95 protein-coding genes and 1 pseudogene are annotated in these 101,983 nt (G+C 72.6%); 52 read left to right on the plus strand and 44 right to left on the minus strand.

Annotation, left to right across the window (positions count from 1 at the left end):
• The 3 genes and pseudogenes from ACFYS8_RS25665 to ACFYS8_RS25675 form a co-directional block, all read left to right on the plus strand.
• A pseudogene (locus ACFYS8_RS25665) lies at positions 1–192 on the plus strand (LysR family transcriptional regulator); the annotation flags it as partial.
• A 385-nt stretch (positions 193–577) separates the two neighbouring features.
• The gene (locus ACFYS8_RS25670) at positions 578–1,723 is read left to right on the plus strand and encodes an adenosine deaminase (RefSeq protein ID WP_387644751.1); all 1,146 of its coding nucleotides are present in this window, start codon (positions 578–580) and stop codon (positions 1,721–1,723) included.
• Between the two features lie 189 nt (positions 1,724–1,912).
• Positions 1,913–2,398 (plus strand): hypothetical protein, encoded by a 486-nt coding sequence (locus ACFYS8_RS25675; protein ID WP_387644753.1) that lies wholly within the window; start codon positions 1,913–1,915, stop codon positions 2,396–2,398.
• A 76-nt stretch (positions 2,399–2,474) separates the two neighbouring features.
• Here the strand turns inward: ACFYS8_RS25675 and ACFYS8_RS25680 are convergent, their stop codons facing one another.
• Entirely contained in the window at positions 2,475–2,657 is a 183-nt protein-coding gene (locus tag ACFYS8_RS25680; RefSeq protein ID WP_387644756.1) for a PspC domain-containing protein, read from the minus strand.
• Positions 2,658–2,939: 282 nt separating this feature from the next.
• On the opposite strand from ACFYS8_RS25680, the gene ACFYS8_RS25685 reads away from it, so the two are divergent.
• On the plus strand, positions 2,940–3,728 hold the full coding sequence (locus ACFYS8_RS25685; RefSeq protein WP_387644758.1) for a hypothetical protein: 789 nt from the start codon (positions 2,940–2,942) through the stop codon (positions 3,726–3,728).
• A gap of 56 nt (positions 3,729–3,784) precedes the next feature.
• Here ACFYS8_RS25685 and ACFYS8_RS25690 read toward each other — a convergent pair whose 3' ends face one another.
• Genes ACFYS8_RS25690 through ACFYS8_RS25705 form a run of 4 tightly spaced genes read right to left on the minus strand, consistent with a single transcriptional unit; the run spans position 3,785 to position 6,971 of the window.
• Positions 3,785–4,363: a VanZ family protein gene (locus tag ACFYS8_RS25690; RefSeq protein WP_387644760.1), complete on the minus strand. Its 579-nt coding sequence runs from the start codon at positions 4,361–4,363 to the stop codon at positions 3,785–3,787.
• 49 nt (positions 4,364–4,412) lie between these two features.
• The gene (locus tag ACFYS8_RS25695) at positions 4,413–4,745 is read right to left on the minus strand and encodes a hypothetical protein (protein ID WP_387644763.1); all 333 of its coding nucleotides are present in this window, start codon (positions 4,743–4,745) and stop codon (positions 4,413–4,415) included.
• Positions 4,742–6,265 (minus strand): ATP-binding protein, encoded by a 1,524-nt coding sequence (locus ACFYS8_RS25700; RefSeq protein WP_387644766.1) that lies wholly within the window; start codon positions 6,263–6,265, stop codon positions 4,742–4,744. The genes ACFYS8_RS25695 and ACFYS8_RS25700 overlap by 4 nt, the downstream gene beginning before the upstream one ends.
• A gap of 28 nt (positions 6,266–6,293) precedes the next feature.
• Positions 6,294–6,971 (minus strand): response regulator, encoded by a 678-nt coding sequence (locus ACFYS8_RS25705; RefSeq protein ID WP_380487084.1) that lies wholly within the window; start codon positions 6,969–6,971, stop codon positions 6,294–6,296.
• A gap of 284 nt (positions 6,972–7,255) precedes the next feature.
• Here ACFYS8_RS25705 and ACFYS8_RS25710 point away from each other — a divergent pair, with 284 nt between their 5' ends.
• Both ACFYS8_RS25710 and ACFYS8_RS25715 read left to right on the plus strand, forming a co-directional pair.
• The gene (locus tag ACFYS8_RS25710) at positions 7,256–8,062 is read left to right on the plus strand and encodes a SigE family RNA polymerase sigma factor (RefSeq protein WP_387645009.1); all 807 of its coding nucleotides are present in this window, start codon (positions 7,256–7,258) and stop codon (positions 8,060–8,062) included.
• A 184-nt stretch (positions 8,063–8,246) separates the two neighbouring features.
• Positions 8,247–8,720, plus strand: coding sequence for a DUF6328 family protein (locus ACFYS8_RS25715; RefSeq protein WP_387644769.1), 474 nt, complete (start codon positions 8,247–8,249; stop codon positions 8,718–8,720).
• Between the two features lie 7 nt (positions 8,721–8,727).
• Here the strand turns inward: ACFYS8_RS25715 and pth are convergent, their stop codons facing one another.
• From pth to deoC, 5 genes are all read right to left on the minus strand, one after another.
• Positions 8,728–9,303: an aminoacyl-tRNA hydrolase gene (gene pth / locus ACFYS8_RS25720; protein WP_387644772.1), complete on the minus strand. Its 576-nt coding sequence runs from the start codon at positions 9,301–9,303 to the stop codon at positions 8,728–8,730.
• Positions 9,304–9,314: 11 nt separating this feature from the next.
• Positions 9,315–9,950 (minus strand): ATP-binding protein, encoded by a 636-nt coding sequence (locus ACFYS8_RS25725; RefSeq protein ID WP_387644774.1) that lies wholly within the window; start codon positions 9,948–9,950, stop codon positions 9,315–9,317.
• A 191-nt stretch (positions 9,951–10,141) separates the two neighbouring features.
• Positions 10,142–11,044, minus strand: coding sequence for an aldehyde dehydrogenase family protein (locus ACFYS8_RS25730; protein WP_387644776.1), 903 nt, complete (start codon positions 11,042–11,044; stop codon positions 10,142–10,144).
• Positions 11,037–12,527 carry an aldehyde dehydrogenase family protein gene (locus tag ACFYS8_RS25735; protein ID WP_387644778.1) on the minus strand — a complete coding sequence of 497 codons (1,491 nt, stop codon included), beginning with the start codon at positions 12,525–12,527 and terminating at the stop codon, positions 11,037–11,039. Before ACFYS8_RS25735 ends, ACFYS8_RS25730 begins: the two co-directional genes overlap by 8 nt.
• Before the next feature lie 2 nt (positions 12,528–12,529).
• On the minus strand, positions 12,530–13,516 hold the full coding sequence (gene deoC, locus ACFYS8_RS25740) for a deoxyribose-phosphate aldolase (protein ID WP_387645012.1): 987 nt from the start codon (positions 13,514–13,516) through the stop codon (positions 12,530–12,532).
• A gap of 269 nt (positions 13,517–13,785) precedes the next feature.
• Between deoC and ACFYS8_RS25745 the strand changes: the two genes are divergently transcribed.
• Positions 13,786–14,397 carry a TetR family transcriptional regulator gene (locus tag ACFYS8_RS25745; RefSeq protein WP_387644781.1) on the plus strand — a complete coding sequence of 204 codons (612 nt, stop codon included), beginning with the start codon at positions 13,786–13,788 and terminating at the stop codon, positions 14,395–14,397.
• A gap of 7 nt (positions 14,398–14,404) precedes the next feature.
• On the opposite strand, the gene metG is transcribed toward ACFYS8_RS25745, so the two are convergent.
• The 4 genes from metG to ACFYS8_RS25765 form a co-directional block, all read right to left on the minus strand.
• Positions 14,405–16,114, minus strand: a complete 1,710-nt coding sequence (gene metG / locus ACFYS8_RS25750) for a methionine--tRNA ligase (protein ID WP_387644783.1) — start codon at positions 16,112–16,114, stop codon at positions 14,405–14,407.
• Positions 16,115–16,310: 196 nt separating this feature from the next.
• Positions 16,311–17,516 (minus strand): mannosyltransferase family protein, encoded by a 1,206-nt coding sequence (locus ACFYS8_RS25755; protein ID WP_387644784.1) that lies wholly within the window; start codon positions 17,514–17,516, stop codon positions 16,311–16,313.
• Positions 17,517–17,539: 23 nt separating this feature from the next.
• A complete protein-coding gene (locus ACFYS8_RS25760) occupies positions 17,540–17,911 on the minus strand; it encodes a hypothetical protein (protein WP_387644787.1) in 372 nt (123 codons plus the stop codon).
• Positions 17,908–18,405 carry a SigE family RNA polymerase sigma factor gene (locus ACFYS8_RS25765; protein ID WP_387644789.1) on the minus strand — a complete coding sequence of 166 codons (498 nt, stop codon included), beginning with the start codon at positions 18,403–18,405 and terminating at the stop codon, positions 17,908–17,910. The genes ACFYS8_RS25760 and ACFYS8_RS25765 overlap by 4 nt, the downstream gene beginning before the upstream one ends.
• A 141-nt stretch (positions 18,406–18,546) precedes the next feature.
• On the opposite strand from ACFYS8_RS25765, the gene ACFYS8_RS25770 reads away from it, so the two are divergent.
• The 3 genes from ACFYS8_RS25770 to ACFYS8_RS25780 all read left to right on the plus strand — a co-directional run bounded on the left by ACFYS8_RS25770 (position 18,547) and on the right by ACFYS8_RS25780 (position 20,805).
• On the plus strand, positions 18,547–19,296 hold the full coding sequence (locus ACFYS8_RS25770) for an ABC transporter ATP-binding protein (RefSeq protein ID WP_387644791.1): 750 nt from the start codon (positions 18,547–18,549) through the stop codon (positions 19,294–19,296).
• Positions 19,293–20,036: an ABC transporter permease gene (locus ACFYS8_RS25775; RefSeq protein WP_387644793.1), complete on the plus strand. Its 744-nt coding sequence runs from the start codon at positions 19,293–19,295 to the stop codon at positions 20,034–20,036. The genes ACFYS8_RS25770 and ACFYS8_RS25775 overlap by 4 nt, the downstream gene beginning before the upstream one ends.
• 106 nt (positions 20,037–20,142) lie before the next feature.
• Positions 20,143–20,805 (plus strand): PH domain-containing protein, encoded by a 663-nt coding sequence (locus ACFYS8_RS25780; RefSeq protein ID WP_387644796.1) that lies wholly within the window; start codon positions 20,143–20,145, stop codon positions 20,803–20,805.
• Positions 20,806–20,878: 73 nt separating this feature from the next.
• On the opposite strand, the gene ACFYS8_RS25785 is transcribed toward ACFYS8_RS25780, so the two are convergent.
• The 3 genes from ACFYS8_RS25785 to ACFYS8_RS25795 form a co-directional block, all read right to left on the minus strand.
• Positions 20,879–22,573, minus strand: a complete 1,695-nt coding sequence (locus tag ACFYS8_RS25785; RefSeq protein WP_387644799.1) for a phospho-sugar mutase — start codon at positions 22,571–22,573, stop codon at positions 20,879–20,881.
• 154 nt (positions 22,574–22,727) lie between these two features.
• Positions 22,728–23,558: a purine-nucleoside phosphorylase gene (locus ACFYS8_RS25790; protein ID WP_387644801.1), complete on the minus strand. Its 831-nt coding sequence runs from the start codon at positions 23,556–23,558 to the stop codon at positions 22,728–22,730.
• A gap of 177 nt (positions 23,559–23,735) precedes the next feature.
• Positions 23,736–24,173 (minus strand): gamma-glutamylcyclotransferase, encoded by a 438-nt coding sequence (locus ACFYS8_RS25795; RefSeq protein WP_387644804.1) that lies wholly within the window; start codon positions 24,171–24,173, stop codon positions 23,736–23,738.
• A 121-nt stretch (positions 24,174–24,294) separates the two neighbouring features.
• On the opposite strand from ACFYS8_RS25795, the gene ACFYS8_RS25800 reads away from it, so the two are divergent.
• From ACFYS8_RS25800 to ACFYS8_RS25810, 3 genes are all read left to right on the plus strand, one after another.
• Positions 24,295–25,749 (plus strand): NAD(P)H-quinone dehydrogenase, encoded by a 1,455-nt coding sequence (locus tag ACFYS8_RS25800; RefSeq protein WP_387644807.1) that lies wholly within the window; start codon positions 24,295–24,297, stop codon positions 25,747–25,749.
• A 198-nt stretch (positions 25,750–25,947) separates the two neighbouring features.
• Positions 25,948–26,862 (plus strand): DeoR/GlpR family DNA-binding transcription regulator, encoded by a 915-nt coding sequence (locus ACFYS8_RS25805; RefSeq protein WP_387645014.1) that lies wholly within the window; start codon positions 25,948–25,950, stop codon positions 26,860–26,862.
• A gap of 47 nt (positions 26,863–26,909) precedes the next feature.
• Complete coding sequence (locus ACFYS8_RS25810) at positions 26,910–28,262, plus strand: condensation domain-containing protein (protein ID WP_387644810.1); 1,353 nt, start codon at positions 26,910–26,912, stop codon at positions 28,260–28,262.
• A gap of 50 nt (positions 28,263–28,312) precedes the next feature.
• On the opposite strand, the gene ACFYS8_RS25815 is transcribed toward ACFYS8_RS25810, so the two are convergent.
• Both ACFYS8_RS25815 and ACFYS8_RS25820 read right to left on the minus strand, forming a co-directional pair.
• Complete coding sequence (locus tag ACFYS8_RS25815) at positions 28,313–30,088, minus strand: acetyl/propionyl/methylcrotonyl-CoA carboxylase subunit alpha (protein WP_387644811.1); 1,776 nt, start codon at positions 30,086–30,088, stop codon at positions 28,313–28,315.
• A 217-nt stretch (positions 30,089–30,305) separates the two neighbouring features.
• Positions 30,306–31,058, minus strand: a complete 753-nt coding sequence (locus ACFYS8_RS25820; RefSeq protein WP_387644813.1) for a hypothetical protein — start codon at positions 31,056–31,058, stop codon at positions 30,306–30,308.
• A 248-nt stretch (positions 31,059–31,306) separates the two neighbouring features.
• Here ACFYS8_RS25820 and ACFYS8_RS25825 point away from each other — a divergent pair, with 248 nt between their 5' ends.
• Positions 31,307–32,059, plus strand: a complete 753-nt coding sequence (locus ACFYS8_RS25825; protein ID WP_387644816.1) for an alpha/beta hydrolase family protein — start codon at positions 31,307–31,309, stop codon at positions 32,057–32,059.
• 10 nt (positions 32,060–32,069) lie between these two features.
• Here ACFYS8_RS25825 and ACFYS8_RS25830 read toward each other — a convergent pair whose 3' ends face one another.
• Positions 32,070–32,681: a Maf family protein gene (locus ACFYS8_RS25830; protein WP_387644819.1), complete on the minus strand. Its 612-nt coding sequence runs from the start codon at positions 32,679–32,681 to the stop codon at positions 32,070–32,072.
• 9 nt (positions 32,682–32,690) lie between these two features.
• Positions 32,691–32,825: a morphogenic membrane protein MmpB gene (gene mmpB, locus ACFYS8_RS25835; protein ID WP_387644821.1), complete on the minus strand. Its 135-nt coding sequence runs from the start codon at positions 32,823–32,825 to the stop codon at positions 32,691–32,693.
• A gap of 245 nt (positions 32,826–33,070) precedes the next feature.
• On the opposite strand from mmpB, the gene ACFYS8_RS25840 reads away from it, so the two are divergent.
• Positions 33,071–33,490 carry a DoxX family protein gene (locus ACFYS8_RS25840; RefSeq protein ID WP_387644823.1) on the plus strand — a complete coding sequence of 140 codons (420 nt, stop codon included), beginning with the start codon at positions 33,071–33,073 and terminating at the stop codon, positions 33,488–33,490.
• A gap of 205 nt (positions 33,491–33,695) precedes the next feature.
• On the opposite strand, the gene ACFYS8_RS25845 is transcribed toward ACFYS8_RS25840, so the two are convergent.
• The 3 genes from ACFYS8_RS25845 to ACFYS8_RS25855 form a co-directional block, all read right to left on the minus strand.
• Positions 33,696–35,453 (minus strand): diguanylate cyclase domain-containing protein, encoded by a 1,758-nt coding sequence (locus ACFYS8_RS25845; RefSeq protein WP_387644826.1) that lies wholly within the window; start codon positions 35,451–35,453, stop codon positions 33,696–33,698.
• A gap of 203 nt (positions 35,454–35,656) precedes the next feature.
• Positions 35,657–36,748 (minus strand): adenylate/guanylate cyclase domain-containing protein, encoded by a 1,092-nt coding sequence (locus tag ACFYS8_RS25850; protein WP_387644829.1) that lies wholly within the window; start codon positions 36,746–36,748, stop codon positions 35,657–35,659.
• Between the two features lie 195 nt (positions 36,749–36,943).
• Positions 36,944–37,840, minus strand: coding sequence for a biotin--[acetyl-CoA-carboxylase] ligase (locus ACFYS8_RS25855; protein ID WP_387644832.1), 897 nt, complete (start codon positions 37,838–37,840; stop codon positions 36,944–36,946).
• A 202-nt stretch (positions 37,841–38,042) separates the two neighbouring features.
• On the opposite strand from ACFYS8_RS25855, the gene ACFYS8_RS25860 reads away from it, so the two are divergent.
• Both ACFYS8_RS25860 and ACFYS8_RS25865 read left to right on the plus strand, forming a co-directional pair.
• Positions 38,043–39,632, plus strand: a complete 1,590-nt coding sequence (locus ACFYS8_RS25860) for an acyl-CoA carboxylase subunit beta (protein WP_387644835.1) — start codon at positions 38,043–38,045, stop codon at positions 39,630–39,632.
• A 21-nt stretch (positions 39,633–39,653) separates the two neighbouring features.
• Positions 39,654–39,854 carry an acyl-CoA carboxylase subunit epsilon gene (locus ACFYS8_RS25865; protein WP_387644837.1) on the plus strand — a complete coding sequence of 67 codons (201 nt, stop codon included), beginning with the start codon at positions 39,654–39,656 and terminating at the stop codon, positions 39,852–39,854.
• Positions 39,855–39,859: 5 nt separating this feature from the next.
• On the opposite strand, the gene fdhD is transcribed toward ACFYS8_RS25865, so the two are convergent.
• Positions 39,860–40,690, minus strand: coding sequence for a formate dehydrogenase accessory sulfurtransferase FdhD (gene fdhD, locus ACFYS8_RS25870; protein ID WP_387644840.1), 831 nt, complete (start codon positions 40,688–40,690; stop codon positions 39,860–39,862).
• Between the two features lie 96 nt (positions 40,691–40,786).
• On the opposite strand from fdhD, the gene hutH reads away from it, so the two are divergent.
• The 9 genes from hutH (at position 40,787) to hutI (ending at position 50,592) form a co-directional block, all read left to right on the plus strand.
• Positions 40,787–42,349 (plus strand): histidine ammonia-lyase, encoded by a 1,563-nt coding sequence (gene hutH, locus ACFYS8_RS25875; protein ID WP_387645017.1) that lies wholly within the window; start codon positions 40,787–40,789, stop codon positions 42,347–42,349.
• Between the two features lie 153 nt (positions 42,350–42,502).
• Positions 42,503–43,375 (plus strand): MurR/RpiR family transcriptional regulator, encoded by an 873-nt coding sequence (locus tag ACFYS8_RS25880; protein ID WP_387644843.1) that lies wholly within the window; start codon positions 42,503–42,505, stop codon positions 43,373–43,375.
• A 136-nt stretch (positions 43,376–43,511) separates the two neighbouring features.
• Positions 43,512–43,844 (plus strand): hypothetical protein, encoded by a 333-nt coding sequence (locus ACFYS8_RS25885; RefSeq protein ID WP_387644845.1) that lies wholly within the window; start codon positions 43,512–43,514, stop codon positions 43,842–43,844.
• A 54-nt stretch (positions 43,845–43,898) separates the two neighbouring features.
• Positions 43,899–44,480, plus strand: coding sequence for a hypothetical protein (locus ACFYS8_RS25890; protein WP_387644848.1), 582 nt, complete (start codon positions 43,899–43,901; stop codon positions 44,478–44,480).
• A gap of 180 nt (positions 44,481–44,660) precedes the next feature.
• The gene (locus ACFYS8_RS25895) at positions 44,661–44,993 is read left to right on the plus strand and encodes an SHOCT domain-containing protein (protein WP_387644851.1); all 333 of its coding nucleotides are present in this window, start codon (positions 44,661–44,663) and stop codon (positions 44,991–44,993) included.
• Positions 44,994–45,098: 105 nt separating this feature from the next.
• Positions 45,099–46,766: a urocanate hydratase gene (hutU, locus tag ACFYS8_RS25900; protein ID WP_387644854.1), complete on the plus strand. Its 1,668-nt coding sequence runs from the start codon at positions 45,099–45,101 to the stop codon at positions 46,764–46,766.
• Between the two features lie 17 nt (positions 46,767–46,783).
• Positions 46,784–47,971, plus strand: coding sequence for an allantoate amidohydrolase (locus ACFYS8_RS25905; protein WP_387645020.1), 1,188 nt, complete (start codon positions 46,784–46,786; stop codon positions 47,969–47,971).
• Complete coding sequence (locus ACFYS8_RS25910) at positions 47,956–49,308, plus strand: formimidoylglutamate deiminase (protein ID WP_387644857.1); 1,353 nt, start codon at positions 47,956–47,958, stop codon at positions 49,306–49,308. The genes ACFYS8_RS25905 and ACFYS8_RS25910 overlap by 16 nt, the downstream gene beginning before the upstream one ends.
• Positions 49,309–49,425: 117 nt before the next feature.
• The gene (gene hutI, locus ACFYS8_RS25915) at positions 49,426–50,592 is read left to right on the plus strand and encodes an imidazolonepropionase (RefSeq protein WP_387644860.1); all 1,167 of its coding nucleotides are present in this window, start codon (positions 49,426–49,428) and stop codon (positions 50,590–50,592) included.
• A 48-nt stretch (positions 50,593–50,640) separates the two neighbouring features.
• Here hutI and ACFYS8_RS25920 read toward each other — a convergent pair whose 3' ends face one another.
• The gene (locus tag ACFYS8_RS25920; protein WP_387644862.1) at positions 50,641–51,012 is read right to left on the minus strand and encodes a hypothetical protein; all 372 of its coding nucleotides are present in this window, start codon (positions 51,010–51,012) and stop codon (positions 50,641–50,643) included.
• Positions 51,013–51,111: 99 nt separating this feature from the next.
• Entirely contained in the window at positions 51,112–52,620 is a 1,509-nt protein-coding gene (locus ACFYS8_RS25925) for a peptide MFS transporter (RefSeq protein ID WP_387644864.1), read from the minus strand.
• 317 nt (positions 52,621–52,937) lie between these two features.
• Here ACFYS8_RS25925 and ACFYS8_RS25930 point away from each other — a divergent pair, with 317 nt between their 5' ends.
• Complete coding sequence (locus ACFYS8_RS25930) at positions 52,938–53,612, plus strand: response regulator transcription factor (protein ID WP_014136090.1); 675 nt, start codon at positions 52,938–52,940, stop codon at positions 53,610–53,612.
• Positions 53,613–53,625: 13 nt separating this feature from the next.
• Positions 53,626–54,864, plus strand: coding sequence for an ATP-binding protein (locus ACFYS8_RS25935; RefSeq protein ID WP_387644867.1), 1,239 nt, complete (start codon positions 53,626–53,628; stop codon positions 54,862–54,864).
• Positions 54,865–54,871: 7 nt separating this feature from the next.
• Here ACFYS8_RS25935 and ACFYS8_RS25940 read toward each other — a convergent pair whose 3' ends face one another.
• Positions 54,872–55,399 carry a GtrA family protein gene (locus ACFYS8_RS25940; RefSeq protein WP_387644870.1) on the minus strand — a complete coding sequence of 176 codons (528 nt, stop codon included), beginning with the start codon at positions 55,397–55,399 and terminating at the stop codon, positions 54,872–54,874.
• A 162-nt stretch (positions 55,400–55,561) separates the two neighbouring features.
• On the opposite strand from ACFYS8_RS25940, the gene ACFYS8_RS25945 reads away from it, so the two are divergent.
• Positions 55,562–56,719, plus strand: coding sequence for a 5-(carboxyamino)imidazole ribonucleotide synthase (locus ACFYS8_RS25945; RefSeq protein WP_387644872.1), 1,158 nt, complete (start codon positions 55,562–55,564; stop codon positions 56,717–56,719).
• Between the two features lie 28 nt (positions 56,720–56,747).
• Here ACFYS8_RS25945 and ACFYS8_RS25950 read toward each other — a convergent pair whose 3' ends face one another.
• Positions 56,748–57,968 (minus strand): RNA-guided endonuclease InsQ/TnpB family protein, encoded by a 1,221-nt coding sequence (locus ACFYS8_RS25950; protein WP_387644875.1) that lies wholly within the window; start codon positions 57,966–57,968, stop codon positions 56,748–56,750.
• 92 nt (positions 57,969–58,060) lie between these two features.
• Here ACFYS8_RS25950 and purE point away from each other — a divergent pair, with 92 nt between their 5' ends.
• Genes purE through ACFYS8_RS25965 form a run of 3 tightly spaced genes read left to right on the plus strand, consistent with a single transcriptional unit; the run spans position 58,061 to position 60,669 of the window.
• The gene (gene purE, locus ACFYS8_RS25955; RefSeq protein ID WP_387644877.1) at positions 58,061–58,588 is read left to right on the plus strand and encodes a 5-(carboxyamino)imidazole ribonucleotide mutase; all 528 of its coding nucleotides are present in this window, start codon (positions 58,061–58,063) and stop codon (positions 58,586–58,588) included.
• Positions 58,589–58,600: 12 nt separating this feature from the next.
• Positions 58,601–59,794 carry a dipeptidase gene (locus ACFYS8_RS25960; protein WP_387644879.1) on the plus strand — a complete coding sequence of 398 codons (1,194 nt, stop codon included), beginning with the start codon at positions 58,601–58,603 and terminating at the stop codon, positions 59,792–59,794.
• A 47-nt stretch (positions 59,795–59,841) separates the two neighbouring features.
• Positions 59,842–60,669, plus strand: a complete 828-nt coding sequence (locus ACFYS8_RS25965; protein ID WP_387644882.1) for a MerR family transcriptional regulator — start codon at positions 59,842–59,844, stop codon at positions 60,667–60,669.
• Positions 60,670–60,676: 7 nt separating this feature from the next.
• Here ACFYS8_RS25965 and ACFYS8_RS25970 read toward each other — a convergent pair whose 3' ends face one another.
• Entirely contained in the window at positions 60,677–61,084 is a 408-nt protein-coding gene (locus ACFYS8_RS25970; RefSeq protein ID WP_387644884.1) for a CoA-binding protein, read from the minus strand.
• A 28-nt stretch (positions 61,085–61,112) separates the two neighbouring features.
• Positions 61,113–62,456 carry a UDP-glucose dehydrogenase family protein gene (locus ACFYS8_RS25975; RefSeq protein WP_387644886.1) on the minus strand — a complete coding sequence of 448 codons (1,344 nt, stop codon included), beginning with the start codon at positions 62,454–62,456 and terminating at the stop codon, positions 61,113–61,115.
• A 141-nt stretch (positions 62,457–62,597) separates the two neighbouring features.
• Here ACFYS8_RS25975 and ACFYS8_RS25980 point away from each other — a divergent pair, with 141 nt between their 5' ends.
• Together ACFYS8_RS25980 and ACFYS8_RS25985 are read left to right on the plus strand one after the other, a co-directional pair.
• A complete protein-coding gene (locus ACFYS8_RS25980) occupies positions 62,598–63,740 on the plus strand; it encodes an LCP family protein (RefSeq protein WP_387644888.1) in 1,143 nt (380 codons plus the stop codon).
• A gap of 62 nt (positions 63,741–63,802) precedes the next feature.
• Positions 63,803–64,966, plus strand: coding sequence for an acyl-CoA dehydrogenase family protein (locus ACFYS8_RS25985; protein WP_387644891.1), 1,164 nt, complete (start codon positions 63,803–63,805; stop codon positions 64,964–64,966).
• Positions 64,967–65,096: 130 nt separating this feature from the next.
• Here the strand turns inward: ACFYS8_RS25985 and ACFYS8_RS25990 are convergent, their stop codons facing one another.
• Positions 65,097–65,636 (minus strand): serine O-acetyltransferase, encoded by a 540-nt coding sequence (locus ACFYS8_RS25990; RefSeq protein ID WP_387644894.1) that lies wholly within the window; start codon positions 65,634–65,636, stop codon positions 65,097–65,099.
• Between the two features lie 89 nt (positions 65,637–65,725).
• The gene (locus tag ACFYS8_RS25995) at positions 65,726–67,036 is read right to left on the minus strand and encodes an LCP family protein (RefSeq protein WP_387644897.1); all 1,311 of its coding nucleotides are present in this window, start codon (positions 67,034–67,036) and stop codon (positions 65,726–65,728) included.
• Between the two features lie 346 nt (positions 67,037–67,382).
• Here ACFYS8_RS25995 and ssuE point away from each other — a divergent pair, with 346 nt between their 5' ends.
• The 3 genes from ssuE (at position 67,383) to ACFYS8_RS26010 (ending at position 71,482) form a co-directional block, all read left to right on the plus strand.
• Positions 67,383–67,937 carry an NADPH-dependent FMN reductase gene (ssuE, locus tag ACFYS8_RS26000; RefSeq protein WP_387644899.1) on the plus strand — a complete coding sequence of 185 codons (555 nt, stop codon included), beginning with the start codon at positions 67,383–67,385 and terminating at the stop codon, positions 67,935–67,937.
• Positions 67,938–68,121: 184 nt separating this feature from the next.
• Complete coding sequence (locus tag ACFYS8_RS26005) at positions 68,122–68,907, plus strand: ABC transporter ATP-binding protein (protein WP_387644902.1); 786 nt, start codon at positions 68,122–68,124, stop codon at positions 68,905–68,907.
• Between the two features lie 16 nt (positions 68,908–68,923).
• Complete coding sequence (locus ACFYS8_RS26010) at positions 68,924–71,482, plus strand: ABC transporter permease (protein ID WP_387644904.1); 2,559 nt, start codon at positions 68,924–68,926, stop codon at positions 71,480–71,482.
• Positions 71,483–71,538: 56 nt separating this feature from the next.
• Here the strand turns inward: ACFYS8_RS26010 and ACFYS8_RS26015 are convergent, their stop codons facing one another.
• Positions 71,539–71,832, minus strand: a complete 294-nt coding sequence (locus tag ACFYS8_RS26015; RefSeq protein ID WP_387644906.1) for a hypothetical protein — start codon at positions 71,830–71,832, stop codon at positions 71,539–71,541.
• Positions 71,833–71,966: 134 nt separating this feature from the next.
• Here ACFYS8_RS26015 and ACFYS8_RS26020 point away from each other — a divergent pair, with 134 nt between their 5' ends.
• Complete coding sequence (locus ACFYS8_RS26020) at positions 71,967–73,895, plus strand: hypothetical protein (RefSeq protein WP_387644907.1); 1,929 nt, start codon at positions 71,967–71,969, stop codon at positions 73,893–73,895.
• A gap of 7 nt (positions 73,896–73,902) precedes the next feature.
• On the opposite strand, the gene ACFYS8_RS26025 is transcribed toward ACFYS8_RS26020, so the two are convergent.
• Positions 73,903–75,369, minus strand: coding sequence for an LCP family protein (locus ACFYS8_RS26025; RefSeq protein ID WP_387644909.1), 1,467 nt, complete (start codon positions 75,367–75,369; stop codon positions 73,903–73,905).
• Between the two features lie 104 nt (positions 75,370–75,473).
• On the opposite strand from ACFYS8_RS26025, the gene ACFYS8_RS26030 reads away from it, so the two are divergent.
• A complete protein-coding gene (locus ACFYS8_RS26030; protein WP_387644911.1) occupies positions 75,474–76,517 on the plus strand; it encodes a glycosyltransferase family 2 protein in 1,044 nt (347 codons plus the stop codon).
• A 65-nt stretch (positions 76,518–76,582) separates the two neighbouring features.
• Complete coding sequence (locus ACFYS8_RS26035) at positions 76,583–77,200, plus strand: acyltransferase (protein WP_387644914.1); 618 nt, start codon at positions 76,583–76,585, stop codon at positions 77,198–77,200.
• Positions 77,201–77,205: 5 nt separating this feature from the next.
• On the opposite strand, the gene ACFYS8_RS26040 is transcribed toward ACFYS8_RS26035, so the two are convergent.
• Both ACFYS8_RS26040 and ACFYS8_RS26045 read right to left on the minus strand, forming a co-directional pair.
• On the minus strand, positions 77,206–78,741 hold the full coding sequence (locus ACFYS8_RS26040) for an LCP family protein (RefSeq protein WP_387644917.1): 1,536 nt from the start codon (positions 78,739–78,741) through the stop codon (positions 77,206–77,208).
• Between the two features lie 163 nt (positions 78,742–78,904).
• The gene (locus ACFYS8_RS26045) at positions 78,905–79,693 is read right to left on the minus strand and encodes a TIGR03089 family protein (RefSeq protein WP_387644920.1); all 789 of its coding nucleotides are present in this window, start codon (positions 79,691–79,693) and stop codon (positions 78,905–78,907) included.
• A gap of 118 nt (positions 79,694–79,811) precedes the next feature.
• On the opposite strand from ACFYS8_RS26045, the gene ACFYS8_RS26050 reads away from it, so the two are divergent.
• Positions 79,812–80,726: a DNA-3-methyladenine glycosylase family protein gene (locus ACFYS8_RS26050; protein WP_387644922.1), complete on the plus strand. Its 915-nt coding sequence runs from the start codon at positions 79,812–79,814 to the stop codon at positions 80,724–80,726.
• A 104-nt stretch (positions 80,727–80,830) separates the two neighbouring features.
• Here the strand turns inward: ACFYS8_RS26050 and ACFYS8_RS26055 are convergent, their stop codons facing one another.
• Genes ACFYS8_RS26055 through ACFYS8_RS26065 form a run of 3 tightly spaced genes read right to left on the minus strand, consistent with a single transcriptional unit; the run spans position 80,831 to position 83,699 of the window.
• Positions 80,831–82,132 (minus strand): coenzyme F420-0:L-glutamate ligase, encoded by a 1,302-nt coding sequence (locus ACFYS8_RS26055; RefSeq protein WP_387644924.1) that lies wholly within the window; start codon positions 82,130–82,132, stop codon positions 80,831–80,833.
• On the minus strand, positions 82,129–83,100 hold the full coding sequence (gene cofD / locus ACFYS8_RS26060) for a 2-phospho-L-lactate transferase (protein ID WP_387644927.1): 972 nt from the start codon (positions 83,098–83,100) through the stop codon (positions 82,129–82,131). The genes ACFYS8_RS26055 and cofD overlap by 4 nt, the downstream gene beginning before the upstream one ends.
• 20 nt (positions 83,101–83,120) lie before the next feature.
• Complete coding sequence (locus tag ACFYS8_RS26065) at positions 83,121–83,699, minus strand: cysteine dioxygenase (protein WP_387645023.1); 579 nt, start codon at positions 83,697–83,699, stop codon at positions 83,121–83,123.
• Positions 83,700–84,328: 629 nt separating this feature from the next.
• On the opposite strand from ACFYS8_RS26065, the gene ACFYS8_RS26070 reads away from it, so the two are divergent.
• The 3 genes from ACFYS8_RS26070 (at position 84,329) to ACFYS8_RS26080 (ending at position 90,298) form a co-directional block, all read left to right on the plus strand.
• Complete coding sequence (locus ACFYS8_RS26070) at positions 84,329–84,601, plus strand: WhiB family transcriptional regulator (RefSeq protein ID WP_014136066.1); 273 nt, start codon at positions 84,329–84,331, stop codon at positions 84,599–84,601.
• Positions 84,602–84,796: 195 nt separating this feature from the next.
• Positions 84,797–88,636 (plus strand): glycosyltransferase, encoded by a 3,840-nt coding sequence (locus ACFYS8_RS26075; RefSeq protein WP_387644930.1) that lies wholly within the window; start codon positions 84,797–84,799, stop codon positions 88,634–88,636.
• A gap of 6 nt (positions 88,637–88,642) precedes the next feature.
• Positions 88,643–90,298: a DUF5719 family protein gene (locus tag ACFYS8_RS26080; RefSeq protein ID WP_387644932.1), complete on the plus strand. Its 1,656-nt coding sequence runs from the start codon at positions 88,643–88,645 to the stop codon at positions 90,296–90,298.
• Positions 90,299–90,333: 35 nt separating this feature from the next.
• Here ACFYS8_RS26080 and ACFYS8_RS26085 read toward each other — a convergent pair whose 3' ends face one another.
• Positions 90,334–90,780, minus strand: a complete 447-nt coding sequence (locus ACFYS8_RS26085) for a metallopeptidase family protein (protein WP_387644934.1) — start codon at positions 90,778–90,780, stop codon at positions 90,334–90,336.
• Positions 90,781–90,910: 130 nt separating this feature from the next.
• Between ACFYS8_RS26085 and ACFYS8_RS26090 the strand changes: the two genes are divergently transcribed.
• The 6 genes from ACFYS8_RS26090 to ahcY all read left to right on the plus strand — a co-directional run bounded on the left by ACFYS8_RS26090 (position 90,911) and on the right by ahcY (position 96,973).
• Positions 90,911–91,273: a DUF3499 domain-containing protein gene (locus ACFYS8_RS26090; protein ID WP_387644937.1), complete on the plus strand. Its 363-nt coding sequence runs from the start codon at positions 90,911–90,913 to the stop codon at positions 91,271–91,273.
• A 119-nt stretch (positions 91,274–91,392) separates the two neighbouring features.
• A complete protein-coding gene (locus tag ACFYS8_RS26095; RefSeq protein ID WP_387645026.1) occupies positions 91,393–92,781 on the plus strand; it encodes a phosphomannomutase/phosphoglucomutase in 1,389 nt (462 codons plus the stop codon).
• A 124-nt stretch (positions 92,782–92,905) separates the two neighbouring features.
• Positions 92,906–93,088 (plus strand): Trm112 family protein, encoded by a 183-nt coding sequence (locus ACFYS8_RS26100; RefSeq protein WP_100590227.1) that lies wholly within the window; start codon positions 92,906–92,908, stop codon positions 93,086–93,088.
• Between the two features lie 33 nt (positions 93,089–93,121).
• Positions 93,122–94,288 carry an SIS domain-containing protein gene (locus ACFYS8_RS26105; protein ID WP_387644940.1) on the plus strand — a complete coding sequence of 389 codons (1,167 nt, stop codon included), beginning with the start codon at positions 93,122–93,124 and terminating at the stop codon, positions 94,286–94,288.
• Between the two features lie 67 nt (positions 94,289–94,355).
• A complete protein-coding gene (locus tag ACFYS8_RS26110; RefSeq protein WP_387644943.1) occupies positions 94,356–95,330 on the plus strand; it encodes a cation diffusion facilitator family transporter in 975 nt (324 codons plus the stop codon).
• 194 nt (positions 95,331–95,524) lie between these two features.
• Entirely contained in the window at positions 95,525–96,973 is a 1,449-nt protein-coding gene (gene ahcY / locus ACFYS8_RS26115; protein ID WP_387644945.1) for an adenosylhomocysteinase, read from the plus strand.
• A gap of 69 nt (positions 96,974–97,042) precedes the next feature.
• On the opposite strand, the gene ACFYS8_RS26120 is transcribed toward ahcY, so the two are convergent.
• Entirely contained in the window at positions 97,043–98,053 is a 1,011-nt protein-coding gene (locus ACFYS8_RS26120) for a hypothetical protein (RefSeq protein ID WP_387644947.1), read from the minus strand.
• Complete coding sequence (locus ACFYS8_RS26125) at positions 98,050–98,562, minus strand: SigE family RNA polymerase sigma factor (RefSeq protein ID WP_387644950.1); 513 nt, start codon at positions 98,560–98,562, stop codon at positions 98,050–98,052. The genes ACFYS8_RS26120 and ACFYS8_RS26125 overlap by 4 nt, the downstream gene beginning before the upstream one ends.
• A gap of 108 nt (positions 98,563–98,670) precedes the next feature.
• On the opposite strand from ACFYS8_RS26125, the gene ACFYS8_RS26130 reads away from it, so the two are divergent.
• On the plus strand, positions 98,671–99,288 hold the full coding sequence (locus ACFYS8_RS26130) for a hypothetical protein (RefSeq protein WP_387644952.1): 618 nt from the start codon (positions 98,671–98,673) through the stop codon (positions 99,286–99,288).
• Between the two features lie 9 nt (positions 99,289–99,297).
• Here ACFYS8_RS26130 and ACFYS8_RS26135 read toward each other — a convergent pair whose 3' ends face one another.
• Complete coding sequence (locus ACFYS8_RS26135) at positions 99,298–100,347, minus strand: RDD family protein (RefSeq protein ID WP_387644954.1); 1,050 nt, start codon at positions 100,345–100,347, stop codon at positions 99,298–99,300.
• Between the two features lie 239 nt (positions 100,348–100,586).
• On the opposite strand from ACFYS8_RS26135, the gene ACFYS8_RS26140 reads away from it, so the two are divergent.
• Positions 100,587–101,591 (plus strand): stage II sporulation protein M, encoded by a 1,005-nt coding sequence (locus ACFYS8_RS26140; RefSeq protein ID WP_387644956.1) that lies wholly within the window; start codon positions 100,587–100,589, stop codon positions 101,589–101,591.
• Positions 101,592–101,983: the final 392 nt, after the last annotated feature.

Consider the following 101,983-nt stretch of genomic DNA (forward strand, 5'->3'; position numbering starts at 1 on the left):
GTGGTGGGTTCGCTTCGCGGGGAAGGGGCGGCGGGGGAAGGGCCGGGCGTCGTCGAGCTCGAAGTCGCCGCCGTGCGCACCCGCCGATTCCTCGGCCTGGCCTGGCATGCGACCCGCCCACTCACGCCGCCGGCGGCGGCGTTTCGGGACTTCGTGTTGTCGCGGCGGGGGAGCATTCTGGCGCACGACTGAGCGAGAGCTCCGCTTCGCGGGGAGGTGGGGGGAGCCCCTTGGCCGGGCCCGGCGCGCAGCGCGCCCGTTCACGCCTCCGGCGGTGGCGCTCCGGGACTTCGTGATGCCGTGTCGGGGAGCATCCTCGCGGTGGGTCCGCTTCGCGGGGAAGGGCGGCCGGCGAGGGGGCCGGGCGCCGTCGAGCTCGAAGTCACCGCCCCCCGCACCCGCCGAGCCATCGGCCTCGCCTGGCACGCGACCCGCCCGTTCACACCGTCGGGTTGTGGCGCTCCGGGGCGCCTCGTGCTGTCGCCGCCGGGCCGGGGTGTCCTGCGGCTTGGCGGAGGCCCCGAGTGCGGCGTGGGTCGTGTAGGCGATCTACGCGCGTAGGGGCTATGCTCCGGCAATGGAGAAGCAGACCACTCTCGCGGGCACCACGGTCCCGCGTGTTCCCACGGCGGAGCAGATCGTCCGGGCGCCGAAGGTGCTGTTGCACGACCACCTGGACGGCGGGTTGCGGCCGGAGACGGTTGTCGAGTTGGCGGCCGACTGCGGGTACGAAGGGCTGCCGACCACGGACCCGGAGGCGCTGGGGGTGTGGTTCCGGGAGGCGGCGGATTCGGGGTCGCTGGAGCGGTACCTGGAGACGTTCGCGCACACCTGTGCGGTGATGCAGACCCGGGAGGCGTTGATCCGGGTGGCCGCCGACTGTGCGGAGGACCTGGCGGCGGACGGCGTGGTGTACGCCGAGGTGCGGTACGCGCCGGAGCAGCACCTGGAGGCGGGGCTGACGCTGGACGAGGTGGTGGAGGCCGTCAACGAGGGCTTCCGGCTGGGTGAGGCGAATGCCCGGGCGCGCGGGCACCGGATCCGGGTCGGGACGCTGTTGACCGCGATGCGGCACGCGGCCCGTTCGCTGGAGATCGCCGAGCTGGCGAACCGTCACCGGGACCGTGGCGTGGTCGGGTTCGACATCGCGGGTGCGGAGGCCGGTCACCCGCCGACCCGGCACCAGGCCGCGTTCGACTACCTCAAGGGCGAGAACAACCACTTCACGATCCACGCCGGCGAGGCTTTCGGGCTGCCGTCGATCTGGGAGGCGGTGCAGTGCTGCGGCGCGGACCGGCTCGGTCACGGTGTGCGGATCGTCGACGACATCACGGTCGGCGAGGACGGCCGGGTGGAGCTCGGACGGCTGGCGGCGTACGTGCGTGACCGGCGGGTGCCGCTGGAGATGTGCCCGACGTCGAACCTGCAGACCGGTGCGGCGGAGTCGTACGCCGAGCACCCGATCGGGCTGCTGGCGCGGCTGAAGTTCCGGGTCACCGTCAACACCGACAACCGGCTGATGAGCGGCACCAGCATGAGCCGCGAGTTCGAGCACCTGGTGGACGCGTTCGGTTACACGCTGGGCGACCTGGAGTGGTTCACCGTCAACGCGATGAAGTCGGCGTTCCTGCCGTTCGACGAGCGGCTGGCGATGATCGGTGACGTGATCAAGCCGGGGTACGCGGAGCTGAAGGCCGAGTGGCTGTTCGGTCCGCGGGACTGACGAGCCGGCACGTGGTCAACGTCCATGGAGATGGTCGGACTTATCACTCGGGGGAGTGGTCGGCTTTGAACCGGGCGCGTCGCTCTCACTACGGTGAGCCGGTCACTGCTGACTCGGCGTGACGGTCGCGCCCTGAATCCCCCGGGCCCGCGACCCCGCACCGACCCGACCAGGACTGAGGACGCACACATGAAGCAGGCCACTCTGAAGGCCGCCGGCACCGCCGTGCTCGGCGTTGTCGCCGCCGCCGTTGCCGCGGGCACCGCCTCGGCCGCGCCGGTCGCCCCCGGCGGCCTCGGACTGCCGACCGGCGCGCTCACCAACCCGGCCGTGACCGGCGCCGCCACCGGGGCCGTGAGCAAGCTGCCCGGCGCCGACCAGCTCGGCACCGTCACCGGCGCGCTCAACCCGGCCGCCGGTACCCCGGTCCAGGCCGCCGACCAGGCGACCGAGCAGACCGGGCAGGTCGCCGAGCAGGTCGGCCCGGCCGGCGTCGACGGCCAGCAGACTGCCGCGCCCGAGGCCGCCCACCGGATCGGCGGCCTGGACTCCGTCCCCGGCGGCCAGGGCCTGGCCAAGACCCCGGTCGGTGGCGTCATCGGCACGCTGACCAGCCTCTCCCCGACCGGTGGCGGCGCCCCCGGCCTGCCGGCCCTGCCCGGCGTGGGTGGCTGACACACCGCCGGATCCGGACACGGCCGAGGGGCCGCCCCGCGGGGCGGCCCCTTCGTCATGGGCGGTGGCGGGCGGGTCACGGCTCCTGGGGGAGCAGCAGCCACAGCGCCAGGTAGATCAGGAACTGCGGGCCCGGCAGCAGGCAGGACGCCAGGAAGATGACCCGGACCGTCCACGCGGTGAGCCCGAAGCGCTGGGCGATGCCGGCGCAGACGCCGCCGAGGATGCGGTGCTGACGGGGACGGGCGAGGACGCTCATCTTCTCCTCCGGGGGAGTGCTCCCGGGTCGGGCGGTCCGACCGGGCTGACTCCATCGTCCCGCCGCGACCTGCGGTTTTCCGTCCGCCGAGATGCGGATTCGGACCCGGAGACGCTCCCCGCCCGGGGTGATCCCGGCCTCGGGGTCGACTCCGGGACGGACCCCGAGATCAAGGCGGGCCGCGCCCCGTCCGAACCTCCGGAAACGGTGGTGCCGGGCCCCGGGCGGCTGGAAGACTCGCGGCACCGGGATCACCGGGGAACGAAGCGAGGGGCGAGAGCGATGCGGGCGAAACAGTGGCCGACCACGGCGGTACTGGTCGGGCTGGTCGTGCTGGGGCTGGCCGGGGTGGTCTCGGTGGCGGCCTGCGAACCGGACCGCGCCGGCGGGGACGACGCGGCGTCCGTGGCGGGGGCGGGCGGCGGCCTGGAGGACCTGACGCCCGAGCAGGTCCTGGAGAAGGCCCGGCAGGCGGGCGCGGAGCTGACCTCGCTGCGCGGGACGATCCGGCAGCAGCGGAAGGCCGGGACGCTCGAGTACTCGCTCTCCGTCACCCGGGACGGCGACTGCACCGGGACGGTGTCCGAGGACGGCGTCGAGGCGGAGGTGCGGCGGCACGGCGGAACGGTGTGGGTGAAACCTTCCGCCTCCATGTTCCAGGCCGCGCTGCCGGACGCCGGGCCCGCACTGGCCGACAAGTGGCTGACCGGCACCGGCGAGCTCGGCAAGTCCTACGCCGGGTACTGCGACCTGGTGTTCCGGCTGGCGACCGGCGACGGACCGCTGAAGGCCGTCGGGGAGTGGACCAAGACCGGCGTCCGGCCGGTGAGCGGCACCCGGGCGGTGTTCCTCGGCTTCCGCTCCGGCGAGGGCGGCCCGCACGGCTCGTCCGGCACGGTGGCGATCGCCGCCGAGGGCCAGCCGTACCTGCTGTCGGCGAACGAGACCGGCGACAGCGCCACCGCGATCCGGTTCGACGCTTTTGGCAAGCCGGTGGAGGTCACCCCGCCGTCCGCCGACGAGACCGCCGACGCGAGCGGCCACCGGATTGTCCTCGACGGAAACCGCTGAGCGGACCGCAGGCGCCGCCGGGCAGTGACACCGGCGCGTCCGGGGGTACGGCGCGCTCAGCGGCGCGGTGCCACCGGGGAGCCGAGGACCGGGAGGGCCGGGGCGGGTCGCGGATGCGGCTGGGTCCGGCCCTTCGGGCTTTCCTGGCGCGGTGCCACGGCGCGGGGCGCGGTCGGGCGGCGCAGGGCGCGGGCGCGGATCGGGGGAATCAGGAGCAGGTGGGCGGCGGCCGCGCCGAGGGTGCCGAGCAGGATGTTGTCGACGTTGAGGACGTGGCCGGGGGCCCAGCCCGCCAGGATCTCCAGGCCGGTGGCGAGGAGCGCGACGGCGCCGGTGGTGCGGAGGAAGGAGAGCAGCCAGCCGCGCCGGGGGGTGCCGACGGCGAGCGGGAGGAGGACACCGACGGGGGCCAGCGGGAGGGTGCCGGAGGCGAGGGCGCCGAGGAAGGTGTGGGCGGCGAGCGCCTGGTGCACGGTGGCGAACGGGGTGAGGTTGGACGGGCCGGTCCAGGGTGCGGTGATCGGGCGGACGGCCAGCCAGCCGAGTGCCAGCAGGTGGAGGGTCAGTAGCAGCCGGGCTGCCGTCCGCTGCCGGTACGGCGCCGTCGTGTGATCGGTTCGCGCATTGGTGTGCACATTCCGGGGGACGCGCGCCGTACCGGAGGTGGTTCCGCCGGACGAGTGATCAGGGGCAGTGGCTCGCTGACGGCGCGCCGAACACCCCGGGCGCCGACACCGCCGGTGACGCCGGGGCCGACGCCGTGGCCGACGGCGTCGGCACGGCCTTGGCGGGCGGCTTCCCGGACGCGCCGGGCGCGGTCGGCAGGGCAGCCGGAGGCGTGGCGGTCGGGCTCGCCGCCGGGGCGACCGGCATCAGCACCGGCGTGGGGCAGGCGGTGCGGCTGGCGGGCGCGCCGGCGTCGACCGGCACCGCGGTGGGGCGGATGCCGCAGCCGGTGAGCAGGGCCGTCGAGCCGGCCAGCAGGGCGACGGCGCGGATGCGGCGGCGGGTGGTCATCGGGCCTCTTCCGGGCCGGGGGCGGGCGGTTGGGTGAGCGGCAGGGTGAGGGTGAACACGGCACCGCCCTCCGGGTGGTTGGCGGCGGTGATGGTGCCGCCGTGGATGCGGGCGTTGGCCTCGGCGATGGACAGGCCCAGGCCGCTGCCCTCGGAGCGGGCCCGGCCCTTGTCGGCCTTGTAGAAGCGGTCGAACACGTGCGGCAGCACGTCCTCGGGGATACCGGGGCCGCCGTCGGAGACCGACACCACCACCGTGTGGGTGTCGTCGTCCTGCCGGACCTTCACCTTCACCGGGGAGCCGCCGTGCTTGAGCGCGTTGCCGATCAGGTTGGCGAACACCACGTCCAGACGGCGCGGGTCGACCACCGCCAGGATGCCGCGCGGGGCGTCCAGTTCGACCGCGTCGTACCAGGCCCGGCCGTCGATGCAGGACATGATCAGGTCGGCCATGTCGACCTCGTCGGCGACCAGCTTGGCGGTGCCCGCGTCGAACCGGGTCACCTCCATCAGGTTCTCCACCAGGTCGGACAGCCGCCGGGTCTCGGAGACCACGAGCCGCACCGCGGGCTCGATCATCGGGTCGAGCGAGTCGGCCTCGTCCTCCAGGATGTCGGTGACGGCGGTCATCGCGGTCAGCGGGGTGCGCAGCTCGTGCGACATGTCGGCGACGAACCGCCGGGACTGCGCCTCGCGCGCGCTCAGCTCCGCGACCTGCTCCGACAGCGACTCCGCGGTGCGGTTGAACGTCCGCGCCAGATCGGCGAGTTCGTCGTTGCCCTCGACGTCGAGCCGGGTGTCGAGCTTGCCCTCGCCGAGCTGCCGGGCGGCGTCGCCGAGCCGGCGCACCGGCCGCAGCACCGTCGCCGAGGCGCCCTGCGCGAGCAGCGCGGAGCCGACCAGCGCCAGCAGGGTGGCGAACGCCAGCGACCAGCCCAGAGTGTTCAGGTCGGCGCGCTCGTTCTGCAGCGACTTGAACATGTAGGCGGTCGGCCCGCCCGGCGCCACCTTCGTCCCGCCGACCACGTACGGCCCGGCCAGGTTCACCCGCTGCCAGTACAGGTGGTACTCGTACGGGTTGCCCGGGCCGATCTCGCGCGGCTTGTTGACGGCGGTGACCAGCGCCGCCGGCACCTGCTTGACGGTGAAGGCGATCGGGTCGGACGAGGCGGTGCAGTCCGGCTGCGAGTCGTCGACCACCACCACGTCGTACGCCAGGCCGGAACTCGCCACCTGCACCGCCAGCGAGGCCAGGTCCTGGCAGGTCGGGTGCAGCGGCAGGTCGGAGACGTTGCGGGTCAGCGAGCCCCGGAAGTCGTTCAGCGAGGCGTTCTGGGCACGCCGGAGCACCGCGTCGCGGTTCAGCCAGTAGGCGATGCCGGACGCGGACACCGCGGTGATCAGCGCGACCGCGGCGAACACCGCGATCAGCCGGACCCGCAGCGAACTGAGCCGGAGCGAACCGAACCACCGCCAGGACAGCGGACGGGCACGGCGCGGCGCGGACTGATCGTCGGTCAAGAAGAGCTCACCAGGCAGAAGGAAGAGGTCACGCGGGCGGGTCCAGACGGTAGCCGACCCCGCGGACGGTACGGATCAGCGTCGGCGCGGACGGCACGTCCTCGACCTTCGCCCGCAGCCGCTGCACGCACGCGTCCACCAGACGGGAGTCGCCCAGGTAGTCGTGCTCCCACACCAGCCGCAGCAGCTGCTGCCGGGACAGCGCCTGCCCCGGGCGGCGGCTCAGCTCCAGCAGCAGCCGCAGCTCGGTCGGGGTCAGCTGGAGGTCCTGGCCGTCCTTGGTGACGGTCATCGCCGACCGGTCGATCACCAGGCCGCCGTACGCCGCCGAGTCCGAGCTCTCCCGCTCACCGCGCCGCAACACGGCGCGGATCCGGGCGTCCAGCACCCGCGGCTGCACCGGCTTCACCACGTAATCGTCGGCGCCGGACTCCAGCCCGACCACCACGTCGATGTCGTCGGAGCGCGCCGTCAACAGGATGATCGGCAGCTGGTCGGTACGGCGGATCCGCCGGCACACCTCGAAACCGTCGATGCCCGGCAGCATCACGTCGAGCACGATCAGATCCGGACGCTGCTCCTTGAACAGGCGCAGACCGTCCTCGCCGGACGCGGCGGTCGCGACCCGGTGACCCTGGCGGGTGAGGGCGAGTTCGAGGCCGGTGCGAATGGCGTCGTCGTCCTCGATCAGAAGCAGGAAAGACACGGAGGTCATTGTGTCCCACCCTGACCCGGGAAACACCCACCCGGGTGATCCTCACGCACCCGGGAACCGGACCGGCCCGCTCCGGCGTCAGCCATCTCGGAGCCGGCGAATGCCTTGAACCGGCCGCCCTTGTGACAGCCCTGTGACAGTCGACAGACACCTCCATGACGAGCGACCGGCAGGATTTTCCTTGTCGCCGCAACAAACGCACCAGGCCCGGCCCGGTGCGGCGGCGAGCAAGGAACCGCTCGTACCGACCATGGGGGTGCCCGATGACCGCAACGCTGACGACCCGAAACGCCGGGCCGCGTGCAGCCGTGCTGGGCACCAACCGGCCGCGTCACGAGGAGGAGAAGTCCGGCGCCGTCCTCGTACGGGGATGCGCACACAGCGCCGGAACCCGCCGCCCGGTTGTGGGGACCAGGAGCGGGGACACCACCCACGGCCGGGCAGGGAACCCGGCCGCGGGACGGACGCTGCGGCTCGCGCCGCAGACCTTCCGTGGGGAGCAGGCCGACCAGGGAGGCGCGCAGGGGGAGCACCCGGCCGCCGCGAAGGACGAGGCACGCGACGTCGCCGAGTTCACCGCGTACGTGCGCGAGCGCCGCGCCTCCCTGTACGCCACCGCCTACCACCTCACCGGCGACCGCTACGAGGCCGAGGACCTGCTGCAGTCCGCGCTGTTCTCGACCTACCGGGCCTGGGGCCGGATCACCGACAAGGCCGCGGTCGGCGGCTACCTCCGCCGCACCATGACCAACCTGCACATCTCCGCCTGGCGCCGCCGCAAGGTCAACGAGTACCCGACCGAGGAACTCCCCGAGCACGCCGGCGACACCGACGCCATGGGCGGCACCGAACTGCGCACCGTGCTCTGGCAGGCGCTCGCCAAGCTGCCCGAGAACCAGCGCACCATGCTGGTGCTGCGCTACTACGAGGGCCGGACCGACCCGGAGATCGCCGACATCCTCAACATCAGCGTCGGCACCGTGAAGAGCTCCATCTGGCGCGCGCTGCGCCGGATGCGCGACGACGAGCAGCTCAACCGCTCGGGCGACACCGTGCACGCCTTCGGCGAGCTGGTCGCCTGACCACAGAAACTCCCGTGGGGGACGGGGTGGTGGGGGAAGGTGCCGGACGACGGCGGACCGCTCGGGGGAGCGGGCCGTCGGGGGCCGTCCGGCACCACAGACGAAGGCGGGCCCCGGTGCGGGGGAGAACGCACCGGGGCCCGCCTCCGTCGTCTCCCGGACCGGCTGCCGCCACAATGAGCGGATGGACGACCCTGTCGCGGAGACCCCGCAGGCCCGCGCCGACCGGCGGCTGGTCGAGATGCTCCAGGAACTGCGGGTGCTGCAGACCGGTGTGCAGATCGTCTTCGCGTTCCTGCTCGGTGTCGCCTTCACCCCGCGGTTCGCCGAACTCGACGACGTCCGGCAGGACCTGTACGTCGTCGTGCTGCTGCTGTCGGTGGTCGCCGCCGCCGTGCTCGCCACGCCGGTCGCCCTGCACCGCGGCCTGGCCCACCATCCCGACCGGCGGCGGATCGTCAAGGTCTCCGCCCGGATCGCCCAGGTCGGCCTGGTCCTGCTGGCGATGGCACTCAGCGGCGCCGTCCTGCTGGTCCTCGCCGTGGTCCTCGGCTTCCCGGCGGCCGTCCCGATCACCGCGGTGATCGCGCTGGTCTTCGCCGGCCTCTGGTTCTTCCTGCCCTGGCTGGTCCGCCGCGGCGTGCCCGACGAGGTCTGAGGCCCGGTCAGCGCGCGTCGGTGGTGTGCAGCACGTCCTGGGCGCGGTTCAGGCCGCGCAGCACGAACGCCGCCACGGCGTCCGCGCAGCGGTCCAGCAGCTCCGGCATGCGTTCCCGCTCGGCGTCGGAGAACCGCTGCACCACCCACTCGTCGACCCGGGTGCCCTTCGGCGGCCGGCCCACGCCCACCCGTAGCCGCGCGTAGTCGGCGGTGCCCAGCGCCCGGTGCACCGAGCGGGCGCCGTTGTGGCCGCCCGGGCCGCCGCCGCGCTTCAGCCGGGCCGTGCCGAACGGGAAGTCCAGGTCGTCCTGCACCACCAACAGCCGCTCCACCGGCACCTGGTGGCGACGCAGCAGCGCCGCGACCGGACGCCCCGACAGGTTGATCGACCACTGCGGCTCGGCCAACAGCACGGTGCGCCCGTCGAGTTCGAACGAGGCGGTGCGGGTGGTCAGTCCGCGCCAGCGGGCACCGTGGCGCCCGGCCAGCCGGTCGGCCACCAGGAAGCCCGCGTTGTGCCGCGTCCCCGCGTACCGGCGGGTCGGATTGCCCAGCCCCGCCACCAGCCAGCGCTCGCCCATGCCCGCGCGCCTCAGACCAGCTCGGCGGGCAACTGCCGCGCCACCGCCGCGATCCGGCGGCCGGCCTCGACGCCCGAGCAGGCGTAGGAGCCCAGTTCGACCTGGCGGGCGACGATGCCGCGCTCGGAGCGCATCAGCCGCAGGCCGCGGCGCAGCAGGTAGGGGATCGACTTGCGGCCCTCCCGGACGTCCCGGCGGAAGCGCCGCCAGGCCGTGGTGGCGGGCTTGTTGCGCAGGCACAGGGCGTCGCCGAGCAGGCCTTCCGCCTCGCAGCGGCGGACCAGTTCGGCCGCGAAGATGCCCTCGGCGACGAACGCCGCGGCGCCGTCCAGTTCGAGTACGCGGTGGCCGGAGCGGCCGTTCGCCGGGATCGAGTACGTCGGCACGTCGGCCTGCCCCTCGAACGCCAGCCTGCGGATCGCGTCCAGCGCCTGCTCGCGGTGCCAGGAGTCCGGCGAGTCCCAGTCCGGCCCACCGCCGTCCGGCAGTTGCGGCAGCGTCGGGTCGTCGCCGTCCTTGTAGAAGTCGTCGAGCTGCAGCACCGGCAGCCCGCTGCGCTCGGCCAGGCAGGACTTCCCCGACCCCGAAGGGCCCGACAGCAGGATGACGCGGGATATCGGGCGGCGGTTCAGCGGGGAGTCACTCACGAGATACCAGTCTGGGGCATCCGAGGGGCTGGTCGTAACCCGCCGTTCGGCCCCGATTCGGGTGGGAGGGCATGAGGACGGGCCCGCACCAGGGGGGGAGAAGTGCGGGCCCGTCGCGGCCGCCCGGGCCCCCGGGGGGGTAGGGGCGCAGAGGGCGGCCGGTCTGTGTGGAGTTGGCCGGTCGGGCCGGGCTAGATGCCCATCGGGTGCCAGACCGTCTTCGTCTCCAGGAAGGAGAGCAGTCGCCCGGTGCCGGGGTTGACCGTCCAGTCCACGGCGGACGGGTCGGCGGCCGGTCGGACCACTCGCTTCAATGTATCGGCCGCCGACGCCTCCAGGGCGGCCGCCGCGCCGGGGCCGTCCTGGTCGATCGCGCCGGCCAGGTCGAGGGCGTTGACGTCCTGGTGGGAGGCCAGCGTCGGGGCGATGTCCGCGGTTCGGCCGGAGATCAGGTTGACCACGCCGCCCGGGACGTCGGAGGTGGCGAGTACCTCGCCCAGCGACAGGGCGGGCAGCGGGGCCTGCTCGGCGGCCGCCACCACCACGGTGTTGCCGGTGGCGATCGCCGGGGCGATCACCGACACCAGGCCGAGCAGCGAGAAGCCGTGACCGGTGCGCGGGGCGACCACGCCGACCACGCCGGTCGGCTCCGGGGTGGACAGGTTGAAGAACGGCCCGGCCACCGGGTTGGCGTTGCCCGCGATCTGCGCGACCTTGTCGGTCCAGCCCGCGTACCAGACCCAGCGGTCGATCGCCGCGTCCACCAGCGCCGCCGCCTTCTTGGCGCCCAGCCCCTCGGCGGCGGCCACCTCGGCGGTGAACTGCTCGCGGCGGCCCTGCAGCATCTCGGCGACCCGGTACAGCACCTGGCCGCGGTTGTACGCGGTGGTGCCCGACCAGCCCTTCACGGCCGCGCGGGCGGCCAGCACGGCGTCCCGGGTGTCCTTGCGGGTGCCCAGCGGGGCGTTGGCCAGCCACTGGTCCTTTGCGTCAGTCACTTCGTACACCCGGCCGCTCTCCGAGCGCGGGAACTTCCCGCCGACGTACAGCTTGTAGGTCTTGAAGACGTCAATTCGCGCTGTGGTCTCAGACATCGAGGTAGGCCTCCAGACCGTGCCGGCCACCCTCGCGGCCGTAACCGGACTCCTTGTACCCGCCGAACGGCGAGGTCGGGTCGAACTTGTTGAAGGTGTTCGCCCACACCACGCCCGCCCGGAGCCGGTTCGCCATCCACAGGATGCGCGAGCCCTTCTCCGTCCAGATGCCTGCGGACAGCCCGTACGGGGTGTTGTTGGCCTTCTCCACCGCCTCGGCGGGAGTGCGGAAGGTCAGCACCGACAGCACCGGGCCGAAGATCTCCTCGCGGGCGATCCGGTGGGCCTGCGAGACGCCGGTGAACAGGGTGGGGCGGAACCAGTAGCCCGCGCCCGGGAGTTCGCACTCCGGTGCCCAGCGCTCGGCGCCCTCCTGCTCGCCGGCGGCGGCCAGCTCGGTGATCCGGGCCAGCTGCGCGGCCGAGTTGATCGCGCCGATGTCGGTGTTCTTGTCCAGCGGGTCGCCGACCCGCAGGGTGCCCATCCGGCGCTTCAGCGCGTCCAGCAGCTCGTCCTGGATCGACTCCTGCACCAGCAGGCGGCTGCCCGCGCAGCACACGTGGCCCTGGTTGAAGAAGATGCCGTTGACAATGCCCTCGACGGCCTGGTCCAGCGGCGCGTCGTCGAACACGATGTTCGCGGCCTTGCCGCCGAGCTCCAGCGAGAGCTTCTTGCGGGTGCCGGCGATCTGCTTGGCGATCGCCCGGCCGACCGGGGTGGAGCCGGTGAAGGCGACCTTGTCGACGTCCGGGTGCGCGGTCAGCGCGGCGCCGGTGCGGCCGTCACCGGTGACGATGTTCACCACACCGTCCGGCAGGCCCGCCTGGCGGCAGATCTCGGCGAACCGCAGAGCGGTCAGCGGGGTGGTCTCGGCGGGCTTCAGCACCACGGTGTTGCCGGTGGCCAGCGCCGGGGCGACCTTCCACGCCAGCATCAGCAGCGGGAAGTTCCACGGGATCACCTGGCCGGCGACACCCAGCGGACGCGGGTTCTGGCCGAAGCCGGCGAAGTCCAGCTTGTCGGCCCAGCCCGCGTAGTAGAAGAAGTGCGCGGCGACCAGCGGGAGGTCGACGTCGCGGGTCTCGCGGATCGGCTTGCCGTTGTCGATCGACTCCAGGACGGCCAGCTCACGGCTGCGCTCCTGGATGATCCGGGCGATCCGGAACAGGTACTTGGCGCGCTCGCTGCCCGGCAGCGACGACCAGTCGGCGAACGCCTTGCGGGCGGCGGCCACCGCGCGGTCCACGTCCTCCTCGGTGCCCTGCGCGAACTCCGCCAGCACCTGCTCGGTCGCCGGGTTGACGGTCTTCAGCGCCTCCGAGCCGGAGGAGTCGACGAACCGGCCGCCGATGAAGTGGCCGTAGGACGTCGCGATCTCGCCCGCGGCGGCGGGGGATTCGGGCGCGGGTGCGTATTCGAACAGGCCGGAGGGCTTCGCGGGCTGTGCGGTCTTCTCCGCGGTCTTCTTGTCGGTCTTCGCCATGGTCAGTCCACCGTCACGTAGTCGGGACCGGAGTACCGGCCGGTGCGCAGCTTCTGGCGCTGCATCAGCAGGTCGTTCAGCAGGCTGGACGCGCCGAACCGGAACCAGTGCGGGCTCAGCCAGTCGTCGCCCAGCGTCTCGTTCACCATCACCAGGTACTTCATCGCGTCCTTGGTGGTGCGGATGCCGCCGGCCGGCTTCACACCGACCTGGGTGCCGGTGGCCGCGCGGAAGTCCCGCACCGCCTCCAGCATCAGCAGCGTCACCGGGGGAGTCGCGTTGACCGCAACCTTGCCGGTGGACGTCTTGATGAAGTCCGCACCCGCGATCATCGCCAGCCAGGACGCGCGGCGGACGTTGTCGTACGTCTGCAGCTCGCCGGTCTCGAAGATCACCTTCAGGTGGGCGGAGCTGCCGTCGGGACGCTTGCACGCCTCCTTGACGGCGCGGATCTCCTCGAAGACCTCCAGGTAACGGCCGGAGAGGAAGGCACCCCGGTCGATCACCATGTCGATCTCGTCGGCGCCCGCGGCGACCGCCTCCGCGGTGTCCGCCAGCTTCACCGGCATCCCCGCCCGGCCGGACGGGAACGCGGTGGCCACCGACGCCACCTGGATGCCGCTGCCGCGTAGCGCGGACTTCGCGGTTTCGACCATGTCCGGATACACGCAGATCGCCGCGACCTGCGGGGTGCTGCGATCGGTCGGGTCCGGGCGCAGGCCCTTCGCGCACAGCGAGCGGACCTTGCCGACCGTGTCCGCGCCCTCCAGCGTGGTCAGGTCGATCATCGAGATGGCGAGATCGATGGCGAAGGCCTTGGCGGTGGTCTTGATCGACCGGGTGCCGAGAGTCGCTGCGCGCGCCTCCAGGCCCACCTGGTCGACCCCGGGCAGGCCGTGCAGGAAACGGCGCAAGGTGGCCTCGGACGCCGCGACGTCCGCGAGGCCGCCGCCCGTGGCGCCGGGGGCGTTGGCTGCAAGAGTGGACATAGTCACCAGAGCAGCATATCTACGCGCGTAGGGGGACGGTAGGTGGGGCGGGGAATCAACCAGGGGCCCGGGGAACGGCGGGGCCGGGCTGCTGGTGGTCGGAGACAGCGGTTGGTCGTGACTGCGGAGGGTCAAAGACGGGGACCAGAAACCTCGGGACCTTTCGCGCCCTGTTGATCATCCGCAGACATGCCCTCGCCGTTCCCCGAGCCCCTGTCGGGGCTCCCGCCGTTCCCCGGGCCCCTGGATTCGCACTCCCGAGCCCCTGAATGCCCGCCCGGCACAATGTGAGGGTGAGCGAAGCGAAGGCAAGGGGCCGACGGCCCGGGGGTGAGGACACTCGGGGGGTCGTGCTGGTGGCGGCGCGGGCCGAATTCGCGGCGCGGGGGTACCAGAAGGCGAGCATGCGGGCGATCGCGCGGGCGGCGGGGGTGGATGCGGCGTTGCTGCACCACTATTTCGGGAGCAAGGACCGGCTGTTCATGGCCGCGCTGGAGTTCCCGTTCGAACCGCAGGTGGTGGTCGCGGAGGTGTTCGGGGGGGATCCGGCGACGGTGGGGGAGCGGGTGGCGGGGTTCGTGCTGGGGTTGTGGGAGCAGCCTGCGGTGCGGGACCGGTTGCTCGCGCTGGTGCGGACGGCGGCGGCCAGCGAGGAGGTGGCGGCGCTGATGCGGTCCTTCATGGTGACCGAGCTGGTCGACCGGGTGGCGGCCCAGTTGGACGTCGAGCAGCCGGAGTTGCGGGTGGAGCTGGTGATGTCGCAGATCGTCGGGCTGGCGGTGGCCCGGTACGTGATCGGGGTGGAGCCGCTGGCCTCGGCACCCCCGGAGGTGCTGGCCCCGTTGCTGGGCCGCACCGTCCAGGGGTACCTGACGGGCTGAGGGGAGGTCAGGCCTCGCCGCCGCCGAAGCGCTCGGTCCAGGTGGCCAGGTCCTCGTCGGTGATCTTGGCGAACAGGACCGGCGGGACGGTGAAGCCGGTGCCGGCCGGGACCAGCGAGAGCGAGCGGGCCTCGTCGGCGCTGATCCAGGTGCGGGTGTCGCCGTCCAGCGCGAAGGACTCGCGGATCGTCTTGGCCGCCGTCGGGATGAACGGCTCGGAGACCACCGAGTAGAGGTGGATCAGGTTGATCGCGGTGCGCAGGGTGCGGGCCGCGGCCTCCGGGTCGGTCTTGATCTGCGTCCAGGGGGCCGTCACGTCGAGGTAGGCGTTGCCGGCCGACCAGAGCGCGCGCAGCGCCTGCGCGGCCTTGCGGAAGTTGAGCGCGTCGAGCTGGGTCTCGTACTCGGCGAGCAGGTCGGCGATCTGCGCGCCGAGGGCCGTCTCGGTCTCGCTGTTCTCCGCGCCGGCCGGGACGTCGTCGCCGAAGCGCTTGCGGCTGAAGGACAGCACGCGGTTGACGAAGTTGCCGAGGGTGTCGGCGAGGTCCTTGTTGACGGTGGCGGCGAACAGGTCCCAGGTGAAGCTGGAGTCGTCGGACTCCGGGGCGTTCGCCATCAGGTAGTAGCGCCAGTAGTCGGCGGGGAGCAGTTCGAGCGCGACGTCGGTGAAGATGCCGAGCTTCTGGCTGGTGGAGAACTTGCCGCCGTAGTAGGTCAGCCAGTTGAAGGCCTTGACGTAGTCGACCTTCTTCCACGGCTGGCGCGAGCCGAGGATGGTGGCGGGGAACATCACCGTGTGGAACGGGACGTTGTCCTTGGCCATGAACTCGGTGTAGCGGACGGTGTCGTCGGCCTCGTACCACCAGGAGCGCCAGTCGCCGCCGGTCGTGTCGGCCCACTCCTTGGTGGCGCCGATGTACTCGATCGGGGCGTCGAACCAGACGTAGAAGACCTTGCCCTCGGCGGCCAGCTCCGGCCAGACGTCGGCGGGGACGGGGACGCCCCATTCGAGGTCACGGGTGATGGCGCGGTCCTGCAGGCCCTCGGTGAGCCACTTGCGGGCGATCGAGGAGGCGAGCACCGGCCAGCTGTCGCCGTGCTCGGCGATCCAGGCCTCGACCTCGTCGGTCAGCTTGGACTGGAGCAGGAACAGGTGCTTGGTCTCCCGGACCTCCAGCTCGGCGCTGCCGCTGATCGCCGAACGGGGGTTCAGCAGGTCGGTCGGGTCGAGGACGCGGGTGCAGTTCTCGCACTGGTCGCCGCGGGCCTTGTCGTAGCCGCAGTGCGGGCAGGTGCCGACGATGTAGCGGTCGGGCAGGAAGCGGCCGTCGGCGATCGAGTAGACCTGGCGGATCGCCCGCTCCTCGATGAAGCCGTTGGCGTGCAGCTCGCGGGCGATCTCCTGGGTGATCTCCCGGTTCTGCGGCGAGGACGAGCGGCCGAACCAGTCGAAGGACAGCTGGAAGCCGTCGTAGATGGCCTTCTGCTGGTCGTGCGCCCGGGCGCAGAACTCGGCGACCGGCAGCCCGGCCTCCTGGGCGGCCAGTTCGGCCGGGGTGCCGTGCTCGTCGGTGGCGCAGATGTACAGCACCTCGTGGCCGCGCTGGCGCAGGTAGCGGGAGTACACGTCCGCCGGGAGCATCGACCCGACCATGTTGCCCAGGTGCTTGATCCCGTTGATGTAGGGAAGCGCGCTGGTGATCAACTGCCGAGTCATCCTGAGGAACTCCGATGCTCTCCGGCGGGCACGTGGCGGTGCCCGCGAGCGGGTGTCGAGGGCCGGTTCCGCGGCGCGTTCTCAGCAGCCGCCCGGCCGCCGCAATCGTACCGAACCGGCCCGCTGCTGCCGTACCGCTTATCGGCGGGCTGTCAAGCCCCGCGGCGGGATCCGTCTGACGGGGTGTCAGTGGCGGTCAGATGGCGTACGGCCAGGCGGTGACCATGTAGGCGCCGTACCAGCAGCCGAACAGCGCGGCGCCGCCCAGGACGGCCACCCGGGTGGAGCGGCGGGCCCGGGCGAGGGCGCCGGCGACGGGCAGCAGGAAGATCAGCGCGGGGGCCAGCAGGCGCGGCTTGCAGTGGTAGTAGTTGCTCTGCGCCAGCGTCAGCACCACCACCGTCGCGCCGTAGACCAGCAGCGGCGGCCAGGTGGTGCGGCGGACGGTCAGGGCGGTGGCCAGCAGGTGGGCGATCACCAGGACGGCTATCGAGACCGGGACCCAGCCCTCGCCGGTCTGCAGGGTGCGGACCAGGAACTCCCACAGCGAGGAACCCCAGTCCCACTGGGTGTTCCAGCCGGCCCGCTGGACGGTGAACCAGGCGTCGGCGCTGCCCAGCCGGTCGGCGACCCACCACAGGTACAGCGGGGTACTGGTGCAGGCCAGCGCGGTGGCGGCCAGCGGGCGGCCGAGCACCCGGCGCTCGCGGTACATCTCCAGCAGGACGGCGACGCCGAGCGCGGCGATCACGGCGATACCGGCCGGGCGGGTCAGCCCGGCGAGGAAGGCGAACGCGCCGGCGGTGAGCCAGGCCCGGCGGTGCGCGGCGAGCAGCGTGGCGGCGGCGGTGGCCAGCAGCAGCGACTCGCTGTACGACATGAAGAACACCAGGGACATCGGCTGCGCCGCCGCCAGCAGCACCAGCACGACGGTGGCGGTGCGCCGGGTGTACAGCCGGCTGATCAGCTGGTGGATCAGCACCAGGGCGGCGAGCAGCGCCAGCTGGGCGGCGACGATGCCGGAGACGGCCCAGCTCAGGCCGGTCACCGCGTGCACGATGCGGACCAGCATCGGGAACAGCGGGAAGAACGCCAGGTTGTTGCCGGTCAGCTCGCCCTTGGGGGTGTACGTGTAGCTGTCCGGGTAGCCGTCGGTGGCTATCTCCAGGAAGTGCCGCCCGTCCCAGGAGGTCAGCCGGTCGGTCAGCGTGGTGCCGGGCCGGGTGATCATCAGGGCCAGCAGCGTCAGGTGCAGCGCCAGCGCGCCGGCGTACACCGCGACGGCCGGGCCGGCGGTGTGCCACAGCCGGGCCAGCGGGTCCGGGCGGGGCGGGTCGTCCGCCCGGCGCGGGCCCGGCACGGCGGGTATCGGCGGGTGGTCGGTCAGCGGGGTGCTGGGCATCGGGGGTCCTGGTCGGTCGGGGTTCACGGCTGGGCCGGGGTGTTGCTGGGCACGGGCGGCGGGGGCGGCGTGGTCAGGGAGGCGCTCGGCCCCTGCGGGCCGGACGGGCCAAGTGTGGCGGAGGCGCTCGGGCCGGGGACGGCGGACGGGGTCGGCGTGGTGAGCGACGGGGCGTCGGCCGGGCCGACCGTGCGGGACGGGCGGCCGGGGGTGAGCGTGACGCCCACGGCGATCGCCAGGCAGGCGGTGACGGTGACGGTCGCGCCGACCCGGACCCGGCGGCGCCGGCGGCCGAGGGCGGCGATCCGCGGTGCGGGCGGGGCGGCGGTGCGGGCGGAGGCGGCGTCGGCGGCCGTCCGCAGCGCGCCGGCCAGGCGCGCGTCGATGGACGTCATCGGAGGTTCTCCTCGGCCTCGGAGGGGGTGTCGAGGTGCTGGGCGAGGGCGGCCCGGGCCCGGGACAGGTGGGCCTTGACGGTGCCCGGGGCCATGCCGGTCTCGGCGGCGATCTGGTCCAGCGGCAGGTCGCAGACGTAGTAGAGGGCGGCGCACAGGCGCTGGCGTTCGGACAGGCGGCGCAGCGCGGCGGTCAGGTCGACGGAGGCCGGGTCCGGGCCGTCCACGTCGGCGGGTCGGCCGTGCCGCCGCCAGGCCCGGGCGGCGGTGCGGGTCCGCCGCCAGCGGCTGATCGCCAGGCGGCCCGCGACGGTGCGCACCCAGGCTTCGGGGGCGTGGTCGCGGTCAAGCGTACGGCGGTGGCCCCAGGCGCGGACGAAGGCCTCCTGGACCACGTCCTGCGCCTCGTGCAGGTCGCCGGTGACGACGTACAGCTGGCCGGTGAGCCGGCGGACCGAGTGGCTGTAGAACTCGGTGAACTCCTCCTCGGTCATCGGTCGGCTCCTCGGCAGATTTCGGTTGCTTACCTGTCGCTACGAACGGCGGGACGCTCCGGTTGACGTGGGTGACGCAGCTCACTGCGGCGGGTGTCCGCGGCCTTGACGGGTCCGGCGCGGCGGCGCAGAATTCATCGCATGATGAATTCTGCGGCGGGGCCGGCCGACGACCCCGCGATCCGGATCACCGGACTCGTCGTCCGGCGCGGCGGCACCACCGTGCTGCCCGGCCTCGACCTCGACGTCCCCCGCGGCACCGTCACCGGCCTGCTCGGACCCAGCGGCTGCGGCAAGACCACCCTGCTGCGCGCCGTCGTCGGCGTACAGCGCACCGACGCCGGCACCGTCACCGTGCTCGGCCGCCCCGCCGGCAGCGCCGCCCTGCGCGACCGGGTCGGCTACGTCACCCAGGCCCCGTCCGTCTACGGCGACCTGACCGTCGACGAGAACCTCGACTACTTCGCCGCCATTCTGGGCGCCCCGCGCACCGACCCCGACCGGGTCATCGAACTGGTCGGCCTGGACGCCCACCGCCGCACCCCCGTCGCCCGGCTCTCCGGCGGCCAGCGCGCCCGCGTCTCGCTCGCCGCCGCACTGCTCGGCCACCCCGAACTGCTCGTGCTGGACGAACCCACCGTCGGCCTCGACCCCGTCCTGCGCCACGACCTCTGGCAACTGTTCGCCACCCTCGCCCGAGGCGGCGCCACCCTGCTGGTCTCCAGCCACGTGATGGACGAAGCCACCCGCTGCGACCGCCTGCTGCTGATGCGCGACGGCCGACTGCTCGCCCACGACACCCCCGCCGCGCTGCTCGCCGCCACCGGCGCGGCCGACGTGGAGAGCGCCTTCCTCACCCTCGTGCAGCAGCCGCAGGAGACCGTCCGATGAGCGCCGCCACCCGCCGCACCCTGGCCACCGCCCGCCGCGTCCTCGCCCAACTGCGCCACGACCCGCGCACCATCGCCATGCTGCTGGCCGTCCCCTGCCTGCTGCTGGTGCTGCTCAAGTACATGTACGACCGGCAGCCCGGCACCTTCGACCGGATCGGGCCCGAACTGCTCGGCGTCTTCCCGCTGATGGTGATGTTCCTGGTCACCTCGGTGGCCATGCTCCGGGAACGCACCACCGGCACCCTGGAACGCCTGCTCACCATGCCGCTCGGCAAGCTCGACCTGCTGCTCGGCTACGCCCTCGCCTTCGGCCTGGTCGCCCTGGTGCAGGCCGCCGTCGCCTCCGCCCTCACCATCGGCCTGCTCGGCCTGCACGTGGCCGGCCCGACCTGGCTGCTGTTCGCCGTCGCCCTCGCCGACGGACTGCTCGGCATGGCCCTCGGCCTGCTGGTCTCCGCGTTCGCCGCCACCGAGTTCCAGGCCGTCCAGTTCCTGCCCGCCGTCCTGCTGCCCCAACTGCTGCTCTGCGGACTGTTCGTCCCCCGCGACGACATGGCCCCCGCGCTGCGGGCGATCTCCGACGTCCTCCCGCTCTCCTACGCGGTCGACGCGATGGGCCGGATCACCACCCGCGGCGGCCTCGACGGCCCCGTGCTCGCCGACCTCGCGGTCGTCGCCGGCAGCGCACTGCTCGCACTCGCCCTCGGCGCGGCCACCCTGCGCCGCCGCACCGCCTGAACACCCCAGGTCTGAACGCCCCAGGTCACGGGACGGATCATTCGTAACCGTCCCGTGCCCCCGCCACCATTGGGGACGGCCGTGCCCCTGGGGCAGAATCGACGCCATGACCGAATCCGACCGGACACCCGACCAGGGGTCCGCCGCCAACGGGCCCAAGTACGCCGACCGCGTCTACCGCTCCGTTCCCGGCGTCATCGCGGGCGTCATGCTGCTCGGAGTCGCCGCCTGGCTGATCGGCGACGCGATCGTCTCCGGCACCGGCGCCACCCCGTGGGTCGCACTCGCCGCCGCGCCCGTCTTCTGCTTCCCGGTGGCCGCCTACACCCTGCGGCCCATCGTGAAGGCGAACGACCAGCGACTGCTGGTCCGCAACCCGCTGCGCACCGTCGTCGCGCCGTGGGCCAGCGTGGAGGGCCTGAAGGCCGGCTACTCGGTCGAACTCTTCGCCGGCGGACGCAAGTTCCAGATCTGGGCGGTCCCCGTCTCGCTGCGCCAGCGCAAGAAGGCCAACCGCCGCGCCGCCAAGGCCGTGGCCGCGGGCGACCCGCACCTGCCCGCCACCGGCAAGAAGTCGCAGCGCCACGACCAGCTCGACCCCACCCGAGCCTGGTCCGACGCCGTCGTCACCTCCCTCCAGGAACAGGCCGACCGCCACGCCACCAACCCCGCCGCCACCGGCGAGGTCCAGGCCACCTGGTGCTGGTGGGTCATCGCCCCCACCCTCGCGGGGCTGGTTGCCCTGATCTCCGTCATCGCGGCGACCTGAGCCGCCCGGCAGACAGCAGCAGGGCCCCGGGGTTCTCCCTGGGGCCCTGCTGCTTTGCGAAGTCGACGGACGGTCAGACGAGGCCGGCGGCGGTCGCCAGGTCCTGCTTGATGGTGGTCAGCAGGGCGTGGGCCTGTTCGCGGGTGGCCGGGAGGACGTCGTGGGTGGCGACCGGGAGGACGACCTCCAGGTAGCACTTGAGCTTGGGCTCGGTGCCGGAGGGGCGGACCACGATGCGGGCCGAGGTGACGGTGGGGCCGCTGAGGTAGTAGCGGAGGCCGTCGGTGGGCGGCAGGTCGGGGGTGCCGGCGGTGAGGTCGTCGGCGTGGGTGACGGTGAGGCCGGCCAGTTCGACGGGGGGCTTGTCGCGGAGGGTGCGCATGGCGTCGGTGATGACGGTGAGGTCGTCGACGCGGACCGAGAGCTGGTCGGTGGCGTGCAGGCCGTGGGCGAGGGCCAGGTCGTCGAGCAGGTCGGTGAGGGTGCGGCCGTCGCGCTTCAGGCCGGCGGCGAGTTCGGCGATCTGGAGGGCGGCGGTGATGCCGTCCTTGTCGCGGACGCCGTCGGGGTCGACGCAGTAGCCGAGGGCCTCCTCGTAGCCGTAGCGGATGCCCTCGGCGCGGGAGATCCACTTGAAGCCGGTGAGGGTCTCCGCGTAGCCGAGGCCGGCCGCGGCGGCGATCTTGCCGAGCAGGGTGGAGGAGACGATGGTGGTGGCGAAGACGCCGCTCGCGCCCTTGGCGGCGAGGGCCGCGCCGAGCAGCGCGCCGACCTCGTCGCCGCGCAGCATCCGCCAGTCGCCGTCGTGGGTGGGGACGGCGACGGCGCAGCGGTCGGCGTCCGGGTCGTTGGCGATGACCAGGTCGGGGCGGGCCGCGCGGGCGGTGGCGAAGGCCAGGTCCATCGCGCCGGGCTCTTCCGGGTTGGGGAAGGCGACGGTGGGGAAGTCCGGGTCGGGCTCGGCCTGTTCGGCGACCACGGTGGGTGCCGGGAAGCCGGCCCGCTCGAACGCGGCGAGCAGCACGTCGCGGCCGACGCCGTGCAGCGGGGTGTAGACGGTGGAGAGCTCGCGCGGGCCGTCGGCCTCCAGGACGGAGGCGGCACGGTCGAGGTAGGCGTCCAGGACGTCCTCGCCGAGGACCTCCCAGCCTTCGGTGGCGCGCGGCACGGAGGCGAGCGCGCCGAGCGCGTCGATCTCGGCGGCGATGTCGGCGTCGGCGGGCGGGACGATCTGCGAGCCGTCGCCCAGGTAGACCTTGTAGCCGTTGTCCTGCGGCGGGTTGTGGCTGGCGGTGACGACGACGCCGGCCGCCGCGCCCAGGTGCCGGATGGCGTACGCGAGGACGGGGGTGGGCAGCGGCCGGGGCAGCACGGCGGCGCGCAGGCCGGCGCCGACGACGGCGGCGGTGTCGAGGGCGAAGTCGTGCGACTTGTGGCGGGCGTCGTAGCCGATCACGATCAGGTCGCCGAGCGCGGGGTTGGCGCGGACGTACGCGGCGAGGCCGGCGGCGGCGCGGATGACCACGGCGCGGTTCATCCGCATCGGGCCGGCGCCGAGTTCGCCGCGCAGGCCGGCGGTGCCGAACTGGAGGCGCCCGTCGAAGCGTTCGGCCAGCCGCGACCAGGCGATCCGCTCCCCGGACTCGGCGCCCGGGCCCTCGGCGGCGGCCAGCAGCGCGGCCAGCTCCTCGCGGGTCTGCGGGTCGGGGTCCTCGGCCAGCCAGGCCCGGGCCCGGTCGAGGAGGTCGGTGGTGGGTGCCTTCGGCATGCGGCCCGCTCCCTGTACGTGGGTGGAAGGAGTGTCAGTGCTGCGGCGAACGGAGCGACGGCGGCCACCGAACCCGTCGGTGGCCGCCGTCGTCCTGCGCCGATTCTCGGTCAGAGGTGCTGCGTCGCCCGGGAGTCGCCTCCCGGGCGGGGTGTCAGATGCGCTCCAGGACCTTCGCCAGCAGGGCGCCCATCCGCTCGGCGGAGGCCTTGCCGGCCTCCAGCACCTCGGCGTGGTTGAGCGGCTCGCCGGTGATGCCCGCGGCCAGGTTGGTGACCAGCGAGATACCGAGCACCTCGGCGCCGGCCTCGCGGGCGGCGATGGCCTCCAGGGTGGTGGACATGCCGACCAGTTCGCCGCCGAGCACCCGGGCCATGTTGACCTCGGCCGGGGTCTCGTAGTGCGGGCCGCGGAACTGCACGTACACGGCCTCGTCCAGCGACGGGTCGACCTCGAGGCACAGGGCGCGCAGGCGCTTGGAGTACAGGTCGGTGAGGTCGACGAAGTTGGCGCCGACGATCGGGGAGTCCGCGGTCAGGTTGATGTGGTCGCTGATCAGCACCGGCTGGCCGGGCGTCCAGCCGTGGCGCAGGCCGCCGCAGCCGTTGGTCAGCACGATGGTCTTGCAGCCCGCCGCGGCGGCGGTGCGCACGCCGTGCACCACGGTGGCCACGCCGTGGCCCTCGTAGTAGTGGTTGCGGCCGAGGAAGACCAGCGCGCGGCGGTCGCCCTCGCCGGGCATCCGGACCGAGCGGACGGTGCCCGCGTGGCCGGCCACCGCGGGGGCGGGGAAGCCGGGCAGCTCGGTGACCGGGAATTCGGAGAGCGTCTCACCGAGGGCGTCGGCGGCCGGCACCCAGCCGGAGCCCATCACCAGGGCGACGTCGTGGCGTTCGGCGCCGGTGAGTTCGCGCAGCCGGTCGGCGGCTTCCCGGGCGGCGGCGTAGGGGTCGGCGGAGACGACCGTCTGAGGAGATGCGTTCACAAGGTCGAGGATAGGTCAAATCTGCCTACGCGCGTAGACAACTGGGCCGAGCCATGCCGGATCGTTACCCGGAATGTACGGAACGCCGCCATTCGTCCCCGCCGGCCCGGCCGGACTACGCCCGAACTCCCGTCCGGCGCAAGCGCGGAGACGGCGTCAGTAAGCGCGGAGACGTCTTCAGCAGGGGCGGCGGCGGAGGTCCAGCACGTAGTCGTCGGGGGCGCCGGCGCTCTCCGCGGCGTCCGCGATCAGACCGAGGTAGCGGGCCGCGGGCAGGCCGCCCTCGTAGTCGTTCAGCACGTACGTCCACACCGCGACCTCACCGTCCAGGGTCTGCGCGCGCAGCTTCACCTTGCGGTAGATGCCGAGCTGCACGCCCTCCCAGCGGTCCAGGCCTTCTTCGTCCATCGGGGCGATGTCGTAGAGCGTGACGAAGACCTGCTCCTTCTCGTCCTCCACCACGGTGGCAAGCGAGCCCTCCCAGCCCAGCTGCTCGCCGCCGAAGGTCAGCCGCCAGCCGGGCAGCCAGCCGGAGCCGCGCAGCGGGGAGTGCGGCGCGCGCCGGCTCATCTGCCGGGCGTCGAGGTTGGTGGCGTAGGCGGCATAGAGCGACATGACCGCCAGCCTACGGGAGCGGCCCGCCCGCGCAGGTCCGTCCGCAGCCTCGGCCCTATCTTCGGGAGCAAGGGTCAACAGCAACGGCCCCGGCGTGGAATCCGTTCCGGCGTGCGGGACAATGGAGCACGTGACTCGGATCGTGATCATCGGTGGCGGACCAGGCGGATACGAGGCGGCCCTCGTGGCAGCCCAGCTCGGCGCGGAGGTGACCGTCGTCGATCGCGACGGTCTGGGCGGATCGGCGGTGCTGACGGACTGCGTGCCGTCCAAGACGCTGATCGCCACCGCCGAGGTGATGACTACCTTCGACAGCTCGTACGAGGAACTCGGCATCCTGGTCGCGGACGGCACGCCGGACGCCGCCGACCCGGCCCGGGTGGTCGGGGTGGACCTCGGCAAGGTGAACCGACGGGTGAAGCGGCTGGCGATCGCCCAGTCGCACGACATCACCCAGGCCGTCACCCGGGCCGGCGTCACCGTGCTGCGCGGCCGCGGCCGGCTCGGCAGCGGCGGGCAGGCCATCGACGGCTCCCGCGAGGTGCTGGTCGACCACGCCGACGGCAGCGTCGAGTCGCTGCGGGCCGACGCGGTGCTGATCGCCACCGGCGTGCGCCCGCGCGAACTCCCAGACGCCCAGCCGGACGGCGAGCGGATCCTGGCCTGGACGCAGGTGTACGACCTGGAGGAGCTGCCGCGCGAGCTGATCGTGGTCGGCTCCGGCGTTACCGGCGCCGAGTTCGCCGGTGCCTACCAGGCGCTCGGCTCCAGCGTCACGCTGGTCTCCTCGCGCGACCGGGTGCTGCCCGGCGAGGACCCGGACGCCGCCGAGGTGCTGGAGGACGTCTTCCGCCGCCGCGGCATGAACGTGATGGGCCGTTCGCGTGCCGAGAGCGTCAAGCGGATCGGCGACCGGGTCGAGGTCACGCTGGCCGACGGCAAGGTGATCACCGGCACGCACTGTCTGATGGCGGTCGGCTCCATCCCCAACACCGCCGACCTCGGCCTGGAGGAGGCCGGCGTCGCGGTCAACGACTGGGGCCAGATCAAGGTGGACCGGGTCTCCCGCACCTCCGCCCCCGGCGTGTACGCGGCCGGCGACTGCACCGGCGTCTTCATGCTGGCCTCGGTGGCCGCCATGCAGGGCCGGATCGCCATGTACCACGCGCTCGGTGACGCGGTGCAGCCGCTGAACCTGAAGACCGTGGCGTCCAACGTGTTCACCGACCCGGAGATCGCCACCGTCGGCTACACCCACGCCGACGTGTCCTGCGGAAAGATGGACGCGGTCGAGATCAAGCTCCCGCTGCGCGGCAACCCGCGGGCCAAGATGCAGGGCATCCGGGACGGCTTCGTGAAGCTGTTCGCCCGCCCCGGCACCGGCATCGTGGTCGGCGGTGTGGTGGTCGCGCCGCGCGCCTCCGAGCTGATCCACTCCATCTCGCTGGCCGTGGACAACAACCTGACGGTCGAGCAGGTGGCCAACACCTTCACCGTCTACCCGTCGCTGTCCGGCTCCACCGCCGAGGCGGCGCGTCAGCTGCACATTCGCAAGCGCGAAGGCGCCGCTTCCTGACGTTCCACCGGCTCGTTCGGGCCGAGCCGGGCGCACGCCGCCCGGCTCACCCGCCCGGCGGAGCGCGCATTGTACGGTCGTGCGCCGCTCTCAGGTGAGCAAATCCAGTTACCAGGTGCAAACGCCTGAAAGCAGACGGTCACTCGGGTTACCGTCGGTTCTGTGTTTGCTGCAGAACGTCGCCAGTTGATCCTCGAGATGGTGCGCGCCAACGGAGCCGTGTCGCTCCGAGAGCTGGCCCGCGTCGTCCAGACCTCCGAAGTCACCGTCCGCCGGGACGTCCGGGCGCTGGAGGCCGAAGGGCTGCTCGACCGCCGCCACGGCGGCGCGGTGCTCCCCGGCGGCTTCAGCCGGGAGCCCGGCTATCCGCAGAAGACCCACCTCGCCGCCGCCGAGAAGAGCGCCATCGCCGATCTCGCCGCGGGCCTGGTCGAGGAGGGCGACGCCATCGTGGTCGGCGCCGGCACCACCACCCAGGAGCTGGCCCGCCGGCTCGCCCGGGTGCCGGGGCTGACGGTGGTCACCAACTCGCTGCTGGTCGCCCAGGCGCTGGCGCACGCCAACCGCGTGGAGGTGGTGATGACGGGCGGCACCCTGCGCGGATCCAACTACGCGCTGGTCGGCAGCGGCGCCGAACAGTCGCTGGCCGGGCTGCGGGTCACCAAGGCCTTCATCTCCGGCAGCGGACTGACCGCCGAACGCGGCCTGTCCACCGCCAACATGCTCTCCGCCAGCGTCGACCGGGCCCTGGTGCAGTCCGCCAACGAGGTGATCGTCCTCGCCGACCACACCAAGCTCGGCGCGGACAGCATGTTCCAGACCGTCGCCACCGACGGGATCACCCGGCTGGTCACCGACGAGCACACCGCCGCCGAGGACCCGACGGCCCGCGAACTCGACGCGCTCGCCGACTGCGGCGTGCAGATCTCGGTCGCCGCGCTCGGTCTGTCCGCCGAGACCTCGACGGTGCACCCGCAGCCGTCCTCGGCGGTGCCGCGCCGCCCCGTCCCGCCGGCCGGCCTGGCCCCCGGCACCCCGCTGCCCGGCCCGCGCCGTCCCGCCCCGCACGGCACGCTGCCGGTCGCCCCGCGGCTCGCCGAGCGGATCCGCTGACCGCACCCCGTTCCGTTCCACCCGCCCCGCTTGTAGCGTCTGGCCTCATGGACGCATCGAGTGAACGGCTCGACCGCACAACGGAGTTGAAGGTCCGGGCGGCGCGGGGCGGGCGAGGCCCCGCGACCTGGGGCCAGCGGGCCATCCACACCGCGCTGGTCAAGCTGGGCCCCGACGCGCCGCGCTACAACCTGCGGCTGTCGGCGCCCGTCGAGCCCGGCCTGCCGCTGGAGACGGCGCTGCGCGCCTTCACCGAGCTGCTGCACCTGCACGACGCGCTGCGCACCCGGCTGGTCGAGCGGGACGGCGAGCTGGTGCAGGAGGTGGACGCGGACGGGGCGCTGCCGGTCGCCGTGCTGCACCGCTCCAGCGCCGAGCGGGCCGCCGGGGCGGCGGCGGAGCTGCTCGCGGAGTTCGCCGGCCGGCCGTTCGACCTGCCGAGCGAGTGGCCGGTGCGGCTCGGCCTGGTGCTGGTGGACGGCCTGGTCCGGCAGACCGTGCTGGTGCTGTCGCACACCGCCTCGGACGGCTGGGGGATGCGCCGCGCCGTCCGCGACCTGACGCTGCTGGCCGCCGGGCGGAGCGCCGACGAGCTGCGCGCCGAACGGGACTTCACACAGCCGCTGGAAGAGGCCGCCGAGCAGGACTCGCCGCGCGGCCGCCGCCGGGACGCCGCCGCCCGCCGGTACTGGCGGGACAAGCTGAGCTCCGGCCCGCGCACCCAACTCCCGCGCCCGGACGGCGAACCGGACCCGGAGCGGCGCTTCCCGTTCGCGGTGCTGCGCTCCCCGGAGCTGGCTTCCGCGCTGCCGCGGGCCGCGGCCCGGCTGCGGACCAGCGACGCCACGGTGCTGCTGGCCGCCGCCGCGACCGAACTGGGGCGGCTGGGCGGGCAGCGCGAGGTGCTGTTCCAGGTGGTGGTCGGCAACCGGTTCACCGCGCAGTCCGCCGAGGCCGTCACCACGCTCGCCCAGGAGGGCCTGTTCCATCTTCCGGAGCTGGCTGGGGAGTTCGACGAGACGGTCCGCCGCTGCCAGGGTCCGGCGCTCAGTGCCTACCGCCACTCCGGGTACCACAAGCCGCAGTTGGACGCCGACCTGGACGAACTGCGGGCCGCCGAACAGGACTTGGCCGACCACTCGGTGATCTGGAACGACACCCGGGACCCACTGGCCGCCCTGATGCCCGACGGGGTCGGCGAAGTCCCGCTGGTGGAGCGGGAGTTGAGCTTCCCGGACACGTTCCCGGCCCGCCCCGGGGTGTCCGTCGCGGTGGACGTGGTTGCCGCGCCCGGCGCGATCGAGCTGCTGATGGTCGCCGACGGCGCGCTGCTGGAGCGCGCGCAGATGGCGCAGTTCCTGTGCGGCGTCGAGCAGTTGGTGCTGGAGGCGGCCGAATAGCCGGAAGGGCGGCGGGAGTTGGTGAACTCCCGCCGCCCTTCCTGGACGGATCAGACGTCCTTGATCTCGCAGAGCGCGGCGCCACTGGAGACCGACTGGCCGACCTCGGCCTTCAGGCCGACCACGGTGCCGGCCTTGTGGGCGTTCAGCGGCTGCTCCATCTTCATCGCCTCCAGGACCACGATCAGCTCGCCCTCGGCGACGACCTGGCCCTCCTCGACGGCGACCTTGACGATGGTGCCCTGCATCGGCGAGGCCAGCGTGTCACCGGAGACCGCGGAGGCGGCCTTCTTGGCGCCCACCCGGCGCTTCGCCTTGCCCGCCGCGGCACCCGTGGCCGGGGCCGAGGCGACGCCCAGCGAGGACGGCAGCGACACCTCGATGCGCTTGCCGCCGACCTCGACCACCACGGTCTCGCGGCCCTCGGGCTCCTCGCCGTCGCCGCCGGCGCCCGCGAACGCCGGGATGGTGTTGTCGAACTCGGTCTCGATCCAGCGGGTGAAGACCGTGAACGGGCCCTCGGAGCCGTGCACCTCGGGGGCGAAGGCGGGGTCGGTGACCACGGCCTGGTGGAACGGGATGGCGGTGGCCATGCCCTCCACCTTGAACTCCTCCAGGGCGCGCTTGGCGCGCTGAAGGGCCTGCTTGCGGTCGGTGCCGGTGACGATCAGCTTGGCGAGCAGCGAGTCCCAGGCGGGGCCGATGACCGAGCCGGACTCGACGCCGGCGTCGAGGCGCACGCCCGGGCCGGACGGCGGGGCGAACAGCGTGACGGTGCCGGGCGCGGGCAGGAAGTTGCGGCCCGGGTCCTCGCCGTTGATCCGGAACTCGAAGGAGTGACCGCGGACCTCCGGGTCGTCGTAGCCGAGCTCCTCGCCGTCGGCGATCCGGAACATCTCGCGGACCAGGTCCAGGCCGGTGACCTCCTCGGACACCGGGTGCTCGACCTGGAGGCGGGTGTTGACCTCCAGGAAGGAGATCAGACCGTCCTGGGAGACCAGGAACTCGCAGGTGCCGGCACCGACGTAGCCCGCCTCACGCAGGATCGCCTTGGACGCCCGGTACAGCTCGGCGTTCTGCTCCGCCGTCAGGAACGGCGCGGGCGCCTCCTCGACCAGCTTCTGGTGGCGACGCTGCAACGAGCAGTCACGCGTGGAGACCACCACCACGTTGCCGTGCTGATCGGCCAGACACTGGGTCTCGACGTGCCGCGGCTTGTCCAGGTACTGCTCGACGAAGCACTCACCGCGGCCGAACGCGGCCACCGCCTCGCGCACCGCCGACTCGTACAGCTCCGGAATCTCCTCCAGCGTACGGGCGACCTTCAGACCACGACCGCCACCACCGAACGCCGCCTTGATGGCGACCGGCAGACCATGCTCCGACGCGAACGCGACAACCTCGTCGGCACCCGACACCGGATCGGCGGTACCGGCCACCAGCGGGGCACCGGCGCGCTGCGCCACGTGCCGGGCGGTGACCTTGTCACCCAGGTCTCGGATCGCCTGCGGCGGCGGGCCGATCCAGGTCAGGCCGGCGTCCAGGACGGCCTGGGCGAAGTCGGCGTTCTCCGAGAGGAAGCCGTAGCCGGGGTGGATCGCGTCCGCGCCCGAATCGGCGGCCGCCTTCAGGACCTTCGCGATGTCCAGGTAACTGCTCGCGGGGGTGTCGCCGCCCAGCGCGTACGCCTCGTCGGCCGCCCGCACGTGCAGCGCGTCCCGGTCCGGATCGGCATACACGGCGACACTCGCGATACCGGCATCCCGGCACGCCCGGGCGACGCGGACAGCGATTTCGCCGCGATTGGCGATGAGCACCTTGCGCACTGTGGCTCCCTTCTCGAACCTCGTCGAGTCTATGGATTGAAGGGCGCTACCGGCGAGTAGTCCCTGGTGGTGAGCGTGCTCACACGCTCGGGTTTCCCGACTTCCTTGCGGACGACGGCGATTGGCGACGCACCGCAGGTCGCGGGGCGCGCGGGGTCGCGCGGGTCGCTCGGGAAACACGGTGGACCGGGTGGCCTCAGCCACGCCGGAGCATGGTTCAAGCGGCCGCCGGCTGCGGCGGGGCGGTCGCCTCGGCGGTCACGTCCGCCTCGAACTCGACCACGTCCGGGCCGTACGCCCGGGCATTGACCACCCGCAGCACCACCGCGAACGCCCCGTCCGGGCCGTGCCGGCGGGCCAGCGAGCGGTGGTGGGCGGCCAGGTAGCGCACCGCCGCGTGGTTGGAGACCGCGGTCTGACCGGCGATCAGGAACACCGGCCGGCTGCCCGGCCGCAGGTGTATCCGGGCCAGCAGCACGTACGCCGTCCCGCCCGGCTGCTCGGCGGGCGTCCGGAAGGCGAACTCCCGCTCCCCGACCAGCAGCGTGCGGACCGGATGCCCGGCACCGTCCGGCGGGGCGACGAACACCGCGCCGGGCAGCCAGGACGCCAGGTGCGCACCGGTCCGCGTGTTGCTCTCCGGACCGCCCACGCAGAACTCGGTCTTGTCGCCCAGCCCCTGACGCACCTCGTCGTGCGAGGTCAGCACGGACCGGGCCCCGCACTCGCGGACCAGCGCGGCCACTTCCATCAGCGCGTACACGTCGTCACGGGCCACGCTGTGCGGATTGGACGAGGAGGCCTGCCGATTGGCGACCAGCAGCGCCTCGCCGCCGGACTGCAGCCCGAAGAACGCGCGCTCCCGCTCCAGCCGGCGGCGCCGGCGCACCGTCTGCGCCAGCCAGCCCAGGCCGGCGCTGATCGCCGAAGCGACCAGTCCCAGCACGACGTTGAGCACCCCATCGGTCATGTCCCGCTCCTCAACGCCCCTTTCCGGTCCGGCTCGCCAGCCTAACGGCGGCCCACCGGCCCCGGGGGTGGAACTGTGCAACAGATGTACGCCCCCGGTTCTGTCCGATTCCGCACCTTGCGAACCGGAATCCGGCCACTCTCTTCGCGGGCCGACATAACGGAATGGTTCAGACCATTGACCGGGTTCGGTGGCCGTCCCTAGCGTCGCAGCCACCATCACATATCCGAATAATTCACGGGGGAATCGTGAAGCGCTCCATGCTGCCCGTCGCACTCGCCGCGACCGCCCTGGCGCTCACCGCCTGTTCCAGCAGCGGCAGTTCGACCAAGGCCGCGGCCACCCCGGAGCCCACCGCCGCGACCTACGGGTGCCTGACGAAGGCGCAGGCGGCAAAGGGTTCCTTCGCCCTCGACGCGGGCACCGCGGGCGGCACCGAGCTGGACGCCTACTACCAGGACTCGGACGCCGGCGGGGCGAAGACCGCGCTGATCCTCTCCCACCAGCTGAGCGGCTCGCTGTGCGAATGGGCGCCGGTGTTCGGCGAGTTCACCAAGGCCGGGTATGCCGTGATGGCCTTCACCAGCGAGGGCGACGTCACCGAGGGCATCAAGGCCGCCGCCAACCGCCTCAAGGAGAAGGGCGTCACCAGCATCGCCCTGATCGGCGCCTCCAAGGGCGCCGCCGCCTCCCTGGTCGCCGCCAAACTGGACAGCCCGCTGCCGATCAAGGCCGTGGTCTCGCTCAGCTCGCCCGACGTGTACAGCCAGTTCAACGCGGCGCTCGCGGTCAAGTCGGTGAAGATCCCGACCTACTTCGCCGCCGAGGAACTGGACGCCCCCTTCAACGCCAACGCCAAGGCGCTGTACGAGGCCTCGGTGGCCGAGGACAAGCAGCTGAAGCTCTACCCCGGCGGCAACCACGGCGCCCCGCTGCTCAAGGACGGCGCACTGCCCGACGTCCAGGCCTACCTGGCCAAGCACGCGCCCGCGGCTGGCTGAGCGGTTATGTTCAGACCCAGAGGTCGGTGATCCGGACGTCCAGCTCGGCGAGCAGGCGGCGCAGCAGCGGCAGCGACAGGCCGATCACATTGCCGGGGTCGCCGTCGATCCCCTCCACGAACGGTGCGGAGCGGCCGTCCAGGGTGAACGCCCCGGCCACGTGCAGCGGTTCGCCGGAGGCGACGTAGGCGGCGACCTCGGCGTCGTCCGGGGTGCCGAACCGGACGGTGGTGGACGCCGTCGCCTGCGCCTGCCGGCCGGTGGCGGTGTCGATCACGCAGTGGCCGGTGCGCAGCACGCCCGCGCGGCCGCGCATCGAGCGCCAGCGCTCGATCGCCTCGGCGGCGTCGGCGGGCTTGCCGAGCGCCTGGCCGTCCAGCTCCAGCACCGAGTCGCAGCCGATCACGATCGGCGGCTCGCCCGGCTCGGCGGCCAGCTCACCGGCGATCTTCCCGGCCTTCGCCACCGCCAGCACCAGCGCGAGCTCGCCGGGCGTCGGCGCGGACAGCGCGTCCTCGTCCACCCCGCTCACCCGCACCTGCGGATCCAGGCCCGCCTGCCGCAGCAGGCCCAGCCGGGCGGGGGAGGCGGACGCGAGAACGAGCGGGCGGCGAGCGGTCATGCCTTCAGCCTAACCGTGCCGGGCCAGCACCAGCGCCGCCGCGATCACGGCCAGCGCCGCCAGCACCACCGCCGTGCGGCGCAGCCTGCGCTGCACCTCGCGGGCCTCGGGCGACGGCTCGTCGCGGGGGTCTTTCCAGAGCATTCGATCAGCCTGCAACGTGTGTGCGGCGCGGCGCCTGAGTATCCGTACTCAGTCCTGGGACGGGTGATGGTTCGGACGCATGCTTGACGCGGAGCTCCGCGACCCCTCCAATGGAGCAGCTGACTTGTCCGGTTCATGATCGGCGCCGTGCGGGGCGCCGAACTCCCCCGCGAACCGGCAGCAGGTCGACTCCAGGTCAGGGCACGCACAGCAGACCACCCCACTGGTTCAGGCTGAGGAGTCCCATGTCCGACCTCGTCACCACCGCAAGAGCCGCCACCGACGCGGCCCGCCCGCACTTCGTCGCGCTCTACCGGGTCGTCACCGCCCTGCTGTTCGCCTGCCACGGCGCCGCCTCCCTGTTCGGCGTCCTCGGCGGGGCACACGGCGGCGGCACCATCCCCGCCGGCACCTGGCCCGGCTGGTACGCCGCCGTCATCCAGCTCGCCTGCGGCGCGCTCGTCCTGCTCGGCATCGGCACCCGGGCCGCTGCGCTCGTTGCCTCCGGCTCGATGGCGTACGCGTACTTCACCGTGCACCAGGAGAACGCGCTGTTCCCGCTGCAGAACGGCGGTGAGCCGGCCGTGCTGTTCTGCTGGGCGTTCCTGCTCATTGCTGCCGTGGGCCCGGGCAGCTACGCGTTGGGACGCAGGATCGCGCGCTAGGGAGAGCACCATCAGGGGCGCGGGGAACTGCGCGACAAGCGCTCACCGGTCCGCAAGGTCGCGATCAATGGCAAGTCATTGCTCGCGTCGCGATCTTGCGGCTGGGGTCTTCCGCTTCGCGCAGTTCCCCGCGCCCCCGGTTGTGCTCTCCCTGGTTTCGCACCCGCTCGCGCCCCAGTTGTGCTCTCCCTGGTTTCGCACCCGGTCAGGACGGCGGTGGGGAGCACGGCCCCGAGAGGGCCACCGCCACCAGCGCGCGGAGGGCCGGGGCGACCTGGCCGAGCGGGAGCGTGTTCTCGTCGGCGAACAGTTCGAGCAGCCAGCCGCCCGCAGGGTTCGCGCCGCCCGCGGCGACCATCGCGCGGTAGCCGGAGACCACCATCACGGCCTCCTCGGAGGGGTCGTTGCCCGGTGCGCCGACCCGCAGGGCGAACGATCCGCCGGTGACCGCGCGGCCGGTCAGTGGGTAGTGCCGCAGGTCGAACACCGCGTCCGGGGCCTCGATCTGGGCCCGCTGGGTGCGGGCCCGGGCCGATGCGGGGCCGCCCGTCATCCGGTACACGGCGTGCCGGGCGGTGCGCATCAGTGGTGAGCCCGGCGGTACGTACGACACCCACCAGCCGACGGCGTTGAGCAGTCGTGACGCGGTTTCCGCGACCACCGACAGACGCCCCAGCGTGTCGGCCGGATGCGTCACCGCGCCCTGTACGCCGCCCTGGTCCAGCGCCGCCAGTGCTGCCGCCAGGAGCTGTCCCGGGTCCGCGCTGTGTGCCGAGCCGCGGAACCGTCGCCGTTCGCCGTTGGGCCGTCCGGTCGGCGCGCGGCGGCTGTCCGCGAGCTGCACCACCGGGTCCGGGGTGAACCCCGGTCCCTGGGCCCGGCCGGCCACCACCGGGTGCGCCGCCCGGGCGGCCTTCGCCCGGTACTGGGCGGCGTCGGCCAGCCGGAACAGGCGGTCCGCCGTGGTCACCGGGCCGATCGAGTCCCCGGTCGAGGCGATCCCGCAGGCGACGCCCTCGCCGTCCGTCAACTCCAGTGCGCGGGTGCACAGTTCCTCCGCGACCGCGACCACCTCGTCCGCGGACTGGCCCTCCGTGAGCAGGCAGAACTCGTCCCCGCCGAGTCGCGCCGCGAGGCTGTTCGGCAGTTTCGCCGCCGACAGCGACAGCTGATGCGCGAACCGCTCCAGCAGCCGGTCGCCCATCTCGTGGCCCAGCTGGTCGTTGACCCGCTTCAGCCCGTTCACGTCGCACACCACCAGCGACACCACCGCGCCGTCCCGGGTGTGCGCCTTCAACGCCTCCTCCAGCCGGGCATCCACCGCGCGACGGTTGGCCAGGCCGGTCAGCGCGTCCGTGAACGCCAGCCGACGCAGGTCGGCGACCCGTTCGGTCTGCGCGAGGCCCGCCGCGATCTGCGCGGCCAGCAGGGTCGCGTACTCGGCGTCGGCATCGGTGAACACCGGCATCCCGATCCCGCGCGCCAGGTACAGCTCGCCCCACGCCTGGCCGTGCAGCACGATCGGCGCGACCAGGCAGCTGCCCCGGCCCCGCCGTCGCAGGCCTGCGGCGCGCGAGCGGCAGAACGCGCCGGAGGCCGGGAGCGGGTGCCCGGCGTGCGGACCGAGATCCTCCGCCGTCTGCACCCAGGCACGGGGGAGGCGGCCGGTGGTCCAGTGCTCCTCCAGGTACGTCACGATCTCCGGGAAGTCCGCGACCGGATACGACTCGTCCTCGGGCAGCTCCTCCTCGCCCGGCGCGAGCTCCCCGTGGTTGACCAGCACCCGCAACCGGCCCGACTCGCGGTCCCACACCGAGACCGCCGCCATCGTCGCCCCCAACGCGGACGTCGCCCGGGCCGCCGCCGCGCTCACCGCTTCCAGCGGCGTCATCGCCCCCGCCATCGCCTGCGCGAGCTCCACCACCGCCTGCAACCGCGAGTCCGGCGCAACCTGATCGCTCATCGCCGCCACATTCCCTCCCACGGGCCGTTTCGTCCAGCCTATGGCGGTATGGGTGGATTTCTGGGCAGGTGAGAGCGAAACCGGGGGCGCTGGGGGTACCCCCAGCGAAGCGAGGGGGCGGAACTGCGCGAGGCGGAAGGCGAACGTCGGAAAGATCGCGGGACGGGCAATGACCTGACGTTCGTGGCGACCCGATCAGAACATCAAGATCCGGAGGCGGGCGTGCGGGTCAGCAGCCAGGGCTCGACCAGGCCGAGGCCGCGGACCGGGCGGCGCCACATGGGCTGGAGGTGGAAGCGGTGGCCGGGGGCAGGGGTGCCCTCCGGGAGTGTCGCGGAGCCGTTGTGTTCCAGCGCCGTGGCGAGTTCGCCGTCGACCAGGACGGCGTCCTTGGGGGCGATGGAGGTGAGGCGGGAGGCCAGGTTGACGGTGGTGCCGAAGACGTCGCCCATGCGGGAGGTGACGGTGCCGAAGGCCATGCCGACGCGGAGGGCGGGCATGTTGTCCTCCTTGGCGAGGGTCTCGACCAGGGAGAGGGCGATCTCGGCGACGGTGGCGGGGTCCTCGGAGACGAAGAGGATCTCGTCGCCGAGGGTCTTGACGACGCGTCCGCCCTGGCCGGCGATCAGGTCGGAGCAGGTGTTCTCGAAGCCTTCGACGAGTTCGCCGAGTTCCTCTTCCTCCAGGCGGCGGGAGAGCCGGGTGAAGCCGACCAGGTCGGCGAAGGCGACGGCGAGGCGGCCGGAGGTGGTCTCGGTGTCCTCGGCGGCCTGGACGACGCGGCCGGTGACGGCGGCGAGTTGGCGGCGCCAGACGTACACCAGGAACTGTTCGAGCTCGGGGAGGAGCAGTTCGACCAGGGGGTAGGCGACGTCGGAGCGGGTGAGGCCGGGTTCGACGGGTTGGGTGAGGTTGTCGAGGAAGGTGTCCATCTGCCAGCCGGCGAGTCGCGCGGTGGTCTGGCCGGTGGAGCGGGCGACCTGGATCGCCATCGGTTCGCTGAGCAGCCCGGATTCGATCAGGCCGGCCAGGCGGCGCAGCGCGATCACGTCGTTGTCGTTGAGGGCGCGGGACTGGCCGATGTCGGGGAAGCCCATGGCGCGCCAGAAGCGGGTGGCGAGGTCCATCGGGACTTCGGCGGCGCGCGCGGCCTGGTACGGGGTGTACTTGCGCGGCGCGTCGAGGATCAGCCGCTCGAGGTCGGTCGCGACGGTGGTCTCGTCCGTCCCGTCGTACGCGTCGGCGGGAGTGCCGCCGTTGCCGGAGCCCGTGGTGGCGCCGCCGTTGTCTGTCACCGGTCCGTCCCCGTGCGTTCGCGCACTTGTGTCTTGCCGTCCTCGGGGTTCGGCTACGCGACCACCGCAGGGGGTAGTGGCGAGCCTCACACCGCTGCCAGGTGGAATGTTCGCACGGAATCGCGTAATCCGGGGCATCCGCCCGGCAGCGGACCCGAGGGTCCCGCTGGGTGAGACCGGGCCGGTGGGGGCCGGTCAGTTCTGCGGGCGGACGTGCACCACGTCGCCCGCGGCGACGGCGTGCCGGGTGCCGTCGGCGGTGCGGACCACCAGCCGGCCGTCGCCGTCGACGGCCACCGCGTCGCCCAGCAGCTCGCGCTCGCCGGGGAGTTGGACCTTCACCGGCCGGTTGAGAGTGGTGCAGCGGGCGGTGTACGCGGGCAGCAGTCCGCTGGCGTGCGGGTCGCCCGCGGCGGCCGTCCACTCGCCGTACAGTTCGGCGAACTCGCGCAGCAGGGCGCGCAGCAGGGTCGCCCGGTCGGTGGTCTCGGCGCCCGCGATGGCGAGCGAGGTGGCGGTGGGGACGGGCAGTTCGGCCTGCCGCAGCGTGACGTTGAGGCCGAGGCCGGCGACGACGGCGCCGCCGGAGAGTTCGGTGAGGATGCCGCCGAGCTTGCGTTCCTGGCCGTCGACCTCGGCCTGCAGGTCGTTGGGCCACTTCAGGCCGGTACGGACGCCGGCGATCCGGTCGAGGGTGGCGGAGACGGCGGTGCCGATCAGGATCGGCAGCCAGCCGTAGCGTTCCATCGGCACGCCCTGCGGGCGCAGCAGCACCGACAGGAACAGCCCGGAGCGGGGCGGCGCCGTCCAGCGGCGGTCGAGTCGGCCGCGGGCGGCGCTCTGCGATTCGGCGACCAGGACCGCGCCCTCGGGCGCGCCGTCCTTGGCGCGGGCGGCCAGGTCGGAGTTGGTGGAGCCGGTCTCGCTCACCACATCGAGTGAGGTCCACAGTGCGCCGGGGCGCAGCAGGTCGAGCCGCAGCGCCGCCTCGTCGAGCGGGGGACGGTCCAGGTCGGTCCACGGGGACGGGCCGCCGTGGCCGAAGCCGCGCAGTCCGGAACGACGGGGACGGGGGCTCTCGGGAGTGCTCACCCCAGCCACCCTAGAGGTACGGCCAACAGCCGCACGCCGCATCATCGTCCCGCAAACCGGGCAGTGGCACGATGTGTCGATGGCCATAGCCGCGGACGCCCCCGCGCTGGCTACGCTACGCAACGGTAGACCGCAGCGCCGCCCTGCCCGTAACCCTCCACGCCCCGGGCCGGCGGCCGAGGACGCAGGGAGAGCCACCGCAATGGCCGAGGCACCGCACGACCCGCACACCACCGCCGGAAAGCTCGCCGACCTGCGCCGGCGGATCGACGAGGCGGTGCACTCCGGTTCCGCCGCGGCGGTCGAGAAGCAGCACGCCAAGGGCAAGCTGACGGCCCGCGAGCGGATCCTGGAACTGCTGGACGAGGACTCGTTCGTGGAGTTCGACGAGTTCGCCCGGCACCGCTCGACCAACTTCGGCCAGGAGAAGAACCGGCCGTACGGCGACGGCGTGGTCACCGGCTACGGCACCGTGGACGGGCGCCAGATCGCGGTGTTCGCCCAGGACTTCACGGTGTTCGGCGGCTCGCTGGGCGAGGTGTTCGGCGAGAAGATCGTCAAGGTGATGGACTTCGCGCTGAAGACCGGCTGCCCGATGATCGGCATCAACGACTCCGGCGGCGCCCGGATCCAGGAGGGCGTGGTCTCGCTCGGCCTGTACGGCGAGATCTTCCGCCGCAACGTGCACGCCTCGGGTGTGATCCCGCAGATCTCGCTGATCATGGGCCCGTGCGCGGGCGGCGCGGTGTACTCGCCGGCGGTCACCGACTTCGTGGTGATGGCCGACAAGACCTCGCACATGTTCATCACCGGCCCCGACGTGATCAAGACCGTCACCGGCGAGACCGTGGACATGGAGGAGCTGGGCGGCGCCCGCACCCACAACACCAAGTCCGGCAACGCGCACTACCTGGCCGCCGACGAGAAGGAGGCCATCGAGTACGTCAAGAGCCTCCTGTCGTACCTGCCGTCCAACAACCTGAGCGACCCGCCGGCCTACCCCGAGCAGGCCGACCTCACGATCACCGAGCAGGACCTCGAACTCGACACCATCGTCCCGGACTCGGCGAACCAGCCGTACGACATCCGGCACGTGATCGAGCGGGTGCTGGACGACGGGGACTTCCTGGAGGTCCAGCCGCTGTACGCGGGCAACATCGTGGTCGGCTTCGGCCGGGTCGAGGGCCACCCGGTGGGCGTGGTCGGCAACCAGCCGATGGACCTGGCCGGCTGCCTGGACATCGCCGCCAGCGAGAAGGCCGCCCGCTTCGTGCGCACCTGCGACGCGTTCAACATCCCGGTGCTGACCTTCGTCGACGTGCCCGGCTTCCTGCCCGGCACCGGCCAGGAGTGGGACGGCATCATCCGCCGCGGCGCGAAGCTGATCTTCGCCTACGCGGAGGCCACCGTCCCGCTGATCACCGTGATCACCCGCAAGGCGTTCGGCGGCGCGTACGACGTGATGGGCTCCAAGCACCTGGGCGCCGACCTCAACCTGGCCTGGCCGACCGCGCAGATCGCGGTGATGGGCGCGCAGGGCGCGGTCAACATCCTGCACCGCCGGGAGATCGCCGCCGCCGAGGCCGAGGGCCGCGGCGAGGAGCGCCGGGCCGAGCTGCTCGCCTCGTACGAGGACACCCTGCTCAACCCGTACCTGGCCGCCGAGCGCGGCTACGTCGACGCGGTCATCGCGCCCAGCGAGACCCGCAAGCACATCGTCCGCGGGCTGCGGGCGCTGCGCGGCAAGCGGGAGGCGCTGCCGCCGAAGAAGCACGGCAACATCCCGCTGTAGCAGAAGGGTTCACCCCGCGACATGACTCCCATTCAGGTACTGCACGGGCAGCCGACCCCCGAGGAGCTGGCCACCGTCCTGGCGGTGGTCCAAGCCCGGGCCGCCGCCGGGGCCGCGCCGGCCTCCGCGAGCGGCCCGGCCAGCGCGTGGACCAACCGCACTCCCCGTCCCGTCCCCGCGCACGGGCCGCACGCCTGGCGCACCAGCTTCTGGCCGCGCTGAGGAATTCACCCGTGCGGGTCGGCGACGATCCGGTCCGCACGGGTGTAGACGTTCGCGGTGCGGCCGCGCAGGAAGCCGACCAGGGTGAGGCCGAGCTCCTCGGCCAGGTCGACGGCGAGCGAGGACGGCGCGGAGACCGCCGCCAGCAGCGGCAGGCCGGCCAGCGCGGCCTTCTGGGTGAGCTCGAAGGAGGCCCGGCCGGAGACCAGCAGGACGTGCCCGCGCAGCGGCAGCAGGCCCTCGCGCAGCGCCCAGCCGACCACCTTGTCGACCGCGTTGTGCCGGCCGACGTCCTCGCGCGCGCACAGCAGGGTGCCGTCGGCGGCGAACAGTGCGGCGGCGTGCAGGCCGCCGGTGGAGTCGAAGGTGCGCTGGGCGGCGCGCAGCCGCTCCGGCAGGGCGTAGAGCACCTCCGGGTCGAGCCGCAGCGGGTCGGCGGAGACGTCCCAGCGGCCGCGGGTGCGGACCGCGTCCACGGTGTCGCGTCCGCACAGGCCGCAGGCGCTGGTGGTCAGCAGGTTGCGGTGCGCGGACAGCGCCGGGCGGGTGCCGCGGACGGCCGCGTCGACCACGTTGTAGGTGTTGGCGCCGTCCTCGTCGGTGCCCGCGCAGTAGCGCAGCGCGGCGAGCTCCTCGGTGGCGCCGACCAGGCCCTCGCCGACCAGGAAGCCCGCCACCAGGTCGAAGTCGTGCCCCGGGGTGCGCATGGTGACGGTCAGCGCCTCGCCGCCGATCCGGATCTCCAGCGGCTCCTCCGCCGCCAGACTGTCGGGTTGCGCCCCGCGCTCCCCGCCGTCCAGCCGCACCACTCGCCGCCGTACCGTTGCCCGCGCCATCCGTGTCGCACCTCCGCGGGCCAGTCAACCATCCGGGGACGCGGCGCCGGTTGCTTGTCATATCCGCATTCACCTGATGAGAATGTGCATATGGATATGCACAGTGTCGTCGTCCAGGTCGGCAAGGCCGACGTCAGCGCCCAGGATGTCCTCGCCGTCGCCCGGGGCGGGGCCAGGGTGGAGATCGGGCCGGACGCGCTCGCCGAGATGGCCGCCGCGCGGGCCCGGATCGACGCCCTCGCCGCCGAACCCCGCCCGGTGTACGGGGTCTCCACCGGCTTCGGCGCACTGGCCGTGCGCCACATCAGCCCCGAACTGCGGGCCCAGCTCCAGCGCTCGCTGGTGCGCTCGCACGCCGCCGGCATGGGCCCGCTGGTGGAGACCGAGGTGGTCCGGGCGCTGATGTTCCTGCGGATGAAGACGCTGGCCTCCGGCCGCACCGGCGTCCGCCCGCTGGTCGCCCAGACCATGGCCGCCCTGCTGAACGCCGGAATCACCCCCGCGGTACGGGAGTTCGGCTCGCTCGGCTGCTCCGGCGACCTCGCCCCGCTCTCGCACTGCGCACTCGTCCTGATGGGCGAGGGCACCGCGTTCGGCCCCGACGGCGTCGAGAAGGACGCCGCCGAACTGCTCGCCGCCGCCGGCATCGAACCCGTCGAACTGCTGGAGAAGGAGGGCCTGGCCCTCATCAACGGCACCGACGGCATGCTCGGCATGCTGGTGATGGCCCTCGCCGACCTCCAGCGCCTGTACACCACCGCCGACATCACCGCCGCGATGACGCTGGAGGCGCTGCTCGGCACCGACAAGGTGCTCGCCCCCGAACTGCACGCCCCGATCCGTCCGCACCCCGGCCAGGCCGCCGCCGCCGCCAACATGCTTGCCGTGCTGCGTGGTTCCGGCCTCACCGGCCACCACCAGGACGACGCGCCGCGGGTCCAGGACGCCTACTCGATCCGCTGCGCCCCGCAGGTGGCCGGCGCCGGCCGCGACACCCTGGCGCACGCCGCGCTGGTCGCCGACCGCGAACTCGCCGCGTCCGTCGACAACCCGGTGGTGCTGCCCGACGGCCGGGTCGAGTCCAACGGCAACTTCCACGGCGCGCCCGTCGCCTACGTGCTGGACTTCCTGGCGATCGCCGCCGCCGACCTCGCCTCGATCTCCGAGCGCCGCACCGACCGGCTGCTCGACAAGGCCCGCTCGCACGGCCTGCCCGCGTTCCTCGCCGACGACCCGGGCGTGGACTCCGGTCTGATGATCGCCCAGTACACCCAGGCCGCGCTGGTCAGCGAGAACAAGCGGCTCGCGGTGCCCGCCTCGGTGGACTCCATCCCGTCCTCGGCGATGCAGGAGGACCACGTCTCGATGGGCTGGTCCGCGGCCCGCAAGCTGCGCCAGGCGGTGGCCAACCTCGGCCGTGTGCTGGCCGTCGAACTCGTCGCCTCCGCACGGGCGTTGGAGATACGGGAACAGGCCGCCGAGGAGACCGGGGTGCTCGCCCCGGCGACCGCCGCCGCGGTCGCCGCCGCCCGCGCGGCCGGCGTCGGCGGGCCCGGCCGGGACCGCTTCCTCTCCCCGGACCTGGAGGCCGCCGCCGAGCTGGTCGCCTCCGGCACACTGATCGGGGCCGTGGAGCAGGTGACCGGCCCGCTCGCCTAAGGGCACGACACAGGACGGGCGCGCCGGACTACTGTCCGAACGCGCCCGTCCCGCTTGGCGAAACGCCATTGCTCACCTGCCGGGACTGCGCCACAGTCGTCCCACCGCCGAAGCCACCGGCGAACGTCCAACCGAATGTGGAGGTACCCGAACATGCCCGCCCTTGACGAGACCGGAACGACCACCGGGCCCTCCGCCCGGCTGCTCCAGCTCTTCGAGGGCCACCGGCTGACCCCCACTCAGCGGCGGATCGCCCACTCACTGGTCCGGCACGCCACCGAGGCGCCGTTCCTGTCCAGCGTCGAGGTCGCCGAACTCGCCGGCGTCAGCCAGCCGTCCGTCACCCGGTTCGCCGTCGCGCTCGGCTACGACGGCTACCCGGCGCTGCGCAAGCAGCTGCGCGAACTCGGCGTCGGCGAGGCCGCCGCCCCCGAGAGCCACCACGACGTGGTCCGCAACGAGCACCAGCAGGCCGTGCTCGCCGAGATCGAACACCTGCGGAACCTGGCCGAGTTGCTCGCCGACCCCGCGCCGATCGTCCGCGCCGCCCGGATCCTGGCCGCCTCCCGCCCACTGCCGGTGCTCGGCCTGCGCGCCGCCTCCGCCCAGGCCGGCGGCTTCTCCTACTTCGCCGCCAAGGTCCACCCCGACATCCGGCTGATCGACGAGGGCGGCTCGATGCTCGCCGACCGCCTCGAACAGGCCGTCGCCGCCGGAGCCACCGCCCTGCTCTGCTTCGCGCTGCCCCGCTACCCGCGCGAACTGATGGACGCCCTCACCGTCGCCCGCGAGTGCGGACTGACCGTCCTGACCGTCGCCGACTCCGCGTTCGCCCCCGTCGCCAAACTCTCCGACGTGATGCTGCCCGCCGCCGTCGGCACCGGCCTGGTCTTCGACACCGCCTGCGCCCCGATGATGCTCGGCCGGGTCCTGCTCCAGGCGATGTGCGACGAGATCCCCGGCGCGGAGGCCCGACTGGAAGCCATCGAACAGTCGGCGACGGCCCGTCAACTGTTCCTGGAATGACACCGCCTGTTCCCCCAATGACACCCCTGCACCGGGTTGACGACCGGCCGTGAACGGGCATCTTCCCGGTAGGGACTCGACAGGGACGAAGACAGCTTTGGACGGGGGAAGTCCAATGCCACCACCGATCCACCAGATGAGACTCACCGGACGGCTCGGCTCCGGCGCCGACGAATGGTCCTGCCCGCAGTGCGGCCGCCGCATCGCGCTGCGCCGCCCGCCGCACCCCGAACTCACCGTGCTCGACCCGGGTGACGAGGAAGCCATCCACATCGGCGTCCTCGAACCCGGCGACCCGGCCGCCGACGAGGCCGCCGCCCGCTACGGCGTCGGCCCGGTCCAGTACATCCCGCGCCCACCGTCCCGCCCCGGCGAACCGACGCCCCAGCCCGACGCCCAGCCGGACGCGGAGGACCGCCGCTGGCTCGCCGAGATCGGCATCGACTGGGGCGGCGACGAAGCAGCCTGACGACCGGTCAGGCGACCCGCCCGGCTAGGGTGACCTGTCAGGGAGGGGAGACCGATGCGCAGTTGGTTGGGCGGGCTGTTCGCGGCCGGTGGTGTGCTGGCGGTGGCCGCCGCGTGGTGGGGCACCTGGGAGGGCCGGTCCGGCGGCCGGATGGCGGTGGCCGAGCTGCTCGGCCGGCCGGTCACGCTGTGCCTGACGGCCGTGGCGCTGTTCCTGGCGGCCGTGGCGGTGCTGGGCCGGAGCGGCGGCCGGTGGCCGGTGACGCTCCTGTGGGTCGGGATGCTGGGGGCGCTGGCCTGCGCCCCGGCGCTGTTCCACGGCGGCCCCGACCACCGCGTGACGAAGCGCGAGGCGGCGCCCGGCGGCGCGGACCGGGCGCTGCGGGTGCTGCGTCTGGGCGAGCTGGGGATGGAGGCGGAGAGCCAGGGCTGGTTCGTCCAGGTGGAGAACGGCTCCGGCTGGTCGGCCCGGCGGTGGACGGTGTTCTCCGAGGTCGGGAAGTGGCAGGGCGAGGGCGTACTCGAAGCCGCGAGCTGGGACGGGCCCGACCGGATCGTGGTCACCACCGATGCCGACGTCCGGGTCTACGACATCTCCGGCGGCGCACCCGTGCTGCTCTCCACCACCCCGGCCTGACGGCCACCCGGCCTGATGCCCACCCCGGCCTGACGGCCACCCGACCTGATGCCCACCCCGGCCTGACGGCCACCCGACCTGATGCCCACCCCGGCCTGACGGCCGCCGGGCGCCGTCCCCGCCGGGTGAGGCGCAGACTGGAAGCGGCGCACCGTTCGGGTGCGGTGGCGGGTGATGGTCATGTATTGGCACCACGGGTACTACCACCACGGCGGTTGGTCGTGGGTGCTGCCCGGGATCACGTTCATGCTGTTCGGGCTGCTGGTGATCGTCGTGCTGGCCGCGCTGTGGCGGGCGTCCTCGACGCGGCGGACGGGCGGGCGGTCGGACGGGCGGTCGGACGGGCCGCAGTGGGGGAGCCCGCCGCAGAGCCAGGTCCCGGAGGCGGAGCGGCTGTTGGCCGAACGGCTGGCCAGGGGCGAGATCGAGGTGGAGGAGTACCGGCACCGGCTGGCGGCCCTGCGGGGCGAGAACAGCCCGCCGAGTGGGCCGGGGGATCAGGGGAAGAGCTGAAACGGGTGCCGACGCGGGCGCTCGAAACTCTGGTCAGTCCGATGCTGTTTGGATATATTCACTCTGCTTGATCGTGAATGAATCCATCCGCAAGGAGGCTGGTCCATGGCAGAGCAGGCGAGCGGCCCGCGCGAGGTTCGCGCGGCGCGGGGCACCGGGCTGAGCACGCAGGGCTGGCAGCAGGAAGCCGCCCTGCGGATGCTGATGAACAACCTCGACCCGGAGGTTGCCGAGCACCCGTCCAAGCTGGTGGTCTACGGCGGCACCGGAAAGGCCGCCCGCGACTGGCGTTCCTTCGACGCCATGGTGAAGACCCTGCAGGGCCTCAAGCAGGACGAGACCATGCTGGTCCAGTCCGGTCGGCCGGTCGGCGTCATGCAGACCCACGAGTGGGCGCCCCGGGTGCTGATCGCCAACTCCAACCTGGTCGGCGATTGGGCGAACTGGGAGGAGTTCCGCCGGCTGGAGTCGCTCGGCCTCACCATGTACGGCCAGATGACCGCCGGTTCGTGGATCTACATCGGCACCCAGGGCATCCTCCAGGGCACCTACGAGACCTTCGCGGCCGTCGCCAACAAGCGCTTCGGCGGGACGCTGGAAGGCACCATCACCCTCACCGCCGGCCTCGGCGGCATGGGCGGCGCCCAGCCGCTCGCCGTCACTATGAACGGCGGCGTGGCGATCTGCATCGACTGCGACCCGTCCCGGATCTCCCGCCGGATCGAGCACCGCTACCTCGACGTCGAGGCATCGAGCCTCGACCACGCGCTGCAGCTCGCCACCGAGGCCCGCGACAAGCGGCAGCCGCTCTCCATCGGCCTGCTCGGCAACGCCGCCGACCTGCTGCCGCAGCTGCTCGCGATGGACGCCCCGATCGACATCGTCACCGACCAGACCAGCGCCCACGACCCGCTGGCCTACCTGCCGACCGGCGTCGCCTTCGAGGACATGGCGACCTACGCGGCCGAGAAGCCCGCCGAGTTCACCCAGCGTGCCCGTGAGTCGATGGCCCGGCACGTGGAGGCCATGGTCGGCTTCCAGGACCGCGGCGCGGAGGTCTTCGACTACGGCAACTCGATCCGCGGCGAAGCCCAGCTCGCCGGTTACGACCGGGCGTTCGCGTTCCCCGGCTTCGTCCCCGCGTACATCCGGCCGCTGTTCTGCGAGGGCAAGGGCCCGTTCCGCTGGGCCGCGCTGTCCGGCGACCCGAAGGACATCCACAAGACCGACAAGGCCGTCCTCGACCTGTTCCCGGAGAACGAGTCGCTGCACCGCTGGATCAAGATGGCCCAGGAGAAGGTGCACTTCCAGGGCCTGCCCGCGCGGATCTGCTGGCTCGGCTACGGCGAACGCGACAAGGCCGGCGAGCGGTTCAACGACATGGTGGCGTCCGGCGAGCTGTCCGCCCCGATCGTGATCGGCCGCGACCACCTGGACTGCGGCTCCGTCGCCTCCCCCTACCGGGAGACCGAGGCGATGCTCGACGGCTCCGACGCGATCGCCGACTGGCCGCTGCTCAACGCCATGGTCAACGTCGCCTCCGGCGCGTCCTGGGTGTCCATCCACCACGGCGGTGGCGTCGGCATCGGCCGCTCCATCCACGCCGGTCAGGTCACCGTCGCCGACGGCACCGCGCTGGCCGGCGAGAAGATCCGCCGCGTCCTCACCAACGACCCCGGCATGGGCGTCATCCGGCACGTGGACGCCGGCTACGACCGGGCCTCGGAAGTTGCTCAGGAGCGGGGCGTCCGCGTCCCGATGGCCGAGCTGTGACCGAGGGCTTCGACGCGATGTGGGCGGAGCTGCTCCCCGTGGGCCGCTCCGCCTCCTCCGGCGGCTACCGCCGGTACGCCTGGAACTCCGCCGACGCCGAATGCCGGTCCTGGTTCGAGGAGCAGGCCCGCGCCCGCGGCCTGCACTACGAGATGGACCGCAACGGCAACCAGTGGGCCTGGCTCGGCGACCCGACCGCCGGGAACGCCGTCGTCACCGGCTCGCACCTGGACTCCGTCCCCGACGGCGGCGCCTACGACGGCCCGCTCGGCGTGATCTCCTCGTTCGCCGCACTCGACGAACTCCGCTCGCGCGGCACCGAGTTGACCCGCCCGCTGGCGATCACCAACTTCGGCGACGAGGAGGGCGCCCGGTTCGGCGTCGCCTGCGTGGGCAGCCGGCTCGCCACCGGCGTCCTCGACCGGGACGCCGCCTACCGGCTGCGCGACGCCGACGGAGTGTGGCTGGCCGACGCGATGCTCAAGGCCGGCCACGACCCGGCGCAGATCGGCCCCGACCCCGAACTGCTCGGCCGGATCGGTGCGTTCGTCGAACTCCACATCGAACAGGGCCGGTGGCTGACGGACGAACAGCCGGTTGGCGTGGCCAGCGCGATCTGGCCGCACGGCCGTTGGCGGTTCGACTTCCACGGCGAGGCCAACCACGCCGGCACCACCCGGCTCGCCGACCGCCGCGACCCGATGCTCACCTACGCCACCACCGTCCTCGGCGCCCGCAAGAAGGCCCGCCTCGCCGGGGCGCTCGCCACCTTCGGCAAGGTCGCCGTCGAACCCAACGGCACCAACGCCATCGCCTCACTCGTCCGCGGCTGGCTCGACTCGCGGGCAGCCGACGAGGCGACGCTCGGTGAACTCGTCGACGCCATCGAGAAGTTGGCGGTCGAACGCGGCGAACGCGACGGCGTCCGGGTCACCCTCACCCGCGAATCCTTCACCCCCGTCGTCGACTTCGACGGCCCGCTCCGCGACCACCTGGCCGGGCTGCTGCACGCCCCCGTGCTGCCCACCGGAGCGGGACACGACGCCGGAATCCTGGCGTCCACCGTCCCGACCGCCATGCTGTTCGTACGGAACCCCACCGGCGTCTCGCACTCCCCGGCCGAACACGCCGAGCAGGCCGACTGCCACGCGGGCGTCGCCGCCCTCGCCGACGTACTGGAGGACCTCGCATGCCGCCCGTCGTGACGTACTGGGCCGAACACGCCTGGCTGCCGCACGCCGACGGCCACGCGGTCCGACGCGAGGTACTGATCGCCGTCGGCCCCGGTGGGCGGATCGCCAAGGTCACCCCCGAGAGCGGGCCCTGCCCCGCCGGGGCGGTCCGGCTGGCCGGACTCGCCCTGCCCGGGCAGGCGAACGCGCACTCGCACGCCTTCCACCGGGCACTGCGGTCCAGCGTGCAGGTCGGATCGGGGACGTTCTGGACCTGGCGCGACACGATGTACCGGGTCGCCTCCGCGCTCGACCCCGACACCTACCTGGCGCTCGCCACCGCCACCTACGCCGAGATGGCGCTGGCCGGCATCACCGCCGTCGGCGAGTTCCACTACCTGCACCACGCGCCCGGCGGCGTCCGGTACGACAACCCGAACGCGATGGGCGAGGCGCTGATCGAGGCCGCGCAACGGGCCGGCATCCGGATCACCCTGCTCGACACCTGCTACCTGTCCTCCGGCTTCGGCGCCGAACCCACCGAGACCCAGCTCCGGTTCTCCGACGGCGACGCCGAATCCTGGGCTTCCCGGGTCTCGTCGCTGACCGGCGCGGAACACGCCCGGATCGGCGCCGCGGTGCACTCCGTGCGGGCCGTCCCCGCCGAACAGCTCGGCACCGTCGCGCACTTCTCCGCGATGCGAAAGGCCCCGCTGCACGTCCACCTCTCCGAACAGACCGCCGAGAACGACGCCTGCCTCGCCGCGCACGGCGTCACCCCCACCCGGCTGCTCGCCGACCACGGCGTCCTCGGACCGCGCACCTCGGCCGTCCACGCGACGCACCTGACCGACGAGGACATCCGCCTCCTCTCCGACAGCACCACCACCATCTGCATGTGCCCCACCACCGAACGGGACCTCGCCGACGGCATCGGCCCCGCCAAGCGGCTGGCCGCCGCGGGCTGCCCGATCAGCCTCGGCTCCGACAGCCACGCCGTCATCGACCCGTTCGAAGAGGCCCGCGCGCTGGAACTCGACGAACGGCTGCGCACACGGACCCGTGGTCACTGGACGGCGAACGCGCTGCTCCGGGCCGGCACGGCGGACGGGCACGCCTCACTGGGCTGGTCCGAGGCCGGGCGGCTGGAGGCGGGCGCGCTGGCCGACTTCTGCGTGGTCGCGCTGGACAGTGTGCGGACGGCGGGCGCGCCCCCGGAACTGGGTGCGGAGATCGCGGTGTTCGCGGCGAGTGCGGCGGACGTGCGGCACCTGGTGGTGGGCGGGCGGCACATCGTCAAGGACGGGGTGCACCAGCTTGTGTCGGATGTGGCAGGGGAGCTGGCGTCTGCTGTCGCCGCACTGCGGTAAGGCGTTCCGGCTGAGACGCGACCTTGCGGACGTTCCCCTCCCGCTTCGCGCAGTTCCCCGCGCCCCTGACGGGGCGCGGGGGTTCAGTAGCGAGCAGATCGACTAAGGATCACTTCTATGAGCACGCTCATCAGCAACATCGGATCCCTCGTTACCAACGACCCGGAGCTCGGGGACGGGCCGCTCGGGCTGCTGGCCGACGCCGCCGTGGTCATGGAGGGCGATCGGGTGGTGTGGGTGGGTCGGACCGGCGATGCCCCCGCCGCGGACGAGAGCGTCGACGCCGCCGGGCGGGCGTTGCTGCCCGGGTTCGTGGACAGTCACTCGCATCTGGTGTTCGCCGGGGACCGGACCGCGGAGTTCAATGCGCGGATGTCGGGCCGTCCGTACTCGGCCGGGGGGATCCGGACCACGGTGGCGGCGACCAGGGCCGCGTCCGATGCCGAGCTGAACGCGAACCTGACCCGCTACCTGTCGGAGATGCTGCGGCAGGGCACCACGACGGTGGAGGTGAAGTCGGGGTACGGGCTGAGCACCGTCGACGAGGCGCGGTCGCTCCGGATCGCGGCGGGGCACACGCAGGAGACGACGTACCTCGGGGCGCACGTGGTGGGCCCCGAGTTCGCGGAGGACCCGGCGGGGTACGTCGAGCTGGTGACGGGGGAGATGCTGGAGGCGTGCGCCCCGTTCGCGCGGTGGGTGGACGTGTTCTGCGAGCGCGGGGCGTTCGACGGCGACCAGGCGCGGGCGGTGCTGACGGCGGGGATGGCGAAGGGGCTGCGGCCGCGGATCCACGCCAACCAGCTGAGCTTCGGTCCGGGCGTGCAGCTCGCGGTGGAGCTGGGCGCGGCGTCCGCCGACCACTGCACGCACCTGACCGACCAGGACGTGGCGGCGCTGGCCGACGGCGACACGGTGGCCACCCTGCTGCCGGGCGCGGAGTTCTCCACCCGGGCGCCCTACCCGGACGCCCGGCGGCTGCTGGACGCCGGGGTGCGGGTCGCGCTGTCCACGGACTGCAACCCGGGCTCCAGCTTCACCAGCTCGATGCCGTTCTGCCTGGCCGTCGCGGTGCGCGAGATGGGCATGACCCCCGATGAGGCGGTGCACGCCGCCACCGCGGGCGGGGCGCTGGCGCTGCGCCGCACCGACGTGGGCCGGGTCTCCCCGGGTGCCCGGGCGGACCTGCTGCTGCTGGACGCGCCGTCGCACGTGCACCTGGCGTACCGTCCGGGCGTCCCGTTGACCGCAGCCGTCTGGCAGGGCGGGGTCCGGAAGGTCTAGCCGGCGGGCTTCAAGGGCGGTGGCCGACGCGAGGCGGGTCGCCGGGTGTCAGCGGCGGGGACGCTTCTTCGCCGCCGGCTCGTCCAGGTCCAGGGTGGTGAGTGCCGTGGACGCGGGGATCCCGGTGCCGGCCGAGGCCGCCAGCCGCGTCCTGACCTCGCGAGGGGTACGGGGCCGCCAGCCGGGGCCGTCGCAGCAGGACGAGTGGAAGGTGACTCCGGCGTTCAGCAGCGCGGTGAGCGCGCGCCAGCCGGCGGTGTCGCGGCGGGCCGGCACGGCGAGGTCGTGGCCTGCGTCGATCAGCTCGCCCCGGCACCGCGGGCAGTGGTGCACTCGCCGCGGCTCCGACCGCTTCTTGCAGGAGGCCCGGCAGGCCAGGCAGACGAAGTGCCGGCTCGAACTGATTCGACGGAAGCACATCTGCGCATCGTAGGGTTCCGCCGCCGGGGGCGGAACACCGAATCGCCCCCCAGCTCCCAAGGGCTGGGGGGCGATCCGACCGGGATCGGCCGGACAGGCCTAGCGAACGTCGCCCATCAGCTTGCCGACCCGGCCGCGGGCGGCGAACAGGCCGACGCCGGCGGCGATGGCCAGCAGGCCCTGGACGGCGAAGTACCAGGTGGAGCCGACCACGCTGTCGCCCAGCGCCAGCTGGGCCAGGGCGGCCACGCAGTCGCCGGCGGTGACCGCGAGGAACCAGATGCCCATCATCTGGCTGGCGTACTTGGCGGGCGCCAGCTTGGTGGTGACGGACAGGCCGACGGGGGAGAGGGTGAGCTCGCCGGTGGTCTGGATCAGGTAGACCACGGCCAGCCACAGCGGGGTGACCTTGGCGCCGCCGTCGGCCGCCGCCATCGCCAGCATCATCACCAGGAACGACACGCCGATCATCAGCAGGCCGAAGGCGAACTTGGAGGTGGTGGAGGGGTTGCGGTTGCGGCGGGCGGCGGCGTTCCACAGCCAGGCGAACACCGGGGCGAGCGCCATGATGTACAGCGGGTTCAGCGACTGGAACCAGCTGGACGGGAACGAGAAGCCGAACAGGTTGCCGGCGGTGTTGCGGTCGGCGAACACGCTGAGCGTCGAACCGGACTGGTCGTAGATCATCCAGAACACCGCGGCGGCGGCGAAGAACCACAGGTAGCCGCTCATCCGCGAGCGCTCCTCGCCGGTCAGGTCGGGGTCGCGGCGGATCCGGCTGAAGACCAGGACGGGGACGGCGATGCCGGCCAGCGAGAGCGGCCAGATCGCCCAGTCGACGCTGAAGTTGCCAGTGCCGACGACCACGCCGTAGAACACCGCGGCGGCGGCCAGCCACAGGCCGGCCTTGCGCAGCACGTTGCGGCGCTCGTCGGGGGTGATCGGGGCGCTGACCACGCTGGAGCGCGGGCTGAGGTGGCGGGTGCCCAGCAGGTACTGGATCAGGCCGAGGGCCATGCCGACGCCGGCCATCGCGAAGCCCAGGTGCCAGTCGACCTTCTGGCCGACGGTGCCGATGGCCAGCGGCGCGAGGAAGGCACCGAGGTTGATGCCCATGTAGAAGATCGTGAAGCCGCCGTCCCGGCGCGGGTCGTTGGGCCCGTCGTAGAGGTGGCCGACCATGGTCGAGATGTTGGCCTTCAGCAGGCCGGAGCCGACCGCGATGAAGACCAGGCCGGCGAAGAACGACGCCGAGGCGGGCACGGCGAGCAGGAAGTGGCCGATCATGATGATCGCGCCGCCGAGGGCGACGGTGCGCCTGGCGCCGAGCAGCCGGTCGGCGATCCAGCCGCCGGGCAGCGCGAGCAGGTAGACCATCGCGTTGTACACGGAGTAGACCGCGGTGGCGGTGGCGACCTGCATCTCCAGGCCGCCGTCGGCCGCCTTGGCGGACATGTAGACCACCAGCAGAGCGCGCATGCCGTAGAAGCTGAAGCGCTCCCACGTCTCCGTCATGAAGAGGGTGGCGAGGCCGCGGGGGTGGCCGAGGAAGGTCCGTCCGTTACCGGGGGAGGTCCCTACCTCTGACTCCAGGGTGCTCGAAGCCATGCTGTTTCCTTGCCTGTCTTGCTCGGGTTCTCCACCACTGTAAGTCGCGAGTTCGGTTGACTGCGGAGCGTGAATGGTATTCAGAAGGTAAAGCGGAGTGTCATTGCACTGCGCCTTTCGATGCTCAGGCAGGAGAATTGCCTGCGATGACAAGGCTCGTGCGAAGAATGTCCATGTAAGCGCAGTTGTTGCGGAAGATGCCCGCAAACGCAAATCGATCACGCCCTGTGACAGTGTTCACAGCGGTCAAGTAGGGCGCGTCACAACCCCCGAAGACCCCCTGATCAGGCGTGCCCGAGCGGTCTACCATCGCCCCTATGACCTGTGTGCTGCTGGCCGAGGACGACCCGGCAATCTCCGAACCGCTGGCCCGCGCCCTGCGCCGCGAGGGCTACGAGGTGCTCGTCCGCGAGGACGGACCGGCCGCCCTGGGCGCCGGCCTCAGCGAGGACGTCGACCTGATCGTGCTGGACCTCGGGCTTCCCGAGATGGACGGCCTGGAGGTGTGCCGGCGGCTGCGTGCCGACGGCAAGAGCTTCCCGGTCCTGGTGCTCACCGCCCGCGCGGACGAGGTGGACACCGTCGTCGGCCTGGACGCCGGCGCCGACGACTACGTCACCAAGCCGTTCCGGCTGGCCGAGTTGCTCGCCCGGGTCCGCGCCCTGCTCCGGCGCGGCAACGTCGACCAGCTCACCACCGGCGCGCACGGCGTGAAGATCGACATCGAGTCGCACCGCGCCTGGCTCGGCGAGGAGGAACTCACCCTCTCCGCCAAGGAGTTCGAGCTGCTGCGGGTGCTGGTGCGGGACGCCGGACGAGTGGTCACCCGCGAGGAGATCATGCGCCAGGTCTGGGACACCACCTGGTGGACCTCCACCAAGACCCTGGACATGCACATCTCCTGGCTGCGCAAGAAGCTCGGCGACGACGCCGCCAACCCGCGCTACATCGCCACCGTGCGCGGCGTCGGCTTCCGTTTCGAGAAGAACTGAAGGTCCACCCGGCGTGAAGCGCAGGATGATCAACTCACTGCTGGGCGTCGTCCTGGTGGTGGTCGCGGTGTTCTGCGTGCCGCTGGCCCTGATCGAGAAGCAGTCCATCACCAACGCCGCCAACGACCGGGTGGACGCGGTGTCGGTCCGGGTACTCGGTCTGGTGGAGAGCCGGCTCGTCGCCAACGAGCCGGTCACCGGTGAGAAGTTCGCCGCCGTGGTGACCGAGAACTTCTACGTCACCGTGGACATCCCCGGACAGCCGCAGATCGTCCTCGGCCGCCCGGTCGAGGGGCCGGCGCTGACCGCCACCGAGTCCGGGGCCAGTGGTGAGACCGTCACCGTCGCGCAGTCCCGCGCCGCGCTCGACCACGAGATCGGCAACATGCTGCTGCTGCTCGGCGTGGTCGCGCTGCTGGCCGTGCAGGCCGCCGTGGCGCTCGCCGTCTGGCAGGCCAAGCGGCTGGCCCGCCCGCTCACCGACCTCGCCGAGACCGCCGAACGGCTCGGCTCCGGCGACCCCCGGCCGCAGGGCCGCCGCTACGGCGTGCCCGAACTCGACCGGATCGCGGAGGTGCTGGACACCAGCGCGGAACGCATCGCGCGGATGCTCACCGCCGAACGCCGGCTCGCCGCCGACGCCTCCCACCAGCTGCGCACCCCGCTCACCGCGCTCTCCATGCGGCTGGAGGAGATCACCGCGCTCGCCGAGGACCCGGACACCGTCCGCGAGGAGGCCACCATCGGCCTCCAGCAGGTCGAACGGCTCACCGACGTGGTGCAGCGGCTGCTCACCAACCAGCGCGACCCCAACAGCCCCACCGCGGTGAGCTTCTGCCTGGACGAGGTCATCAAGCAGCAGGTCGAGGAGTGGGCCCCGACGCTACGCGACAGCGGACGCCGGCTGGTCGTCGAGGGCCTGCGCGACGTCGAGGTGATCGGCACCCCCGGCACCGTCTCCCAGGTGCTGGCCACCCTGATCGAGAACTCGCTGATGCACGGCGCCGGCACCATCACCCTGCGGGCCCGCCGCTCCGGCAGCTCGGTGGTCGCCGAGGTGCAGGACGAGGGGCCGGGCGTCCCCCGGGAACTCGGCAACCGGGTCTTCGAACGGGCCGTCAGCGGCCGCAACTCCACCGGGATCGGACTGGCCGTCGCCCGCGACCTCGCGGAAGCCGACGGCGGCCGCCTCGAACTGCTGTCGCTGCGGCCGCCGGTGTTCGCACTGTTCCTCGCCTACGCGGGCGAGTGAGGACGTGTCAGTTGGCCAGCGTGGAACGGCTGCCCTCGGCGGCCAGCAGCAGCTCGGCCTCCTGCACCACCTCGGGGTCCTCCAGCTCCGGCATCGCCTTGAACACCCAGGTGCGGTAGGAGATGAACCGGAACACGGTGCCCGCCGCCAGGCCGAGCACGTTCTTCGCGATCACCTGGCTGAAGTGCGACTGGAAGCCGAGCACGTGCACCGAGAATGCCAGGATGCCGTTCTCGATCAGCAGGCCGATGCCGCTGAACAGCAGGAACAGCGTGATCTCCCGCTTGCGGGAGGCGGCGTCGCGGTCCTTGTAGAGCCAGAAGCGGTAGCCCAGATAGTTGGTGCCGATCGCCACCGCGCCGGAGATCACACCGGCCGCCGAGTAGATCAGGCCGCTGGCCTGGAGACAGGCGGTGAAGACCACCAGGTTCACCAGGAAACCGACGCCGCCGATCACGGCGAAGCCGACCGCTTCCAGCGACAGACCGCGCAGTCGCTGGGACAACGAAGGACGCGATTCTGTGGTGCTCGTCATCCGGGCGGCTCCGTGTGCTTCACATGATCGGATAAGTGGTGTCGTGCAATCCGGCCCACCAGGCTACCCGCCCCTTCTGAGTGCTCCGTACCACGCCCGGTGCGTACGCCCCACCCGCACGCCGGTGTTGGGGCTTTGACCGGCCCAGATATCCTGGAGCGCGTGACTGTAGCGGGCAATGCGAACTTTCCAGTGGTCGGAGTCATCGGCGGCGGGCAGCTCGCCCGCATGATGCACCAGGCGGGTATACCGCTGGGCATCCGCTTCAAACTCCTCGCCGACACCCCCCAGGAGTCGGCCGCGCAGGTGGTCGGCACCACCGTGCTCGGCGACTACCGCGACCTCGACGTGCTGCGGGCCTTCGCCGCCGGCTGCGACGTCATCACCTTCGACCACGAGCACGTACCCACCGAGCACCTGCGCGCCCTGCAGGCCGAGGGCGTCGCCGTCCGCCCCGGGCCGGACGCGCTGGTCAACGCCCAGGACAAGGGCGTCATGCGGGCCAAGCTCGACTCCATCGGCGTCCCCTGCCCCCGGCACCGGATCGTCGCCGACCCGGCCGATGTCACCGCGTTCGCCGCGGAGGGCGTGGGCTACCCCGTCGTCCTGAAGACCGTGCGCGGCGGCTACGACGGCAAGGGCGTCTGGGTCGTCAAGGACGAGGCCGAGGCCGCGGCCCCGTTCCTGGCCGGCGTGCCCGTGCTCGCCGAGGAGAAGGTCGACTTCGTCCGCGAACTCGCCGCCAACGTGGTGCGGTCGCCCAGCGGCCAGGCCGTCGCCTACCCGGTGGTCGAGTCGGTGCAGGAGAACGGCATCTGCGCCGAAGTCACCGCCCCCGCACCCGACCTGGACCCGGCGCTCTCCGACGAGGCCCAGCAGCTCGCCCTCCGGATCGCCGGCGAACTCGACATCACCGGCCACCTCGCGGTCGAACTCTTCCAGACCCGCGACGGCCGCATCCTGGTCAACGAACTCGCCATGCGCCCGCACAACTCCGGCCACTGGACCCAGGACGGCGCCGTCACCTCCCAGTTCGAGAACCACCTCCGGGCCGTCCTCGACCTCCCCCTCGGCGACCCCCGCCCCCGCGCCAAGTGGACCGTCATGGTCAACGTCCTCGGCGGCGACTACCCCGACATGTACCACGCCTTCCTGCACTGCATGGCCCGCGACCCCGGCCTCAAGATCCACATGTACGGAAAGGACGTGAAGCCCGGCCGCAAGGTCGGCCACGTCAACGTCTTCGGGGACGACCTCGAAGACGTCCGCGAGCGCGCCCGCCACGCGGCCGCCTACCTGCGAGGAACGATCACCGATTGACCTTCCCCTCCTCCTCGGAGGGGGTCCCTCAGCCTCGCGACCGAGCCGCCGCGCGTGAGCGCGGCGGTGGGACGACTTCCTGCTTCATCGACGACTGCCCGCCCGGAGTGCTCCGTTGAGGTCTTACGCCGTCTCCACAGGCTGCTGCCGCCAGCCCGGCGGCCAGGATGTTGCGTGCCGCGTTGATGTCCCGGTCGTGGACCGCGCCGCAGCCGCACTCCCAGTCGCGGACGGTCAGGGGCATGGTGTCGCGGATGGTTCCGCACGCGCCGCACAGCTTGGAGCTGGGGAACCACCGGTCGACGGTGATCAGCTCACGGCCGTACCAGACACACTTGTACGTCAATATGGCCCGCAACTCGCTCCAGGAACAGTCCGCGACAGCGCGGGACAGCTTCCGGTTCCTGAGCAGACTGCGAACCGTCAGGTCCTCGATCACGACCGCTTGGTTCTCGCGGACGAGCCGAGTGGTGAGCTTGTGCAGGTGGTCCCGGCGCCGGTCGGCGATTCGCGCGTGGACGCGGGCGACCTCGCGCCGGGCCTTCTCCCAGTTCGCCGATCCCTGAGCTTTGCGCGCGAGGGCTCGCTGGGCCCTGGCCAGGCGTTCCCGGTCGGCACGCTCGTGCTTCGGGTTGGGGATCTTCTCGCCGGTGGAGAGCGTCACCAGGGAAGTGATGCCGACATCGAGCCCCACAGCCGAGTCCAGCACGGGCAGTGGCCGGATGCCCGGGTCGTCGCACAGCATCGACACGAACCACCGTCCCGCCGCGTCCCGCGAGACGGTCACCGTGGACGGGGTGGCGCCCCCGGGCAGTGGCCGCGACCAGACGATGTCGAGCGGTTCGGCCATCTTTGCCAGCGTCAGCAGTCCGTCCCGGTAGCGGAATGCGGAGCGGGTGTACTCGGCGCTGTCACGGGATCGCTTCTTCGATTTGAATCGGGGGTGTTTCGCCCGCCTCTGCCAGAAGTTGGTGAACGCTGTCTGCAAGTGCCGCAGGGCCTGCTGCAGGGGCACGGAGGAGACCTCGGCGAGGAACGACAGCTCCTCGGTCCGTTTCCACGCCGTCAGCATCGCCGACGTCGCGCCGTAGCCCACCCGCTCGCCGCGTGCCGCCCAGGCCTCGGAACGGGCCGCCAGCGCCCGGTTGTAGACGAGGCGCACGCATCCGAACGTGCGCAACAGCTCGGCCGCCTGCGCATCGGTCGGGCGGAAGCGGAACCTGAAGGCCCGCTTGACGTGAAACGGCACTCACAGCCCACACGCTAGAACCTGCCACTGACACTGCGTCGGATGGCGACTTTGCTCCCGGCCGAAACCGGGGCATCAATGAAAGGATTGCTATGACTCAGGCCCCCCTTGTCGGCATCGTGATGGGCTCCGACTCCGACTGGCCCGTGATGGAGGCCGCCGCGCAGGCGCTCGACGAGTTCGAGGTGCCGTACGAGGTGGACGTGGTGTCCGCGCACCGGATGCCGCGCGAGATGGTCGCGTACGGGGAGCAGGCGCACGGGCGCGGGCTGAAGGCGATCATCGCCGGGGCCGGCGGCGCGGCGCACCTGCCGGGGATGCTGGCGTCGGTGACGCCGCTGCCGGTGATCGGGGTGCCGGTGCCGCTGCGGTACCTGGACGGGATGGACAGCCTGCTGTCGATCGTGCAGATGCCGGCCGGCGTGCCGGTGGCGACGGTCTCGGTGGCGGGGGCGCGCAACGCGGGCCTGCTCGCGGTGCGGATGCTGGCCGCGTTCGACGCCGAACTGGCGGAGAAGATGGTCGAGTTCCAGGCCGAGCTGAACAGCCAGGCGACCGAGAAGGGGCGCAAGCTTCGGGCCAAGGTCGCGGGGAACGAGTCCTTCGGCTTCGGCAAGTAGTAGAACGGGGGGATGACTCCCGAACTGATCGACCGTGCAAGGGCCGTCCTCCGCACCACCCCCGTGGTGGACGGCCACAACGACCTGCCGTGGGCGATGCGCGCCCAGGTCGGCTACGACCTCGACGCCATCGACCTGACGGCCGATCAGAGCCACCGGCTGCACACCGACTTCGGCCGCCTGCGGGCGGGCGGGGTCGGTGCCCAGTTCTGGTCGGTGTTCGTGCCCGCCGAGCTGTCCGGCGACGGCGCGGTCAGCGCGACGCTGGAGCAGATCGACTTCGTCCGGACGATGACCGAGCGGTACCCCGAGCACCTGCGGCTCGCGCTGACCGCCGACGACCTGGAGAGCGCCCGCGAGGCGGGCCTGATCGCCTCACTGATGGGCGCCGAGGGCGGACACTCCGTCAACTCCTCGCTGGCCACCCTGCGGGCGCTGTACGAGCTCGGTGTGCGGTACCTGACGCTCACCCACAACTCCAACGTTCCGTGGGCGGACTCCGCCACCGACGAGCCGGTGCACGGCGGCCTCACCAAGTTCGGCGAGGAGGTCGTCCGGGAGATGAACCGGCTCGGCATGCTGGTCGACCTCTCGCACGTCTCCGCCGACACCATGCGCGACGCGCTGCGGGTCTCCGAGGCCCCGGTGGTCTTCTCGCACTCCTCCTCCCGCGCGGTCTGCGACCACCCGCGCAACATCCCCGACGACGTGCTCGCCGCGCTGCCCGGCAACGGCGGCGTCGCGATGGCCACCTTCGTGCCGATGTTCGTGCTGGCCGACGCCATCGAGTGGACGTACGCCGCCGACGCCAACATGACCGCGAACGGGTTCAGCCCGTTCGACAACTCCCCGGAGGCGATGGCCGTGCAGCAGGCCTTCGCGGCCGAGCGCCCGCGCCCGATCGCCACCGCCGCCGATGTGGCCGACCACCTCGACCACATGCGCGAGGTGGCGGGCATCGACCACATCGGCATCGGCGGCGACTTCGACGGCACCCCGTTCCTGCCGTCCGGCCTGGACGACGTGGCCGGCTACCCGGTGCTGATCGCCGAACTCCTGCGCCGCAGCTGGTCCGAGGCCGACCTCGCCAAGCTCACCTGGCACAACGCCGTCCGGACGCTGCGCGAGGCCGAGACGGTGGCCCGCCGCCTGCGGTCCGAGCGCGGGCCGTCGATCGCCACCCGGGAGCAGCTGGACGGCGCATGAACGACCGGCTTGACCCTGCCCCTGGGGCAGGCCCGACGCTGACCGGCGTGGAGGAAGAACGGCTGCTCAGCACGGGTGAGTTCGCCCGCCGGGGCCTGCTGTCGCCGAAGGCGCTGCGGCTGTACGACCGGCAGGGCCTGCTCCCGCCGGACGTGGTCGACCCGGTCACCGGCTACCGGTACTACCGGGCCGGCCGGCTGCGCACCGCGCGGCTGATCGTCCGGCTGCGCGGCCTGGACATGCCGCTCGCCACGGTCGCCGAGGTGCTCGCCCTGCCGAGCGCCGAGGCGGCCGGGCGGGTCGCCGCGTACTGGGCGGCCGTCGAACGGCGCACCGCTTCGCAGCGGGCGCTGGCCGAACACCTCCGCATCCAACTCAGCGGACTGGAAGGAATCGACGAGATGTACCGGATCGAACAGCGCGAGGTGCCGGACCAGTTGGTGCTCACCGAGCAGCGCCGGGCCAGGCCGGAGGAGCTGGACGAGTTCATCGGCGGCGCCACCAGCAGGCTGACGAAGGCGGCCGAGGGGCTCGGCGGCACGGTCGCCGCTCCGTTCGTGATCTACCACGGGGAGGTCAACGAGGACGCCGACGGCCCGGTCGAGGTCTGCGTGCCGATCGACCCGGCCCGGGCCGGCGAGGTCACCGTCCCGCACCGGGTCGAGCCCGCGCACCGTGAGGCGTACACCCGGATCACCAAGGCACAGGTGGACTTCCCGCAGATCCTCACCGCCTACGACGCGGTGTGCGGGTGGATCGAGTCGGCGGACACCGAGCGGACCGGGCCGGGCCGGGAGGTCTACTTCGCCGACTTCATGGCCGCCGGCCCGGACGAGCCGGTCTGCGACATCGCCTTCCCCGTCCGGGCGGTCTGACCCGGCGTCACAGCCGGGGCAGTTCAATCGCCGGGCAGCGGTTCATCACCATGTCCAGCCCGGCGGCCCGGGTACGGCCGTAGGCGGCCTCGTCGACCACCCCGAGCTGGAACCAGACGGCCTTGGCGCCCTTCGTCACCGCCTGGTCGGCGACCTCGCCGGCCAGCTCGGAGTTGACGAACACGTCCACCACGTCGACCGGGAACGGGATCTCGGCGAGCGAGGCGTAGCCTTGCTCGCCGAGCACCGTCTCGGCCTTCGGGTGCACCGGCACGACCCGCTTGCCGGCCCGCCGCAGCACCTGCGCCACCCCGTACGCGGCGCGCGCGGTGTTGGTGGACAGGCCGACCACGGCCCAGGTGTCGCCGCTGGAGGTGAGGATCTTCCGGACGGTGGCGTCGTCTCCGTAGCTCATGCCGGTGAGAACCCGCCGCCCCGCGCGGTCATTCCGCGAACGGCCGGCCCATCGCCCGGTACGTCCAGCCGGCGGCCCGCCAGGCGTCGCCGTCCAGCACGTTGCGGCCGTCCAGCAGGCGGCGCTCGGCGACCAGGGCGCCGACCTCGGCCGGGTCCAGCTCGCGGAACTCCTGCCACTCGGTGAGGTGCAGCACCACGTGCGCACCCTGGACGGCCTCCAGCGCGGACGCCGCGTACGACAGGCTGGGGAACATCTTGCGGGCGTTGTCCATGGCCTTCGGGTCGTAGACCGTCACCTGGGCGCCCTGGAGCTGGATCTGGCCGGCCACATTCAGGGCCGGCGAGTCCCGGATGTCGTCCGAGTTCGGCTTGAACGCCGCGCCCAGCACCGCCACCCGGCGGCCCAGGAAGCCGCCGCCGCACTGCTCGCGGGCCAGTTCCACCATCCGGGAGCGGCGCCGCATGTTGATCGAGTCGACCTCGCGCAGGAAGGTCAGCGCCTGGTCGGCGCCCAGCTCCCCGGCCCGGGCCATGAACGCCCGGATGTCCTTGGGCAGGCAGCCGCCGCCGAAGCCCAGCCCGGCGTTCAGGAACTTGCCGCCGATCCGTGCGTCGTAGGAGAGCGCCTTGGACAGCTGCACCACGTCGGCGCCGGCGCTCTCGCAGACCTCGGCCATCGCGTTTATGAACGAGATCTTGGTGGCCAGGAAGGAGTTCGCGGCGGCCTTCACCAGTTCCGCGGTCGCGAAGTCGGTCACCACGAACGGCACGCCGTCCGCGATCGGGCCCGCGTACACCTCGCGCAGCAGCTGTTCGGCGCGCTCGCTGCGCACGCCCACCACCAGGCGGTCCGGGTGCAGGGTGTCGCCGACGGCGTAGCCCTCGCGCAGGAACTCCGGGTTCCAGGCCAGCTCGACCTGCTCGCCGGCCGGGGCCAGCGCGGCCAGCCGCTCCGCCAGCCGGTTCGCCGAGCCCACCGGCACGGTGGACTTGCCGACCACCAGGGCCGGCCGGTCCAGGTGCGGGGCGAGCGAGTCGACCGCGGCGTCCACGTAGCTCATGTCGGCCGCGAACTCGCCCTTGCGCTGCGGCGTGTTGACGCAGATGAAGTGCACGTCGCCGAAGGCCGCGACCTCTTCCCAGGAGTCGGTGAACCGCAGCCGCCCGGTCGAGCCCTCGTGGCCCTCCACGTGCTTCAGCAGCAGCTCCGACAGCCCGGGCTCGAACATCGGCACCCGGCCCGCGGCCAGCGACGCCAGCTTCTCCCGGTCGATGTCCAGCCCGAGGACCTCGAAACCGAGCTCGGCCATGCACGCGGCATGCGTGGCGCCCAGGTAGCCGGTACCGATCACCGTGATGCGCGGAGCCACGGGCGTTCCCTTCCGTTCGGGCCGTTCCAGGCAGTGCGACGGCCGCACGCACAGATGGTATCGGTACCGCTACCACCTGCGGGATCCGCCGATTTCACGGTTTCCCCCCGAAAGTCTGTACGGAAGGTTCACAATGCGCGCATGACTGCCGAGGAGCGGCCCGACGGGGCCGACGAGGACCAGGGGTTACTCAGCATCTTCGACCGCGACGACGAGCAGGACCCTTCGGGTGAGGAGAGCGAGGGCGGGAAGGCGCCGCGCCGCCGCCGGGGCCGCCGGCTGCTGCTGTGGACCCTCGTCGTGCTGCTGGTGCTGTTCGGCACCGGCTTCGGCGCCCTGGTGTGGACCGCCGACCACTACGCGTCCTCGGTGGCCCGGATCCCGAACGCCTTCCCGACCGGCACCGCCGCGCAGCCCACCGCCGTCCCGCACACCGGCCAGACCTTCCTGCTGGTCGGCCTGGACGCCCGCTCCGACCAGCCCACCACCGGCAAGGACGCCAAGGCCCCCGCCTGGCAGCTGGGCGCCCAGCGCAGCGACACCATGATGCTGATGCACATCTCCGCCGACCGGAAGTCCGTCTCCGTGGTGTCCATCCCGCGCGACACCTGGGTGCCCGTCCCCGGCCACGGCAAGGCGAAGATCAACGCCGCGTACTCCTGGGGCGGCCCCGCGCTGATGGTGCAGACCGTCCAGGACCTCACCCACATCCGGATCGACCACATCGCGGTGATCGACTGGAACGGCTTCCGGGCCCTCACCGACGCCGTCGGCGGCGTCGACATCACCATCCCGCGCACCATCGAGGCCAAGGGCGACGCCCGCGAATGGCTGGCCGGTACCCACCACATGGACGGCGCCGAGGCCCTGCTCTACGTCCGCGAACGCCACGGCCTGCCGAACGGCGACCTCGACCGCACCAAGCGCCAGCAGAACTTCCTGCGTTCGCTGATGCTCCGCACCATGAACTCCGGCACCCTCTCCAGCCCCGGCAAACTCACCGGCCTGCTCGGCACCGTCGGCGACGTGGTCTCCGTCGACGACCGGCTCAGCAACAGCGACCTCTATGACCTCGCCTGGAGCCTGCGCGCGATCCGCCCCGACGGCGTCCACTTCATGAACGCCCCCTTCGGCGGCTTCGACTCCATCGACGGCCAGTCCGTCGTCCTGATGGACGACGGCGCCGCCGGCCTGCTCTGGGACGCGATGCGCGGCGACCGGATGGACGAGTACCTCACCGAGCACCGCACCAGCGGCGACACCCTCGGCGACAAGGTCGACTGACGTCGGCGTGCGCGCCTACGATGGGCATTACTCAACGGTAACTATCGCAAGGGGCAGAGCAGATGGCGGGTAACTCCGGAGCGGACTTCGACCTCTACCGACTGAGCGAGGAGCACGACATGCTCCGCGAGGCGGTGCGTTCGCTGGCGGAGGCGAAGATCGCCCCGTTCGCGGCGGCGGTGGACGAGGAGGGGCGGTTCCCTTCGGAGGCCCTCGAGGCGCTGCAGGCGAACGACCTGCACGCGGTGCACGTGCCGGAGGAGTACGGCGGCGCGGGTGCGGACGCGCTGGCGACGGTGATCGTGATCGAGGAGGTGGCGCGGGTGTGCGCCTCCTCGTCGCTGATTCCGGCGGTGAACAAGCTGGGTTCGCTGCCGGTGCAGCTGTCCGGTTCGGAGGAGCTGAAGGCCAAGTACCTGGGGGCGCTGGCCCGCGGTGAGGGCATGTTCTCGTACTGCCTGTCGGAGCCGGAGGCGGGTTCGGACGCGGCCGGCATGAAGACCCGGGCGGTGCGGGACGGTGACTTCTGGGTGCTCAACGGTGTGAAGCGGTGGATCACCAACGCGGGTGTGTCGGAGTTCTACACGGTGATGGCCGTGACGGACCCCTCGCTGCGGTCGAAGGGCATCTCGGCGTTCGTGGTGGAGAAGGGCGACGAGGGTGTGTCGTTCGGCGCGCCGGAGAAGAAGCTCGGCATCAAGGGTTCGCCGACGCGTGAGGTGTACTTCGACAACGTGCGGATCCCGGCGGACCGGATGATCGGCGCGGAGGGCACGGGTTTCGCGACGGCGATGCGGACGCTGGACCACACCCGGGTGACGATCGCCGCGCAGGCGCTGGGCATCGCGCAGGGCGCGCTGGACTACGCGAAGGGCTATGTGAAGGAGCGCAAGCAGTTCGGGAAGGCGATCGCGGAGTTCCAGGGCGTCCAGTTCATGCTGGCCGACATGGCGATGAAGCTGGAGGCGGCGCGGCAGTTGACCTATGCCGCGGCGGCGAAGTCGCAGCGCGGTGACGGCGATCTGACGTTCTTCGGGGCGTCGGCGAAGTGCTTCGCTTCGGACGTGGCGATGGAGGTCACGACGGACGCGGTGCAGCTGCTGGGCGGGTACGGGTACACGCGGGACTACCCGGTGGAGCGGATGATGCGCGACGCGAAGATCACCCAGATCTACGAGGGCACCAACCAGGTCCAGCGCATCGTCATGGCCCGTAACCTGCCGTAGCAGGCGAGAACCACCAGGGGCGTTGGGAGCTGCGAGGGTGCGAAACCGGGGGCGCGGGGAACTGCGCGAAGCGGAAGGTGCCCGTCGGCAAGATCGCGACGTAGGGCAATGACTTGCACTTGATCGCGACCTAGCTGGCGTGCGCTCCTTGCCCGCGCAGTTCCGCCCCCTCGCTTCGCTGGGGGGACCCCCAGCGCCCCCGGTTGTGCTCTCCCTGGTCACGCTCTCCCTGGTTTGGCGCCCTCATCCCCACACGCCGGGCCGGGGCGCCGGCCCAAATTTCGTTGGGCCCAGTGGAATGCGTGAGCACCGCGTTCGCGCCGATGACGGTTCCGGCGCCGACCGTGAGGACGCCCGACTTGCAGACGATCTTCGCGCCGGCGCAGACCACCACCCCGTCCTCCAGGACGACCCGTCGCATCGCGGATTCCTCCTGCGGGACCCACGGGTCGGCGCGGCCGATGGTGACGCCGTTGTAGAGGGTGACGTTCGCGCCGAGGGTGGTGAAGGGGTGCAGGACGGTGCCGAAGCCGCGGTGGTAGACGAGCAGGCCGGGGCCGATCTCGGCGGCGGCGGGGACCTCCACGCCGTAGAGGGCCAGGGCTTCCTGGACCAGGCGGCCGAACAGCCGGCTTCGGCGGCGGTAGATGAGGGAGGTCACCAGAGACATGGCGGACATTGTTCCGGCGAGCTGCCCGATGAAGCGTCAACGACGCGCCGGAGGGCGGGAGTTCGAAAACTCCCGCCCTCCGGTGGTGGTCACTTCGTGTCGGGAACCGCGGTGTCGTTCTTCATCGCGTCGAAGACGGCCTTGGACTTCGTCGGGTCCCACTTGACGGCGGATTCGCCGGTGGGGGTGCGGAAGTCGGGGTTGCCGATCGGGACGGTGATGGTCTGGCCGGCGCCGCCGGTGACGCCCTTCATGGCGAGGAACATCGAGCCGAGGTCGGTGAGGCCGGCGTCGTTGTCGACGATCAGGGTGTCGAGGCCGGCGGAGGCCAGCGGGTAGAACGTGAAGGGGTTGAGCAGGGTGCCGGGGGAGGCGGCCTGCTTGGCGAGGGCGCCGAGGAACTTCTGCTGGTTCCGCATCCGGCCGAGGTCCTGGTCGGCCATCTGGTGCCGCTGGCGGACGAAGGCGAGGGCCTGCTTGCCGGTCAGGGTCTGGGTGCCGGCCTGGAGGTCGAGGCCGGAGTCCTTGTCCTTGATCGGCTGGTCGATGGTCATCTCGACGCCGCCGACGGCGTCGACCAGGCCGACGAATCCGGCGAAGCCGATCTCCGCGTAGTGGTCGATGCGCAGGCCGGTGTTGGTCTCGACGGTCTGCACCAGGAGCCGGCCGCCGCCGCTCGCGAAGGAGGCGTTGATCTTGTGGGTGCTGGCGGCTATGGACTTTCCGCTGCCGGAGGTGTCCTGGTGGGCGGGTATCTGCACCCAGGAGTCGCGCGGGATCGACATCAGGGTGTTTCCGTGGTCGCCGATGTGCAGGATCATCATCGAGTCGCTGCGCTTGCCCTCGGCGGAGCCGGTGTGGAGGTTGTCCTCCTGGGCGTCGGTGAGGCCCTCGCGGCTGTCCGAGCCCACGATCAGCCAGTTCGTTCCCTTGCCGGCTGCCGGGCGGCCCGGGTAGTCGGCGAGCACGTTCTCGTGCCGGAGCTTGCCGTCGGCCCAGAAGTAGGTGCCGATCCCGGTGGTGAGCAGCGCCAGGACCAGGCCGAGCGCCGAGTATCCGATGATCTTCTTGCGCGAGCGGCGCGGCCGGGCCGACTGCGGGGCGCCGTCGCCCCGCGGGTTCGGCTCCGGCTCGTACGACGGCTGCCCGTACGGCGGTTGGCCACCGTACGGAGGCTGCCCGCCAGGGCCGCCGGGCCCGCCGGGGCCACCAGGACTGCCGGGCCCGCCAGGCATGCCGCCCTGGTACGGGGGCTGGTCGGGGCGGGAGAGCGGGACGCCCGTGCCGCGCGGATTCAACGACGGAGGCAGCGGCGGCTCCCCGCCCGCCCCGCCCCGGCCGCGTGCCGCGTCGCCCTGCCCGTATGCGCCGCCCCCCGGGCGCTCCTGCCACGTGTTCATGAGGGGAAGGATGCCCGAACCTCGGGCCGCGTGGTGATCGTCCGGCTCGGAGGGGGCTCCTTGTGGCCGTTTTGATGCAGGGCCCGGACCGTTCGGTGCGGTGTTCACCGGCCGGACACGGCCTTGACCCGGTAAAACCGCACGTGTTTGCATGGCCGCATGGAGCAGCGGAAGGTCCTCACCCGTCGGCGGCACGTCGACCACGGTCGGGTGTCCTGCTCGCTGTGTCGCGGCTGAGTCCTCGCCGCGCATTCACCCCCGGGCGAGCCCGCGCCCTCGCCCTCGCGTTCCCGTTTCTTCCGTTTCCGGCCGCCGTGCCCGCGGCCGTACGCACCGAGGTGACTCCATGGCCGTGATCCTTTCCGTCTCCGGCTCCCCGTCCGCGACCTCCCGCACCACGAAGCTGCTGCGCCACGTCGACCGCCGGCTGGTCTCGCACGGCCACCGGGTGGAGGCGCTGGACGCCCGCTCGCTGCCCGCCGGGGCGCTGCTGGCCGCCGATACGGCCGATCCGGCGATAGCCCGCGCCGTCGAGCTGTTCGAGCGGGCGGACGCGGTGGTGATCGGCACGCCGGTGTACAAGGCCGCCTACTCGGGGCTGCTGAAGGCGCTGCTCGACCTGCTGCCGCAGTACGCGCTGCGCGGCAAGACCGTTCTTCCGCTGGCCACCGGCGGCTCCACCGCGCACGTGCTGGCGGTGGACTACGCGCTGCGGCCGGTGCTGAACTCGATGGGCGCCGCGCACATCACCCAGGGCTGGTTCGTGCTGGACCGGCACATCGTGGTGCGCGAGGACGGCGGCACCGAGCTGGAGCGGGAGACCGAGGTGCTGCTGACCCCGGTGGTGGACGCGTTCTCCGCCGCGCTCCAGCCGCGGGCCGAACTGGCCGTCACGGCCTGACAGTTCGTCAACCACCGGGATCGGGACCCTTACCCCGCGGGGCGCGGACCCCTAGGGGAGAGGGCCCCGACCCCGGAGCGTTTCCCGGTGGTGGCCTTCGTCCCGGTGGAGGACGTAAGGGCGCGGTTAAGACGGGAGGCTTGAGGACATCGGGCGGACCCCACCCCACCTCAAGGAGCAAGCAGTGACCACGGCAGCGAGCGCCGCGCACCTCACACCCGTAGCCCAGCAGAACGACGTCGCCGCCCGGGCCCGGCAGGTGACCAAGGCGTACGGGACGGGCGAGACCCGGGTGACGGCGCTGAACGCGGTCGACGTGGACATCGAGCGCGGCCGGTTCACCGCGATCATGGGTCCGTCGGGCTCCGGCAAGTCGACCCTGATGCACTGCCTGGCCGGCCTGGACAGCGTCTCCGAGGGGCGGATCTGGATCGGCGACACCGAGGTCACCGGCCTGAAGGACAAGCAGCTGACCCGGCTGCGCCGCGACAAGATCGGCTTCATCTTCCAGGCGTTCAACCTGCTGCCGACGCTGAACGCGCTGGAGAACATCACGCTGCCGATGGACATCGCCGGCCGCAAGCCCGACCGGGCGTGGCTGGAGCAGGTGATCGAGACCGTCGGCCTGTCCGGCCGGCTCAAGCACCGGCCCGGGCAGCTCTCCGGCGGCCAGCAGCAGCGCGTCGCGGTGGCCCGGGCGCTGGCCGCCCGGCCCGAGATCATCTTCGGCGACGAGCCCACCGGCAACCTGGACTCCCGCTCCGGCGCGGAGGTGCTCGGCTTCCTGCGCCGCTCGGTCGACGAACTCGGCCAGACCATCGTCATGGTGACCCACGACCCGGTGGCCGCCGGCCACGCGGACCGGGTGCTGTTCCTGGCCGACGGCGTGATCGTCGACGAGATGCACAACCCGACCGCCGACTCCGTCCTGACCCGCATGCGCCGTTTCGACGGCAAGCGCACCAGCTGAGACGGGACCGGGAACGATGCTGCTCAAGACTTCGCTGCGGAGCTTCCTCGCGCACAAGTGGCGCCTGGTGCTCTCCCTGCTGGCCGTGGTGCTCTCGGTCGCCTTCGTGGCCGGCACCCTGGTCTTCTACAACACCGCCACCACCACCTTCGACCGGCTGTTCGCCGCCACCGCCTCCGACCTGTCGGTGCGCAAGGCGCAGGACGAACTGACCGCCGACGGCCCCGGCCGGGCCCCGACCGTCCCGGTCGACGTCCAGAAGAAGCTCGCCGCCGAACCGGGCGTCAAGGCCGCCGTCGGCAACGTCTTCGCCTCCACCGCGACCCTGGTCGACCCGGCCACCAACAAGCTGGTCGGCCCGACCTCCGGCGCCCCCACCCTGACCGGCAACTGGACGGACTCGCCGCGCACGTCGGTCGACATCACCTCCGGCCACCAGCCGCAGGGCGCCGACCAGTTGATGCTGGACGCCGACACCGCCAAGAAGTCCGGCCTCGGCCTGGGCGGCAAGCTTCGGGTGATCACCGAGACCGGTAACTACGACTTCACCATCTCCGGCATCGTCACCTTCCGGACCACCAACCCCGGTGCGGCGCTGGCCTTCCTGGACACCCCGACCGCGCAGCGGGTGCTGCTCGGCACCGAGGCGTACACCTCCGTCGAGCTGTTCGGCGACGGCAGCCGCAGCAACGACGAGCTGAAGACCGCCGCGCTGGCCGGCCTCGGCAACGGCTTCGAGGCGAAGACCGCCGCCGAGCAGCAGAAGGAGAACTCGGCGGGCGTCGGCTCGTTCCTGAAGTTCATGAAGTGGGCGATGCTCGGCTTCGCCTTCCTGTCGGCCGCCGTCGGCATCTTCCTGATCGTCAACACCTTCTCCATGCTGGTCACCCAGCGCACCCGGGAGATCGGCCTGCTGCGCGCCATCGGCGGCAGCCGGTCGCAGGTCAACCGCTCGGTGCTGGTCGAGGGCCTGATCCTCGGCCTGATCGGCTCCACCATCGGCATCGGCGCCGGCCTCGGCCTGGCCGCCGGCATGATCCAGCTGATGAAGGCGACCGGGATGAACCTGGACGCCTCCTCGCTCCAGATCACCTGGGCCGTCCCGGTGGTCGGCTACGCCGTCGGCCTGCCGGTCACCCTGCTCGCCGCGTTCTTCCCGGCCCGCCGCGCCGCCCGGATCACCCCGATGGCCGCGCTGCTCGACCACTCCGCCCCGGCCGAACCGCGCGCCAACCGGATCCGGGCCGCGGTCGGCCTGCTGATCACCGGTGCCGGCGTTGCCGCGCTGGTGCTCGCCGCGGGCTCGCCCGGCTCCACCGGCGGGATGCTGCTCGGCCTCGGCCTGCTGGCCACCCTGGCCGGTTCGGTGGTGCTCGGTCCGCTGCTGGTCTCCATGCTGGTCCGGCTGTTCGGCGGCCTGCTGCCCGCACTGTTCGGCCCGGCCGGGCGGCTCGCCCAGCGCAACGTGGTCCGCAACCCGCGGCGCACCGGCTCCACCGCCGCCGCGCTGATGATCGGACTGGCCGTGGTGATCGGCGCCTCGGTGGTCACCTCCTCGATGGTCGGCTCGATGACCTCGCAGATCGACAAGTCCGTCGGCGCCGACTACGTGGTGGACGGCGGCCACGGCGCCCTCACCCCCGCCATGGTCGACGCCGCCCGGCGCACCAACGGCCTCGACCACCTGACCGAGCAGCGGAACGTCCCCGCCGAGATCACGCTGCCCGACGGCGGCACCCTGCGCACCCGGCTCGCCGTCTCCGGCGCCAGCCTGCTGAAGGACTTCCGGCTCCCGATCGCCTCCGGCAACGCCGAGGCGGTGTTCGCCGACGGCGGCATCTCGGTCGGCCAGGACTTCGCCGACGAGCACCACCTCAAGGTCGGCGACCAGCTCAACGTCAACTACGGCGAGGGCCGCGGCCAGACCCTCAAGGTCGCCGCCGTCATCAAGACCGGCAACCAGCTGTTCGACCAGCGCTTCTTCACCGGCACCGACACCGTCGCCAAGGCGATGAACGGTCAACTGCCGCCCGTCGGCCTACTGCTCGGCGCCGCGTCGGCCGGAGCCGACAAGGGCGCGGTGCTCGCGGACCTGCAGAAGTCGCTGGCCGACTACCCGCAGCTGGTGGTCAAGGACCAGGCCGGCTACAAGGAGATGGTCAAGTCCCAGTTCGACCAGCTGCTCGCCATGGTCTACGGCCTGCTCGGCCTGACGATCGTGGTCGCCGTCCTCGGCGTGGTCAACACGCTGGCGCTGTCCGTGGTCGAACGCACCCGGGAGATCGGCCTGCTGCGCGCCATCGGCCTGTCCCGCCGTCAGCTGCGCCGCACCGTCCGCCTGGAGTCCGTGGTGATCGCCCTGTTCGGCGCCGTCCTCGGCACCGTGCTCGGTCTCAGCTGGGGCGTCACCGCCCGCGCCGTCCTGGCCGAACAGGGCCTGACGGTGCTGACCATTCCCACCGGCACAGTCGTCACCGTGCTGATCGGCTCCGTCGTGGTCGGCCTGGTCGCCGCCCTCGTCCCGGCCTTCCGCGCCGCGAGGATGAACGTCCTGGCCGCCATCGCCACCGACTGACCGCTTGTCCCGACCAGCAGGCCCGCCCGGAATCCCCGGGCGGGCCTGCCGCCGTCTCAGGCCACGGTGAAGTGACTGCCGTTGCGCACCCCGAGCCGCGCCGAGACCGGCACCTGCGCCCCGTCCGCCACCGTCAGCTCGCACCCACCGGCGCCCAGCCGCGCCGCCCGCTGACCCCGGTACCGGAACCACACCGACACCACGTGCCGCCCCTCCGTCACCGGCACCCGGTTGACGCCCCAACGGGCCTGCGACTGAACCCCGTCCACGTCCACCACCGGCTCCGTCGCCATCCGGTGGAACCAGGCCGTGAACCAGTGCGGACGCACCTCGACCACCAGCACCGCCATTGCGGACACCCCCGTCGGATCGCTCTCCTCTTCAACGTAGCTCCACGGCCGAGCGTCAGCAGCGGTTCGGGCAATTGAAGCTTCCTTTACCTCCGGTGCGAGCGCCCCGGAAGGCGCCTGCCAGAATCGCGCGCATGTCGGAATACCCCGCGCCCCCGTTGCCCGCCGCGCCCGCGCTGACGCTGGCCGCCGCCGACCAGTGGCGGGCCGCCCGGGTGTGGCGGCGGCTGAACAGCCGCTGGCTGGCGCTGCTGCCGGTGGTGACGGTGGTGCTGGCGATCGCGTTCGACCGGACGCCGGACCGGTGCGACTCGCTGCGGGCCTGCACCGTGCCGTACGCCGAGAGCGCCGCACCCGCCGTGCTGCTGGTGGAATTCCTGGCGCTGCTGCTGCGCCGCCGCACCAGCTTCGTGGTGCCCGCCGCGGCCGGCCTGCTGCTCTGGTTCCTGCCGAACGCGCTGCCCGGCCCTTGGCTGCCCACCGCCGCCTGCGCCGCGCACCTGCTGGCCGCCGCCGCGCTGTACCGGGAGGACGCCGGCCTGCGCCGCGCCGAGGCCCAACTGGCCACGCTGATGGGCCCGCCGGTGCCCTACCCGTGGACGCTGCGGGGCGCCGACTCCCCGATCGACCCGCCGTCCCGGCCCCGGGTGCGGCACATCCTGGCCGCCCTGTTCGGGGCGGCCGCGGTGGTGCTGCTGGCGGTCGGTGTGTGGCAGACCGAGGACGACCTCGCCCGGGCCGCCCGCGCCGACCGGACGTGGGGCACCGTCCGCAGCATCCACGACGGCGGCGACAGCGCCACCGTCGAGTACCGGCTGCCGCACGAGTACCGGACGCTCACCGCCGAGGTGGACGGCGACCGCACGGTCGGCGACCAGGTCCCGCTGCTGGTCGACGGCACCGGCTGGTACCGGGCCGCCGACGAGTGGCAGGACTCCGCCGCGTGGTGGCTCGGCGTCGGCGCGGCCGGCACCTTCGCCGTCCTGCTGCTCCTCTCCGCACGCCGCACCACCGTGGCGCGCCGAACCATCGGCGACAGCGCCCCCGCCCTGCGGGTCCGGGCCCGGCGGACGGCGAGCGGCGTCCTGGAAGTACTGCCGGTGGACGGCGGCGACCGCGAGGCCGGCCTGTGGCGAGTGATGCCCTTCGGCGACGAAGCCGCCCAGTACGCGCCCGCCGACCTCGACGGCCCGGCCGCGTGGATACCCGACCCCGAGGACGACGAGGACGACGAGGACGACGAGGACGACGAGGGCGAGGACGACGAGGACACGCCGGTCGCCCTCGGCAAGGCCGACGCCCCCGTCGAAGCGCTGCTCTACCACTGGGGCGGCGGCCGCAACCGGCTGGTGGTGCTCCGCTCCCCGGAGACGCCGCACAAGTGGACGGCCGCCCGCGCCGTCGTCCTGGCGGCCCCGTCCAAGCGGGACCGCGACGGCGAAGCGCGCGACGAGGAGGCGCAGGTGAAGGCCCAGGTCGCCCGCAGCCTGGCGGACGACCGCGCCGAAGACCCCGGCGGCAGCCCGGAACCGGCCCGGGTGTTCGGCCTGCCCACCGCGCTGCGCTGTGCGGCGGCCCCGGTCGCCGCCGTGCTGATCGGCGCGGTGATGAACTTCCTCGCCGATCAGGACAGCCTGGTGGACAACCTGCTCCGCCCGCTGGTGATGGGAAGCGGGCTCCTGCTCGGCGTGATGGGCGGGTTCGGCTGGCAGCTCGCGGTGGACCGCGACGGCGTCGTCCTCAGCGGCGTGCTGCGGGTGCGCCGGGCGAGCTGGCAGCAGGTGACGGCGGCGGCGCTGCACAGTGGCCGCGTCACGGTGCGGTACCGCAGCCGGCCGCTGTTCGGCTTCAGCGCGGGCCCGGCCCGCCTGCTGCACCGTCACTTCGGCGGCGAGTTCGATCCGCAGCAGGTCGCCCGCATCGTCACCGCGCTCGCCCAGCGCCCGGAGCGCCGCCCGCTGACGGCGCTGCCCGCGGGCACGGTCGGCTCGATGCTGTGGCTGAACCGCCTGGTGCTCGCCGGGTACATGGCGTGGGCGGTGGCCCAGTACCTGCTGCGCTGACCGCCCGTCAGGCCGGGCAGCTGATCTCGCTGCCGCTCTCCGCCCCGGCCACCGGGCTGCTGCCCGCGGCGGCCGGTTCGGGCGCGGTGGCGGCGGCCGGGCCCTTGTATTCGCTGCCCGCCACCACCTGGAGGGTCGCGCCGAGGTTCGGGACCTTGACCAGCTCGGCGTCCGGCAGCGCGGCGGCCAGCACCTTCACCGACTCGTCCCAGTGCGGGTCGTAGCGGATCACGGTGCGGGTGGCGGCCGGTCCGTTGCCGGGGGCGTTGGACGGGGTGCCGGTGGTGGCGAACCCGGCCTTGCGCAGGTCCTCGTCCACCCGGGTGCCCAGGCCCTGCACGCCCGCGCCGTTCAGCACCTGCACCCGGATCTGCCCGGGAGGAACCGTTCCGGCAGCCGGCGCCGTCGTGGGGGCCGCCGCCGTCGGCGCCGGACCGGTCAGCGGCCGCCCGGCGCGGACCGCCTCGAACAGCGCCTTCGCGCCCTTCTCGTCCCACAGCACGGTCGAGCCCCAGCCCTGCACCGGGTGGTCCACCGAGGACAGCGGCACCGTCGCGAAGTCCGCGTTCGACGCCGACACGTCCTTCAACCGGGTCGCGAAATCCAGCAGTTCGGCGTTGCCCAGGCCCTTGTCCACCTTCACCGAACGCAGCACGGTGTCCATCACCCCGGTCAGCTTCGCCGGGTTGAGCAGGGTGCCGCCGGAGGACGCCTGGTGCAGCAGCTGCGCCAGGAACTTCTGCTGGCGGTGCATCCGCCCCAGGTCCGAGGAGCCGTCCACGTGCCGGGCCCGGACGTAGCGCAGCGCGCCCGCGCCGTCCAGCCTGCTGGTGCCGGCCGGCAGGTCGAGGCCCGAGTAGTCGTCCTTCAGCGGCTTGGGCGAGCACACCTGGACGCCGCCGAGGGCGTCCACGGTGGAGACGAAGCCGAGGAAGTTCACCTCGATGTAGTGGTCGATCCGCAGCCCGGTGTTCTGCTCCACGGTGCGCACCGCGAGCGGCGCCCCGCCCATCCCGTACGCGGCGTTGATCTTGCCCTTGGAGGCGGCCACCTGCTTGCCGGAGATCCGGTCCTGGTGCGCGGGGATGTCCACGTACGAGTCGCGCGGCACGGACACCACGGTGGCCCGGCCGCGGTCCGCGGACAGCTGGACGACCATCATGGTGTCGGTGCAGTGGCAGGACTCGCCGCCCGCGTGCAGGACGTTCTTCAGGGTGGCTTCCGGGATGCCGTCCCGCTCGTCGGTGCCGACCACCAGGAACGTCGACGCCCCGTCGTCCGCGGGCCGGTCGGGGCCGCCGCCGATCGCGTCCACCCGGCCCAGCGAGGAGCCGACGCCGTTCAGCACCGCCCAGCCCGCGCAGGAGGCGGCCAGCACCGAGAAGGAGAGCGCCCCCGCCGTCCACAGCCCCCAGCGCCTGCGGCGCGTCCGACTGGATTTGGACAGGCGAACGAGCTGGCGCTGAACAGGCATTCTCCGGATGCTAAGCGCTGCGGCCCGCCCGGCCCCGACGGCGCGCCGGACCGGGACCGACCCGGGCCGACACCGGGCGGTCCGCGCCGGTACGCTCGGGCACGATGAACACCAAGGCTGCTGAGGAGCTGCCGGCGGTCTCCGTGATCATGCCGGTGCTCGACGAGGAACGTCACCTGCGCACTGCCGTCCACCGGATCCTGGAACAGGAGTACGGCGGCGAACTGGAGGTGGTGATCGCACTCGGCCCGTCCACGGACCGGACCGACGAGATCGCCGCCGCCCTGGTCGCCGAGGACCCGCGGGTGCGCACCGTCCCCAACCCGACCGGCCGCACCCCCGCCGGCCTGAACGCCGCGATCCGGGCCAGCCGGCACCCCGTGGTGGTCCGGGTGGACGGCCACGGGCTGCTGACGCCCGGTTACATCGCCACCGCCGTCCGGCTGCTGGACGAGATGAACGCCGCCAACGTCGGCGGCATCATGCACGCCGAGGGCGAGACCGAGTGGGAGCGGGCCGTCGCCACCGCGATGACCTCGAAGATAGGTGTCGGCAACGCCGCCTTCCACACCGGCGGCCTGGCCGGCAAGGCCGACACCGTGTACCTCGGGGTGTTCCGCCGCGAGGTGCTGGAGCAGCAGGGCGGCTACAACGAGGAATTCATCCGCGCCCAGGACTGGGAGCTGAACTACCGGATCCGGCAGGCCGGCGGACTGGTCTGGTTCACCCCGCAGCTGAAGGTCACCTACCGGCCCCGGCCGACCCCGCGCGCGCTCGCCAAGCAGTACAAGGACTACGGCCGCTGGCGCCGCGTCGTCACCCGCTACCACCGCGGCTCGGTCAACCTGCGCTACCTGGCCCCGCCGTTCGCCCTGCTCGGCGTGGTCGGCGGCCTGGTGCTGGGCGCCGCGCTGCACCCGGTGTTCCTGGTGCTGCCGGGCGGCTACTTCGCGGCGATCATCGCCGGCGGCCTGGCGGAGGGCCGCGGCCTGTCCGCCAAGGCCCGGGTGCAGGTCCCGCTGGCCCTCGCCACCATGCACCTGAGCTGGGGCTTCGGCTTCCTCACCTCGCCGCGCAAGCTGGCCCGCAAGGTGATCGCCTCCACCCCGCCCGCACCGATCGACCCGGCCACCACCGCCGGAGCCTGACCGACGGTCGAGGACGGTCCCCGGAAGCCCGGACGGGGGCCGTCCACCCGCGCTAGGGTCGCGCCATGACGAGCAGCGCTCCCAGGATCGAGGCCACCGCCGACGTCGACCCGCGCGCCAACCTCGGCCCGGGCAGCACCGTCTGGCACCTCGCCCAGGTCCGCGAGCACGCCGAGATCGGCGCCGAGTGCATCATCGGGCGCGGCGCCTACGTCGGCCCGGGCGTGAAGCTCGGCGACCGGGTCAAGCTGCAGAACCACGCCCTGGTGTACGAGCCCGCGGTGCTGGAGGACGGCGTCTTCGTCGGCCCCGCCGCCGTCCTCACCAACGACCTGTACCCGCGCTCCGTCGACCCGGACGGCCGGCTCAAGCGCGGTGACGACTGGCACGCCCGCGGCGTCACGCTCCGGCAGGGCTGCTCGATCGGCGGCCGGGCCGTGCTGGTGGCCGGTGTCACCGTCGGCCGGTGGGCGCTGATCGCGGCCGGCGCGGTGGTGCACCGGGACGTCCCCGACTTCGCGCTGGTCGCCGGGGTGCCCGCCCGCCGGATCAAGTGGGTCGGCCGGGCCGGCGAACCGCTGGAGCCCGCCGGCGAAGGCCACTGGCGCTGCCCGCGCACCGGCGAGCAGTACACCGAGACCGCCCCCGACACGCTTGTTCCGGACGCCGAACTCCCCTCCTGACCTGCCTACTTGAACTTCGACGCGCAGACGTTGGTGTCGTCCGCCCGGACCCGCTGGAGATCCTTCGGCGCCTCGGTCGGCACCGCCGACGGCGAGCCCGCCCCGACGAAATCGGCGCCCAGCAGCACCGTCACGCCGTCCCGGCCACCCGCCCGCACGGCCGTCGCGGGCAGCCCGAGCGCGGCGGCCACCGCCCGCGCCCGGTCCTCCTGGCCCGCCGGGTAGGACACCGAACTGGCCTGCCGGACCTCCGCGTTGCTGGCGAAGGCGGCCAGCGCGAATCCCTTCGCCCTCAGCACCGAGACCGCCCGCCCGGCCTGCCCGGGCGTCCCGGTGCCGTTGCGGACCGTCACCTTCACGTCGTCGGCGTCCAGCTGGGACGGGGTCGGAGCGGGGGAAGGTGACGCCTGCTGCTGCGCGACCTCGGTCAGCGAACGGTCGGCGGCGATCATCGCGAACAGCTGCTGCGCGTCACCCGGCTTGAGGACCAGCCGGTTGCTGTCCGTCGGGTCGTCCAGCACCGGCACCGTGGTGAAGGTGATGTTCCCGGTGTTCACCCGGGAGATGTCCAGCGCCAGGTCCTTCAGCCGGTTGACGTCGTTGATGGCGCTGTCCACGGTCAGCGCCTTGGTGGCGGCGTCCGCCAGGCTCCACAGCTTGGCCGGGCTGGTCAGGGTGTCGCTGCTCTTCATCTTGCGGACCATCGAGCTGATGAACTGCTGCTGGAGCGGAATGCGCGTCAGATCACCGCCCAGTCCCACCGCGTGGCGGGTCCGGACGAACGCCAGCGCCTCCTCGCCCTGCACCACGTGCCGCCCGGCGGACATCTTCAGGTGCGAGTACGGGTCGTCGATGGCGGTGGCCGCGCACACCTCGACGCCGCCGACCGCCGTGGAGAGTGACTTCACCGCCTCGAAGTTGACCATCATGAAGTGGTTGATCCGGACGCCGGTCAGCTTCTCCACGGTCTTCCAGGTGCAGCCCGGGTCCCGCCCGTCCTGCCCCAGACTGCTGTTGAACATCGCCCGCGCCTCGCCCGGGATCCGCTTCTCGCCACTGCGGCACTCCGGGACGGCCACCATCAGGTCGCGCGGGATCGACAGCACCGTGGCGTTGCTGCGGTCCTTGGAGATGTGGAACAGCAGCGTGGTGTCCGCGTGCCCGGTGGACCCCTCGTCGCCGTACTCGCGGCCCAGGCCGACCCGGCTGTCGGTGCCGATCACCAGCAGGTTCAGCGCGTCGTTGGTCGCCTGCGGGCGCTCCGACTCGTCGCCTACCTGGACCTTCACCGAGGAGATGTTCCGATTGAAGTGCCGGTACACGTAGAACGCCCCGCCGCAGCCCGCCGCCAGCACCAGGCCCAGCGAGCCCGCCACCCAGGTCAGCACCCGCCGCCCCCGCACCACCCGGCCGCGCCGCCGCGCCGCCCGTCCGCCCGGCGTCGCACTGGCACCCGCGGGCCTGGACGGCCGCGCCCGCCGGCCGGAGTGCTGCCGGCCCGAGTTGTCCGAGTCACCTCGGTTCGGGTGTCCGCTGTTCATCCGGGCCACCCTAGAGGAGCCCGCCCGGCGAACTCCCCGGCTCCGGGCCGCCGTCACCCGTCGGAGCGGCGGAAAACGGCAACGGCGCGCCCCGCCCGGATCACCTCACCGGGCAGTGCGCGCCGTTGCCGCAGAACTGTTCGGCCACGCGGGCCGGGCCGGGTCAGCCGAGACGCAGCGTCACCCGTTCGGATTCGATCCGCTGCTGCCACTGACCATCCGTCAACTGTTCGGAGTTCCGGCACAGAACGACCGAGGCCCCGGCCGCCAGCGGCGCCAGCAGGCCCGCCTCCAACCCCGTCCAGTCGTCGAACGACAGCGTCGACAGAACCCGGCTGCCGCTGTCCAGACCCAGCCGGGCCGCGCCCTCCCGGGCCAGCGCCACGGCCTGCTCGCCCGTCAGCTTCAGCGCCAGGCCGTCCACCGACGACTCCAGCGCCGCCGCCTGCGGATCCACCGGCGAGTACGGGGCGAACCGGTCGCCCTGCCCGGGCACCTCCGCCGCGTAGTCCAGGAACCCGTCCGGCCGCTGCGGGAACCGGCCGCCCAGCGGACGCAGCGCCAGCGCCACCCGCTCCCCGGGGCACTCCTGCGCCGCCTCCAGACCCTCCGGACCCGACACCACCAGGTCCGCGTCCTTCGGCTCACCGCCCGGCACCGCGACCACACCCACCGACCAGCACGCCAGCAGCCACACGGCGGTCTGCCAGTGCGCCGGCAGCAGCAGCGCCGCCCGGTCGTCCGGCGAGGCGTTCAGCTCGTCCTGCAACAGGTTGGCCGTCTTCGCCACCCAGTTGTCGAAGGTTTTCGCCGACAACTCCACCCGTTCCCCGGTCGAGTCGTCGTAAAAGGTCACCAGAGGGCGGGACGGATCGGCACCGGCCCCGGCGCGCAGGTAGGCCTGCAGCAGCTCGGCGGGGGTGCGGGCGTCGGCAGCGAAAGGCGCAGTCATGGTGCGCCCCAGCCTACGTCCTGCGCACGCCCGGACGGGAGGGTGCCCGCCCGTCCACCCGCCTCTCCGCGTTACCCTCGCAGACGCCCCCGCGAACCTGCACACCCCGAGGAACCCGATGCCAGAGCTGACCCGACAGTGGCGGCCCGGCTACCCCCTCGACCTCGGCCGCACCCTCTACCCGCTGCAACGCGGCACCGGCGACCCCGCCTTCCACCGCACCCCCGACGGCACCGTCTGGCGCGCCTCCCGCACCCCCGACGGCCCGGGCACCCTGCGCATCCGGCCCGACCACGACGAGATATCCGCCACCGCCTGGGGCCCCGGTGCAGGCTGGCTGCTCGAACAACTCCCCGCCCTGCTCGGCGCCGAGGACGACCCCGCCGGGCTCGTCCTGCCCCCCGGGCCGCTCCGCGAAGCCCAACGCACCTGCCCCGGACTCCGGTTGACCCGCACCGGCCTGGTGATGGAATCCCTCGTCCCCGCCATCCTGGAACAGAAAGTCACCACCGGCGAGGCCTACCGCGCCTGGCGCACCCTGCTCCGCGACTACGGCACCCCCGCCCCCGGCCCCGCCGCCGACCTCGGCCTGTGCGTCACCCCCACCGCCCGCGACTGGTCCCTGATCCCCAGCTGGGCCTGGCACCGCGCCGGCGTCGACCCCAAACGCTCCGCCACCGTCCAACGCGCCGTCCGCCTCGCCGCGAAGCTCGAAGCCGCCTCCACCATGCCCTCCGCCGACGCCTTCGCCCGCCTCACCGCCGTCCCCGGCATCGGCATCTGGACCGCCGCCGAAACCCTCCAGCGCAGCAACGGCGACCCCGACGCCGTCTCGGTCGGCGACTTCCACCTCCCCAACATCGTCGGCTGGGCCCTCGCCGGCCGCCCCCGCAGCGACGACGCCCAAATGCTTACCCTCCTCGAGCCCTACCGCCCCCACCGCTACCGCCTCTGCCGCATCCTCCCCCTCACAGGCGCGCGCCCACCCAAGTACGGTCCGCGCCTCACCCCGAACGACCACAGGGGACGCTAGGGGCGCGGAGGGCCCATCAGGGGCCCGGGGAACGGCGGGGCCAAGTCTGCGGATGACCAACAGGGCACTGTGCGTCCCGCCGTTTCCGGGCCCCGTCCGTACCGTTACCTCACCGTCAGAAAGTCATCCGCCGAGCGTGGTTGACGATCCCTCGGCCCCTCCGCCGGCCGCCCCACAGCAATCGCCCCCATGGGATCCCACCCGGCGGGCAGGTCCAGGACGTCCCGCACGGTCTCCCGGCAGAACATCGTCGACGACACCCACGCGGACCCGTACCGCTCGCCGGTGAGGGTGACCAGCAGGTTCTGCACCGCAGCCCCGATCGCGACCGTGAACATCTCCCGCTCGGCCCCGGCCCGCCGCCCGTCGGGGTAATCGTGCGACCCCTCCATCACCAGGCACGGAATCACCAAGTACGGCGCCCCGCGCAGCACTTCGCCACGCGCAGTACGCCGCGCGATCCGCTCCTCGGACCACCCGTCGAGCTCCCGCAGGTCCCGCTGCCAAGCGCCCAGCATCGCGTCCAGCAGCCGCGTCCGGCTCTCCGCGGATTCGAGCAGCACGAACCGCCACGGAGTGGTGTGGTGCGGCGCGGGCGCGGTGACGGCAGCGGCGACCGCCCGTCGCACCGCGCCCCCGTCCACCGGCTCATCCGTGAAGGAACGTACGGTCCGCCGCAGCGTGACGGCCTCCCGGATCGCCTCCGACGTCCCCAGCCGGAACATGTCGTCCTTCGCGGAGCGGATGATCGCCCGGACCCCGTCCCCGTCCTCCGCGGTGACCAGGCCGGCCAGGCCTCGCACGATCGCGACGGGCGTGCCAGTGGCCTTGCCCTTCACCAGGTCGGCGGCGGCGGCCAGTTCGTCGGCGGTGGCGGTGACGGTCAGCTGCAACTCGTTGCCGTGGCTGTCGGTCCGCCCCCGGTGGTCCTCCAGCACACGCAGCCCTGCCGCCCCGATGGCCACGTCCGTGAGCCCGTTGCGCCAGGGCCGCCCGAAGGTGTCGGTGACGATCACGGCGAGCCGTCGGCCCGTCAACTGCTGGAGCCGGGCGCGCAGTCGGCGCGCGGATTCGTCCGGGTCGAGCGGCAGCAGCAGGACGGTGCCGGGGGCGGTGTTGGACGCGTCGACGCCCGCGGCGGCCATCACCAGGCCGTTGCGGTTCTCGACGATCCGGACGGGGCCGCGCCGGGCGACCACCCGGACGGTCTCGGCGTCGATCGCGGCTTCGCGGTCGTCCGCGTGCAGCAGCCGGCCCTCGGCCTTGGAGACGATCTTGGACGTTATCACCAGGATGTCGCCGTCCTCGAACTCGCCCGCCTTGGCGATCAGTTCGGCGATGTCGTCGCCCTCGGTGATCTCCGGCAGTCCGGTGACCGGCAGCAACCGCAGTCCGTCGGTGGTCACTTGGCGACCTCGGCGGCCAACTTCAGTGCGGCGCGGGCCATCTCGGCGGTGGCGTCGACGTCGGTCATCAGCAGCGGCACGGCCCGGCAGGCGATGCCGGCGGCCTCCACCTCGGCGACGGCGGCGGCGTCCGAGCTGTCCACCAGCCAGCCGTCCAGCAGCCCGCCGTTGCCACGAGAGCCGTAGTGCCGGGCAACAGCGGCGGCCGAGGTCTCCACGCCGACAGCGGCGAGCACCTTGTCGGCCATGCCGCGCACGGGCGCGCCGCCGATGATGGGGGACAGGCCCACCACGGGGGCGTTCGCACCGGCCACCGCCTGCCGGATGCCGGGGACGGCGAGGATGGTGCCGATCGACACCACCGGGTTCGACGGCGGGAGCACCACCAGGTCGGCCCCGGCGATGGCCTCCAGCACGCCGGGCGCGGGCTTCGCGGTGTCCGCGCCGACCGGAATGATCGCCTCGGCGTCGACGGCGGCGTGCAGCCGCACCCAGTACTCCTGGAAGTGCACCACCCGCGGCCCGTCCGCGTCGGTGATCCGGACGTGCGTCTCCACCCGGTCGTCGCTCATCGGCAGCAGTCGCACGCCGGGCTGCCAGCGGTCGCACAGCGCCTCGGTGACGGCGGACAGCGGGTAGCCGGCGCCGAGCATCTGGGTCCGGACGATGTGGGTGGCGAAGTCCCGGTCGCCGAGCCCGAACCATTCGGGGCCGACGCCGTAGGCCTTCATCTCCTCCTTGATCGACCAGGTCTCGTCGCGGCGGCCCCAGCCCTGCTCCTCGTGGATGCCCTCGCCGAGGGTGTACATCACGGTGTCCAGGTCGGGGCAGACCTTCAGCCCGTACAGGTGGATGTCGTCGCCGGTGTTCCCGATGACGGTGATCTCGTCGGTGGGCGAGACCGCCGCCCGGAGTCCGCGCAGGAACCTGGCCCCGCCGATGCCGCCCGCCAGTGCAGTGATTCGCATGACTTCATCCTGCCAGCGGGTCAGTGCACCCGGTGACGGAGCTGCTGGGTCGCCGCCGGGTACTGGTTCATCTCGACCAGGCCGGGCGTGTACAGGTGGACGGAGACCGCGGGCTCCAGCGAGGCGTTGACCATCTCGTGCAGGTGGCCGGTGGAGAGCACCCGCAGGCCGCCGGGGGTCAGGGCGCGCGTGCCCTCGCCGCCCGCCGTCAACGAGCGTTCGGTGAGCTCACCCTGAAGGACGGTCATCACGCCGGCCGAGCGGCCGTGGTCGTGGAAGCCGCTGGACTGGCCGGGCAGCCAGCTGAGCAGCCACACCTCGTAGCCGGGGCCGGTCTCCAGCCGGGAGTACCAGCGGGTCAGCGCGTCGTAGCGGACCAGCGGCTCCCAGCGGGCGCGGTCGGCGGCGATCTCCCGGACCAGCCGGGCGTAGCCGGCGACGGTGGTGGGGTGCGCGGGCAGGTCGGTGCGGGCCAGGTGCGGGAAGGCCGTCGGGTCGCCCGCGATGGACACGTCGCTCAGACCGTCCGTCCAGCGAGGGGTGGCCACGGGCAGGGGCAGGGGCTTGCGGTCGCGGTTGCGCTTGCGGAGGCGGGGCATTCGCACGGTGTGACGTCCTCGGGTTCGGCTGCGGGCATGGATCAGCCGGATCCGCGAGAGCGTTCAGGGGGGACTGTCGCGCGGTCGGCCTCTGTTCCGGGGGCGGCGCGCGGTGGGACGCGGGCGCCTAGATACAGCGGAGACAGCGGCAACAACACGAGGAGTTCGCGGCAGCACCGAGGAGCGCCTGGCGGCGCCGGTCGGCGGAAAGGGCCGGGAACTCTGACATGCCGCCAAGCAGACCGCAACCGACCCTCCAGTGTCAAGGAGCCAGGTCGGACATTCGGGTCACATCGTCCTGGAACCGCCGGATGGGGTGATAAACGCCCAATCAGGTTTGGATGGGAAGATCACGGGGAAAGGACGGCGTGAGATCGCCTCGAACCGGCAGGTCGGGCACGATCGGGCGGGCTGACGACAGGTCAGGAACCAGGTGGGATGTCCAGGTTGTCCGGATATGTACACTATTCGTAGTGGCTTGGTTCCGGGGAGTGAATCCTTGGCCCAATACCAGAGCTCGGCTTGACTGGGCCAGAGTGACGCAACTGTAATTTCTCTCGTGTCGTTCCGCCGCACCGGCAACGGCAACACCACGGGGACGCCAAGAGGGGCAGAGGAGGCGCGCCAGAATGAGCGAGCTCTTTGAGCTGTTGATCGGTGAGGGCATCGAGGAAGACGAAGAGGAACTCGGCTGGCAGGAGCGCGCGTTGTGCGCCCAGACCGACCCCGAGTCGTTCTTCCCCGAGAAGGGCGGATCCACCCGGGAGGCCAAGAAGGTCTGCCTGGCGTGCGAGGTCCGCGCCGAGTGCCTGGAGTACGCCCTCGCCAACGACGAGCGGTTCGGCATCTGGGGCGGTCTCTCCGAGCGCGAACGCCGCCGTCTGAAGAAGAGTGCGGTCTGACCTCCCCGCAGACCTCACCCGTGTCGGCGCCTCACCACCAGGTGGGGCGCTTTCGCATTCCCGCAACATCCGGGCCGGCGGCGCCGATACCCGTTGCACCGTCTCTTCACACCACCCGGGACAACCGGATCGCCCGGAGCCGTTAGTGTGGTGCGTCATCTGCCGTCAAACCCGAACCGGTGGTCCGCGCACCCGATGACTGTCTACAGCCACCAGAGCGGCTTCTCCGCTGCCAGGCCTCCCGCCTACCCGCGCCATCTGGTCACGGCGGTGATCGTCTCGCACGACGGCGCCCGCTGGCTGCCCCAGGCGCTCGCGGGGCTGCTCGGCCAGGACCGGCAGGTCCAGCGCATCCTCGCGGTCGACACCGGCTCCACCGACAACTCCCCACAGCTGCTCGCCGACACCCTCGGCGACTGGCTCCCCGACAGCGGCCCGCAGGTCCTCGGCCGCCGGGTCGGCTTCGGCCGCGCCGTCGGCGAAGCCGTCTTCAACAGCCCGCCGCTGCGCCCCGAAGACCTCACGTACAGCCTCGACCCGTCCGGCTACGACCCGGTCACCGGCGGCTGGGACGACTTCGGCGACCCGCTCGCCCACGAGGACGACCTCGGCCGCGGCGGACCGCGCGAGACCAAGCCGGTCGAATGGCTCTGGCTGCTGCACGACGACTGCGAACCGCAGACCGACGCCCTGCGCCGCCTGCTCCAGGTCGCCGACTCCACCCCGACCGCCGCCGTGGTCGGCCCCAAGCTCCGCTCCTGGTACGACCGCAGGCAGCTGCTCGAAGTCGGCGTCACCATCGCCCGCTCCGGCCGCCGTTGGACCGGACTCGACCGCCGCGAGCAGGACCAGGGCCAGCACGACCAGGTCCGCCCGGTGCTCGCCGTCTCCACCGCCGGCATGCTGGTGCGCCGCGACGTGTTCGAGGAACTCGGCGGATTCGACCAGGCGTTGCCGCTGATGCGCGACGACACCGACTTCTGCTGGCGGGTCAACGCGGCCGGCCACCGGGTGGTGGTCGCCCCCGACGCGGTGCTCCGGCACGCCGAGGCGGCCAGCCGCGAACGCCGCGCCATCGACTGCGGCCCCGCCCACCCGCACCGGGTCGACAAGTCCGGCGCCGTCTACACCCTGCTCGCCAACTCCAAGGGCGCGCTGTTCCCGTACGTCCTGCTCCGGCTGATCATCGGCACCCTGCTGGGGGTGATCGTCAACCTGGTCGGCAAGGACCCGCGGAAGGCGTACGACGAGATCGCCGGTCTCGGCCACGAACTGCTGCGCCTGCCGCGGCTGATGGCCGCCCGCGCGCGCCGCCGCAAGACCCGCTCGGTCGACTCGCTGGACGACCGCACCCTCTTCCCCGCGCCCGGCGCCACCGCCCGGCTCGCCGTCGAGAACGTGGTCGGCTCGCTGGGCATCGGCGGCGCCGACGACGCCGGTGCCGGCCGGCACGGCTCCGTCGAGTCCGGGCCCGGCGAGGACGAGACCGACGACCTGGTGGTCGAACAGTTCGCGCTGATCAAGAAGCTGATGCGGCGGCCCGCCCCGGTGCTGTTCGCCGCGCTGCTGCTGTTCTCCCTGGTCGCCTGCCGCAACCTGATCGGCTCCGGCTTCCTGCAGGGCGGCGCGCTGCTGCCCGCCAGTGACGGCGCGGCCGGGCTGTGGAACATGTTCGCCGACCCCTGGCACCCCGTCGGCACCGGCTCCACCGCCGCCACCCCGCCCTACCTCGGCGTGCTGTCCGTCCTCTCCTGGGCGCTGTTCGACCACGCCGACCTGGCGATCACCCTGATCGTGGTGCTGTCCGTGCCGCTCTCGGCGGTCGGCGCCTACCTGGTCTCCCGGCCGCTGATCGGGTCCAAGCTGGTCCGCGCCTGGGCGAGCGCCACCTACGCGCTGCTGCCCGCCGCCACCGGCGCGCTGGCGCAGGGCCGGATCGGCACCGCGGTGCTCGCCGTGCTGCTGCCCCCGCTGGCCCGCGCCGCCGCGATCACCGCCGGCCTCGGCATCCGCAAGGAGACCGCCGCCAAGGGCGCCCGCCCCGGCTGGCGCTCCGCCTGGATGACCGTGCTGCTGCTCACCGTCAGCACCGCCTTCGTCCCGCTCACCTGGGCCATAGCGGTGCCGCTGTGCGTGGCCGCGCTGGTCCACGCGGTGATCCGCGGCGGGGCGTTCGGCTCCGGCGTGCAGGCGGTGCGGCTGCTCGGCCTGCGCGTCCTGGTGATCCTCGGCGTGCCGGTGCTGGTGCTCGCCCCCTGGTCGGTCCAGGTCCTCATGCACCCGTCCCGGCTGCTGCTGGAGGCCGGCGTCCCCGGCTTCAGCGGCCCGGCCGCCGACCCGCTCGGCCTGGTGCTGGTCAACCCCGGTGGCGCCGGTGTTCCTCCGGTGTGGCTGTCGGCCGGAGTGGTGCTGTCCGCGCTCGCCGCGCTGCTGCGTGCCGACCGCCGCCGCGCGGTGCTCGCCGCCTGGGGTGCGGCCGCCGCCGGACTGATCTTCTCGGTGGTGGTGGCCGGTACCACCGTCACCCCCGCCTCCGGCGGTCCCGACGTCGCCGCCTGGGCCGGCCCCGCCACCCTGCTGGCCGGTGTCGCGCTGCTGGCCGCCGCCGCGATCGGCGCCGACGGCGCCAACGCCCGGGTCTCCGGCATCGCGTTCGGCTGGCGCCAGCCGGTCGCCGCGCTGGTGCTGGCCTTCGCCGTACTGGCCCCGGTCGGCACCGCCGCCTGGTGGGCGATCGTCGGCGCCGACGGCCCGCTGCGGCGCGACGTCGCCGCGCAGGTCCCGGCGTTCATCGCGGAGGCCGGCGACACCTCAGACCGCTCCCGCACCCTGATGGTCAGCGGCGACGCCGAGGGCTCCGCGATCCGTTACGCGCTGGTCCGCGGCGCCGGCCTGACCACCGGTCAGGCCGAGGGCACCGTGGACGAGGCCGCCGACCAGCAGATCGGCAAGATCACCGCCAAGCTGCTGGCCGGCTCCGGCGGCGACCTGGCCCGCACGCTGGCCGGGTACGGCGTCAGCTACATCCAGGTCAAGGACCCGGTGATCGGCAAGGTCCGGGACGTCCTCGACACCACCCCGGGCGTGATCCGGCTCAGCCTGGACAACGGCGTCGGCCTCTGGCAGGTCACCGCCGTCCCCGGCACCCGGGCCCAGATCGTCAGCCCGGGCACCGTCCCGGTGGTCGTCCCGGCGGGCGCCCACGACATCTGGACCACCATCCCGGCCGGCCCGGCCGGCCGTCAGCTGCGGCTCGCCGAACAGGCCGACCCCGCCTGGCAGGCCACCCTGGACGGCAAGCCGCTCACGGCCGTCACCGTGGACGACTGGGCGCAGGGCTTCGAGCTGCCCACCCAGGGCGGCCGACTGGAGGTCACCCGCAGCGGCAGCCTGCTCCACACCGGCTGGGTCTGGGCGCAGCTCGCGCTCGGCGTGGTCGTGCTGGTGCTGGCACTGCCCGGCCGCCGCAACCACAACGACGACGACCTGCCGGAGGAGGTGGTGGCCGCCCAGACCCTGGCCGCCGCCGCCCAGGCCCAGGCCCCCGCCCCCGGCAGCCGCCGGGCCCGCCGGCTCGCCGAACGCGGCGAGGGCGAGGACCAGCAGGCCGAACCCGGCGTCTACGCCCCCGGCATCCCGCCCCAGCAGGCCGGCGAACCCGAGCCCGCCCCGGCCTACCAGGCCGAGCCCGAGCCGTTCGCCGACCCGTACCAGGCCGATCCCTACCAGGCGGACCCGTACCAGCAGCAGGGCTACCAGTCCGACGGCTACGGCTACGACTACACCCAGCAGCAGCCGGTCGGCGCGCCCTACCAGCCGGAGACGTACGACCAGTTCGGCCAGCAGCAGCCCGGCTACGGCTACGACACCCCGCCCGCCCAGGGCTGGACCGACCCGTACGCCGCCGGGTACCCACAGGAGGACGGGCAGCAGCAGACCTGGCTGCCCGAACAGCAGCAGCCCACCACCTACTACGACCCCAACGACCCCTACGGCGGCGGCCACCACCCGCAGCAGCCCGGGACGGGGAGCTGACCCGCGATGAAGAAGCCCACCCTGAAGGCCCCCAAGCTGAAGGCGCCCGACCTGAGCGCGGTCAAGGGCGGCAGCCGCACCGGCCAGTCACTGCTGGCCGGGGTCGCCGTGCTCGGCCTGGTGTTCGGCATCGCCGAACTGCGCGCCCCCGTCGCCCAGTCCAGCGGCGAGGCCGGCCAGCGCACCACCGCGCAGGTCGAACGCACCTCGCTGGTGTGCCCGATGCCGATGCAGGGCGCGGTCGGCTCGACCAGCCTGACCCTGTTCAGCCCCGAGGGCGGCACCGGCAGCGCGGGCACCGGCGTGCTCGGCGACGTCAGGCCCGAGAACGTGCTGGCCGCGCAGAACCCCGTCCGGCCCGCCGCCGGCCCCTCCGGCGACCCGTCCGGCCAGCCCTCGGGCCAGCCGTCCGACGCGCCGTCCGGTGGCCCCGCCAAGCAGGCCGGGGCGGCGTTCGACGCCCGGGTGACGCTCGCCAAGCCCGGCGTCCCGGTCAGCGGTCCGGCCGCCAACAACGACAACGCCCCCGGCGCCTTCGCGATCGCCACCGGCAACCTCGCCCCCGGCTTCACCGTCAGCCAGACCACCACCTCCGAGCAGGGCGCCACCGCGCTGTCCGGCGTCCGCTGCGCGCCCTCCGGCACCAGCTTCTGGTTCTCGGGCGCCAGCACCGTCTCCGACCGGTACGACTACATCACCCTGGTCAACGCCGACAGCCTGCCCGCCGTGGTCGACCTGCGCATGTACGGCGACAAGGGCCTGATCGACAACGAGCTGGCCACCGGCATCGCGGTCGCCCCCGGCACCTCGCAGTCGCTCGCGCTCAACGGGTACACCAAGGGCGCGGTCACCGACCTCGCCGTGCACGTGGTCGCCCGCAGCGGCCGGATCGGCGCGGGCCTGCACGCCCGCGACGGCAACAAGGGCGCCGACTGGCTGGAGCCGTCCGCCGACCCCGCGACCAGCGTCACCATCCCCGGCATCCCCGCGGACGTCACCACCGCCCACCTGGTGGTGGCCACCGACTCCTCGGACGACGCCGACCTGAAGGTCCAGCTGTCCGGCAAGAACGGCTGGTACACGCCCGTCAACAAGGAGAGCATCCACGTCAAGGCCGGTATGACCGCCGTCCTGGACTTCCAGTTCACCCAGGAGACCCGGGACGGCGTCAGCGCGCTCCGGCTCACCCCGTCCGACCCCAAGCGCGCCACCGCCCCCGTGGTGGCCGGACTACGGGTCGACCGGGAGAACAAGGGCAAGACCGAGGCCACCTGGCTGGCCGGCGGCGCCCCCGTCGGCCCCCGGGCCTCGATCGCCGACAACCGCGGCGGGCAGACCACCCTGATGCTGACCGCCGTCGACTCCGACGCGAAGGTCCGGGTCTCCTCCTCGGCCGGCGCCAGCGGCGGCACCCCCGTGACCAAGGAGGTGTCGGTTCCGGCGGGCACCACCGTCGCCGTGGACGGCATCGAACCGGCCGGCCTGAACGGGCCCTTCGCGATCACCGTGGAGACCCTGAGCGGCGGCCCGGTGATGGCGGCCCGTCAGCTGGCCACCAACGTCAAGGACATCCCCACCTTCACCACCCAGCAGCTGCGCGACGACCACGCCACCGTCCAGGTGCCGCAGGTCGCGGGCGACCCCGGCGTGGTGCTCAAGTAGCGCGCCGCGGCGAGGAGCAGCGGGCCCCCGGCCGGCTACTCCTCGCCGTACCGCGGGTCGATCGCGTCCGGCGACAGGCCCAGCAGCTCCGCGACCTGCTCGATCAGGATCTCGTGGACCAGCGCGGCCCGGTCCTCCTTCGACTTGGCGCGGATCTCCACCGGCCGCCGGTAGACCAGGATCCGGCTGCGCCGTCCCGCCCGCCCGGGAATCACCCGGCCGAGCGGCACCATGTCCGGCTCCGGCTCGCCCTTGACGGGCAGCGGCACCTCCAGGACGGCGAACTCCACGTCCTCCAACTGCGGCCAGCGCCGCAGCAGGCGCTCCATCGACTCCCGGACGTAGTCGTCGAAGAGCTCGGAGCGGGTCAGCGAAATGGGCACCTGCGGCGGGGCCAGTGGCCCGCGCAGGCCACGGCCGTGCCGGTCGCGGTGCCTGCGGCGACCGGAACCGGGCGGGGACGGGGGTGTTGAGCTGTCCATAGCAGTGTCGAGGGTAGTCCCTGGATGCCCGGAAGTGGACCACTCGAGCACGGCGCGTGACGGCACCGGGACACGCGAGCCGGGGGCGGGTCTTCGCGGCCCGGTCCCACTTGCGGTACCGTCCACCCTCGTGAGCTCTGTACGTCGTTGTTCGCGGACCGCGTGCGGCCGTCCGGCCGTGGCGACGCTGACGTACGTCTACGCGGACTCCACCGCGGTGCTCGGCCCGCTCGCGACGTACGCCGAACCCCACTGCTACGACCTGTGCGCCGAACATGCCGAGCGCCTGACCGCCCCGCGCGGCTGGGAGGTCGTGAGGCTGGCCGCCGAGACCAGCCCGCTGCGGCGCAGCAGCGACGACCTGGAAGCGCTGGCCAACGCGGTGCGCGAGGCCGCCCGCCCGCAGGAGCGGACGTCCCGTCAGAGCCCGCCGCCGGACGGCGAGTCCGGCCGCCGGGGCCACCTGCGGGTGCTGCGTTCCCCGGACAACTGACCGGCCCCGCACCGGCCTGACACCTGAGGTTCCCCGGAGCCGGGTACGCTGCCCATCTGCGGCTCGGACGGCGCGTCCGGTATGCGCGCAGCACATCGCAGCACACACACGGGAGCATTCTGGTGCGGGACCTCAAGCAGCTTGTGAAGGCGTACGACGTCCGGGGCGTCGTGCCGGACCAGTGGGACGAGTCGCTGGCGTACGCGTTCGGTGCGGCCTTCGTCGAGGTGATCGGCGGCAACGCCGTCGTGGTCGGCCACGACATGCGCCCGTCCTCGCCGTCGCTGTCCCGCGCGTTCGCCGAGGGCGCTGCCTCGCGCGGCGCCGACGTGGTCGAGATCGGCCTGTGCTCGACCGACCAGCTGTACTACGCCAGCGGCAGCCTGGACCTGCCCGGCGCGATGTTCACCGCCTCGCACAACCCCGCCCAGTACAACGGCATCAAGCTGTGCCGGGCCGGCGCCGCCCCGGTCGGCCAGGACACCGGCCTGGCCGACATCCGCGAACTGGTCGAGTCCTGGCTCGACGAGGACGGCAAGGTCCACGTCCCGGCCTCCGACGCCGTCACCGGCACGCTGTCCGCCAAGGAGACCCTGGACGGCTACGCCGCGCACCTGCTCAAGCTGGTCGACCTGACCGCGATCCGCCCGCTGAAGGTCGCCGTCGACGCCGGCAACGGCATGGGCGGCCACACCGTGCCCACCGTGTTCGACGGCCTGCCGCTGGACGTCGTCCCGATGTACTTCGAGCTGGACGGCACCTTCCCCAACCACGAGGCCAACCCGCTGGACCCGGCCAACCTGGTCGACCTGCAGGCCAAGGTCCGCGAGGTCGGCGCCGACATCGGCCTGGCCTTCGACGGCGACGCCGACCGCTGCTTCGTGATCGACGAGAACGGCGACCCGGTCTCCCCGTCCGCGATCACCGCCCTGGTCGCCGAGCGCGAGATCGCCCGCGCCCAGGCCGCCGGCGAGGCCAACCCGACGATCATCCACAACCTGATCACCTCCTGGACCGTCCCCGAGGTGGTCCGCGACCTCGGCGGCGTCCCGGTCCGCACCCGGGTCGGCCACTCCTTCATCAAGCAGGAGATGGCCGTCACCGACGCGGTGTTCGGTGGCGAGCACTCCGCGCACTACTACTTCCGCGACTTCTGGCGCGCCGACACCGGCATGCTGGCCGCGCTGCACGTGCTGGCCGCCCTCGGCGGGCAGCAGGCGCCGCTGTCCGCGCTGACCGCGCGGTACAACCGGTACGCGGCTTCCGGCGAGATCAACTCCACCGTCGCCGACCAGGCCGCCGCCACCGAGCAGGTCCGCGCCGCCTACGCCGGCCAGGACGGCGTCACCGTCGACGAGCTGGACGGCCTCACCGTGGCCGGCCCGGACTGGTGGTTCAACCTGCGCGCCTCCAACACCGAGCCGCTGCTGCGCCTGAACGCCGAGGCCAAGGACCCGGCGAAGATGGAAGAGCTGCGGGACGGCGTGCTGGCCATCGTGCGGGCCTGACCGCACGGTCAGCCAGCCGCTGACTTTTCGGGTGCCCCGGCCGGTAGGGTTGCCACCGGCCGGGGTACTGCTGTGTCACCGGCCATCCGTACCGCGACACCCACAGATCCGGAGCCCGACCACCATGAGCCTGCCGTCCTTCCTGCTGGAGATCCTGGTCTGCCCGGAGTGCCGCGCGCCGCTCGCCGAGGAGACCGAGGGCGAGACCCACGAGCTGCGCTGCACCGGTGAGGCCTGCGGCCTGGTGTACCCGGTCCGCGACGGCATCCCGGTCCTGCTGGTGGACGAGGCCCGCCGCCCGTCCTGACCCTGCCCCGCCAGTCGCTGGAGGCCAGCCGCCATGTTCGACGACTCCCTGCTGGACAACCCGGCCGCCCTGCAGCGTGCCGACCGCCGACGTGAACTGCTGTCCCTGGCCGGGGCGGGCGCCCGGATCCGGGTCGCGCTGCGCCGCGCCGACGCGGCCGGCGTGAACGGGCTGAACCCCGAGGGCCGCCCGCGCGCGGTGCTGGTCGCCGGGCACGGCGGGGTGCTGACCGCCGCCGCGGTGCTGGCCGCGCTGGCGGTGCCCAGCTGCCAGGTCTGGCCGCTGCCGCCCGCCGATGCCCGCCCCGCCGGGCCCGCCTTCACCGACGGCGAGTCCTGGCAACTGCCCGGCTGGGCAGGCCCGTTGGATCTGGTGGTGCTGGCCAGCGCCGGCGGCCGCGAAGGCGGCATGATCAACCTCGCCGAGCAGGCGTACACCCGCGGCTGCGCGATCGCGGTGATCGCCCCCGACGGCTCGGAGCTCGCCGAGGCGGCCCTCCAGGTGCGCGGCCTGCCGCTGCCGTTCGAACCGAGCGCGGTGGAACCCGACGGCGCCGACGCCGAACCCGACCTGCCCGCCGAGGACCCGGCCGCGCTGTGGGCGGTGCTCGCCCCGCTGCTCACCCTCGCCGACCGGATCGGCGTCGCCCCGCTCGTCCCCGGCTCGCTGGAGGCCGCCGCCGACCGCCTGGACGAGGTGGCGGTGCGCTGCCGCCCCGACGCCCAGGCGTACGACAACCCGGCCAAGACGCTGGCCGGTCAACTCGCCGAGACCGTCCCGCTGCTGTGGTCCGACGGGGCCCCGGCCGCCGCCGCGGGGGAGCGGTTCGCCGCCGCCCTCGCCGACCGGGCCGGCCTGCCCGCGCTGACCGCCCGCCTCCCGCAGGCGCTGACCGCGCACCGCGGCATGTTCAACGGCCGCCTCGGAGCCGGCGCGGACCCCGACGACTTCTTCCGCGACCGGGTCGACGAGCCGGTGCCGCTCCAGCTCCAGGTGCTGATGCTCCGCCACACCCCGGGCGTCGCCGAACTCGAGGAGCCGACCTGGCCGGTGGCCCGCGCCCGCCGACTGGCGGCCGCCCACGAGGTGCGGATCACCGAGCACACCTCCAGCCTGGAGGACCCGCTGCAGGCACTGGCCGAGCTGATCGGCCTGACCGATTTCGCGGCCGTGTACCTGGGCCTGGCCACCCGGAACTGACACGGTATCGTCCCTTCGTCAACCAAGGCCCGGCAAAGTTCGGGCCCTTGCGGAGGGAAGTACCGGGTTGAGTACCGAAGGCGGGACCAAGGCACTGGTCGCGGCACTGTCCGCGAACATCGGAATCGCGGTCAGCAAGTTCGTGGCGTTCGCATTCTCCGGCTCCTCCTCGATGCTCGCCGAGGGCGTGCACTCGCTGGCCGACTCCGGCAACCAGGTGCTGCTGCTGGTCGGCGGCAAGCGCTCCAAGCGGGCCGCCACCGAGGAACACCCCTTCGGGTACGGCCGCGAGCGGTACGTCTACGGGTTCCTGGTCTCCATCGTGCTGTTCAGCCTCGGCGGCATGTTCGCCATCTACGAGGGCTACGAGAAGATCGCCCACCCGCACGAGCTGGAGAACTGGTACTGGCCGGTCGGCGTGCTGGTGTTCGCCATCCTGCTGGAGGGCTGGTCCTTCCTCACCGCGTTCCGCGAGGCGTCCAAGGCCAAGGGCAAGCACGGCTGGGCGTCCTACATCCGCCGCGCCAAGGCCCCCGAGCTGCCCGTGGTGCTGCTGGAGGACAGCGGCGCGCTGGTCGGCCTGCTGCTGGCGCTGCTCGGCGTCGGCCTGACCGTCATCACCGGGGACGCGGTGTGGGACGGCATCGGCACCCTGTGCATCGGCCTGCTGCTGGTGGCCATCGCGCTGGTGCTGGCGCTGGAGACCAAGTCGCTGCTGATCGGCGAGTCCGCCGAGGCCGAGGTGGCGGCGCAGATCCGCGAGGCGCTGGTCGACCACGACACCGTCACCGGCGTGATCCACATGCGCACGCTGCACGTCGGCCCCGAGGAACTGCTGGTCGCCGCGAAGATCGCCGTCAATGCGGAGGACAGCGCCGCCGTGGTCGCCGAGGCCATCGACCGGGCCGAGGTCCGGGTCCGCAAGGCGGTGCCGATCGCCCGCGCCATCTACCTGGAGCCCGACATCTGGTCCGAGGAGAAGGCGCTGGCCGGACCGGACGCCGAGGCGACGCCGGGTGGTCCCGGCCCGAACGCCCACTGAGCCGCGTCCAATCGGTGTAGATTCGTCGGAGTGCCAAACGTCGCTGCTGATGGCGGTCGAGCGGAGCTCCGCTCCGGTCGAAGGAGAGAGGTCCTCCGACGGATTGTGCCGCAGCAGAGGGATGCCACCGCGCCCCTCTGCCGCTCAGCACACCCGTAACCAGGCCCATCCAGCTCATCCAGCGAGGAGTTCGCATGTCCACCCAGCCCACCGGCGACTACAAGGTCGCCGATCTCTCCCTGGCTTCGTTCGGTCGCAAGGAGATCCAGCTCGCCGAGCACGAGATGCCCGGCCTGATGTCGATCCGCGCCGAGTACGCCGAGTCCCAGCCGCTGGCCGGCGCCCGGATCACCGGCTCGCTGCACATGACCGTGCAGACCGCCGTGCTGATCGAGACCCTCACCGCCCTGGGCGCCGAGGTCCGCTGGTGCTCCTGCAACATCTTCTCCACCCAGGACCACGCCGCCGCCGCCATCGCGGTCGGCCCGAACGGCACCCCCGAGGACCCGCAGGGCGTCCCGGTCTTCGCCTGGAAGGGCGAGACCCTGGAGGAGTACTGGTGGTGCACCGAGCAGGCGCTGACCTGGCCGAACGGCCAGACCCCGAACATGATCCTGGACGACGGCGGTGACGCCACCCTGCTGATCCACAAGGGCGTCGAGTTCGAGAAGGCCGGCGCCGCGCCGTCGCCCGACACCGCGGACAACGACGAGTTCCGGATCATCCTGGAGCTGCTCAACCGCACCCTGGTCGAGACCCCGCAGAAGTGGACCGAGGTCGCCGCCACCATCAAGGGCGTCACCGAGGAGACCACCACCGGCGTCCACCGCCTGTACGAGATGCACCGCGACGGCAAGCTGCTGTTCCCGGCCATCAACGTCAACGACTCGGTCACCAAGTCGAAGTTCGACAACAAGTACGGCTGCCGCCACTCGCTCATCGACGGCATCAACCGCGCCACCGACGTGCTGATCGGCGGCAAGGTCGCGGTCGTCTGCGGCTACGGCGACGTCGGCAAGGGCTGCGCCGAGTCGCTCCGCGGCCAGGGCGCGCGCGTCATCGTCACCGAGATCGACCCGATCTGCGCCCTGCAGGCCGCGATGGACGGCTACCAGGTCGCCACGCTCGAGGACGTCGTCGAGATCGCCGACATCTTCGTCACCACGACCGGCAACAAGGACATCATCATGGCCTCGCACATGGCCCGGATGAAGCACCAGGCCATCGTCGGCAACATCGGCCACTTCGACAACGAGATCGACATGGCCGGCCTCGCCAAGCTCCCCGGCGTGGTGAAGACCGAGATCAAGCCGCAGGTGCACGAGTGGCGCAAGGAGGACGGCAAGACCATCATCGTCCTCTCCGAGGGCCGCCTGCTGAACCTCGGCAACGCGACCGGTCACCCGTCCTTCGTGATGTCCAACTCCTTCGCGAACCAGACCATCGCGCAGATCGAGCTGTTCGCCAAGACCGAGCAGTACCCGGTCGGCGTCTACGTCCTGCCGAAGCACCTGGACGAGAAGGTCGCCCGCCTCCACCTCGACGCCCTCGGCGTCAAGCTCACCACCCTCACCCAGGAGCAGGCCGACTACATCGGCGTCCCGGTCGAGGGCCCCTACAAGGCGGAGCAGTACCGCTACTGACGTCCCGCCGTCACGCCGGTGCCCGGCACCCCCACCGCGGGGGTGCCGGGCACCGGCGCGTTCGCAGGCCTAGGGCAGCACGTCCACCGACCACTCGCGGTCGTCCGCGCCGCGCGGCACCACCCGGGTCAGCCAGACCTGCAGCTTGCTCTGCTCGTCCGACGCCGGATGCAACTCGTCCACGCACCAGCGCATGCCCTTGCCGGACGTGCAGAGCCCGGTGTCCCGCAGCGGCAGCCTGGCCTCCCCGGGGCCCTCCGGCACCGCCGACACCGTGACGGCGTGGCCGCCCCGCTCCAGCAGGCCCACCTGGGCCGTCCACAGGTCCGAACCGCCCACCGTGCGCCGCAGCGACGCCTGGGTCACCACCGCCTCCGCCGGCAGCGAGGAGAACGCGACCGGCATCGGCGGCGTGTACTTCCCCATCACCACCCCCGTCGCGACCCGCAGTGCCAGCTGCTGCCGGTCCGCCTCCGCCAGACCCGTGCTGTCCAGCTGGAACCAGCGCCCGTCCGGGCCGCGGAACCGCAACAGGTTCAGCGTCCTTGCGAACCCCGGGTCGCTCGACGTCATCCAGTACGCCTCCTGCCCGTTCACCGGCGGCGCGTCCACCCGCACCCCGTCGCCCGGGCCCAGCAGCGGGTCCACCAGCGGGGTCACCCCCACCGGGAACGCGGTCAGCGTGAAGTGCGGCCCGGCGCCCGTGGCCACCACCTCCACCCCGGCCGAGCTCGACCGGAACTCCACCTCCGTCACCTCGGCCGGCAGCCAGCCGAACCGGGCCGGCACCGTCAACACCGTGTGGCCGGGCACCGGCGCCGGCCACCCGGCACCCCGATCCGTCGGCCGGGCGGACGGATCCCACCCGTCCCCGTTCCCACCCAGCAGCGTGAACGACCCCGCCGCCAGCACCGCCGCAGCGGCAGCCGCCGCCACCACCGACCAGGACCGCCGCCGCAGCACCGCCCGGCCCCGCCGCACCGCCAGCGCCGGATCCACCCGCGACGGCGGGGCCGACACCTCCTCCGCGGCCACGAAGCGCGCCATCCGCACGGACAGCTCTTCCCCGTCCCCGGTCATGCCTCCGACCTCCCCGCCGGACGAAGCCGCACCGAACGCCGCAGCGCCCGCAACGCCCGCGAACTCTGGCTCTTCACATTGCCGCTCGAACACCCCAGCTCCTCCGCCGTCTGCTCGACCGTCAGATCGCAGTAGTAGCGGAGCACCACGGTGGCCCGCTGGCGCGGCGGCAACGCTGCCAACGCCTCCCGCAGGTCCAGCGACACCGCCAGATCCGCCTCCACCGGCGCCGGCCCCTCCGGCGGCCGCGCCGCCGGCCTGGTCCGCCGCCACCACGCGGTGCGCTGCTCCGCCAGGAACGCGTTCACCAGCACCGTCCGGGCATAGCCGTCCGGATTCTCCGCCCGGCTCACCCGCCCCCAGTGCAGATACAGCTTGGTGATCGACTCCTGCACCAGGTCGTCCGCACGATGCCAGTCCGCGCACAGCAGATACGCGACACTCCGCAACCAGACCGCCCTGGAGGTCACGAACGCGGTGAACTCCTCGTCCCGCGCCAGCTCCGCCATCTCCGGAGCCCCTCCTCCCAGTGGACCGACGGCACAACCGCGCCGCCGACCCCCTGATGCGGCCCGCCCCCGCAAAGGTTGCACGCCGGATTACGTAGGCTTCCCCCCATGCCGAACGGCCGCTACACCCTCCACGACCCGCACGACGGAACCCCGCTCGGCGAGGAACGCTTCCAGTGCGCCCCCGGCCCGGCCGGCTGGCGCTACGTCGCCAAGAGCTACCGTCCCGACGGCACCGTCCTCGGCACCACCGACCTCACCCTGGACGCCCGCCACCGCCCGATCCGCGTCGAACTCCGCAGCGGCGGCTGGCAGGTGCGCGGCGGCGCACTCGACGGCGTGCACTGGGTCCGGGCCGCCGCCGACCCCGCCACCTCCGACGCCGTCGAGGGCGAGGACCGGGCCCACGCCTTCACCGGCGACTCGCCGGCGTTCCTGATCGCCACCGCACGGCTGCTCGACCTCGACCCCGGCAGCAGCGCCCGGATCCGCCTGGTCTCCTTCACCGGTCAGGCCCTCGCCCCCCGCACCCTCGACCAGAGCTGGCAGCTGCTCACCGTCGAGGACCACCCCACCGACACCGGACCGCTCCCCGTCGAGCACTACCGGGTCACCGACCTCGAAACCGGCGAACTCCGCGACGTCCACCTCACCGGGGACGTGCTGCTCGCCGCCCCCGGCATCGACCTCGAAGAACTCGACAGCCCGCCCAACCCCCGCCGCTGACCGCTCCGTTCACGCCGGCGGCGCGAACCCGCCGCCTTCGCCGGCGGGCGGCTGGGAGGGCAGCGGGGGCGCCGCAGGTGCTGCGGCCTTCGCGAGGGGGACGGGCTGTTCGGTGGGGACCGGGGGAGCGGCGGAGGCCGCTGGCTGCGCCTGCTGCGGGACGCCGAGCATCCGCACCGGCTTCCCGTTCGGCTGCTGCGGCGGTCCCACCGGGGCCGGACCGGCCTGCGCCGGCACCGGCATGGCCGTCGGAACCGGCATGGGCACCGGCGCCCCGTACATCGGTGCGCCGTACGCCGCCGGGGCCGCCTTCTCCCACTCGCGGCGCTGGCGTTCCATCGTCACCGCGCCCAGGTACGCCATCGGCGGCAGGCCCTGCGGTACCGACCAGCCGATCCGTCCGGCCAGATCGGCGGCCAGCCGGTCCGCCAGGCCGGTCGCCACCGGCTGGTCCAACTCACGCATCCGGCTGAGCAGTTGGCGGATCGAAAGCCACAGGCTGTCCGGCACGCCGGACAGGTCCAGCGCCACCAGATCGGCCCCCAGCATGTGCATCACCTGCGGCGGCACCGGCGGCACCATCCCGTGGCCGCTGGCGCTCTGCGGCAACCGCTCCCGGATCACCAGCGTCCCCGCGAAGATGTCGCCCAGCCGGCGCCCCTGCTCCGAGAACAGCGACACCACCACGGCCGGCATCGCCATCAGACCGAAGTCGATGACCCCCACCAGCCCGCGCACCAGCGCGTGCCGGAAGCGGATCGGACCACCGTCCGTCCGCACCACCCGCAGCCCCAGCGCCGCCTTCCCCACCGACCGTCCGCGTGACAGCGTCTCCACCATCACCGGCAGCAGCACCGTGAAGAACACCATCAGCGCGATCACGAAGGCGTCCCCCGCCGCCCCCTCCATCGCGGACAGCCCGAAGAGCATCGCGATCCCGCAGAGGAAGTACCCCATCATGTAGACCACTGCGTCCAGCAGCCGGGCCAGGGCCCGTGACGGCAACCTCGCCGCCCGCAGCCCCAGGACGACCGCCTCACCGGTCACCAGCTCGCTCACGCCACCCACCTGTTCCGCTCCCGGGCGCGCCGGACGACCCACGTCGCGCGACCCGCCCCCCTCGATCAACAGCGGCAAACATACGGCTGCCCACCCCCGCCCGGTAACCCCGGGAGCCGCATCCGATATCCCCCGACGCGCCACGCGCCGCCTCTGGCATGCTGAGCCCCGCACCGCCCCGGCCGCACACCAACCAGTGCCCGCCGTCCTGCCCCGCCGCGCACCCGGAGAGAGCCGCAATGGACCTGGACGTCTTCGTCGCCGCCCACCAGGCGGAATGGCACCGGCTGGAGATACTCAGCGGCCGCCGCCGACTCACCGGCGAGGAGTCCGACGAGCTGATCACCCTGTACCAGCGCGCCACCAGCCACCTCGCCCAGGTCCAGGCCGCCGCCCCGCACCCCGGCCTGGAGGGCCGTCTCACCACACTCGTCGTCCGCGGCCGCAACGCCGTCGCCGGCGCCCGCAGCTCCTCCTGGCGCGACGCGGCCCGCTACTTCACCGTCAGCTTCCCCGCCGCGCTGTACCGCTCCCGCCGCTGGTGGCTGACCATCGGCCTGGTCTTCTTCCTGCTCAGCGCCCTGCTCGCCTGGTGGATCGGCACCAGCCCCGAGGTCCGCAACTCCCTGATCCCGCCGGACCAGCTGAACGAGCTCACCAAGCCCGGCGGCGAGTACGAGGCCTACTACACCGACCACCCCTCGGCGAACTTCGCCGCCAAGGTGTGGACCAACAACGCCTGGGTCACCGCCTACTGCCTGATCTGCGCGGTCGTGCTCGGCATCCCGGTCATCCTCATCCTGCTCACCAACATGATCAACCTCGCCGCCGGCCTCGGACTGATGGCCTCCGCCGGCCGCCTCCCGCTCTTCCTCGGCCTGCTCATCCCGCACGGCCTGCTCGAACTCACCGCCGTCTTCGTCGCCGCCGGCCTCAGCCTCCGCCTCGGCTGGACCGTCATCGACCCCGGCCCCCGCACCCGCACCGTGGCCCTCGCCGAGGAAGGCCGCGCCGTCATCGGCTCCGTCATCGGCCTCACCGCCGTCCTCCTGGTCACCGGAATCATCGAAGGCTTTGTCAGCGGCTCCGCCCTCCCCACCTGGCTCCGGGTCGGCATGGGCCTCACCGTCGAAGCCCTCTTCCTCGTCTACGCCCTCGTCCTCGGCAAGCGCGCCGCCGCCGCCGGCGAGCTCGGCGACGTCGAGGCCGCCGACCGCACCGACCACCAGCCGATGGCCGCCTGAGCCACGGCGTGCCTGGTCAGGGGCGCGGTTTTAAACCTGGTAGCCTGTTGATCACCCCGAGGGATCATTGACTTGATCTTTTCGTGTCAGTAGGTTTGAACGGTTGGGCGCGATTGGACTTACAGCCCGCCCGGGCGTAGGGTCTACGACATCGCAGGAACAAGGTGGGCGCCCGAGAGGGTGCAGGACCGGTTCCGGCGAAAAACCCCGAAGCAGAGCAACGCAGAACCTTTGATAAGGTCTGTAGCGAAGTCGAAGGAATTCCCACTTCAGCGGGAATCGAAAATCGGATCGAATGAAACTCCGGAAAACGGAGCGGAAAACATCTGATAAGCTGAGAACACGAAAGAACGAAGCGCCCGGAGGGCCTGCTGGAAGGCAGACCGAAGGAA

It is taken from the genome of Kitasatospora sp. NPDC004615, assembly GCF_042873545.1.
Classification (GTDB): Bacteria; Actinomycetota; Actinomycetes; order Streptomycetales; family Streptomycetaceae; genus Kitasatospora.

Excerpts from the sequence above, each read along its gene's own strand:
- ACFYS8_RS25670 (WP_387644751.1), top strand. The coding sequence starts at position 578 with ATGGAGAAGCAGACCACTCTCGCGGGCACCACGGTCCCGCGTGTTCCC.
- ACFYS8_RS25675 (WP_387644753.1), top strand. The coding sequence starts at position 1,913 with ATGAAGCAGGCCACTCTGAAGGCCGCCGGCACCGCCGTGCTCGGCGTT.
- ACFYS8_RS25680 (WP_387644756.1), bottom strand. The coding sequence starts at position 2,657 with ATGAGCGTCCTCGCCCGTCCCCGTCAGCACCGCATCCTCGGCGGCGTC.
- ACFYS8_RS25685 (WP_387644758.1), top strand. The coding sequence starts at position 2,940 with ATGCGGGCGAAACAGTGGCCGACCACGGCGGTACTGGTCGGGCTGGTC.
- ACFYS8_RS25695 (WP_387644763.1), bottom strand. The coding sequence starts at position 4,745 with ATGACCACCCGCCGCCGCATCCGCGCCGTCGCCCTGCTGGCCGGCTCG.
- ACFYS8_RS25715 (WP_387644769.1), top strand. The coding sequence starts at position 8,247 with ATGGACGACCCTGTCGCGGAGACCCCGCAGGCCCGCGCCGACCGGCGG.
- pth (WP_387644772.1), bottom strand. The coding sequence starts at position 9,303 with ATGGGCGAGCGCTGGCTGGTGGCGGGGCTGGGCAATCCGACCCGCCGG.
- ACFYS8_RS25730 (WP_387644776.1), bottom strand. The coding sequence starts at position 11,044 with ATGTCTGAGACCACAGCGCGAATTGACGTCTTCAAGACCTACAAGCTG.
- ACFYS8_RS25735 (WP_387644778.1), bottom strand. The coding sequence starts at position 12,527 with ATGGCGAAGACCGACAAGAAGACCGCGGAGAAGACCGCACAGCCCGCG.
- deoC (WP_387645012.1), bottom strand. The coding sequence starts at position 13,516 with ATGTCCACTCTTGCAGCCAACGCCCCCGGCGCCACGGGCGGCGGCCTC.
- ACFYS8_RS25745 (WP_387644781.1), top strand. The coding sequence starts at position 13,786 with ATGCCCGCCCGGCACAATGTGAGGGTGAGCGAAGCGAAGGCAAGGGGC.
- metG (WP_387644783.1), bottom strand. The coding sequence starts at position 16,114 with ATGACTCGGCAGTTGATCACCAGCGCGCTTCCCTACATCAACGGGATC.
- ACFYS8_RS25755 (WP_387644784.1), bottom strand. The coding sequence starts at position 17,516 with ATGCCCAGCACCCCGCTGACCGACCACCCGCCGATACCCGCCGTGCCG.
- ACFYS8_RS25760 (WP_387644787.1), bottom strand. The coding sequence starts at position 17,911 with ATGACGTCCATCGACGCGCGCCTGGCCGGCGCGCTGCGGACGGCCGCC.
- ACFYS8_RS25765 (WP_387644789.1), bottom strand. The coding sequence starts at position 18,405 with ATGACCGAGGAGGAGTTCACCGAGTTCTACAGCCACTCGGTCCGCCGG.
- ACFYS8_RS25770 (WP_387644791.1), top strand. The coding sequence starts at position 18,547 with ATGATGAATTCTGCGGCGGGGCCGGCCGACGACCCCGCGATCCGGATC.
- ACFYS8_RS25775 (WP_387644793.1), top strand. The coding sequence starts at position 19,293 with ATGAGCGCCGCCACCCGCCGCACCCTGGCCACCGCCCGCCGCGTCCTC.
- ACFYS8_RS25780 (WP_387644796.1), top strand. The coding sequence starts at position 20,143 with ATGACCGAATCCGACCGGACACCCGACCAGGGGTCCGCCGCCAACGGG.
- ACFYS8_RS25785 (WP_387644799.1), bottom strand. The coding sequence starts at position 22,573 with ATGCCGAAGGCACCCACCACCGACCTCCTCGACCGGGCCCGGGCCTGG.
- ACFYS8_RS25795 (WP_387644804.1), bottom strand. The coding sequence starts at position 24,173 with ATGTCGCTCTATGCCGCCTACGCCACCAACCTCGACGCCCGGCAGATG.
- ACFYS8_RS25800 (WP_387644807.1), top strand. The coding sequence starts at position 24,295 with ATGGAGCACGTGACTCGGATCGTGATCATCGGTGGCGGACCAGGCGGA.
- ACFYS8_RS25805 (WP_387645014.1), top strand. The coding sequence starts at position 25,948 with ATGGTGCGCGCCAACGGAGCCGTGTCGCTCCGAGAGCTGGCCCGCGTC.
- ACFYS8_RS25810 (WP_387644810.1), top strand. The coding sequence starts at position 26,910 with ATGGACGCATCGAGTGAACGGCTCGACCGCACAACGGAGTTGAAGGTC.
- ACFYS8_RS25820 (WP_387644813.1), bottom strand. The coding sequence starts at position 31,058 with ATGACCGATGGGGTGCTCAACGTCGTGCTGGGACTGGTCGCTTCGGCG.
- ACFYS8_RS25830 (WP_387644819.1), bottom strand. The coding sequence starts at position 32,681 with ATGACCGCTCGCCGCCCGCTCGTTCTCGCGTCCGCCTCCCCCGCCCGG.
- mmpB (WP_387644821.1), bottom strand. The coding sequence starts at position 32,825 with ATGCTCTGGAAAGACCCCCGCGACGAGCCGTCGCCCGAGGCCCGCGAG.
- ACFYS8_RS25840 (WP_387644823.1), top strand. The coding sequence starts at position 33,071 with ATGTCCGACCTCGTCACCACCGCAAGAGCCGCCACCGACGCGGCCCGC.
- ACFYS8_RS25845 (WP_387644826.1), bottom strand. The coding sequence starts at position 35,453 with ATGAGCGATCAGGTTGCGCCGGACTCGCGGTTGCAGGCGGTGGTGGAG.
- ACFYS8_RS25860 (WP_387644835.1), top strand. The coding sequence starts at position 38,043 with ATGGCCGAGGCACCGCACGACCCGCACACCACCGCCGGAAAGCTCGCC.
- ACFYS8_RS25865 (WP_387644837.1), top strand. The coding sequence starts at position 39,654 with ATGACTCCCATTCAGGTACTGCACGGGCAGCCGACCCCCGAGGAGCTG.
- fdhD (WP_387644840.1), bottom strand. The coding sequence starts at position 40,690 with ATGGCGCGGGCAACGGTACGGCGGCGAGTGGTGCGGCTGGACGGCGGG.
- hutH (WP_387645017.1), top strand. The coding sequence starts at position 40,787 with ATGCACAGTGTCGTCGTCCAGGTCGGCAAGGCCGACGTCAGCGCCCAG.
- ACFYS8_RS25880 (WP_387644843.1), top strand. The coding sequence starts at position 42,503 with ATGCCCGCCCTTGACGAGACCGGAACGACCACCGGGCCCTCCGCCCGG.
- ACFYS8_RS25885 (WP_387644845.1), top strand. The coding sequence starts at position 43,512 with ATGAGACTCACCGGACGGCTCGGCTCCGGCGCCGACGAATGGTCCTGC.
- ACFYS8_RS25890 (WP_387644848.1), top strand. The coding sequence starts at position 43,899 with ATGCGCAGTTGGTTGGGCGGGCTGTTCGCGGCCGGTGGTGTGCTGGCG.
- ACFYS8_RS25895 (WP_387644851.1), top strand. The coding sequence starts at position 44,661 with ATGTATTGGCACCACGGGTACTACCACCACGGCGGTTGGTCGTGGGTG.
- hutU (WP_387644854.1), top strand. The coding sequence starts at position 45,099 with ATGGCAGAGCAGGCGAGCGGCCCGCGCGAGGTTCGCGCGGCGCGGGGC.
- ACFYS8_RS25905 (WP_387645020.1), top strand. The coding sequence starts at position 46,784 with ATGTGGGCGGAGCTGCTCCCCGTGGGCCGCTCCGCCTCCTCCGGCGGC.
- ACFYS8_RS25910 (WP_387644857.1), top strand. The coding sequence starts at position 47,956 with ATGCCGCCCGTCGTGACGTACTGGGCCGAACACGCCTGGCTGCCGCAC.
- hutI (WP_387644860.1), top strand. The coding sequence starts at position 49,426 with ATGAGCACGCTCATCAGCAACATCGGATCCCTCGTTACCAACGACCCG.
- ACFYS8_RS25920 (WP_387644862.1), bottom strand. The coding sequence starts at position 51,012 with ATGTGCTTCCGTCGAATCAGTTCGAGCCGGCACTTCGTCTGCCTGGCC.
- ACFYS8_RS25925 (WP_387644864.1), bottom strand. The coding sequence starts at position 52,620 with ATGGCTTCGAGCACCCTGGAGTCAGAGGTAGGGACCTCCCCCGGTAAC.
- ACFYS8_RS25930 (WP_014136090.1), top strand. The coding sequence starts at position 52,938 with ATGACCTGTGTGCTGCTGGCCGAGGACGACCCGGCAATCTCCGAACCG.
- ACFYS8_RS25940 (WP_387644870.1), bottom strand. The coding sequence starts at position 55,399 with ATGACGAGCACCACAGAATCGCGTCCTTCGTTGTCCCAGCGACTGCGC.
- purE (WP_387644877.1), top strand. The coding sequence starts at position 58,061 with ATGACTCAGGCCCCCCTTGTCGGCATCGTGATGGGCTCCGACTCCGAC.
- ACFYS8_RS25960 (WP_387644879.1), top strand. The coding sequence starts at position 58,601 with ATGACTCCCGAACTGATCGACCGTGCAAGGGCCGTCCTCCGCACCACC.
- ACFYS8_RS25970 (WP_387644884.1), bottom strand. The coding sequence starts at position 61,084 with ATGAGCTACGGAGACGACGCCACCGTCCGGAAGATCCTCACCTCCAGC.
- ACFYS8_RS25980 (WP_387644888.1), top strand. The coding sequence starts at position 62,598 with ATGACTGCCGAGGAGCGGCCCGACGGGGCCGACGAGGACCAGGGGTTA.
- ACFYS8_RS25985 (WP_387644891.1), top strand. The coding sequence starts at position 63,803 with ATGGCGGGTAACTCCGGAGCGGACTTCGACCTCTACCGACTGAGCGAG.
- ACFYS8_RS25990 (WP_387644894.1), bottom strand. The coding sequence starts at position 65,636 with ATGTCTCTGGTGACCTCCCTCATCTACCGCCGCCGAAGCCGGCTGTTC.
- ACFYS8_RS25995 (WP_387644897.1), bottom strand. The coding sequence starts at position 67,036 with ATGAACACGTGGCAGGAGCGCCCGGGGGGCGGCGCATACGGGCAGGGC.
- ssuE (WP_387644899.1), top strand. The coding sequence starts at position 67,383 with ATGGCCGTGATCCTTTCCGTCTCCGGCTCCCCGTCCGCGACCTCCCGC.
- ACFYS8_RS26010 (WP_387644904.1), top strand. The coding sequence starts at position 68,924 with ATGCTGCTCAAGACTTCGCTGCGGAGCTTCCTCGCGCACAAGTGGCGC.
- ACFYS8_RS26015 (WP_387644906.1), bottom strand. The coding sequence starts at position 71,832 with ATGGCGGTGCTGGTGGTCGAGGTGCGTCCGCACTGGTTCACGGCCTGG.
- ACFYS8_RS26020 (WP_387644907.1), top strand. The coding sequence starts at position 71,967 with ATGTCGGAATACCCCGCGCCCCCGTTGCCCGCCGCGCCCGCGCTGACG.
- ACFYS8_RS26025 (WP_387644909.1), bottom strand. The coding sequence starts at position 75,369 with ATGCCTGTTCAGCGCCAGCTCGTTCGCCTGTCCAAATCCAGTCGGACG.
- ACFYS8_RS26030 (WP_387644911.1), top strand. The coding sequence starts at position 75,474 with ATGAACACCAAGGCTGCTGAGGAGCTGCCGGCGGTCTCCGTGATCATG.
- ACFYS8_RS26035 (WP_387644914.1), top strand. The coding sequence starts at position 76,583 with ATGACGAGCAGCGCTCCCAGGATCGAGGCCACCGCCGACGTCGACCCG.
- ACFYS8_RS26040 (WP_387644917.1), bottom strand. The coding sequence starts at position 78,741 with ATGAACAGCGGACACCCGAACCGAGGTGACTCGGACAACTCGGGCCGG.
- ACFYS8_RS26045 (WP_387644920.1), bottom strand. The coding sequence starts at position 79,693 with ATGACTGCGCCTTTCGCTGCCGACGCCCGCACCCCCGCCGAGCTGCTG.
- ACFYS8_RS26050 (WP_387644922.1), top strand. The coding sequence starts at position 79,812 with ATGCCAGAGCTGACCCGACAGTGGCGGCCCGGCTACCCCCTCGACCTC.
- cofD (WP_387644927.1), bottom strand. The coding sequence starts at position 83,100 with ATGCGAATCACTGCACTGGCGGGCGGCATCGGCGGGGCCAGGTTCCTG.
- ACFYS8_RS26065 (WP_387645023.1), bottom strand. The coding sequence starts at position 83,699 with ATGCCCCGCCTCCGCAAGCGCAACCGCGACCGCAAGCCCCTGCCCCTG.
- ACFYS8_RS26070 (WP_014136066.1), top strand. The coding sequence starts at position 84,329 with ATGAGCGAGCTCTTTGAGCTGTTGATCGGTGAGGGCATCGAGGAAGAC.
- ACFYS8_RS26075 (WP_387644930.1), top strand. The coding sequence starts at position 84,797 with ATGACTGTCTACAGCCACCAGAGCGGCTTCTCCGCTGCCAGGCCTCCC.
- ACFYS8_RS26080 (WP_387644932.1), top strand. The coding sequence starts at position 88,643 with ATGAAGAAGCCCACCCTGAAGGCCCCCAAGCTGAAGGCGCCCGACCTG.
- ACFYS8_RS26085 (WP_387644934.1), bottom strand. The coding sequence starts at position 90,780 with ATGGACAGCTCAACACCCCCGTCCCCGCCCGGTTCCGGTCGCCGCAGG.
- ACFYS8_RS26100 (WP_100590227.1), top strand. The coding sequence starts at position 92,906 with ATGAGCCTGCCGTCCTTCCTGCTGGAGATCCTGGTCTGCCCGGAGTGC.
- ACFYS8_RS26105 (WP_387644940.1), top strand. The coding sequence starts at position 93,122 with ATGTTCGACGACTCCCTGCTGGACAACCCGGCCGCCCTGCAGCGTGCC.
- ahcY (WP_387644945.1), top strand. The coding sequence starts at position 95,525 with ATGTCCACCCAGCCCACCGGCGACTACAAGGTCGCCGATCTCTCCCTG.
- ACFYS8_RS26120 (WP_387644947.1), bottom strand. The coding sequence starts at position 98,053 with ATGACCGGGGACGGGGAAGAGCTGTCCGTGCGGATGGCGCGCTTCGTG.
- ACFYS8_RS26125 (WP_387644950.1), bottom strand. The coding sequence starts at position 98,562 with ATGGCGGAGCTGGCGCGGGACGAGGAGTTCACCGCGTTCGTGACCTCC.
- ACFYS8_RS26130 (WP_387644952.1), top strand. The coding sequence starts at position 98,671 with ATGCCGAACGGCCGCTACACCCTCCACGACCCGCACGACGGAACCCCG.
- ACFYS8_RS26140 (WP_387644956.1), top strand. The coding sequence starts at position 100,587 with ATGGACCTGGACGTCTTCGTCGCCGCCCACCAGGCGGAATGGCACCGG.